The 115343-nt window shown below is 42.3% G+C and carries 108 protein-coding genes and 1 riboswitch (1 of these 109 running past the window's edge); of the genes, 77 read left to right on the plus strand and 31 right to left on the minus strand.

Features of this window, described 5'->3' with window-relative positions; all coding sequences use genetic code 11:
• Positions 1-175 precede the first annotated feature (175 nt).
• Positions 176-1579 carry an S-methylmethionine permease gene (mmuP, locus tag EBQ12_RS11225; protein WP_024719033.1) on the minus strand — a complete coding sequence of 468 codons (1404 nt, stop codon included), beginning with the start codon at positions 1577-1579 and terminating at the stop codon, positions 176-178.
• 46 nt (positions 1580-1625) lie between these two features.
• A complete protein-coding gene (mmuM, locus tag EBQ12_RS11230) occupies positions 1626-2564 on the minus strand; it encodes a homocysteine S-methyltransferase (protein ID WP_125590006.1) in 939 nt (312 codons plus the stop codon).
• A gap of 336 nt (positions 2565-2900) precedes the next feature.
• On the opposite strand from mmuM, the gene EBQ12_RS11235 reads away from it, so the two are divergent.
• The 5 genes from EBQ12_RS11235 to EBQ12_RS19385 all read left to right on the plus strand — a co-directional run bounded on the left by EBQ12_RS11235 (position 2901) and on the right by EBQ12_RS19385 (position 7422).
• Complete coding sequence (locus EBQ12_RS11235) at positions 2901-3731, plus strand: YitT family protein (protein WP_025206673.1); 831 nt, start codon at positions 2901-2903, stop codon at positions 3729-3731.
• 486 nt (positions 3732-4217) lie between these two features.
• Positions 4218-5507 carry a hypothetical protein gene (locus EBQ12_RS11240; protein ID WP_125590008.1) on the plus strand — a complete coding sequence of 430 codons (1290 nt, stop codon included), beginning with the start codon at positions 4218-4220 and terminating at the stop codon, positions 5505-5507.
• An 850-nt stretch (positions 5508-6357) separates the two neighbouring features.
• A complete protein-coding gene (locus EBQ12_RS11245; protein ID WP_025206674.1) occupies positions 6358-6675 on the plus strand; it encodes a PadR family transcriptional regulator in 318 nt (105 codons plus the stop codon).
• On the plus strand, positions 6668-7255 hold the full coding sequence (locus EBQ12_RS11250; protein WP_125590010.1) for a DUF1700 domain-containing protein: 588 nt from the start codon (positions 6668-6670) through the stop codon (positions 7253-7255). Before EBQ12_RS11245 ends, EBQ12_RS11250 begins: the two co-directional genes overlap by 8 nt.
• The gene (locus tag EBQ12_RS19385) at positions 7252-7422 is read left to right on the plus strand and encodes a hypothetical protein (protein WP_017360401.1); all 171 of its coding nucleotides are present in this window, start codon (positions 7252-7254) and stop codon (positions 7420-7422) included. Before EBQ12_RS11250 ends, EBQ12_RS19385 begins: the two co-directional genes overlap by 4 nt.
• 209 nt (positions 7423-7631) lie before the next feature.
• Here EBQ12_RS19385 and EBQ12_RS11260 read toward each other — a convergent pair whose 3' ends face one another.
• The gene (locus tag EBQ12_RS11260) at positions 7632-8849 is read right to left on the minus strand and encodes a multidrug effflux MFS transporter (protein ID WP_024719029.1); all 1218 of its coding nucleotides are present in this window, start codon (positions 8847-8849) and stop codon (positions 7632-7634) included.
• Positions 8850-9060: 211 nt separating this feature from the next.
• Here EBQ12_RS11260 and EBQ12_RS11265 point away from each other — a divergent pair, with 211 nt between their 5' ends.
• Positions 9061-9597: a GNAT family N-acetyltransferase gene (locus EBQ12_RS11265; RefSeq protein WP_008342165.1), complete on the plus strand. Its 537-nt coding sequence runs from the start codon at positions 9061-9063 to the stop codon at positions 9595-9597.
• Between the two features lie 59 nt (positions 9598-9656).
• Here the strand turns inward: EBQ12_RS11265 and EBQ12_RS11270 are convergent, their stop codons facing one another.
• On the minus strand, positions 9657-9863 hold the full coding sequence (locus EBQ12_RS11270; RefSeq protein ID WP_008342164.1) for a hypothetical protein: 207 nt from the start codon (positions 9861-9863) through the stop codon (positions 9657-9659).
• A 114-nt stretch (positions 9864-9977) separates the two neighbouring features.
• On the opposite strand from EBQ12_RS11270, the gene EBQ12_RS11275 reads away from it, so the two are divergent.
• Positions 9978-10514: a ribonuclease FAU-1 family protein gene (locus EBQ12_RS11275; RefSeq protein WP_125590012.1), complete on the plus strand. Its 537-nt coding sequence runs from the start codon at positions 9978-9980 to the stop codon at positions 10512-10514.
• 37 nt (positions 10515-10551) lie between these two features.
• Here EBQ12_RS11275 and EBQ12_RS11280 read toward each other — a convergent pair whose 3' ends face one another.
• Positions 10552-12165: a S8 family peptidase gene (locus EBQ12_RS11280; RefSeq protein ID WP_241215638.1), complete on the minus strand. Its 1614-nt coding sequence runs from the start codon at positions 12163-12165 to the stop codon at positions 10552-10554.
• A gap of 188 nt (positions 12166-12353) precedes the next feature.
• Between EBQ12_RS11280 and EBQ12_RS11285 the strand changes: the two genes are divergently transcribed.
• The 4 genes from EBQ12_RS11285 to EBQ12_RS11300 all read left to right on the plus strand — a co-directional run bounded on the left by EBQ12_RS11285 (position 12354) and on the right by EBQ12_RS11300 (position 16844).
• Positions 12354-13838 (plus strand): amidase, encoded by a 1485-nt coding sequence (locus EBQ12_RS11285; protein ID WP_125590016.1) that lies wholly within the window; start codon positions 12354-12356, stop codon positions 13836-13838.
• A 45-nt stretch (positions 13839-13883) separates the two neighbouring features.
• On the plus strand, positions 13884-14447 hold the full coding sequence (locus EBQ12_RS11290) for a TetR/AcrR family transcriptional regulator (protein ID WP_125590018.1): 564 nt from the start codon (positions 13884-13886) through the stop codon (positions 14445-14447).
• A gap of 80 nt (positions 14448-14527) precedes the next feature.
• Positions 14528-15550, plus strand: a complete 1023-nt coding sequence (locus tag EBQ12_RS11295; protein ID WP_048001337.1) for a quercetin 2,3-dioxygenase — start codon at positions 14528-14530, stop codon at positions 15548-15550.
• 160 nt (positions 15551-15710) lie between these two features.
• On the plus strand, positions 15711-16844 hold the full coding sequence (locus tag EBQ12_RS11300; RefSeq protein WP_058214118.1) for a zinc-dependent alcohol dehydrogenase: 1134 nt from the start codon (positions 15711-15713) through the stop codon (positions 16842-16844).
• A 21-nt stretch (positions 16845-16865) separates the two neighbouring features.
• Here the strand turns inward: EBQ12_RS11300 and EBQ12_RS11305 are convergent, their stop codons facing one another.
• Positions 16866-17303, minus strand: a complete 438-nt coding sequence (locus EBQ12_RS11305) for a MarR family winged helix-turn-helix transcriptional regulator (protein WP_007498406.1) — start codon at positions 17301-17303, stop codon at positions 16866-16868.
• Positions 17304-17565: 262 nt separating this feature from the next.
• On the opposite strand from EBQ12_RS11305, the gene EBQ12_RS11310 reads away from it, so the two are divergent.
• The 4 genes from EBQ12_RS11310 to EBQ12_RS11325 all read left to right on the plus strand — a co-directional run bounded on the left by EBQ12_RS11310 (position 17566) and on the right by EBQ12_RS11325 (position 22012).
• Complete coding sequence (locus EBQ12_RS11310; protein ID WP_060780727.1) at positions 17566-19074, plus strand: class I adenylate-forming enzyme family protein; 1509 nt, start codon at positions 17566-17568, stop codon at positions 19072-19074.
• Between the two features lie 67 nt (positions 19075-19141).
• Positions 19142-20524, plus strand: a complete 1383-nt coding sequence (locus EBQ12_RS11315; protein WP_017358611.1) for an amino acid permease — start codon at positions 19142-19144, stop codon at positions 20522-20524.
• Positions 20525-20624: 100 nt separating this feature from the next.
• Positions 20625-20990: a VOC family protein gene (locus EBQ12_RS11320; RefSeq protein ID WP_008342155.1), complete on the plus strand. Its 366-nt coding sequence runs from the start codon at positions 20625-20627 to the stop codon at positions 20988-20990.
• 161 nt (positions 20991-21151) lie between these two features.
• Positions 21152-22012, plus strand: coding sequence for an alpha/beta fold hydrolase (locus EBQ12_RS11325; protein WP_035390563.1), 861 nt, complete (start codon positions 21152-21154; stop codon positions 22010-22012).
• 39 nt (positions 22013-22051) lie between these two features.
• On the opposite strand, the gene EBQ12_RS11330 is transcribed toward EBQ12_RS11325, so the two are convergent.
• Positions 22052-23467 (minus strand): alanine/glycine:cation symporter family protein, encoded by a 1416-nt coding sequence (locus EBQ12_RS11330; protein WP_113747528.1) that lies wholly within the window; start codon positions 23465-23467, stop codon positions 22052-22054.
• A 33-nt stretch (positions 23468-23500) separates the two neighbouring features.
• Positions 23501-24481, minus strand: coding sequence for a glutaminase (locus EBQ12_RS11335; protein WP_048001334.1), 981 nt, complete (start codon positions 24479-24481; stop codon positions 23501-23503).
• A 518-nt stretch (positions 24482-24999) separates the two neighbouring features.
• Here EBQ12_RS11335 and EBQ12_RS11340 point away from each other — a divergent pair.
• The 3 genes from EBQ12_RS11340 (at position 25000) to EBQ12_RS11350 (ending at position 28514) form a co-directional block, all read left to right on the plus strand.
• Positions 25000-26286 (plus strand): ATP-binding protein, encoded by a 1287-nt coding sequence (locus tag EBQ12_RS11340; protein WP_125590019.1) that lies wholly within the window; start codon positions 25000-25002, stop codon positions 26284-26286.
• A 4-nt stretch (positions 26287-26290) separates the two neighbouring features.
• Positions 26291-27229: a response regulator gene (locus tag EBQ12_RS11345; protein WP_125590021.1), complete on the plus strand. Its 939-nt coding sequence runs from the start codon at positions 26291-26293 to the stop codon at positions 27227-27229.
• A gap of 193 nt (positions 27230-27422) precedes the next feature.
• Positions 27423-28514 (plus strand): SEC-C metal-binding domain-containing protein, encoded by a 1092-nt coding sequence (locus tag EBQ12_RS11350; RefSeq protein WP_125590023.1) that lies wholly within the window; start codon positions 27423-27425, stop codon positions 28512-28514.
• Between the two features lie 48 nt (positions 28515-28562).
• On the opposite strand, the gene EBQ12_RS11355 is transcribed toward EBQ12_RS11350, so the two are convergent.
• From EBQ12_RS11355 to EBQ12_RS11370, 4 genes are all read right to left on the minus strand, one after another.
• Entirely contained in the window at positions 28563-29603 is a 1041-nt protein-coding gene (locus EBQ12_RS11355; protein WP_125590025.1) for a DUF4352 domain-containing protein, read from the minus strand.
• 313 nt (positions 29604-29916) lie between these two features.
• Positions 29917-30573, minus strand: coding sequence for a response regulator (locus EBQ12_RS11360; RefSeq protein ID WP_125590027.1), 657 nt, complete (start codon positions 30571-30573; stop codon positions 29917-29919).
• The gene (locus tag EBQ12_RS11365; protein WP_125590029.1) at positions 30570-31781 is read right to left on the minus strand and encodes a sensor histidine kinase; all 1212 of its coding nucleotides are present in this window, start codon (positions 31779-31781) and stop codon (positions 30570-30572) included. Before EBQ12_RS11365 ends, EBQ12_RS11360 begins: the two co-directional genes overlap by 4 nt.
• 22 nt (positions 31782-31803) lie before the next feature.
• Complete coding sequence (locus EBQ12_RS11370; protein WP_241215639.1) at positions 31804-32331, minus strand: DUF1453 domain-containing protein; 528 nt, start codon at positions 32329-32331, stop codon at positions 31804-31806.
• Between the two features lie 93 nt (positions 32332-32424).
• Between EBQ12_RS11370 and EBQ12_RS11375 the strand changes: the two genes are divergently transcribed.
• Complete coding sequence (locus EBQ12_RS11375) at positions 32425-33354, plus strand: aldo/keto reductase (protein ID WP_125590033.1); 930 nt, start codon at positions 32425-32427, stop codon at positions 33352-33354.
• Positions 33355-33389: 35 nt separating this feature from the next.
• Here the strand turns inward: EBQ12_RS11375 and EBQ12_RS11380 are convergent, their stop codons facing one another.
• Complete coding sequence (locus EBQ12_RS11380) at positions 33390-34355, minus strand: sensor histidine kinase (RefSeq protein WP_125590035.1); 966 nt, start codon at positions 34353-34355, stop codon at positions 33390-33392.
• 11 nt (positions 34356-34366) lie between these two features.
• A complete protein-coding gene (locus EBQ12_RS11385; protein ID WP_007498366.1) occupies positions 34367-35068 on the minus strand; it encodes a LytR/AlgR family response regulator transcription factor in 702 nt (233 codons plus the stop codon).
• A gap of 160 nt (positions 35069-35228) precedes the next feature.
• Here EBQ12_RS11385 and EBQ12_RS11390 point away from each other — a divergent pair, with 160 nt between their 5' ends.
• From EBQ12_RS11390 to EBQ12_RS11400, 3 genes are all read left to right on the plus strand, one after another.
• Positions 35229-35969, plus strand: a complete 741-nt coding sequence (locus EBQ12_RS11390) for an ATP-binding cassette domain-containing protein (protein ID WP_125590037.1) — start codon at positions 35229-35231, stop codon at positions 35967-35969.
• Positions 35969-37150: an ABC transporter permease gene (locus EBQ12_RS11395; protein ID WP_125590039.1), complete on the plus strand. Its 1182-nt coding sequence runs from the start codon at positions 35969-35971 to the stop codon at positions 37148-37150. The genes EBQ12_RS11390 and EBQ12_RS11395 overlap by 1 nt, the downstream gene beginning before the upstream one ends.
• 173 nt (positions 37151-37323) lie before the next feature.
• The gene (locus EBQ12_RS11400) at positions 37324-37662 is read left to right on the plus strand and encodes a hypothetical protein (protein WP_125590041.1); all 339 of its coding nucleotides are present in this window, start codon (positions 37324-37326) and stop codon (positions 37660-37662) included.
• 303 nt (positions 37663-37965) lie between these two features.
• On the opposite strand, the gene EBQ12_RS11410 is transcribed toward EBQ12_RS11400, so the two are convergent.
• Complete coding sequence (locus EBQ12_RS11410) at positions 37966-39027, minus strand: DUF4352 domain-containing protein (protein ID WP_035390550.1); 1062 nt, start codon at positions 39025-39027, stop codon at positions 37966-37968.
• 539 nt (positions 39028-39566) lie between these two features.
• Here EBQ12_RS11410 and EBQ12_RS11415 point away from each other — a divergent pair.
• Together EBQ12_RS11415 and EBQ12_RS11420 are read left to right on the plus strand one after the other, a co-directional pair.
• Positions 39567-39995: a cell wall hydrolase gene (locus EBQ12_RS11415; RefSeq protein ID WP_008342138.1), complete on the plus strand. Its 429-nt coding sequence runs from the start codon at positions 39567-39569 to the stop codon at positions 39993-39995.
• 112 nt (positions 39996-40107) lie between these two features.
• Positions 40108-40890, plus strand: a complete 783-nt coding sequence (locus EBQ12_RS11420; RefSeq protein WP_048001328.1) for a glucose 1-dehydrogenase — start codon at positions 40108-40110, stop codon at positions 40888-40890.
• A gap of 19 nt (positions 40891-40909) precedes the next feature.
• Here EBQ12_RS11420 and EBQ12_RS11425 read toward each other — a convergent pair whose 3' ends face one another.
• Entirely contained in the window at positions 40910-41950 is a 1041-nt protein-coding gene (locus EBQ12_RS11425; RefSeq protein ID WP_125590045.1) for an acyltransferase family protein, read from the minus strand.
• 212 nt (positions 41951-42162) lie between these two features.
• On the minus strand, positions 42163-43155 hold the full coding sequence (locus tag EBQ12_RS11430; protein ID WP_125590046.1) for an LLM class flavin-dependent oxidoreductase: 993 nt from the start codon (positions 43153-43155) through the stop codon (positions 42163-42165).
• Positions 43156-43572: 417 nt separating this feature from the next.
• Between EBQ12_RS11430 and EBQ12_RS11435 the strand changes: the two genes are divergently transcribed.
• The 15 genes from EBQ12_RS11435 (at position 43573) to EBQ12_RS11505 (ending at position 58744) form a co-directional block, all read left to right on the plus strand.
• Complete coding sequence (locus tag EBQ12_RS11435; RefSeq protein WP_008342134.1) at positions 43573-44175, plus strand: TerD family protein; 603 nt, start codon at positions 43573-43575, stop codon at positions 44173-44175.
• Positions 44176-44195: 20 nt separating this feature from the next.
• Entirely contained in the window at positions 44196-44777 is a 582-nt protein-coding gene (locus EBQ12_RS11440) for a TerD family protein (RefSeq protein WP_008342133.1), read from the plus strand.
• Positions 44778-44818: 41 nt separating this feature from the next.
• On the plus strand, positions 44819-45397 hold the full coding sequence (locus EBQ12_RS11445; RefSeq protein ID WP_007498343.1) for a TerD family protein: 579 nt from the start codon (positions 44819-44821) through the stop codon (positions 45395-45397).
• A gap of 140 nt (positions 45398-45537) precedes the next feature.
• Entirely contained in the window at positions 45538-46317 is a 780-nt protein-coding gene (locus EBQ12_RS11450) for a TerC family protein (protein ID WP_125590048.1), read from the plus strand.
• Between the two features lie 82 nt (positions 46318-46399).
• Positions 46400-47593, plus strand: coding sequence for an HpcH/HpaI aldolase/citrate lyase family protein (locus tag EBQ12_RS11455; protein ID WP_125590050.1), 1194 nt, complete (start codon positions 46400-46402; stop codon positions 47591-47593).
• Positions 47577-48908 (plus strand): phosphoribosyltransferase family protein, encoded by a 1332-nt coding sequence (locus EBQ12_RS11460; RefSeq protein WP_125590252.1) that lies wholly within the window; start codon positions 47577-47579, stop codon positions 48906-48908. Before EBQ12_RS11455 ends, EBQ12_RS11460 begins: the two co-directional genes overlap by 17 nt.
• Complete coding sequence (locus EBQ12_RS11465) at positions 48901-50010, plus strand: cysteine protease StiP family protein (RefSeq protein WP_125590052.1); 1110 nt, start codon at positions 48901-48903, stop codon at positions 50008-50010. The genes EBQ12_RS11460 and EBQ12_RS11465 overlap by 8 nt, the downstream gene beginning before the upstream one ends.
• Positions 50007-50822: an HAD family hydrolase gene (locus EBQ12_RS11470; RefSeq protein ID WP_058336322.1), complete on the plus strand. Its 816-nt coding sequence runs from the start codon at positions 50007-50009 to the stop codon at positions 50820-50822. The genes EBQ12_RS11465 and EBQ12_RS11470 overlap by 4 nt, the downstream gene beginning before the upstream one ends.
• Before the next feature lie 70 nt (positions 50823-50892).
• Entirely contained in the window at positions 50893-52509 is a 1617-nt protein-coding gene (locus EBQ12_RS11475; RefSeq protein WP_096880960.1) for a YceG family protein, read from the plus strand.
• A gap of 14 nt (positions 52510-52523) precedes the next feature.
• Positions 52524-53618 (plus strand): toxic anion resistance protein, encoded by a 1095-nt coding sequence (locus EBQ12_RS11480; RefSeq protein WP_125590054.1) that lies wholly within the window; start codon positions 52524-52526, stop codon positions 53616-53618.
• Positions 53619-54018: 400 nt separating this feature from the next.
• Positions 54019-55284 (plus strand): glycine/proline betaine ABC transporter ATP-binding protein OpuAA, encoded by a 1266-nt coding sequence (opuAA, locus tag EBQ12_RS11485; RefSeq protein WP_125590056.1) that lies wholly within the window; start codon positions 54019-54021, stop codon positions 55282-55284.
• Between the two features lie 10 nt (positions 55285-55294).
• Positions 55295-56140 (plus strand): glycine/proline betaine ABC transporter permease subunit OpuAB, encoded by an 846-nt coding sequence (gene opuAB / locus EBQ12_RS11490; RefSeq protein WP_024718999.1) that lies wholly within the window; start codon positions 55295-55297, stop codon positions 56138-56140.
• Entirely contained in the window at positions 56140-57021 is an 882-nt protein-coding gene (locus EBQ12_RS11495) for a glycine betaine ABC transporter substrate-binding protein (RefSeq protein WP_024718998.1), read from the plus strand. The genes opuAB and EBQ12_RS11495 overlap by 1 nt, the downstream gene beginning before the upstream one ends.
• Before the next feature lie 108 nt (positions 57022-57129).
• On the plus strand, positions 57130-57936 hold the full coding sequence (locus tag EBQ12_RS11500; RefSeq protein ID WP_241215644.1) for an alpha/beta fold hydrolase: 807 nt from the start codon (positions 57130-57132) through the stop codon (positions 57934-57936).
• 85 nt (positions 57937-58021) lie between these two features.
• On the plus strand, positions 58022-58744 hold the full coding sequence (locus EBQ12_RS11505; RefSeq protein ID WP_039166374.1) for an SDR family NAD(P)-dependent oxidoreductase: 723 nt from the start codon (positions 58022-58024) through the stop codon (positions 58742-58744).
• A 47-nt stretch (positions 58745-58791) separates the two neighbouring features.
• On the opposite strand, the gene EBQ12_RS11510 is transcribed toward EBQ12_RS11505, so the two are convergent.
• The gene (locus EBQ12_RS11510) at positions 58792-59919 is read right to left on the minus strand and encodes a M20 peptidase aminoacylase family protein (protein WP_125590061.1); all 1128 of its coding nucleotides are present in this window, start codon (positions 59917-59919) and stop codon (positions 58792-58794) included.
• Positions 59920-60072: 153 nt separating this feature from the next.
• Between EBQ12_RS11510 and EBQ12_RS11515 the strand changes: the two genes are divergently transcribed.
• The 3 genes from EBQ12_RS11515 to EBQ12_RS11525 all read left to right on the plus strand — a co-directional run bounded on the left by EBQ12_RS11515 (position 60073) and on the right by EBQ12_RS11525 (position 64334).
• Entirely contained in the window at positions 60073-61503 is a 1431-nt protein-coding gene (locus EBQ12_RS11515) for a YfcC family protein (protein WP_125590063.1), read from the plus strand.
• Between the two features lie 217 nt (positions 61504-61720).
• Positions 61721-62668 (plus strand): L-lactate dehydrogenase, encoded by a 948-nt coding sequence (locus EBQ12_RS11520; RefSeq protein WP_007498309.1) that lies wholly within the window; start codon positions 61721-61723, stop codon positions 62666-62668.
• A gap of 43 nt (positions 62669-62711) precedes the next feature.
• On the plus strand, positions 62712-64334 hold the full coding sequence (locus EBQ12_RS11525) for an L-lactate permease (protein WP_125590065.1): 1623 nt from the start codon (positions 62712-62714) through the stop codon (positions 64332-64334).
• Between the two features lie 250 nt (positions 64335-64584).
• Here EBQ12_RS11525 and EBQ12_RS11530 read toward each other — a convergent pair whose 3' ends face one another.
• On the minus strand, positions 64585-65574 hold the full coding sequence (locus EBQ12_RS11530) for a LacI family DNA-binding transcriptional regulator (RefSeq protein WP_125590067.1): 990 nt from the start codon (positions 65572-65574) through the stop codon (positions 64585-64587).
• A gap of 109 nt (positions 65575-65683) precedes the next feature.
• On the opposite strand from EBQ12_RS11530, the gene EBQ12_RS11535 reads away from it, so the two are divergent.
• From EBQ12_RS11535 to EBQ12_RS11560, 6 genes are all read left to right on the plus strand, one after another.
• Positions 65684-67009 (plus strand): DegT/DnrJ/EryC1/StrS family aminotransferase, encoded by a 1326-nt coding sequence (locus tag EBQ12_RS11535; RefSeq protein ID WP_125590069.1) that lies wholly within the window; start codon positions 65684-65686, stop codon positions 67007-67009.
• A complete protein-coding gene (locus tag EBQ12_RS11540; protein ID WP_125590071.1) occupies positions 66984-67850 on the plus strand; it encodes an HAD-IIB family hydrolase in 867 nt (288 codons plus the stop codon). Before EBQ12_RS11535 ends, EBQ12_RS11540 begins: the two co-directional genes overlap by 26 nt.
• Positions 67847-68893, plus strand: coding sequence for a Gfo/Idh/MocA family protein (locus EBQ12_RS11545; RefSeq protein WP_017358578.1), 1047 nt, complete (start codon positions 67847-67849; stop codon positions 68891-68893). Before EBQ12_RS11540 ends, EBQ12_RS11545 begins: the two co-directional genes overlap by 4 nt.
• Before the next feature lie 57 nt (positions 68894-68950).
• The gene (locus EBQ12_RS11550) at positions 68951-70138 is read left to right on the plus strand and encodes an MFS transporter (protein WP_017358577.1); all 1188 of its coding nucleotides are present in this window, start codon (positions 68951-68953) and stop codon (positions 70136-70138) included.
• Positions 70139-70263: 125 nt separating this feature from the next.
• On the plus strand, positions 70264-70893 hold the full coding sequence (locus EBQ12_RS11555) for a LysE family translocator (RefSeq protein WP_017358576.1): 630 nt from the start codon (positions 70264-70266) through the stop codon (positions 70891-70893).
• A 119-nt stretch (positions 70894-71012) separates the two neighbouring features.
• A complete protein-coding gene (locus EBQ12_RS11560) occupies positions 71013-71396 on the plus strand; it encodes a UPF0715 family protein (RefSeq protein ID WP_017358575.1) in 384 nt (127 codons plus the stop codon).
• Here EBQ12_RS11560 and EBQ12_RS11565 read toward each other — a convergent pair.
• Positions 71391-71672 carry a DUF2651 family protein gene (locus tag EBQ12_RS11565; protein ID WP_125590073.1) on the minus strand — a complete coding sequence of 94 codons (282 nt, stop codon included), beginning with the start codon at positions 71670-71672 and terminating at the stop codon, positions 71391-71393. The genes EBQ12_RS11560 and EBQ12_RS11565 overlap by 6 nt on opposite strands.
• A 229-nt stretch (positions 71673-71901) precedes the next feature.
• Here EBQ12_RS11565 and EBQ12_RS11570 point away from each other — a divergent pair, with 229 nt between their 5' ends.
• Positions 71902-72660: a YqcI/YcgG family protein gene (locus EBQ12_RS11570; protein WP_017358572.1), complete on the plus strand. Its 759-nt coding sequence runs from the start codon at positions 71902-71904 to the stop codon at positions 72658-72660.
• Here the strand turns inward: EBQ12_RS11570 and EBQ12_RS11575 are convergent.
• Positions 72655-74004 carry an amino acid permease gene (locus tag EBQ12_RS11575; protein WP_007498290.1) on the minus strand — a complete coding sequence of 450 codons (1350 nt, stop codon included), beginning with the start codon at positions 74002-74004 and terminating at the stop codon, positions 72655-72657. The genes EBQ12_RS11570 and EBQ12_RS11575 overlap by 6 nt on opposite strands.
• 82 nt (positions 74005-74086) lie before the next feature.
• Here EBQ12_RS11575 and EBQ12_RS11580 point away from each other — a divergent pair, with 82 nt between their 5' ends.
• From EBQ12_RS11580 to EBQ12_RS11620, 9 genes are all read left to right on the plus strand, one after another.
• Positions 74087-74683, plus strand: coding sequence for a DUF1989 domain-containing protein (locus EBQ12_RS11580; RefSeq protein ID WP_008342104.1), 597 nt, complete (start codon positions 74087-74089; stop codon positions 74681-74683).
• A gap of 195 nt (positions 74684-74878) precedes the next feature.
• On the plus strand, positions 74879-75700 hold the full coding sequence (gene nadE, locus EBQ12_RS11585; RefSeq protein ID WP_007498287.1) for an ammonia-dependent NAD(+) synthetase: 822 nt from the start codon (positions 74879-74881) through the stop codon (positions 75698-75700).
• A gap of 324 nt (positions 75701-76024) precedes the next feature.
• Complete coding sequence (locus EBQ12_RS11590) at positions 76025-76882, plus strand: citryl-CoA lyase (protein WP_125590075.1); 858 nt, start codon at positions 76025-76027, stop codon at positions 76880-76882.
• Positions 76879-78312, plus strand: a complete 1434-nt coding sequence (locus EBQ12_RS11595; RefSeq protein ID WP_125590077.1) for an aldehyde dehydrogenase family protein — start codon at positions 76879-76881, stop codon at positions 78310-78312. The genes EBQ12_RS11590 and EBQ12_RS11595 overlap by 4 nt, the downstream gene beginning before the upstream one ends.
• 9 nt (positions 78313-78321) lie before the next feature.
• Positions 78322-79095, plus strand: a complete 774-nt coding sequence (gene aroD / locus EBQ12_RS11600) for a type I 3-dehydroquinate dehydratase (protein ID WP_125590079.1) — start codon at positions 78322-78324, stop codon at positions 79093-79095.
• A gap of 38 nt (positions 79096-79133) precedes the next feature.
• Entirely contained in the window at positions 79134-80894 is a 1761-nt protein-coding gene (locus EBQ12_RS11605; RefSeq protein WP_056703027.1) for a thiamine pyrophosphate-binding protein, read from the plus strand.
• A 23-nt stretch (positions 80895-80917) separates the two neighbouring features.
• Positions 80918-81298 (plus strand): cupin domain-containing protein, encoded by a 381-nt coding sequence (locus EBQ12_RS11610; protein WP_008342095.1) that lies wholly within the window; start codon positions 80918-80920, stop codon positions 81296-81298.
• A gap of 86 nt (positions 81299-81384) precedes the next feature.
• Complete coding sequence (locus EBQ12_RS11615; RefSeq protein WP_008342089.1) at positions 81385-82587, plus strand: CaiB/BaiF CoA transferase family protein; 1203 nt, start codon at positions 81385-81387, stop codon at positions 82585-82587.
• A gap of 45 nt (positions 82588-82632) precedes the next feature.
• Entirely contained in the window at positions 82633-83943 is a 1311-nt protein-coding gene (locus EBQ12_RS11620) for an MFS transporter (RefSeq protein ID WP_125590081.1), read from the plus strand.
• A gap of 241 nt (positions 83944-84184) precedes the next feature.
• On the opposite strand, the gene EBQ12_RS11625 is transcribed toward EBQ12_RS11620, so the two are convergent.
• Positions 84185-85546 carry a hypothetical protein gene (locus tag EBQ12_RS11625; protein ID WP_125590083.1) on the minus strand — a complete coding sequence of 454 codons (1362 nt, stop codon included), beginning with the start codon at positions 85544-85546 and terminating at the stop codon, positions 84185-84187.
• A gap of 143 nt (positions 85547-85689) precedes the next feature.
• On the opposite strand from EBQ12_RS11625, the gene EBQ12_RS11630 reads away from it, so the two are divergent.
• Positions 85690-86463, plus strand: a complete 774-nt coding sequence (locus EBQ12_RS11630) for an IclR family transcriptional regulator (protein ID WP_017366579.1) — start codon at positions 85690-85692, stop codon at positions 86461-86463.
• An 85-nt stretch (positions 86464-86548) separates the two neighbouring features.
• Positions 86549-87106, plus strand: a complete 558-nt coding sequence (locus EBQ12_RS11635) for a shikimate kinase (RefSeq protein WP_025206715.1) — start codon at positions 86549-86551, stop codon at positions 87104-87106.
• Positions 87107-87146: 40 nt separating this feature from the next.
• Here the strand turns inward: EBQ12_RS11635 and EBQ12_RS11640 are convergent, their stop codons facing one another.
• Positions 87147-87920 carry a class I SAM-dependent methyltransferase gene (locus tag EBQ12_RS11640; protein WP_125590085.1) on the minus strand — a complete coding sequence of 258 codons (774 nt, stop codon included), beginning with the start codon at positions 87918-87920 and terminating at the stop codon, positions 87147-87149.
• 118 nt (positions 87921-88038) lie between these two features.
• On the opposite strand from EBQ12_RS11640, the gene EBQ12_RS11645 reads away from it, so the two are divergent.
• Positions 88039-88944, plus strand: coding sequence for a LysR family transcriptional regulator (locus EBQ12_RS11645; protein ID WP_076822627.1), 906 nt, complete (start codon positions 88039-88041; stop codon positions 88942-88944).
• 196 nt (positions 88945-89140) lie between these two features.
• Here EBQ12_RS11645 and EBQ12_RS11655 read toward each other — a convergent pair whose 3' ends face one another.
• On the minus strand, positions 89141-89926 hold the full coding sequence (locus EBQ12_RS11655) for a carbon-nitrogen family hydrolase (protein ID WP_125590089.1): 786 nt from the start codon (positions 89924-89926) through the stop codon (positions 89141-89143).
• A 210-nt stretch (positions 89927-90136) separates the two neighbouring features.
• Here EBQ12_RS11655 and EBQ12_RS11660 point away from each other — a divergent pair, with 210 nt between their 5' ends.
• Entirely contained in the window at positions 90137-91099 is a 963-nt protein-coding gene (locus tag EBQ12_RS11660) for an acetylxylan esterase (RefSeq protein WP_125590090.1), read from the plus strand.
• 70 nt (positions 91100-91169) lie between these two features.
• Here the strand turns inward: EBQ12_RS11660 and EBQ12_RS11665 are convergent, their stop codons facing one another.
• Positions 91170-91484, minus strand: a complete 315-nt coding sequence (locus EBQ12_RS11665) for a hypothetical protein (protein WP_008342068.1) — start codon at positions 91482-91484, stop codon at positions 91170-91172.
• Between the two features lie 60 nt (positions 91485-91544).
• Here EBQ12_RS11665 and EBQ12_RS11670 point away from each other — a divergent pair, with 60 nt between their 5' ends.
• The 5 genes from EBQ12_RS11670 (at position 91545) to EBQ12_RS11690 (ending at position 97784) form a co-directional block, all read left to right on the plus strand.
• Entirely contained in the window at positions 91545-92348 is an 804-nt protein-coding gene (locus EBQ12_RS11670) for a nucleotidyltransferase domain-containing protein (RefSeq protein WP_125590093.1), read from the plus strand.
• Positions 92349-92509: 161 nt separating this feature from the next.
• Positions 92510-93427: a proline dehydrogenase family protein gene (locus EBQ12_RS11675; RefSeq protein ID WP_017358556.1), complete on the plus strand. Its 918-nt coding sequence runs from the start codon at positions 92510-92512 to the stop codon at positions 93425-93427.
• Positions 93428-93450: 23 nt separating this feature from the next.
• The gene (gene pruA / locus EBQ12_RS11680) at positions 93451-94998 is read left to right on the plus strand and encodes an L-glutamate gamma-semialdehyde dehydrogenase (protein WP_125590095.1); all 1548 of its coding nucleotides are present in this window, start codon (positions 93451-93453) and stop codon (positions 94996-94998) included.
• A 125-nt stretch (positions 94999-95123) separates the two neighbouring features.
• Positions 95124-96356 carry a PucR family transcriptional regulator gene (locus tag EBQ12_RS11685; protein ID WP_125590097.1) on the plus strand — a complete coding sequence of 411 codons (1233 nt, stop codon included), beginning with the start codon at positions 95124-95126 and terminating at the stop codon, positions 96354-96356.
• A 129-nt stretch (positions 96357-96485) separates the two neighbouring features.
• Positions 96486-97784 carry an arsenic transporter gene (locus EBQ12_RS11690; protein WP_008342056.1) on the plus strand — a complete coding sequence of 433 codons (1299 nt, stop codon included), beginning with the start codon at positions 96486-96488 and terminating at the stop codon, positions 97782-97784.
• Between the two features lie 31 nt (positions 97785-97815).
• On the opposite strand, the gene EBQ12_RS11695 is transcribed toward EBQ12_RS11690, so the two are convergent.
• Complete coding sequence (locus EBQ12_RS11695; protein WP_008347854.1) at positions 97816-98493, minus strand: amino acid ABC transporter permease; 678 nt, start codon at positions 98491-98493, stop codon at positions 97816-97818.
• A 12-nt stretch (positions 98494-98505) separates the two neighbouring features.
• Complete coding sequence (locus EBQ12_RS11700) at positions 98506-99321, minus strand: transporter substrate-binding domain-containing protein (protein WP_370529221.1); 816 nt, start codon at positions 99319-99321, stop codon at positions 98506-98508.
• Positions 99322-99559: 238 nt separating this feature from the next.
• On the opposite strand from EBQ12_RS11700, the gene EBQ12_RS11705 reads away from it, so the two are divergent.
• Complete coding sequence (locus EBQ12_RS11705; RefSeq protein ID WP_007498247.1) at positions 99560-99889, plus strand: YckD family protein; 330 nt, start codon at positions 99560-99562, stop codon at positions 99887-99889.
• Positions 99890-99935: 46 nt separating this feature from the next.
• On the opposite strand, the gene EBQ12_RS11710 is transcribed toward EBQ12_RS11705, so the two are convergent.
• Positions 99936-100700: an MBL fold metallo-hydrolase gene (locus EBQ12_RS11710; RefSeq protein WP_017358554.1), complete on the minus strand. Its 765-nt coding sequence runs from the start codon at positions 100698-100700 to the stop codon at positions 99936-99938.
• A gap of 115 nt (positions 100701-100815) precedes the next feature.
• On the opposite strand from EBQ12_RS11710, the gene EBQ12_RS11715 reads away from it, so the two are divergent.
• Entirely contained in the window at positions 100816-101235 is a 420-nt protein-coding gene (locus EBQ12_RS11715) for an Lrp/AsnC family transcriptional regulator (RefSeq protein WP_017358553.1), read from the plus strand.
• Between the two features lie 24 nt (positions 101236-101259).
• A complete protein-coding gene (locus tag EBQ12_RS11720) occupies positions 101260-102066 on the plus strand; it encodes an AAC(3) family N-acetyltransferase (RefSeq protein WP_017358552.1) in 807 nt (268 codons plus the stop codon).
• 1 nt (position 102067) lies between these two features.
• Here EBQ12_RS11720 and comJ read toward each other — a convergent pair whose 3' ends face one another.
• The 3 genes from comJ to EBQ12_RS11735 form a co-directional block, all read right to left on the minus strand.
• The gene (comJ, locus tag EBQ12_RS11725; RefSeq protein WP_048001302.1) at positions 102068-102454 is read right to left on the minus strand and encodes a competence protein ComJ; all 387 of its coding nucleotides are present in this window, start codon (positions 102452-102454) and stop codon (positions 102068-102070) included.
• A 136-nt stretch (positions 102455-102590) separates the two neighbouring features.
• Positions 102591-104288: a methyl-accepting chemotaxis protein gene (locus EBQ12_RS11730; RefSeq protein ID WP_048001301.1), complete on the minus strand. Its 1698-nt coding sequence runs from the start codon at positions 104286-104288 to the stop codon at positions 102591-102593.
• 126 nt (positions 104289-104414) lie between these two features.
• Positions 104415-104843, minus strand: a complete 429-nt coding sequence (locus EBQ12_RS11735; RefSeq protein ID WP_007498233.1) for a NucA/NucB deoxyribonuclease domain-containing protein — start codon at positions 104841-104843, stop codon at positions 104415-104417.
• Positions 104844-105209: 366 nt separating this feature from the next.
• On the opposite strand from EBQ12_RS11735, the gene EBQ12_RS11745 reads away from it, so the two are divergent.
• From EBQ12_RS11745 to EBQ12_RS11775, 7 genes are all read left to right on the plus strand, one after another.
• Positions 105210-107279: a hydantoinase/oxoprolinase family protein gene (locus EBQ12_RS11745; RefSeq protein ID WP_125590101.1), complete on the plus strand. Its 2070-nt coding sequence runs from the start codon at positions 105210-105212 to the stop codon at positions 107277-107279.
• The gene (locus EBQ12_RS11750; protein WP_125590103.1) at positions 107269-109254 is read left to right on the plus strand and encodes a hydantoinase B/oxoprolinase family protein; all 1986 of its coding nucleotides are present in this window, start codon (positions 107269-107271) and stop codon (positions 109252-109254) included. The genes EBQ12_RS11745 and EBQ12_RS11750 overlap by 11 nt, the downstream gene beginning before the upstream one ends.
• Positions 109251-110336: an ABC transporter substrate-binding protein gene (locus tag EBQ12_RS11755; RefSeq protein WP_017358546.1), complete on the plus strand. Its 1086-nt coding sequence runs from the start codon at positions 109251-109253 to the stop codon at positions 110334-110336. The genes EBQ12_RS11750 and EBQ12_RS11755 overlap by 4 nt, the downstream gene beginning before the upstream one ends.
• 8 nt (positions 110337-110344) lie before the next feature.
• Positions 110345-111436, plus strand: a complete 1092-nt coding sequence (locus EBQ12_RS11760; RefSeq protein WP_125590105.1) for an ABC transporter ATP-binding protein — start codon at positions 110345-110347, stop codon at positions 111434-111436.
• Entirely contained in the window at positions 111436-112305 is an 870-nt protein-coding gene (locus EBQ12_RS11765; protein WP_125590107.1) for an ABC transporter permease, read from the plus strand. Before EBQ12_RS11760 ends, EBQ12_RS11765 begins: the two co-directional genes overlap by 1 nt.
• Positions 112298-113101 (plus strand): ABC transporter permease, encoded by an 804-nt coding sequence (locus tag EBQ12_RS11770; RefSeq protein ID WP_008347828.1) that lies wholly within the window; start codon positions 112298-112300, stop codon positions 113099-113101. Before EBQ12_RS11765 ends, EBQ12_RS11770 begins: the two co-directional genes overlap by 8 nt.
• A gap of 368 nt (positions 113102-113469) precedes the next feature.
• A riboswitch (cyclic di-GMP riboswitch) is annotated at positions 113470-113562 on the plus strand.
• A 147-nt stretch (positions 113563-113709) separates the two neighbouring features.
• A protein-coding gene (locus EBQ12_RS11775; protein WP_164511649.1) for a non-ribosomal peptide synthetase crosses the window boundary here: on the plus strand, positions 113710-115343 show its start. Its footprint extends 9082 nt past the window's final position; 1634 of the gene's 10716 nt are visible here — the first part of the coding sequence; the start codon lies at positions 113710-113712; its stop codon lies off the right edge, out of view.

Here is a 115343-nt window from a genome sequence, read left to right on the forward strand (position 1 = left end):
ACCAATTGATCTAGCAAAACAAATTCGGCTTCGTGCTGAGAAGAATTTCTAGTGTGGAACATGAGAAAAACACCTTCCTTTAGTATGCTTTTCTCTATTATAAAATGGGATAGTGGAAAATTTAAGGGAAAAAATAAAGCTGTCGAGATTTTCTCGACAGCCTGAAAACCTGGTGCTATACACCAGGTTTTTCTCGTTTTTTCTGAATCCATGTTGTCACGTAATAGGCAGCATAGCAGAGTGCGATAAAAGGGATACCACAGATAAGAGCAATACGCTGATTTGGATCAAAAGCAATGCCGATTACAGATGCAAGGCATAGGAGGAAGGCAGCAATCGGAACCACCGGATAGAGCGGGGTTCGGAAAGATAAATCATGAAGCTGCCCGCCATCCTGTAAGAATTTTTTGCGAAACATGAACTGTGAAGCTGCAATTCCCATCCATACAACAACAACGGCAAGTCCAGAGATTGAAACAAGAACCAGATACACCGTTTCAGGTGCGATGACACTCGATAGCAAAGAGAGAATGCCCCCAATCATACTCAAAATGAGTGCATTCAAAGGAATTCCCTTTGACGTCAATTTTGCCAGCTTTTTAGGTAATGTTCGTTCTTCAGAAAGGGACCATAGCATGCGAGATGAGGCGTATAGCCCTGAGTTTGCAGCAGATAAAATCGCTGTCAGAATGACAAAATTCATGAAATCTGCCGCATAAGGAATACCGATGCGGTCAAAGACCACAACGAAAGGACTTTTGATCACCCCGGCTTCTTCTACAGGAATTAAGCCGGCTAAAACCACGATCGTTCCGACGAAAAACAGGACAAGACGTAGCACAGTCGTGCGAATCGCCCGGGGAATGGTCTCATCTGGATTGACGCTTTCGCCCGCAGCAATCCCAATCAGCTCAGTACCCGAAAAAGCAAAATTAACAGCCAGCATGGTCATTAATATCGGTAAAAAGCCGTTTGGGAAGAGACCCCCATCTCCAGTGAAGTTAGAGAAGAACGGAGCGGCCTCACCGCCTTTTAGTGGAATCAATCCAAACATCGCCGCTCCGCCAAGAATAATAAAGAGAATAATAGCCATGACTTTAATGCTAGAAAACCAAAATTCCGATTCTGCAAAAAACTTAACTGTAAAAGCATTGAGTAAAAAGATGAGAAGCGCAAAAACACCGCTCCACATCCAAACCGATGTGTCCGGGAACCAGCGCTGCATTAAAAGACCTGCCGCTGTAAATTCTGAACCAAGTGCCACGGTCCATGTCAGCCAATAAAGCCAAGCCACTGTATAGCCAGTGCCGGGCCCAATGTATTTTGTTGCATATGTGTGAAAAGCGCCTGTAACCGGCATTGCGACAGACAGTTCACCTAAACAGAGCATCACGAGGTACACAATTAATGCCCCAACCAGATAAGCCAAAATCGTTCCCGCAGGTCCGGCCTGATTGATCGTATATCCTGAGCTTAAAAAGAGTCCTGTGCCAATCACGCCGCCTAAAGAAAGCATGAACAGGTGACGGCTTGTCATTTTTCGTTGATATTGTTGTGACTGATCTTTTGCTTGTTCCATGTCTTCCCGCCCTTTTGCTTAAAAGTATGTGTGTTGAGTCATGATGCTACGATGTTGCCTGTTTTAAGATATCGGTAATATCTTCTGGTGTCGTCCGGCAGCAGCCGCCGATGATTTGTGCACCGTCTTTATACCATTGCTGCGCACATTCACCAAATGTATGGTGAGACGTATCTCCGCTCCAAACCTTTTCTTCAGGATCATATAATTCCCCTGAGTTCGGATACACGACAATCGGTTTGCTCGTCCCTTTTTTCATCTCCTGAATAAGAGAAGACATATATTGCGGCGGTGTACAGTTTACGCCAACAGCAGCGATCTGCTCATATGGCTCAAGTGCTTGTACACAGTCTCTAAGTAAATCTCCTTCACTAATGTGCTGACCATCCTTTGCACTAAATGTAATCCACGCATACACACCGCTGAATTCATCCTCCAGCAGTTTAGCGATGGCGATTGCTTCAATGAGACAAGGGATGGTTTCACAAGCGAGAATATCTGCACCAGCCTCTACCAATGCTTGAATTCTTGGTCTGTGAAAATCAATGAGCGCCTGCTCTGTGAGTCCGTAATTTCCCTTATATTCTGAACCATCAGACAAATAAGCGCCGAAGGGCCCCACAGATCCAGCGACAAATGGTTTTGCCCGCTCTTTACGTTGTGTCTCATCCTGCCAAAACTGCTCGCACGCTTCTTTTGCTAACGTGACAGATCGTTTCATTAATTCGATGGCATCTTCTTTTGTGTAGCCTTTTTCAGCAAAGCCATCAATCGTCGTTTGGTAGCTGGCTGTTGTTGCACAGTCAGCACCTGCTTGGAAGTAGTCCAAGTGTACTTGCTGAATCAATTCTGGCTGTTCAATGAGGATTTTGGCTGACCATAAACTGTCGTTTAAATCACAGCCCTTTCGTTCAAGCTCCGTTGCAAGTGCACCATCTAAAATCAAAGGTGTGTGAGCCTGTAAACGGCTTTGAATAGGATTCATATAAATCAAACAGCCTCCTTTGTCGATCGGAAATAATGGATATGATATGAGGCAGTAGTTTAAATGACTAAAGTGTTTTTGTCAAGGAGAGGAATAAGCATCATACGACGGAAAAACCCTGAAAACATGCGGGTTTGAGTGCATAAACATACAGTTGAAATAATAGAAAACCAAGTCATTGACAGCCTCTAAAAAGAGATATATATTATGGAAAGGTTCATTTCAGAAAGCTTCATCAAAAGGCGCCGTCTTTTGATTTTTATTTTGTCCAACGACTGTCTTCTTTCGTGCAGAAAGAGGGTTTTTTATATGCTTAGAAAAGGAGGAAAGAAGAAATTGAAAAAATGTGTAAAAGATATTGCAATGATTCTAGTCGGTTCTTTTTTATTTGCTGCAGCTGTGAACATGTTTGTCATTCCACTTGAGTTTGGTGAAGGCGGCGTAACGGGGCTGTCCATCATTTTCTACTATATGTTTGAGATTGCGCCATGGCTGACAAACCTTGTGTTGAATGCGATTTTATTACTTGTGGGGTATAAATACTTGGACAAGAAGACCACGATCTACACAGTGGTAGCTGTCGCAAGTAACTCTCTATTTTTACATTTGACCACTACATGGGTGGTGAATGTCCATGAATTGATCATTGGTTCTATTTTCGCAGGGATCATCATTGGTATTGGCATTGGTCTTGTTTTAAGAGCGGGCGGTACAACAGCGGGATCTGCCATTCTTGGGCGAATTGCGAATAAGTATCTAGACTGGAACGTGAGCTACGCCATCTTGTTCTTTGATCTGATCGTTGTTTTTGCTTCTTACTTTATTATTGGTGCGGAAAAATTAATGTTTACGATTGTGATGCTGTATGTGGCGACTAAGGTGATGGATTTCGTCATAGAAGGGCTTAACACGAAAAAAGCAGTGACGATTATTTCTTCATGCAAAGATGATATTGCAGAAGAAATCAATCACACCTTGGATCGAGGCGTGACCATTTTAAACGGTCGCGGTCATTATTCGAAGGAATCGAAGGAAATTCTCTATGCGGTTATTCAAAAGCAAGAGCTTATGCGTTTAAAGAAAATCATTAAGAAAATTGATCGAGACGCATTCGTTGTTGTCCATGACGTGCGTGATGTGTTTGGAGAAGGATTTGTGAATATATAAAAACGAAAAGACCCTAAAAGGGTCTCAGGCTGTCGAGAAAATCTCGACAGTTTTTTTGTGGTTTTAATTACACCGTATATTGAATAAATCCTAAATGAAAAACACCATATATCGTTTCTCGGACAGTTCAAAAGACAAAAATGAGGGTTTTGTGGACATCTTGTCTTAAAAATCCTCACTTTCTCTTCACGCGGAGATGATTTGAAATCATCTCCTTTTTTAATTTATACAAATAGGAGTTTTATTTTGTAAACACATGGTGATTTACTCATTTAAATATCTCCCAGCATGAGGGACTAACTATATTTTCTATTAATAAGAATTGCATCTGCTTACCTTCCTGTGTCACTAGCACCATTAATAAATCGATTAAGTTCTTTCTAATATTTGTTGTTTAAAGTTGTTTTAATCCAGAATAATTAAGAGTATTTTTGTAAATCCTATTTTCATTCTCAGTTTTTTTAAAAAAATAAAGGATGATCAAAATTGACTCATGAAAATGCGCATCAAATTAATCAAGATCCTTACTACAAACTTCCTGATGTCCCTGAGTTTTTTGAAAAAGTAAATAAGATCGGCCAACCGGTTGTACTAAGGCATAGATATTTTGATTTGAATAACCATATTCAAGGTATAGCCAGTAAAGGTGATAAGCTTTATATTTCAGAAAACGTTACACCTAGTATAGGTGTTTTTAGTATCAATGAAGAAAAATTTATTAAAAGTATCCACCTAGATACTAAACTAACTCATTATGGTGGCATACAATTGTATGCGGATACTTTGGCTATTGGTGTGGAAACGGCTGGGGATCCAAATCCTCGCTCTGAAATTAGATTTATTGATACTGGCTCTCAAACTGAAGTCAAAGAAATGGCCATATATAGAGAAGGGCGTAAAGCTGGTGCTGTCGGTATGACATCTTACAATAAAAACGGTGTAGAGCACTTTATACTTGCAGCTTACGATAACGGCACTATAGATTTTTATGACGGTCCAACATCTCAAAACCCTCTGAGGAAATTTCAAGAAATCCCCAACACTAAACATACATTAAATAATAAAGGGTATGCTAGCATAGCTCTAGCTGTTGATAAACAACAAAATATATTTTTGGCAGGTTTCTGGACTGATCATTTTGAAATTACAAGTGAAAGGGAGGATTTTATTGATTTATATCAAATCAATCCTGCTAAAAATTTTGAGCCTATTATGTTTAAAGAGAAGATTCATTTTGTAGCAACAATTAGTTATGGAGGGCTCGCTAATTATTTAGGTACACATTTTCGGTATGCTGGCGGAATGGAAATAAATGAAAGATATTTTCGAATCTTAGCATGCAGTCGAGGTACTGATATATCATTTATCGTTGTAAATCTTTTTGAATACAGGGTAAATGATTTTTCTTCTAAATCTTGCGGTAAGATAGTAGGTGAAGCTACTTCATTGGAAAAACTGCAACCTGGAGGACAGGTATCTATAAACAATTCAGTAGATTTGAGTCGATGTATTGTAGGACATAACAAAGCAAGGGTCTTTTCAATAGCCTTGGAACGAATAGATAGTCCTTATTTAGGTTTCAAATTTCAAATAAAAGTTATAGCAGAAGGTCCATCTGGTATTATTTCCAAACCTATATATTTATTTTTTACTGATGACACTAATGACACCTATTCCTTATCCATTTCAGATAGTTCTATAAAGGAACATACAGTAAAGTACAATAGTATTAAACCTGAAATTAATACTATAGAATGGAGGGATTATTTTAATTAATTCAAGTCAATCATCTTGTCATTTGAACTGAGCTTTAATGGACAGCTTTATTAAATACGCTGTAGCTTATGCTGCAATGAGATGACTTCGGTATTGTGACGGAGTCATCTTTTTTAGGTTCCATTGCTTACGTGAGTCGTTGCAATTACATTATTTATCAATTTAGTTGAACTTACTTGATAAAAATTTGCTACAAAAGTAATACTCGCATTGTTTATACCAGACAATTGCAACACAGTTTCGATCCTTCTATGTAATAACTCCTCAACTAGCATCATATTCCAAGAAAATTCATATTGAAAAACATGATTTGGTTGATGTTCTAGTGGATTAAAAACCATGTTTTCATTAGTCACGTAGTCATTCAACGGTGTTGAAATATTTAATGTCATAACCTCAATTAATTTCAATTCTCTTTCTAAAAATCATGATTTGTTAATGTAATTGTTACATCTGTTGCTGCGGCTTTAATAGTAACCTCCATCTTTCTTTTCTTTGATAGTTGTAATGCCTCGCTAAATAATATACATACTAACAAATTAAATATTTGTAAAATTTTTAGGTGTTTTTTGAAATGAAGTCGATGTTATAAAAAAGAAATGTTTTGAGTAAAGGAGTTTTTTGTTGTAAAAGGACTTACTTAGTTAAATAGTTAATTGTAAACTGAATTTTTAGAATGATAAAAATAATATATTAGAGTTTGTGAAAAAATGTACTTAAACTAATGGGAGCTTTAACACAATAATCAAAATGAAAAAGTCGGTCCTAAAGGATCGACTTTTTTATATTCGATACTTCTTGTCACATCATACTATGTATTGTATAGTATAAATGGTTAGGAGTTGTAATCATGAATGCACAATTAAAAAAAGGTTTACTTGAATTCTGTGTACTGGCGGTATTAAAGAAAGGCGATTCCTATGGTTATCAAATGATTAAAGATATGTCCCATTGTATTGAGATTTCAGAATCGACATTATATCCGATATTAAAGCGGTTAGAGCAAAACAATTATGTGGAGACCTATTCACAGGAACATAACAGTCGATTAAGAAAATACTACCGGATGACAAAGAACGGACGGGAGCATATCGCGCAATTTTTAGCGGAATGGGATCAAGTGATGGCGATTTACGACTTTATTTCTGGAGGACAGAGCAATGAATAAAAAAGAATTTTTAGCCAGCTTGGAGAAGCACCTGCATCGTCTAGGCGAAAAAGAAAGTGATCGGTTCATCGAGTATTACGATGAAATGATCGAGGATTATCAGGAAGATGGCTACAGTGAACAGGAGGCAGTTCATCAAGTCGGTCAGCCTGCCATCATCGCTGAAGGGATTCTGAAGGAACAAGGAATCAAAACCGTTCAGGTGCCGACGTTTGGAGAAAAAGCCACAAGACTCTCCATCCTCATTTTGGGCTTTCCGTTATGGGGCAGTATTCTAGCAACAGTCTTCCTGCTGTTTCTTTCTGTGTATATGGTGATTTGGTGCATTCCACTCGTGACAGGTACAATGACGCTAGTTGGTCTGCTCGGCGGTTTTTGGAGCATCATTGGTTCACCGTTTATTTTTCAAGACGGTTTGCATGTGGTGGTGACGCAGATCGGAGTTGGGATTCTTCTATTAGGTGTCGGATTATTAAGCGGCATAGCCACGGCGTATTTGACAAAGCTATTTGTGCAAGGGACTGTTCAATCCACTAAGGCATTCATGGGAATGTTTAAAAAGAAGGTCGTGAGAGTATGAACGTGAATGATTTAAAAAAGCAATGCATCAAATGGGGGATCATCTTCACCGTTGCCGGAGGAATTGTCATGGCAATTGGTTTTGGACTTTCAGGCTTTGACCTAGATGCATATCAAAATAATGACCAGTACAATGTGTTCCGCACGATCAATTGGAGCAAGCCATAAATGAAAGACCCGCTTATGCGGGTCTCAGCGTGTAGACAAACCCTCGCATTCGGTGTCAGTCCTGCGCTTCGGTGCTCACGAATGTCAAATTCGCTCCGCGCCGATGCTCGCCCTTCCTAGGGCTGCAAAGGTTTTCTATCACGCTGAAAAGAAGACAAAGGGCTAAAATCAAGTTCATTTTAGCCCTTTGTCAACAATCTGCGACCCGCTTATGCGGGTCTTTTTTTCGCTCTGGCAACAAAGAAAAAATAACAGCAGAGTGCGCCAAGGTCACAGAGCATAATAATCAGCCCCATGGGAAAGGCAGTCTGGCTTCCAGCTAAGCCGACAAGGGGTGTCATGCATGCGCCAAGAAGCATTTGTGCCACACCGATGAGGGCAGCGGCACTTCCAGCATGTGCACCGTGATGCTGCATCGCAAGAGACGGTGCAGACGTGCCGACAATCCCAACGCTTGAGACCACAAAAAAGAGCGGGATGAGGATGCCATAAAGCCCTGCATCAATAGAGATCATCACACACAAGGTGACGCCCCCTAAAGCAGCTGTCAGCAGCCCGATGCGAAGGACTTTCTCCTCACCAATTTTCGCAGCAACGCGGGCAAATACTTGTCCGGCTGTGATGATGCCAAGACTATTCACCGCAAAGGCAGCGCTGAAGCCTTGCGGAGAAAGGTTGAAAATCTCCTGCAATACAAACGGTGATCCAGAGATATACGCAAACATGGCGGCGAAGACAAGTCCTTGTGAGAGAGCATATCCGACAAAGAGTCGATCGCTCGCTAGAATTTTCATCGCACCTAGGATTTGTTTGAAGCCCCCAGTCTGCCTGCGTTCCACAGGTAAGCTTTCTTTCAATGAAAACATCGATCTTAGGAGCATGAGCGCCCCGAGGATTCCTAGCAGAACAAACACACCCTGCCACGTCGTGAACCGTAACATTTGTCCGCCCACGATCGGTGCAGCTGCAGGAGCCACTCCGTTGACTAACATGAGCAAAGCAAAGAATTTCGTCATTTCTGAGCCTTCATAATGATCTCGTACGATGGCTCGTGCAATGACAATGCCTGCTGATCCAGCAAGTCCTTGAATCAGCCTTAAAAGAATGAATGTCCAAATTGATGTGACCACTGTGCATAAAAGAGAGGCCGCAATAAAAATGATCAATCCAACCATCAGCGGTTTTCTTCTGCCAACTGTATCACTGATTGGACCTGCAATCAGCTGTCCAAGCGCAAGTCCAATCAAACAAGCCATGAGACTTAACTGAGACAGCGCCGTGCTTGCTTCAAAGTCACGGGCGATATTAGGTAAAGCAGGTAAATACATATCCATTGCCAGCGGTGCAAGGGCTGTTAAAGAGCCAAGAAGCGCGGCAAGGAGGAATCGATTTTTTTTCGATTCTTGGGGATAAGATAAAGAATTCATATGATGCCACTCCTCGTATATGTCCTCAAATCAGCATAATGAATCAAGCTTTCCATTTCAATCAAAATTTTCAAAGAAGTTTTCGTGCAAAATCATTGATCTTTCGAAGGAGACTCTTTACATTGAATGAGTAGAGAAAAGAATTAGATCATCGGCATGCAGTGATTGCATGATACGTATATCCATTCATAGACAAACAGGAGGTGCTGGCATGGAGCAACAAGAGTTGATCATTCGTCAAGCGGTGAGTGAAGATCATGAGGCGATCACACATGTGCTGATCAAATCATACGCACAGTATGAGCCTCAATTTACAGAGGAAGGCTGGCAAAATTATTCTGCAGCCCTGCGAGCGGCTGTAGATAACCCAAACATGGAGTTGATGCTTGTGGCCGAGCTTGAGGGCAAGGTCGTGGGGACTCTTCAAATGTTTCGATCATCAGAACAGGCATATGACAAGCCGGAGATGGGCATTACTTCAGCGATTGTCCGGTTTTTAGGGGTAGATCCTGATGTGAGAGGAAAAGGCATTGCAGAGTCATTGTTGCGTAAAAGTATAGAACTAACGCAATCGTGGGGCGAGAACGTCCTGTACCTTCATACGTCGGATAAAATGCAGGCCGCCATTCGTTTATATGAAAGAATGGGCTTTGAACGGGCACTTGATAAAGAATTTGTGAATCAAAATGGGACGCATGTGAAGAGCTATCAGTATGTGATCAAAAAAGAACAGCCGGCTGGCTCATAATATACATCGAATAAGAAGAGGAAGAGTATGTCCTGCATGGACGGGACTCTTCCTTTTTCTCATGACACCCATACGTTCAGTGCCATATATGAAAAGCACCAAGAGATTAACCCGAACATGACAAAGAATTTCAACACATGTTCATAAGGGGTTAGCTTTCGATCTCTTTTCGTTTTCACAAGCCGCCAGTAAAGGGCATAACCACAAAAAACCAAGATGATTTGTCCGAGTTCTGCTACGGTTTCGATGATTGTGATTCCGTTCATTTGTTTTCACCTCACCATATGTCTTCCATAGGCAGCAGCAGTGAACCTTTATTTCTTCAAAAGAAAGCAGTGTATACTAGAATAAGAAGTAGATGCAGAAGGGGTTGTGACCGATTGTTTCCGCTATATGCAAATTCTTGGGATGACGTAATCGAGAGAAAAATCAAATACGATGATCAGGTTGTGGAACATACGTGTCAGCTGTTAGACGCACAGGAGCAGCAAGTCGTGTTGTTTCATAAAATTCAAGAACCATTTACAATGGTTGCTGGTGATGGCACTGTCACGATTCCAAAAGGGAGTTATACGACCGCCTATTATTGGACGGACCGGCCTTACAATGTCTATTTTTGGAGGGATGATCAAGGCAATGAACTTGGCTCTTATGTGAATATCGTCAGACATACATGGTTTGAAGAACAGGCGGTTGTTTTTGAAGATTTATTGATTGATCTACTCGTTCTTCCGAATGGTTATTTCTTTGTTTTGGATGAAGATGAACTGCCGGAGAGTTTAGCTTCCTTTGAACACGGCTCGGTTCATCGAGCACTCCGTGATGTCATCCATTCGATAGCGCACATCCTCGATCAAGTGAGGCTGGATGCGAAAGGGAAATATCATCACACCCTGTTTCAGAAGATGTTGAAATAGAAAAAACGATTCCTTGCTGAAAGGAATCGTTTTTTTATCAAACCTTGATCCGGTTTAGTCGTTTTTGTAAATCTGTTTTTGTTTTAGATGCTTTTAGTTGTTTGACCGCACTTTGAGCGGTTGCTTTTGTTTTCTTTGTTCGTTTGGCTTCCGCTTTTTTGACTTTTTGTTTGGCATCTGTCACTTTCTTTTGATAGGCGACTTGTTTTTTGACTTTGTCGAGCCGGTTTTGTAGGCTTGTTTTTTCTTTGCCTTTGGATAGCTTTTTAATGGCCGTTTGGGCACTTTTAATCGAGCCTTGGGTTTTACTTTTTTCAGCTGATTTGACCTTCGCTCGTGCGTCACGAATATCAATGGCTGTTTGGACTTTTTTGACTCGGTCAGTGAGTGCGGTTTTTTGCTTGCTGGCAGTGAGTCTGCCAATTTTCGTTTTGGCTTGATCAACATCTGTCTGTTTTTTAGATGTTTCGGCTGTCTTGACTGCGCTTGTCGCAGCCTTTAAAAAGGTTGACTGCGGCACATATTGCACGCGGCCATAGCCGAATTGTAAATCTTTTCCTTTTGCGCCAAGATCCACTGTATAGCTGCGCAATAAAGTGCGGAGCTGAACATTTGTTTTCTTAGGATGTAGCTGTTTTAACAGCGCCAGCATCCCTGTGACATGCGGTGCCGCTTGTGATGTACCGGTTGCATACCAATATTCATTTTTCAAATAGGTACTGATGACGTTCTCGCCGGGAGCGGAAAATTCAATTCCTTTCCCCGTATTAGAGATGGAGGCAAGTTTGTCTTTGTCAGTCGTTGCAGAAACAGCAATGACGCTATTGTATGCGGCAGGATAGCTAATACCATTCTTCTTTCCATCATTTCCGCTTGCAGCAACGACCAGCAGTCCTTTTTTGTATGCTTCATCAACTGCTGAACGTAAAATCGGAATGTTATCTTCAAAACCTAGACTTAGGTTGATGATGTCCATCTTATTGCTAATCGCCCAATCAATGCCTCGGAGCAGACTGTATAAGTCGCCCTCTCCTTTTTTATCTAATACTTTTACAGCATACAGCTTCACACCAGAAGCGACGCCGACCGTACCGTAATCATTATTGAGCGCCCCAATTGTACCGGCGACATGTGTTCCATGTCCTTCATCATCTTTGTAAGAAGACGTGTAATCGACGAATGATTTACCGCCGGCTACCTTTAAATCTTCATGTGGGAAAATACCAGTATCGAGAACGGCTACTTTCACATTTTTCCCTGTCACGCCTTCTTTGATTGCTTGCTTTACATTGAGCTTCTGCAGGTTATAAGATTTTTGTACCAAAGCATCCTGACCAGTAGCAGCAGCCGTTTTTTTCACGGTAGAAGCAGCGAGTTTGACCCTAACGTTTTTTGAAACATAAGCGATGTTCGGGTCTTTTTTAAGTGAGGTGACAGCTTGCTCATCTGCTGTCACTGCTACAGCTGGAAGATGTATGTATTGAGCGTTCACTTTTTCACTTTCTTGAATAGCCGTCTGTTTTCCTTTTTGATTTTTATAGACGATGATGACATCTGTTTCTTTTGGTGGTGCAGCTGCCTGCGAATGGAAGGGCAAAGCAGTTGTCAAAGCAAGAAGAAACGCGATGACCACGACGATTTTCTTTTTCAAGGCAATGGCTCCTTGCATATGAGGTGACCTCCGTCTTTTTTTCTTTATTATATCGGAGAAATAAGATGGATGGTTAGAAGAATCATAGTCTAGAAAGAAAGTTTTTTTCACACGTATCCCGAAATTGAATTTCATAGAATTCTAGTAGACAATAGAGAGATCATAATATGAGAAAGAAGGACATGCCGATGAATGTAAAAGAGTATATGACGTATGATGCGACGGGACTGGCGTCACTTGTGCAGAAAAAGCAGGTCACGCCCGAAGAGCTTGTACAAGCTGCATTTGCTAGATTGGAAGAAGTGAATCCAGTACTAAATGCGGTGATTCAGACAAGGCGAGATCAAGTGTTCAAAGACATGAAGTCACTAGATGCGGATCAGCCGTTTGCTGGTGTTCCGTTTGTGTTGAAAAATATATCGCAGGGGCTGGAGCATGAACCTTTGACGGCGGGTGCTTTGCTGTTAAAGGATGTAAAGGCGCAAACAGATTCCCACTTTGTCCGTCGATTGAAGCAGGCTGGGCTCCTCATGATCGGTCATACGAACACACCTGAATTCGGATTGAGAAATGTGACAGAACCCTTTTTATATGGTCCGACGAGAAACCCTTGGAATGCTGACTATTCTCCGGGCGGTTCAAGCGGCGGGACGGCAGCAGCTGTGGCAAGCGGCATCGTACCGGCGGGTGGAGCGAGTGATGGCGGAGGGTCTATTCGGATTCCGGCATCCTTTACTGGTTTATTTGGACTCAAGCCAACAAGGGGGAGAACACCGGTCGGCCCGGGTGCAGGAAGGCAGTGGCAAGGAGCTTCCATTGACTTTACGCTCACAAAAACAGTTCGAGACAGTGCAGCCCTGCTTGATTTGCTTCAAGTCATTCAGCCAGAGGCTGCGTTCCAAACGCCATTATATGACGGCAGCTATCAGGAGGATTTAGTGAAACGAACCTTTTCTATGCGAATTGCTTACAGTGTAGACTCTCCAGTAGGCACGAAGGTGAGTGAGGAAGCAAAGCAGGCAGTCTTGAACACTGTGAAATGGCTGAGTGAACAAGGGCATCAAATTGAGGAAGCGAAGCCGGACATTGATGGTGTCCATCTAATGCAGCAATATTATGTCATGAACAGCGGTGAAATGTCTGCCTTATTTACCTCTCTGGCTCGTTCATTCGGGCGTCCGGTGAAGCCTGAGGAGACAGATATTGTGGCATGGGTACTGGCGGAAGCAGGAAAAAATGTGACAGCTGCTGCTTATACAGAAAGTCTTGATGCATGGGATATGGCCGCTGCAAAAATGGCCGCATTTCATCAAACCTACGATCTATATGTGACCCCAGCTACTGCCTATTCGGCTCCAAAGGTTGGCGAGCTGATGCATAACGATCAAGAAATTGCTGCATTGTTACGTGTGTCATCCCTTTCAATGCAAGCACAGCAGGATTTGATTTATGAAATGTTCCTCAAGAGTTTGACCTATACACCATTTACACAGCTGGCTAACCTAACCGGCCAGCCATCTATGAGTGTGCCAGTTCATCTCACAGAAGCAGACATGCCTTTAGGCGTACAGGTGACAGCACCGAAAGGAAAAGAGGACTGGCTGCTCAGACTGGCGTCAGAAATAGAATCATCCTCATTATGGAAAGGAACGCATCCATTACTGAATCAATAATACAATGGCATCGACGTTGGTCTATGGAGGAAAGGAGTGTCACACGTGAGTACGAAGGACAAAATCATTCAAACGGCCGCACTTCTTTTACGTAAACAGGGGTATCATGCGACAGGGTTGAATCAAATCATTCGAGAGAGCGGCACGCCGAAAGGATCTCTTTATTATTACTTTCCAAATGGAAAAGAAGAGCTAGCCATAGCAGCCGTTGAATATATTAGTCAAAGGGTCATCAATCAAATTGAAGCAAGCTTTGCCTATTCTGATGACCCATATGTCGCCGTCGATCATTTTATGACAAATATTATTCGGGGTTTTATGGAGCAAGAAAGTGAAAGAGGGATACCGATTGTCTTACTGGCGGCAGAGTCAAAACCTGAACATACAAAACTTCATGCTGCATGCAAACAAGAAATGATCCGCTGGCAAGAGCTTGTCAAAGAAAAGCTGATGAATAGCGGATATGATGAAATAAAAGCGGATGAGCGGGCATCTCTCCTTCATTCAATGGTCATCGGCGGATTATCAATGACTACTGCATTAAAGCAAACGACACCTTTAGAGCACGTAAAATGTTACCTTAGACACTTATTTATGCGAGAAGAGTAAAATCTCTCGCATATTGCCTATCTATTATATCGATTGGTCTATATAATAAAGATAGTCAATTAGTCATGAGGAGTGATGGGATGTCGGAGCAACCACAATCGATCAAGCAATCCGAAGATACCTCTTTTTATACCGTGTCCGGTTCGGGGGAGCTGTATGGTTTGGAAAATCAGCTTGTACATGTGCTGGCAGAAGCAAATCAAACAAATCAACTGTTTGAGCTTGTCTTAATCACAGGTGGGAAAGGTGCTTACTTTCCGCTGCATTGTCATGAGACGCTATTTGAAACCATCTTTGTGCTGGAAGGGAAGCTGGAAGTGATACTGGACGGTAAAAAGTATATGGTGACGGCCTGCGATTATATTCATATTCCGCCCAAAACAATTCATGGCTATAGAATGCATAGTCACAAAACAAGGTTTATTTCTTATACACTGGGCGGACAAATGACAGATGTCTATCAGCAAATCGGAAAGAGGCTGTTGCAGAATGAATGGCCGATGACTGATCACCCATTTGATGCAGACAGCTTTCATCAGGCTGAAAAAGAAAGCGATATCATATTGATGCACGGCATTAGGGAGCTATCCAATACAACCAAGCCAGCTGTTTTGTTTCATAGTCAGCTCCCGCGCGCAGTGCAGCCATATGTGCTGGAGGCTGGTGAAGGAAAGCAATACATGGTCGAAGGTCAGCTTCATGAGCTGATTGCGACAACGGAAACAACAGGAGACGGATTTAGTTATTTTGTGATTGAAGGGACAAAGGGAAAAGGATTACGTTCGCATTATCATGAAATGCATACAGAAGCACTTTATTGTGTTGAAGGCAGAATCAATCTTCAGTTAAACGGAGAAAATATTTGCTTGATGCCAGGGGATTTTGCCTATATTCCTCCGAATACCGTTCACTCGTATGAATTCGTGTCTCATTCAAATAAAATGTTGGTTTTGCTGCTGCCTGGCTATATTGAGCAAGTGTTTGAACAATTTGAAGAAGCACAAAGTCCAGGAATGTGCCCTTATTTTATACAGGAAGGGAACATGATGGAGGGTGGGGAGACCTCTACTCAGTATGATTTGGTGTTTGTCGAAGATAAATAGCTGTGTAACGCGTTACACAGATTTGAATAAACAGCCTGTCGAATCAATCGGCGGGTTATTTTATTTCCCTTATGGAACAGCATCCCTATTCATATGTATGAACCATCCATTCAAGGTGAAGCTATAGAAATGATGACTTGAACTAAAGGAGGAAATGCAAATGAGAGCTGTCACCTATCAAGGGAAAAGCCGCATTGCGGTGAAGGAAGTAGATGCACCATCTATACAAGATCGTGAAGATGTCATCATTCGAATTACATCTACAGCTATTTGTGGGTCAGATTTACATTTATATCAAGGGAATTTCCCGCTTCCTATCGGCTATGTGATTGGGCATGAACCGATGGGGGTGGTAGAGGAAGTCGGGCCGGATGTCACTGCGGTGAAAAAGGGAGATCGTGTCGTCATTCCATTTACCGTGGCGTGTGGTCAATGCCAGTATTGCCATCATCATCTAGAAAGTCAATGCGATCACTCAAACCCCCATTATGATTCAGGCGGACTTTTTGGATACAGTGAGAAATATGGGAATTACCCCGGAGGACAGGCTGAATATTTACGTGTGCCCTTTGGAAACTATACACCATTTAAGGTGCCGGATGATTGTGAGCTAGAGGATGAACAATTGCTGTTTTTATCAGATGTTCTGCCAACTGCTTATTGGAGTGTAGAACACGCAGGTGTAAAAAAGGGGGATACAGTCATTGTGCTGGGGTGTGGACCTGTTGGGTTAATGGCACAGCAATTTGCTTGGCAAAAGGGCGCAGAGCGGGTCATTGCTGTTGATTACATAGACTATCGCCTTCACCATGCAAAACGAATGAGCGGCGTAGAAGTATTTGATTTTACAGAAGACCCTGACATGGGAGAAACCCTAAAAGAGCTCACTAAAGGCGGGGCGGATGTTGTCATTGATTGTGTGGGGATGGATGGAAAAAAGTCACCGCTTGAAAAGATTGAACAGAAGCTCAAGCTGCAAGGCGGAACGATAGGGCCCATTCAAATTGCCACAAAAGCCGTGAGGAAATGCGGGACTGTTCAGCTGACGGGTGTGTATGGAGGTCTTTACAATATGTTCCCATTGGGTGCTTTTTTCGCAAGAAACGTCACGCTGAAAATGGGACAGGCACCGGCGAGAGGGTACATGTCAAAGCTTTATCAAAAAGTGACAACCGGGGAAATTGATCCTAGAGCGATCATCACACATCAATTACCGCTAGATGATGCAGCTCATGCGTATCACATATTCAATGAAAAACAAGATGATTGTATAAAAGTCATCTTAAAGCCATAAAAAGAAGGCTTAGGAAATTTCCTAAGCCTTTAGTGTGCGCTCGTCCATCATTTTTTCGATTAATTCAAAAAATGTTTTTTTATCTTCTTCTGATAGGTGATTGAACAGTTGATTGACAAGCAGCTGACGATTGTCGATCATTTGTCTGGCGATTTGTTCACCTGATTCAGAGAGTGTAATCCATACCGTACGGCGGTCATTGTTATTTCTAGAGCGGATAATTAGCCCTTCATCTTCTAAGTGATTGAGAGCGGTTGTTGTTGCGGAGGGAGATAATGAAACTTCCTGCAGAATATTTTTCACAGTACATGATTGATGGCGGTAGATGATGCGTAAAATAAACCCTTTTACATTCGTGACGTTTTTCGGGATATTCTCTTCATCTATTCGTTTCGTCGCCTTTAAATACTTTGTCAGTGCATGGTCTAACAAACTTGCCTCTAGCTCGAAATGTTGCATTCTCCATACCTCTTTTCCTATTGCATTCGCATTTTCCGATCAATTACTAGGTCTATCTTATCATAATAAGCATCATCATTTAAACCAAAATGGAAGACGGCTATAAAATTACCTATATTATCAATTAATAAAAGGAACAATTCCAAAATGAAATGATTTTACTTTCACCTCTTTTTATTTTAGAATGTGAATGAGATAAAATCTGCCAATCCAATTCACTGGAAATTGGCTATTGGACATCAAACGTTTGGAGATGAAGATATTGAATACTTTACAGGCATTACTAAACGACAGAATGGAACGCTCTTCACAAATTGAAGCGGTAACTGGCGGAGGTGTGTCTTATACATTTGAAGAATATGCAAAACGCATTGATCAGCTGGCACATTACTTACACCGTAAAGGAATTCGAAAAGGTGACCGGGTGTGCTTTATTTGTCAAAACCATCATCACTTTTCTACGATTATGCTGGCAGCCATTAAAGCAGGTGCAGTCGCCGTACCGCTTAGCTGGCAACTTACCTCTTTTGAGCTAGAAGGTATCTTGAAAAAAGCAGAGCCAAAGGCTTTATTTTTTGACCGTGAATTCCGTGACATTATTGCGGCAGTGAATGTGTCTTTAGAAGATTGTCTCATGGTGGAATCTGGTGTCAATGCGAAAACAACACAGCTGTTTGAAGACATATTGGCGTCTAATGATGGAAGTGATCTTGCTGAACAGGTATCAGAAGAAGATTTGGCCATGATTTTATTCACTTCAGGTACAACAGGTAATCCAAAAGGCTGTATGGTCGGACATGGACGAATCTATCAATTTTTAACAAGACGTGGGAATCGAGGATTTGATCTGAAAGGAAAACGGTACTTGGCAAGTCATCCGCTGTATCATATGAGTTCTATTAATCACTTGATTGCAGCTGCAATTGAAGGGTATACGTTAGTCTTCTTACATGATGCAACACCGAAACGCATTTTAGAAACGATTGAGAAAGAAAGAATTACGTTTATGATGGCTTTCCCATCAGCTTATACGTACATGCTAGAAGAAATGAAGCGCGGTTCGTACGATCTCTCATCTTTTGAAATTGCGATTTCTGGTGGTACGAAGGTACCGGTACGCTTAATTAAAGATTACAAAGAAGTAGGCATTCAGATGATGCATGGCTACGGAAGTACAGAAGCGTGGGTTGTGAGTGCGTGGCATCCAGCGATGGGTGAGGATAAGATGGGCTCTGCTGGTAAAGTGGATCCGGATGTAGAAGTCAAAATCGTGCATCCTGAGACAGAGGAGGCGCTCCCAGCTGGAGAAATTGGCGAGGTCGTCATGAGAAGCCCATTTTATTTCTTAGGCTACTATCATCAACCTGAAGCGACAGAGAAAGTGCTCAAAGATGGCTGGTTCCATATGGGAGATGCAGGCTATCTGGATGAAGACGGTTTTCTATACATCACAGGGAGATACAAAGATGTGATTCTATACGGTGGGGATAATATTTACCCTGACCAAGTGGAAGAGGTCATTGATCAAATTCCAGGTGTAATTGAATCTGCTGTCATTGGGGTACCAGATGACTTATATGGTGAAGTACCAAGTGCATATATCGTAAAAGACGAATCTGTCGATTTCTGCGAAGAAGATGTGTTGAATTACTGCAAGGAACGTTTAGCAGATTACAAAGTGCCATCCATTCATTTCACGCAGGATCTGCCAAAAAATAAACTTGGTAAAATCATGAAGAAAGATTTACGTGAATTGGTTGTGAATGCGTAGGATCTATTCTGCTATAATGAAATTTGAATGATTTTTTTGTTTTTCTAACGTTTTGGAGGGAAAGGGTTTGCGACATATACTTCGTAAGAAACACATTCACGATTTGTTAGAACAGAGCAGACAGCAAAAGGTAAAAAAAACACTGGGCGGGCTCGATCTCACGCTCCTTGGCATAGGGGCTGTGATTGGGACGGGGGTCATGGTGTTAACCGGAATTACAGCAGCTAAGGATGCAGGACCGGCTGTTATTTTCTCCTTTGCGATCGCAGCGATTGTGTGCAGTTTAGCAGCACTTTGTTATGCAGAAATGGCTTCCGCGCTGCCTGTGTTCGGCAGTGCGTACATTTATTCATATACCACAATGGGTGAGCTCGTAGGTCATCTCATGGGATGGACGTTATTATCTGTTTATATGCTGACTGCTTCAGCTGTAGCGAGTGGCTGGTCGAGTTATTTTAACAGCCTGCTGGAGGGGTTTGGAATCTCAATTCCACATCAATTTTTAGCTGGTCCAGAACAAGGCGGATATATGAATTTGCCAGCAATTATCATTGCTTTACTCATTGCGTGGATCCTATCTAGAGGAACGAAAGAAAGTAAAAAATTCAATAATATCATGGTGTTTGTGAAACTTGGCATTATTGTTCTTTTCATTGTAGTAGGTGGTTTTTATGTAGAGCCAGCCAATTGGCAGCCGTTCATGCCGTTTGGTACGGAAGGGATTATTGCTGGTGCCGCTGCTGTGTTTTTTGCCTTTTTAGGATTCGATGCCATTTCGGCTTCTGCAGAAGAGGTGAAAAATCCACAGCGGAACCTGCCAATTGGCATTATTGGTTCATTGCTCATTTGTACGATCATTTATATTGTCGTTTGTTTGGTCATGACAGGTATGGTGCACTATACGAAGTTGAATGTGACAGAGGCAATGTCTTATGTATTGCAAAGTGTCCATCAACATAGCGTGGCTGGTATTATTTCTGTCGGAGCTGTAATTGGATTGATGGCTGTGATTTTCGCCAATAATTATGCAGCAACTCGAATTGCTTTTGCGATGGGGCGGGACGGGCTCTTGCCTAAAGTGTTTTCAAAAACAAACAAAAGTGATACACCTGTTGCCAGTATATGGGTGATTGGCGGGATGACAGCTGTTATTTCAGGGTTTATTGATTTGAAGGATCTGTCCAACCTAGCCAATATCGGTGCATTATTAACGTTTGCGATGGTGAGCTTATCCGTACTCATTTTGAGAAAGACACATAAACAGCTGGAAAGGGGATTCCGGGTTCCGTTTGTACCGGTTTTGCCAATTATCTCGATGGGCTGTTGTGTGTTCCTGATGCTCAATTTACCAGGCCGGACATGGCTGTACTTCGGGGTTTGGCTGATGATCGGTGTCGTCATGTACGCAGCATATTCTAACAAACACAGTGAATTAGCGAAATCTGCTTGAGAAAAAGGTGCAAATCCGTTGACGATTTGTGCCTTTTTTCATACGATTTGGGATAAGCTATATAAGAGATAATGAACGGAACAAGAGGAGGATGAGGGAAATGATCAGCGTTAGTCCTTATATTGTCGTAGAAGACGTCAAAGAATCTCTTCAATATTATCAAGGAATTTTTGGCGGAGATATTCGTATCTTAAATGAACATCAAGACCGTGTATTGCATGCTGAGCTACACCTTGGAGAATCACTGCTCCACTTTTCAGATACATTTGGCCGCACACCAAAACCGGAGAATCTTCGATTGATCATGCAGTTTGACAATGAGGAAGAGTTAAAGGCTGTATACGAGGCGCTTGAAGCTGACGGAGATGTCCTTGTAGAATTACAGGATACGTTTTTTGGCGCACTTCATGGACAAGTACAAGATCGGAAGAATGGTCTGATATGGGTGCTGAATTATATGAAATAAATAAAGACGTTTCAGCGTGTAGAAAAACCCTCGCATTCGTTGTCAATAATCTGAGCCTTCACCCTTGTGAAGGTTTTTTTGTGAGTGTTTTTATTTTCTGAAAAATGGAAAATATGCTATGTTGGAAGAATGATAAGACATGGGGAAAGGGTGGAAAAGGAATGGATCAAGTTGAGTTTCAATATATTCAAACAAACGGCATAAAGCTCCATACAGCAATGGCTGGTCCTGAAGATGGCCCACTGCTGGTTCTGCTGCATGGATTTCCTGAGTTTTGGTATGGTTGGAAAAATCAAATCCGCCCCCTGGCTGAGGCAGGGTATCGTGTCGTTGTTCCTGATCAAAGGGGATACCATCTGAGTGACAAACCAGAAGGAGTCGAATCATACGTCTTAGACAAATTAAGAGATGATATCGTGGGATTAATTAAGGCACTGAGCCCAAATCAAAAGGCCATTGTCGGCGGACATGATTGGGGTGGAGCTGTTGCTTGGCATCTTGCTTCAACCCGTTCTCAATATGTAGAAAAATTAATCATCGTCAACATGCCGCATCCTCGTGTGATGATGAAGGTCCTTCCGTTTTATCCGCCGCAGTGGAAGAAGAGCTCTTATATCGCGTTCTTTCAGCTTCCAAATGTACCAGAGGCAGCCCTTCAAGAAAATCACTTTCAAAGACTGGATGAAGCCATTGGACTATCTGCTAGACCTCATTTGTTTACAAAAGAAGATGTCTCAAGCTATAAGTTGGCATGGACGCAGCCTGGAGCCATTACGTCCATGTTGAATTGGTATCGAGCGATTAAAAAAGGCGGCTTTGAAAAACCGATTTCCAAACGAATTCTCGTGCCTGTCCGAATGATTTGGGGAATGGAGGACAAGTTTCTAAGCAGAAAGCTCGCAAAAGAAACGATCAAAATTTGCCCAAATGGACAGCTGATTTTTGTCGATGATGCCACCCATTGGATCAATCATGAAAAGCCAGATGTCGTGAATAAGCTCATACTCGAATTTTTAACATAAAGAAATAAGCTCTGATCATATGACCAGAGCTTATTTGTTTTATCCGATTTGATTCTTTTTCAAGGAAACAGGTTCGTCGTCCCAGCATTCAATGCTTTCATTGTTTGGAACAGCATTTTTATAAAAGACAGGATCTTTTCCTTCTTTTTTCTGTCTCGTATAATCTTTCAATGCTGCAAAGGCGACCTTAGACAGCATGGTAATGGCAATGAGGTTGACGATGACCATGAGACCCATGAATAAGTCGGCGAGGTTCCAAACAAAAGGAACACTTGCCACAGCACCGAATAAGACCATTGCTATAACGGCAATACGGTATCCAATGAGCCACGCCTTGCTTGATTTAAGGAACTCAATGTTTGTTTCACCATAGTAATAATTTCCGATTAACGTACTAAACGCAAACAAGAAGACCATAATGGCAAGTACACCAGAAGCCCAAGGGCCAATGTGTTCACTTAAAGAAGCCTGAGTAAGTTCGATACCAGTTAATTTGGTTGTTTTATATGCATTAGAGAAAAGGACAATAAAAGCAGTACTTGTACAAATAATCAGGGTATCAGTTAAAACACCAAATGCCTGAATGAGCCCTTGCTTTACAGGGTGACTAGTCACGGCAGCCGCAGCTGCATTCGGCGCACTACCCATCCCCGCTTCGTTTGAAAAGAGACCCCGTTTGATCCCTTCCATGATGACAGCACCCATCGTACCTCCTGCAAATTGTTCAATGCCAAATGCATGGGTGATAATGGTATGAACAACACCAGGCAGTTCGGTAATGTTTGTGATCATGACAAACAGAGCAATACCAATATATGCAACAGCTAAGAAGACGACAATATATTCTGCCATCTTTGCGATCGTTTTGACACCGCCGAAAATGATCAAGCTAAATCCAACAGCCATAATGACTCCAACCATCAATCGGTTTGTACCAAATGAATTTTCAAAAGCGATGGTAATGGTATTCGACTGTACAGCGTTAAAGACAATACCGAAAGAAATAGTAATCAATACGGCAAATAAAATCCCCATCCAGCGTTTCTTTAAGCCTTTTTCAATGTAGTACGCTGGACCTCCGCGAAAGCCTGACCCATCCTTTGTTTTATAGACTTGGGCAAGTGTACTTTCAACAAAACTAGAGGCGGAACCAATAATTGCGAGAATCCACATCCAGAAAATAGCACCAGGACCACCCATGGCAATAGCGATCGCGATACCAGTAATATTTCCTGTTCCAACTCGAGCGGCCATACTAATAGCAAACGCTTGGAATGGTGACACACCAGATTTTTGTTTATTTGTTCCTTCTTTCAGAACGATGACCATTTCCTTGAGCATACGAATCTGAAGGAATCGAGTTCTAAATGTAAAATAAAGGCCGACAAGAATTAATAGTGCAACAATAATATATGACCATAGAAAACCATTTGTTGTTGTTAATAAACCATTCATAACATCACCTCTTCGAATTCATCACTGTTCTTTTTAAAAAATACTGAGATCCCACTCTTTGGCGAGTTTCTTCAGCATCATGACACCGGTAATACTATTTCCACAATCGTCAATGGCAGGACCATAAATGCCGATACCGCAGCCTGTCTGAAATGGGAATTCTCTTCTTGCGCTTGGCGGAACGCAAGCCATGATTCCTCCAGACACACCACTTTTGGCTGGAACGCCTACGAATGCCGCAAAATTACCAGACGCATTGTACATGCCGCATGTCAGCATCAATGCCTTTGTTAGTCTTGCGATATCTTTTGGGATGACTTGGACTTGTTTAAAGGGATGGAAGCCATCACTTGAAATAATCAGTCCAATCAAGGCGATGTCCTCTGTTGTGACCTCAATGGAACATTGCTTTAAATACACTTCTAACGTGTCCTCGACATCTGATTCTAAGTAATTGGTTTCTTTTAAATAATAAGCAAGTGCCCGGTTGCGGTGTGCAGTTGCCCATTCTGATTGATAAACCTCTTCATTAACAGAAGGACGCTTACCTATTAAGTTTTCGATTAAATCGAAAATATATGCTAGCTTTTCTGTAGAAGTCTTTCCAGGAAGGATGGAGGATACGGTAATAGCTCCAGCATTAATCATTGGATTAAAGGGCTTCCCTGGTTTATGCATCTCAAGGCGGTAGATGGAATTAAATGCATCACCAGTTGGCTCTACATCTACCCGATCCAAGACGTACGCAACGCCTCTTCCTAAACAGGCAGCTATAAAGCTGATGACTTTTGAGATACTTTGCAGGGTAAAGGGAACGTCCCAATCACCATAACGTACAGATGATCCATCTGGGCCTATCACGCTGATACCAAGTTGAGAGGAATTTACTTTTCCGAGTGCTGGAATGTAGCCAGCGTTCTGCCCGTTTTTGTAATACGGACGTATTTCTTCTGCCCATTGATCAACAGAAGACTGGCATGCGTGTTGTGTATTATTAGAAATTGCTGTTTTCATACGATTCCTCCAATCAAAAATCAAAAAGTACCCTATTGAATTGGCGGATGACAAAAAATGCGATCAAATAGGCACGAAAACATGTTACACATCTTCAAAGAACTTGTCATGCGCTGCTTGTACCACTCCTTTACACCTAAATATATGTTCAAATGAAGGCTTTGGCGGCGAAACAACAAAAAGGGTTTTTAGTGAAAAGTAAGAAAACGCTTACATATAGTTTCACTAAAATTATTTATTCAATTTATCTTGGAAACTACACAATCTGACGAAAATCTACAGAAAAACTTACAAATAAAAAATCAGTCTGCATACAATTGTCTAAACAATTCCCATTATTGTAGACAATCTCCAAATCGTAGGATAGCTGAAAGGTCACCATGCCTCCTCGGAGAATAGTCATAAAAAATGATTTTGAAGAGAGAAGTAGCCGTGAAAATAATTTTTTTGCTCATTGTGAAGCAAAGAGTCTCCTTGTATACTGTGGCTATGTAAACAGGGGAAGGGATGTCAGTCATTTGAGTTTAAACCAGCTTGTCAAAAAAGACGCATTTATTTTGATTTTTATGATCGTCATTGTGCCGCTTGCGGGAGAGCTGAAGTTTTATCCTGTGAATGAAACATTTCGTATTAGTTTTGGGGCACCTGCGTTTTTCTTTTGCTTATTACTTTTAAGAAAATCAAGACCATTGCTGCCAGGGTTTTTAACAGGTGCAGCCATTGTCCTATTTCGAGTAGGTTTAGATCTTATTCAGCAAAAAGCTGATTTGGCTCTGTCATTTTATCAGCAGTTTCCGAGCTTCTTTTTTTACTTTACTTATGCTTTTCTTTTCTTTGTTGTCCGTACAGGACGTTTCAAGCAGCGTTCCATTTTTATTGGGCTGATCGGACTGATGATTGAACTGCTTGCTGATTTTGTTGAGCTGTTTGTACAATTTTTAGTGTTTGATACAACCATGACTTTCTCAAAGCTGAGTGATATGATCCTCATTGCATTTGCTCACAGCTTCGTGGTCATCAGCTTTTTTAATATGATGAGGCTGTATGAGGCACAATCAAGAGAGAAACAAATCATGAAGCAAAATGAGCATATGATGATGGTCATTTCAAATCTATATGAGGAAACAGTTCATTTAAAGAAAACGTTAAATCATACAGAGCACATAACGCAAGAATCCTATCGGCTCTATCGTCTGCTGAATGAACATGAGGCAGGAAAGAAAGTGAGTCAGGAGCTGCTCAAGCTTGCAGGGGAAATACATGAAGTCAAAAAGGACAATCAGCGTATTTATGCTGGGCTTTCAAAGCTAATTTCCAAGGAGAATATGCAAGATTATATGAGGGCAGAGGATCTTGTTCAAATCGTGATTCGCATTCAAGAGAAATATGCGCTATCTCTCGGGAAGAACATTTCCTTTACATCTGATATAAAAGGCATTCACTTGCATGAGTATCATGTGTTCATTTTCTTATCGCTGATTAATAATTTAATGGCAAATGCAGTTGAAGCAATTAAGCATGATGGAGCCATCTCACTCGTATTAAAAGGCAGTCATGATAAAATAGAGGTTCGGGTCGAGGATGATGGACCGGGTATTCCTGAGAAATTGAGAGAGATTGTATTTGATCCTGGATATACTTCAAAATTTGATGCATATGGAACACCGTCAACTGGGATTGGCTTATCCTATGTGAGAGAGCTGGTTCAAGAGCTGGACGGTCAAATCCAGATTGAGCAGAAAGAAACGAAAGGAACAGCTTTTCAGCTTGCCCTTCCGATAAAAAATTTAATACAGAGAGGGTGAGTGTATGCGATTTTTCATTGCAGATGATGATCGTGCAATACGCTCGATTTTAGGTCAAATCATTGAGGATGGGGATCTAGGAGAGGTCGTGGATGAAGCTGATGACGGCATTGGATTAGAAGCGCATTCATTGAACCTGAAAAAAGTAGACATCCTTCTGATTGATCTTTTAATGCCAGCTAGAGACGGCATTCAAACCATACGCCATATTCACCCTGAATTCAAAGGCAAGGTCATCATGATATCTCAAGTAGAAGCAAAAGAGATGATGGCAGAAGCCTATGAACTTGGAATTGAATATTATATTCATAAACCCGTCAATCGAATTGAGATTGTCAGTGTCATTCGAAAGGTCATGGAGCGGATCAAGCTCGAAAAATCAATTTACGATATTCAAGCTTCTCTTCGGCATGTGCTGCCATTAGAGCCAGTGATTTCTCATGAGACAGGTACTGGATCAAAGCGAAGAACGATGAAAGAGGCAGGGGAATTCCTCCTATCTGAATTAGGAATTGTCGGAGAGAGTGGCTCTAAGGATTTACTAGAGATATTGATCTACTTACATGAAACGCAGACAGCCAATTCTCATGAGGTGAATTTTCCGCCATTAAAGCAGCTATTTATCAAAACGGCGGAACGAAAACTTGGTCGTGGTGCGGCGGATGTGGAAGTGATGCGGGAAGTGAAAGCAGCAGAGCAGCGAATTAGACGAGCCATCCATCATTCCTTAAATCATTTCGCATCACTTGGGCTCACAGATTTTTCAAATCCTAAATTTGAGCACTATGCGTCGAAGTTTTTTGATTTCACTGATGTCAGCCAAAGAATGAAAGAAATGCAGAAGACTTCTTCATCTGCAGGGTCAACAGGCAGAGTCAATACGAAAAAGTTCGTGCAAATCTTTTATTTTGAAGCAAAGCAGCTATTCGAAGGGATGAGCTGAGGGAAATCTATTGGAATGATTGGAGAAAATAAACAGAGACAGAGGGCTTTTGACTATGAGCCGCCTTGCTCTTTTAGACGTCTTTGTTATTTATCTGATCATTCTGATTTTTCTTTTTTCTTGAAAATAAAACTCTCCTGTGCAATCGTTTGTTAAAATAGTGAGGTTAGACTAGAATGTCGGAGGTTTTATTTTGGGAAAAATTAAACGAAATGCGCTCTGCCCATGCGGAAGCGGAAAAAAATATAAACATTGCTGTGGTCAAAAGTCAGGCGGAGAACAAACGTCTGAGCTTGTGTTTAAGGAAGCTGTACAAGTTCAAAAGGATTTAATGAATTATGCGTTCTCTAAGCATCAGAGAGCGATCAATCAATTCATTAATGAGTTTTCTTTCCTAGCAGATATGGATAAAGAAACGCAACAAATCTCAGTCTTTCATTTGAGTGTATGGGGCATTTTCTTCCGCCCATTAACAGATAAGAAAGAGACCATCTTCCAAGAATTCCTGACAAAAAAAGCAGAAGATATTACCCGTCCTAAAACAAGACAAGTGGTTGAATCTTGGACAGACATGGAGCCATCTTTGCTTTTATTAAATGAAAAAACGGACGAGTCTCTTTACTTTGAGAATATGGTGACAGCTGAGAAGGTTGAAGTTGATGTGAAGCCGGATCAAACCGTGCTGCCAGAGAAAGGTAGTCTTGTTCTAGGTTTCCCTGTTCAGTTTGAAGAAAAAGCAGAGTTTTTCATTCAATATACGATGTTCGCGAAAGAGTTTACTGATACGCTTCTTCTTCAGGTTCGCCAGCTCGTTGAAGCACATGAGGCAAACGGAGGAGCACGTAGTACATTTATGAGAGAAGCCTTCCCTGAAGTGCTGAAGTGTATGTTTGCGAAGCAAGAAGTTGAAGAAACAGAAGCGCCTGCTCAAACAGAAGGAAGTACAGTAGGACTATCAGCAGATCGGATGGACTGGGCTAGTGACGTTCAGCTGGAAACAGCCAAGCTGATTGAAGACGGGATGAAAGAGCACGGTGACCAAAGCCTGACAGATGGCGCTTTAACAGTTTGGAAAGCTTACTGTGATCAGAAAGCACCTGTGATCCGTAAAGCGGCGTCATTTGCTGCTGGAATCGAATATTATATTCATTCACTTGCAAGCGATGCCCCGCTTTCTCAAGCACAAATTGCTAAAAAGTATGGCATTAGTGCGTCTACTGTATCGAGCCGATTTAAAGATATTGAAAAAGCGGTCAAAGAAGAGCAAGAGACGACTGTATCATAGCATGAAAAAAGACGCGGTACCTTTCAAGGAGCCAGCGTCTTTTTTTCATCATCTTGTTTTAATAAAACCACTCATGTATTGCTCTGTATTATAATCATTGAGGTCAATTTTCCACTGACCATCTCCGTTACGTTTCATTTTCACTTCATACTCAGCAGGGCTTGAGACTGGAGGAAGCTTTTCAAACTCAGATGCGTACATATTCAAGCTTTTCTTATACAATTCTTCTTTCGAACGGATTTTGCCGTTGTAAAACTCATCTCTTTGTTTGTCTAGTTTGTCTTTTAAGTTAGAAGCATCAATACCGGTTACTTGAGCGACAACCTTCGCTTCGTCATCTGAGATGGTTTTCACACTTGTTTCCACTTTCGCTTTATCCTTCATTGTATTTTGCATGCGTTTGTACATGGATAAAATATCGCGGTCACTGACTTCGTTTCCATATATGCCTGCACTTCTTTTAAAGTCTTTCACAAACATTTCGTGATATTTATTAACGACATCTGATTGATTGTCACCTGTTAATTCTGAGAATTGATCATTCTTTTTGTCAAAAACAATGAGATCTGTATAAGCAGATAGTGCTTTTGCTGGGTTATCTAGCTTTTTCGCTGAATCCAGTATCTTTTCGCCATCTAGTTCAATTTCGATCGAATCGCTGTTTTTCTTGATGCTATCTTGGTACACGAACTGATATTTTTTGCCTTTATCTACTAGGAAATAAAGAGCTCCTGATAGTGATTTCCCTTTGTTCAATGACCCAAGATCAAGGCGGTCTTTACTGCCGTAGAATTTTAAATCAGAGACTTTGGCATCGTCCTGATAAAGGGTGAAATCAGAGTTATATAGTGAAAGGGCTTTGTCACCTTTGTTGGTGATCGTCAGGTTGACTTTTAACACCAATTCATTGTCTCGCAAGGTAGTTGTTGAGTCTTCTGGTAACGTATATTCGTAGCTATTCACTTTTACCTCTGCTGTTTTTGTTGATTTTTGGTCAGCCTTTGTTGATTTTGCTGAGCTCTGGCAGGCTGCAGAGATGATCATCACGAATGAAATCATGAGGAGTGCACTTATTTTTTTAAGATTCACAGTTGATGCTCCTTTGCTTTTCTTTCGTCATTTTCTTCCCGCTATCTGACTGAGAAAAAAGAAACAGATAGAATGGTATATTCGGGTGTTAAAGGGGAAAATCTCCTAATGACGATTTGCACTATTCATTCTATCGAATTTCATTCGTGATGAGGAATAGGTTTTAGTCCCTATCTTTTATAGATTTTTACACAAATACCTATAAAAAACGGAATTTAATAAGTGAAATATACTAGTTAATTAGAATTAATTTATCTATTTATCATGGGTTTTAAATGTTTTTTGTATAAAATTCTTGAAGTGGAGGTATTTTTCATTTCACAAGGCGATGACGAATAGCGAAGACGACAGCTTGTGTCCGATCTTGTGCATTTAATTTCTGCAAAATGCGATGGACATGCGTTTTTACCGTACTTACACTAATAAATAACTGATCAGCAATGTCTTCATTCTTTAAGCCGTAAGCCATTTGCTGCAGGACGTCACGTTCCCGTTCTGTAAAAGATTCTTGAAGAAAATGAGTGTGGTGCCGATCATTTGCCTGTTGAAGGGCCTGGGCCATCATATGCTCGGAGGCTGCCGTTTTAAACACAGATTCGCCAGCAAAAGCCGTTCGAATGGCCTCAATTAAGTCCTCCGGCGATGTGTCCTTTAGTAAATAACCGACTGCTCCTGCACGGATTCCGTCAAAGACATATTCTTCTGTATCAAAGGTCGTCAGAATGACAACTTTGATATCAGGCTGCTGACTTAAAATGTGCTCTGTTGCTGTGATACCATCCATTATAGGCATTTGAACATCCATCAGCAGGACATCCGGTTTGCGGCTAGCGCAAAGGTCCACTGCTTCCTGACCGTCTGCCGCTTCCCATATAACCTCAATATCCTCTTGAGCACTTGCAATATAACGAAATCCTTGGCGAATCAGCGGTTGATCATCAATTATGCCAATTGAAATAGGGTTTTTCATGATAGGGTATCCTCCTTGATTGGGATTTGAACAAGTATAGAGAAGCCATGTGGATCACGAATGGAGGTCTTGAGATTTCCCCCTGCTGCCTCACAGCGGGCTTTCATACCTGACAGGCCAAACCCGTATGATATGCTGCCGCCGTTTACATATCCATCATCTTCAATGTGCATGATGAGCTCTTTATCATCATTACATAATGTAATACTCATCGTGGTCGCTTGCGCATGCCGAATTGTATTGGTGATCGCTTCTTGCAAAACACGATAGAACAGTTCAGATATAGCGAGCGGCCATTTTTTATATGTGAGCTGATCTGTATAAAAGTGAAGCTCAAGCTCTCCAGTCATTTCTCCTTGTTTCACTAAGCTACGGAGTCCTGCAAGACCAAGTCCTGCATCATCTGCCGCCATATGATGAACAACGGAACGGACCTCGGTGAGACAGTTTTTAGAAATGGAGATCAGTTCATCAAATGTTTGAGCCATCTGTTCAGGTTTTTCTTGTTTTAAGCGGTAGGGCAGAGATTGAAGCTGCACAATCATAGACGTTAATTGGTGGCCGATGCTGTCATGCAAATCCCGTGCAATTCTGCTTCGCTCTTCCAGCACAGCAAATTGCAATGACTGAACCGTCGCTTCTTCCAGTTCGATATGAGCCTGTTTCAATTTCTCATGTGCGTCTGACAATTCACGGTGAACCAGCTGAAGTTCTCCGAAGTGTTCTTCCTTTAATTCTTGTTCCCGCCGCCGCATTCTAGAGATCAAGACAATGGTATACACAAGCAGCTGGAATAATGGAAGGGTGATGACCATGCTCCAAGAAAGCCCATTCACGTAGTAACTTACACCACTGGTGAGAAAGATCAGTCCGAATAAATAGGGATGATGTGCCTCTGAAAAACGAAAAGCAATAAAACCAATCATAAAAAAGGTGAGCCCGATACTGTCTTGCAGATGTCCTGTGACGATCCAAAGGAGATGTGTCAGTATCCACATCAAGAAGAGCATGGAAAATTGCTTTTTAGGTGCCAGCTTGTTTTTTGGAAAAAGACAAAGAAGAAACACCAAATAGGCGAAGGTGCGAAACACCAATTCGCCTATAGAAAGTGGCTCGTACATTTGAATATACATATACGTCAACACAAGACCTAACACTACTTTTCGTCTCATTTGACCTAAAAGCTCGAGTGGCTTCTGAAGATTCATGTGTAAAACTCCTGTCTGTCAGTTAAATGGCTGCAGATGCTTTGAGGGCCATATATTTTTTAAAAAGGATGAACCGCAATCCAATCATGCTTCCGACTGGCAGTAATGTCAGGCCATTTGCAAAGATCATCAGCGAATGACCGCCGTCTTGAACAAATGAGCCAACTGCCATACGTATCAGGATAACCCCAATGAAAAAAAGGGTTCCATAGAGAGAGCTTGCGGCAGTAATACGCCCTGACTGACGATCAAATGTTACTTTATATAGTGTACCTCTCCATAGCCCGATTGCAAAACCTACAAGTACAAAGACTGCCATTACGAGCAGGCCCTTAGCAGTGATTTGCACATGCTGCATGAATGAATAAGAAAGAACAGCTAATAAAATCATCGGACCTATCAGAAGTTTGATTGGACGAACTTCTTTTTCCTTGCCTGATCTTAAAAGTAGAATGACGATGATGATCACAATTTGAATGGTCATGTGATGAACCTCTTTTCGTTTAAGTATATCTTCATCATACGAATCTTTTTCTTTCAAAGCGTCCACCTCCAGATTGATTTTCAGAGAGCAGAATACTTGAATGTTGAAAATGATTCATGGGAAAATAAGGATGATTAAGCAGATAAGGGAGATGAGCTTTTGAAAAAAGTAACGCTTGGACGAACTGATTTACAGGTGAATCCGATAGGGCTTGGAACAAATGCAGTAGGTGGCCATAATTTATTCCCGAATCTGAGTGAAGATGCAGGGCGGGAGCTAGTAGAAACTGCTCTTGATCATGGTGTCAATTTCTTAGATTCTGCTTTTATTTATGGGCTGGGCCGTTCAGAAGAATTGATTGGTGAGATCATTGCCAAAAGAGGCGGCAGAGACGAACTGGTTCTTGCGACAAAAGGGGCTCATAAAGAAGTAAACGGACAAATCGAACTGGACAATAGCCGTGATTTCTTAAGACAGCAGGTCGAAGACAGCCTGAAGAGGCTCCAAACCGATTATATTGATTTGTACTATATGCATTTCCCAGACGGCCGCACGCCGCTGGATGAAGTGGCAGGTACTTTAAAGGAAATGAAGGATGAGGGGAAAATCCGGGCAATTGGGGCATCAAACCTTGATTTTGAACAGCTTCAAACCTTTAATCGAGATGGATACTTAGACGTGCTTCAATCAGAGTATTCTCTGCTGAAACGTCAGGCCGAGCAAGACCTTCTCCCATACTGCGTGGAGCATGGGATTTCCTTTATCCCTTATTTTCCATTGGCGTCAGGCCTGTTGACTGGGAAGTTTACAAAGGATGCGACATTTGATGATATTCGAGCAAAGGACCCGCTTTTCCAAGGCGATGCTTTCCTTCAAAACCTCGAAAAAGTAGACAAACTGAAGACCATTGCGCAATCAAAACATGCCGAAACAGCCCATGTAGCGCTGGCGTGGCTGTTGGCGCAGGATGGCATTGATGCCATTATTCCTGGTGCAAAACGAGCCGAGCAAGTCTTACAAAACTTGAAAACAAACGATGTTCAATTAACAAAAGAAGAAATCAACGAAATCGATCAGATCTTTTCATAATATAAAAAATAAGGTGCCAAGTAGCACCTTATTTTTTATGCCATTGTGAGAGGAATCTTGATCACGAGCCTCAGGTTTGGAGTACGATACGTAAAATCAAGCGTGCCGTCTGCCTTTTCAACAAGCTGATGAATGATATAAGTACCCATACCTTGATGATCACCGCCTTTTGTCGAGCGGCCAAACGTCTTGAACAGATGATCTAATATGTGTTTTTCCATGCCCTTAGTACTGTTTTCACAATGAATCAAAAAGAGCCCGCTCCGGATGGAAGTCGTGATCGAGATGCTTCCCTCGTTCCCAGCTTGCTTCGCTTCAATGGCGGCATCTAATGCGTTATCAAGCAGGTTGCCAGTAAAACTCACCTGATCCGCCTTAGAAAAAGGAAGAGAAGAAAAGGGTGCTTGAAGATCTAGTGAAAGGGCAATGTCCTCTTTTTCAGCCCGCTGGAAAAAGGAATGAAGGGTGGAGGCCAAATAAGCATTTTCCCCTTTGATCCAAGGAAAATGTTTCACGTATTGCTGAATCAAATCTTTGATCTCATGCTCGTCATTCGATGCGGAAAAGGCATTTAAATGTCTAGCTGTTTCATGGTGTTTACTTCGCAGCTCAAGCAGCAAGTCATTGGTCCTCGACTCAGCATGGATCAGCTCTTGAAGCCGTCCATTTAATCGTTGCTCCGTTTGCATCATCTTGAAGGAAAGGAGATCGGCTGTCAAAATGATGATGACAGTTAAAAGATGGCTTAGTCCATTTCCGTGCGTGAGAAAAAGTGAAATGCCTGAACAGGTGATGAGCACAAAAGCGCCTAATATCATGTAACCATTCATACCTAGCCAAAACCTTTTGTAAATGAAAAAGGTGTAAAGGCACAAGATGCAAAAGGTCAGAAGCCACACCATGCTTGATGACAAAGGCAGAACAGCTTTAGCAGCAGCTTGAACTGCAAGACCGAGCCAGATGAGCGTATATATGCGAAATCCAAGATAGAAAGCGTTCACGTTCGTTCTCCTTAAAAGTAGTATTTCTTAAAATATTCTAATTGCTGCTTCGTCATCATGGCTTTTTTATCAGTCCCTTCAAAAGACACGATAAATGAATTTTTGGCATACGCCGAAAAGTTCTTAATGTAATGAATATTGATGATAAACGAGCGGTGGGAGCGGATAAAGTCTTTCTCAGCTAAATCACCTTTTAACTCGTTGAGAGTTTGGTATGTTTGAATATCTCCTGTTGTTGTGACAATGGTCGTCGACCTGCCAGTACGTTCAACAAAGATGACATCCTTTTTTTGCAGTACATGGATATCTGATTGCTGCTTGATGAGAAGCCGTCCGTGAATGCTTTTCTCCTGCTTGGTGGACATGTAGCGCTCTAAGGATTTGGCGATTCGATCAGCTTGATAAGGCTTCATAATATAATCATGGACATTCAAATCAAAGGCATGGACAGCATACCCACTGTTTCCCGTCACAAATACAACATCCACATTCAGTGCATGAGAGTGAATAAGGTCTGCTAATTCATAGCCTGACATGCCAGGCATCTCAATGTCTGCAAACAATAGATCAATGTCGCCCTGTTTGACCTTCTCATATGCATCCTCCGCTGACTGCGTCACAAAAACGATGTCAACGGCATCCATTCTGCCGACAATGGCATGCAGCTTTTCTAAATCCACTCGGTAATCATCGACAAGACCTACTTTTATCATAAAAATCACCTATGACTCTTCTTATTATTTGTCTATTTTACCATTTGTTTTTTAAAATGGATCATTTCAAGACAGAAAAAGGACGTTTCGCGACATTTTTATGTCAGACAGGCGGTATTTTTTCTATCATAGACGTAGATAGTCGAAAGGGGCGAACCAAATGATTACTCTCAGCGATTGTAGTTGCTGGTTTACAGATAAGAAAAAAGTCGTAAAGGCGATGAAACATATGACATTCTCCGTGAAGGAAGGAGAAGTCGTCGGCATCTTAGGAGAAAATGGAGCGGGGAAAACCACATTATTACGCGCCGTTGCCACATTATTAGAACCTACGCACGGATCAGTCACTGTCGCAGGCTTTGATACAGTCAAAGAAGCAACTGAAGTGAAGAAGCGAATTGGGGTCTTGTTTGGCGGTGAGACGGGACTTTATGACCGTTTGACGGCTCGTGAAAACCTTGAATACTTTGGGAAATTATATGGCTTGGATCAGCATGAGATCAAAGCAAGAATTGAGGATTTAGCAAAGCGATTCGGGATGAGGCAGTACATGGATCGCAAGGTAAAAGGATTTTCAAGAGGGATGAAGCAAAAGGTGGCGATTGCCAGAACATTGATTCATGACCCTGACATTATTTTGTTTGACGAACCGACAACAGGTTTAGATATCACATCGAGTAATATTTTCAGAGAGTTTATTCATCAGTTGAAACAGCAAAATAAAACGATTCTATTTTCAAGCCACATCATGGAAGAAGTCAGCCTGCTTTGTGACAGTGTCATGATGATTCATCAAGGGGAGCTCGTGTACAAAGGAACGCTTCCAGAATTATATGTACAGGAACAAAGTGAAGACTTGAATTACATCTTTATGTCGAAGCTCGCAAGGGGGAATGCATAATGTGGAAAACCGTCTTTTTAAAAGAAATGACAGATTCGCTCAGAGATAGGAAAACGTTGCTCTTAACAGTGTTGATCCCTCTTTTGACGATGCTCGGACTCGTGTTTTTCTACGAAAGCATGATCGCTGATCCAGGCGATAAAACGTACACAGTCGCAATCAATGAAAAGCTTCCGTCCGATATGAATGACATGATCAAAGAAGTGAAAAACCTGAAACTTGAAACATTTGATGACCCGCAGCAAGCCGTTAAAGACGGTGAGGCAAATGCTTATCTAGAAATGCCAAAAGATGCAGGCGATATGCTTCAGCATCAAACATCGTTTGCCATTAAAGTCCATGGGTATCCAACAGATGATGATTCAGTGATTGCGGTTCAAATGCTGCAATCATTGCTGGAACAATATCAAAATCAAGTCGTAGAAAAGCGTTTGGCACAGGATCAGATCAAATCGTCAGTGATTCATCCGTTTGAGGTGCAATCGGTTGATGTGCAAGAAGGAGAGGACGGGGATGGAGAAAACGGGGTGACCACCATGCTGCTGTCGATTCTCCTTCCAATGATTTTAGTGACGTCTGTGATCTCAGGTGCTTTGCCAGCTGCGCTTGATATCGTAGCAGGTGAAAAGGATAGAAAGTCAATTGAAGCTTTATTCCTGACACCGGCCAGCAGACTTCAGCTTTTAATTGGAAAATGGCTAGCTGTTTCTATGTTTGGTATATTAAGTGGCATTGTGGCGATTGGCATGCTGCTGCTCTCTACATTGCTCTTTACAGAAAAACTGAAACAAGCGCTGAACTTCGGGGATCAAGTGTGGAGCATCATCGGCGTTATGTTTGCGGCATTAATTATTTTCTCATTCATGGTATCCATGATTGAACTGCTGCTCAGTGTCGTTTCAAGCTCAGTGAAAGAAGCACAATCGTACATGTCCATGATCATTACACTAGGTGTGATTCCGATGTTTTTAACCATGAGAGCAGGCGCTACGCAGCTAGATACGTATTACTTTGCGATCCCATTCCTTAATATTCACGCACTATGCAAGCAATTGATGTTTGGCATCGTTGACCCGATGTCGATTGCCCTGACGCTCGGCTCCTCGGCGCTGACAGTGATGATTTTGTTTGTCATCGTGAGAAGGTTGTTTATGAAAGAGAAATGGATGCTTGCGAAATAGAAAGAACATTTCATTGATAGAAATGAAGAACTTGTAGATTTTTTCTACAAGTTTTTTGTTTTGTATGTTTAAGTGAGTGATAAAAAAGGGATCACAATGTGAATGAGGTGATAGAATAAAAATGCTCAGTCGTGTAAAATTTTACTTAATTTTACTTAAAAGGGGTTTTGTATATGAGTGATCAAGTAGAAGACAATGATGTTTTGGGATTATGTAATATATATGCTCAGCAAACACATCATTTTGAAGCTTTCATTTTAGGGAATAAAAAAGGACTGATAGAATTGAGAAATGCAATTGATAGAGCTTTAGAAACAGGTAGTTCTGTTGCACATTTATTCCCATCTGATTATGAAGGCTATGAAACTTATATTGCTTTAGTAAACGATGAGCAAAGGTTCGAGAAATTAAACACTCCTTATGTAGAGGAATACATGCAAGAAGACGATGCCATTGATCCAATTGACATCATAAAAGAATATGATGCTGAAAAAGGGAATTCCTCTTCATAATATGCTTCTTTTTGTCAGTATAAGCCTTCCCGATAAGGAGATGCGAGAATTGCCAACCGTCTTCAGTTATGGAATCACCTGCTTCATCGCTTTTCTATTAATCACTTTCGTTCTTACCCATAAAAAACTAGAAAAGAAACTTGATCTGACGATTTTGATCATAGTAGCCATCATATTATTGATGGTGAATGTCTTGTGGATATGGGTCACGCTTTTCTTCTTTACTTGTATATATGTTGGAACCAAATATAGACATCAATCGAAAAAAGACTAAAAAAACCCCCGGGAAACGGGGGTTTTTCTTTAGTTCTTGATGAACTTTTCAACCAATGAGCTTGTTTTGTAGTCGTTCAAATCAAGTTTCCATTGGTCGATATCGTTTTTCTTCATGTTCACTTCTACTGTTTCTTCAGAAGATGATGGTCCTAATTTTTTAAATTCATCTGGATAGATAGAAAGTAGATATTTCTGTGCATCATCATAAGATGCTGTACGGTTTTTGCTGTAGAATTCAGTTGCTTTTTCTTTTAAACGATCGACAAGCGGGCTTGCATCAATTGGTGTAAGTGTCACAGTCACGACAGCTTTATCACCGCTGATTGATTTTGTTTTCGTTGATACTTTTGATTTTTCAGCTAATGTTTCTTTCACAGCTTTTAGAAGCTTATCAAGGTTTTCGTCTTTTGCTGAGCTAGATGAAATACCAGAAGAAGAAATATAGCCTTGTTTGAATGATTTATCAAATTCGTTGACGACAGTTGATTTGTTATCACCTGTTAGTTTTTCGAAATCGTCATTTTTCTTACCAAAAATCATGACATCAATATAAGAAGAAAGGGCTTTTGCAGACGCTTGAAGTGTATCTGCCTTTTTCATCAAGTCTTTTCCTTTAATATCGAATTCTAGTGTTTTGTCATCTTTTTTCGATCCAGAACCAGGCTCTGTGTAGACAAGTTGATAGTCTTTTTCTTTATCAACTACATAGAAAAGACCACCTTTTGATACTTTACCTGCATTTAGAGAGCTTGAAGATAATACTTCGTTGTAGTCATCAGGAGAGATGGTAGACACCTGAGCGTCATCTTGGTAAAGCGTAAAGTTGCTTTTATCCACATTCAATGGTTCTTTGCTGATGTTTTTTACTGATACATTCACTTTTAGGACATATTGATCATCCTGAACAGATGTATCGTATTGAGGTGGTAAAGTGTACTCAGCACTTTCTACTTTTACTTCAGCTGCATCAAGGGATTTTTTTGTATCGCTTTCTTTCGCAGCAGTTTTGTCTTTTCCACCACTACAAGCAGCAGCGACAACAGTTACACACAAAATCAGAAGAAACAGGGATAATTTCTTTTTAAACATGAGATGTTTTCCTCCTCGGGTTTTATGGTGAATTTCATTGGAAAGCTTTAGTTCATATCGTTCTTTTTGCACAAAAAGAAAAATACTGTATGTTTTTTACTGTAGAATGAAGCGAAAGTACTGTCAATACCTCAGTGCGTTCGAAAGGTTCATCCACTTCAAGTAGTAAAAATGACACTATGTTGAGAGGAGAAATGTGTATTTTATTGTTTGAAATCTCCTGTAAAAACTCAACATTTTATATTTTAAGGTTTTGAGTCGGATTATTGAATAGGTTCAAATGACTGTTTTTGAAGAAGATGTAGCAAATAGAAGGATTTTTATGACTTGTAAATGAGTCGTTAGTAATGAATATTTTTTCCTGTGATGTGTATGATCACTAGGTTTGTGTGTTGTTGACATAGAGACACTTGTCCAGCGAAATGTTGAGGTATTTAGACAGGCTCTCGACACGGAATGTGTCTTTTCCCTTCAAAATGGCAGTCATCTACACAGAAACCCTACATAAAATAAAAGAGAAATGAATGGGAGGTGGATGTATGGCAGTGGTAAGAGCGACAAGCTCTGATATTGATTTAATGGCCAGACTGCTGAGAGCCGAAGCGGAAGGTGAAGGGAAACAAGGGATGCTGCTTGTAGGAAATGTAGGCATCAATCGTTTGCGTGCCAACTGTTCTGACTTTAAAGGGCTGCGTACGATTCCACAAATGATTTATCAGGAGCATGCGTTTGAGGCGGTCACGCATGGCTATTTTTATCAGCGAGCACGAGAAAGTGAAAAGACACTTGCACGGAGGAACATTAATGGTGAACGATTTTGGCCTGCGAAATTCAGCCTTTGGTATTTCAAACCGCCTGGAAATTGTCCATCCACTTGGTACAATCAGCCGTTTGTGGCAAGGTATAAGTCACATTGCTTTTACCAGCCCACAGCTGAAACTTGCGAGAATGTTTATAACACCTTTTAGCTTGATGAACAGCACAATCCTTTGTATTCAAGAGGATTGTGTTTTTCTTTTTTTCAAAATGGGTAACCATTGTGTATCAACAAGATGAAGCACGTGATTGGAGGAAATGAAGATGTATCAAGATTTAAAAGGGAAAACAGCCATTGTGACAGGTTCTTCTAAAGGCATAGGACAAGCCATTGCCTTGAGATTTGGACAAGAACAAATGAACGTGGTTGTGAATTATAAAGGCGATGAAGAGGGGGCTGAAGAAACAGTACAAGCCATTCAACAGCATGGAGGTAGGGCGGTGAAAGTACACGCAGATGTCTCCAAAGAGGAAGGAATTCAGGCGTTAATGGATGCCGCGCTGGAGAATTTTAACGCACTAGACGTGTTCGTCAATAATTCAGGCTTTAACGGTGAAGAAGCAATGCCGCATGAAATGACGTTGGAACAATGGCAAAAGGTCATTGATGTGAATATCACAGGCTCATTTTTAGGAGCAAAGGCAGCGATTGCCTATATGATGGAGCATGATGTGAAAGGGTCAATCTTGAATATATCCAGTGTCCATCAAGAGATCCCGCGGCCGTTCAATGTTCATTACTCTACTTCTAAAGGAGGAATGAATATGATGACGAAGACGCTGGCTCTTGATTATGCCGAAGCGGGTATTCGGGTTAATGCGATTGCACCAGGTACGATGGCAACGGAATCAAATGACGACCTTCAAGATGAACAAAAAAAACAAAAGCAGCTTGAGAAAATTCCAATGAGAACGTTTGGCGAGCCAAAGGAGATTGGGTCCGCCGCTGCATTTCTCGTATCAAAAGAAGCGGCCTATATTACAGGTGCTACATTATTTGTTGATGGAGGAATGACACTTTATCCTTCTCAATTAAATGATGAATAATAGAAAAACATCCGCCCCATTAGCCGGTGGATGTTTTTTCTTTGTAGCGGTGTGCTGACTTTGCTGGTTTGCCGAGCAGCATAGGATACTTGCTCAAGAAAGAGATACATGGCACCATGAGCAGCAATGTACCGATCGTATAAAAGAGTGTCCAAGAAAGCTGCGTTGTATCAGAGATATTGATGCCTAGTCCGTAATAAACAAATGCCTTCATGATATCGATACCGGCAAATTGCAGGACGAGAATCACAATGGAATGACGTCCGAGATACGTCAATATCGTGGACGTTTTCAATTTGAAGCTTAAATAAATAACAGCAGCTGAACCGAGCAGTGCACAAGCATAAAAAATGAATAGGTCCCCATAGTCATTGACCCGCATATCAATTCGTGAATTAAAGCTTTGCATATATGCAGTCAGTACAAGCAGACCTGTACATAACAGAAGGGTAGGATCTGTTTTTAATTCCACAAACCATTGTTTTGCTAAAAATCCGATTGAATAAAACACAACAGCCGTTAATGCAACGTTGGCATTCCAAGGGAGACTCTGGTTTAACAATAGCGTGGAAGCATATCCGGCTCCGCCGCAAAGGACGGTCAGTAAAATCAATACAGCTGGTTTTCCTTTTGTCAGACGATGCATTAAGAAAAACAACATTTCCACTAAAAAGAGCGTCGTTAAAAACCAGATGGCTGGGTTATGCGTCAGTCTTGCTTCATCGGCATTTGAAATGAAAATCCCTGTAAAAGGAACGAAGGGATCAATATCTGTTTGCCCCTTAAAGGCGAAAAATCGGGTCACCGTGAACCAGAAAACGTACGTAATAATGGAGAAATAGAGATAAGGTAAGAGCAAGCTTTTCGCTTTTTTCTGTATAAATGACATAGCAGGTTGTGAGGATGATCGAAACATCATACCTGATAGTAAAAAGAAGAGTGGCATATGAAAAGAATATATAAATTGCTTGAATGAATCAGGAATGGGTACATGTGCCATAACGACGAGCAGAATGCCGATTCCTTTAGCCGCATCCACCCAGTCAAGTCGCTTATTCAAGGCCAGTCATCTCCTTCCTTCTCAGCATTGTAAACCGTTACTTCATATGTACCTCTACTATATAAAAGGTACACCTACCATGCGTTTACAGTTCGCTAACGATTAGAAGACACATTTGCGATCAGATGACAGAAGGAAGCTTTTTGACATCTCGATGTTACATTTCCCATTTTTTATGACAATGTAAAAAAGAAGCCAATGAAAGATTGGCTTCAAAATAGTTCTGCGATTCGTTCAAAGGAACGCTGTTTTTCCATTGGATCAAATGAATTGTTTAATATCATGATCTCGTCCGTTTGATAGCGGTCCATTAAGATTTGTAGCTGTTCTTTCACTGTTTGCTTTGAGCCAACAATCATTCGCTGGCGGTTTTGTAACACTTTTTTCTTTTCTTGCTCAGTGTAATGATAGTTCTCTGCTTCTTCTATAGAAGGAACGCGACTGTCCAGCCCTTTTTCAACCCGAAGTAGCCATAAGTCTGTACTGGTGGCAATGCGGCTTGCTTCCTCGTCTGTGTCTGCACAGATCACAAAGACAGCAAACATAGACTGAGGCTGACGTGAGAAAACGGATGGAGAAAAGTGTGACCGATACGCTTCAAAAGCTTGCCGGCCTCGTGCAGGATGAATAAAATGTCCGAAAATATAGTTGATTCCAAGTGATGCCGCCTGGATGGCACTGTTTTCCCCGAGTCCAAGCAGCCAGACTGGCGGATAAGAATCAATGAGCGGAGCCGCTTTCACTCCTGCATGCCGATGACCAGAAGGCAGGCTGTCAGATAAGTAAAAAAGAAGGTCCTCCAGCTGGCGGTCAAATTGAGACAGTTCTTTCTTCACGCCGTCTGTCAAAGCGAGTCTCGTCCGTTCAATTCCGCCTGGGGATTTACCAACCCCGATCTCAATCCGCCCAGGGTAAAGGGCTTCAAGCTGGCGGGTGACTTCTGCTACTTTAAAAGGGCTGTACTGCGGGAGTAAAATCCCCCCAGAGCCTGTGCGCAATGTCGATGTATGTGAAGCAATATGTGCCATTAATATTTCAGGCGCTGTACTCGCGAGTCCTCTCGTGCTGTGGTGTTCAGCAAACCAATACCGCTCATACCCCAGTGTTTCCGCAAGCTTGGCCAGCTCTGTCGTATGAACCAATGTTTCTTGTGCGGATTGGCCTTTAGGGATGGCGACTTGATCTAATATATGAAGTGATGGCATCATCAACACCCTTTCATCAATACGTTGAATTCTATCCATAAGTATAAAGAAAGTCATGAACGGAAGGAAATGAAAGGGTTTATCACAGCTATTTACATGAATTTTCTATATCAACATATGAAGTGGTTGCGCTCCCTGTTTTTAAGCGAGAGGCTGTGTAACGGGGATATTCGACAATGTTTCACATGAAACACTTCTTTTACGACATGAATCATTTTTGTCATGGATCTTTCTTTAAAAAAATATCATCATATTGAAACCTCTTTTATACATAGATCGTATATACTAGTAAATAGAAAAAAGAGTAAGAGGCTCCAATGTCATTTCATGAATTTTGTCGAATTTTCATGTATGATGATTTTAATAGGGTCCATCGCTTAATAAATAGATTTTTATTATGCTGGAGGAGTGATTGATTTGGCGATTACATTAGAAAAAGGTCAACGTATTGATTTAACAAAAGGAAAAGCAGGACTAACCAATATTCTAGTTGGACTTGGCTGGGACCCTGTATCACAAGGCGGCGGTTTTCTTGGAAAGCTGTTTGGCGGCGGAGGCGGCGCTGATATTGATTGTGACGCTTCAGTGCTGATGCTGAAAAATGATAAGTTTGTTGAAAATAAAGATCTGATTTACTTTGGTAACTTGAAAAGCAAATGCGGCAGTGTTGAACATACAGGTGACAACCTGACAGGTGAAGGAGACGGAGATGATGAACAAGTCCTCGTCAACTTAAGCAAGGTGCCAGGCAATGTGAATAAATTGGTGTTCGTTGTGAACATTTATGATGCACTTAGAAGAAACCAACACTTTGGTATGATTCAAAATGCTTACATCCGAATTGTTGACCGTTCAAACAATCAAGAATTAGTGAAATATAATTTGAAAGATGAATATGCAGGTAAAACATCATTAATCGTTGGAGAGCTTTATCGCCACGAGAATGAGTGGAAGTTTGTAGCTGTAGGAAATGGTACAAACGATGCGAAGCTTGCCGATATTACGAGAAACTACATTTAATTAGAAGGGAGAGGTTCCTAGTGGGAATTTCTTTAGCGAAAGGTCAAAAAATTGATTTAACAAAAACGAATCCAGGTTTAACAAAAGTAGTCGTAGGTCTTGGCTGGGATGTAAACAAGTATGATGGCGGACATGACTTTGATCTAGACGCAAGCGTATTCCTTTTAGATGCAGCAGGGAAAGCAAACTCTCCATCTGACTTTGTCTTCTACAATCAAACAACTGGCGGTGGCGGAAGTATCGTACATACAGGCGATAACCGTACAGGTGAAGGAGACGGAGATGACGAGCAGGTCAATGTTGATCTTTCAACTGTACCAGCAAGTATTGAGAAAATCTCCTTCGTCATTACAATCCATGATGCAGAAGCACGCAGCCAAAACTTTGGACAGGTGTCTAACGCTTACGTCCGTATTTTAAATGCGGCATCAAATGAAGAGCTCATTCGCTATGATTTGGCGGAAGACTTTTCAATTGAAACAGCGATTATTGTAGGTGAATTATACCGTCATGGCGGAGAGTGGAAATTCTCAGCTGTTGGATCAGGCTATCAAGGCGGACTTGCCCGCATTGCAACAGACTTCGGCTTAGATATTGGGTAACGCCCGTTTTCATATTTTCAGAAGATAGGAGAGATACGAATATGGCGATTCAGCTTTCAAAAGGACAACGTGTCGATTTAACGAAAACCAATCCAGGGCTGACAAAAGTGATGATCGGACTTGGCTGGGATACGAATAAATATTCAGGCGGAGCCGAATTTGATTTGGACGCTTCGGCTTTCTTAGTAGATGCAAACAATCGTTGTCAACAAGATACAGACTTTGTGTTCTATAATAATCTGCAGCATCCAAGCGGCAGTGTTACTCATACCGGTGATAACCGTACGGGTGAAGGAGATGGAGATGACGAGCAAATTCTCGTTGATTTCTCGAAAATTCCTGCTAACATTGATCGTATCGGAATTACAGTTACGATTCATGATGCAGAGGCACGCAGCCAGAATTTTGGACAAGTCTCTAATGCATTTGTTCGTGTTGTAAATGAAGAGGGCGGGGAAGAATTGATTCGTTTTGATTTAGGGGAGGACTTCTCAATTGAAACAGCTGTCGTCGTATGCGAACTATACAGACACGGCAGCGATTGGAAGTTTAACGCAATCGGAAGCGGATTCTCTGGCGGACTTGCAGCTCTTTGTCAAAATTATGGGTTAGAAGTGTAAAGAGAAGAAACAACTTCATTCAAGAGGCGCTGCCAATGACTCATATGAGGGTATTTTCCAAAGTGAGAAAGAAACAGCGATCAAGAATAACAGCAGGCGAAAGCCTGCTGATGCTTCTACACTTATAGGAGGAAAACCAGTTGGACATTTTGAAACATATGTTGGACACGTATGCCTCGTTTTTTGATTGGCATATGTGGGCAGAGGTATTAACAGACCCTGTCTCTTGGGGGCTTATCGGGACCCTTGTCGTGCTTGAAGGTTTGTTGTCAGCGGATAACGCACTTGTATTAGCTGTTATGGTGAAACATTTACCTGAAAAGCAGCGTAAAAAGGCATTAACCTACGGATTAATTGGCGCTTATTTCTTCCGTTTTCTATTCATTGGCGTAGGGATGCTGCTTATTAAGTTTTGGTGGATTAAGGTTCTAGGCGCTGCATACTTAGCTTGGCTGGTCATTAAGCACTTCTGGTTAGGTGACGGAGATGACGAAGCGAAGGAATTGAACAAAGAAGGCTGGATGATTCGTGTATTTGGCGTCTTCTGGGCAACTGTTATTTCTGTAGAAATTATGGACCTTGCCTTCTCGGTAGACAGTATTCTTGCTGCATTCGCTGTATCTGAGGAAGTATGGATTCTTCTTTTAGGTGGAATGCTTGGAATTCTCATGATGCGTACAGTGGCACAATTATTCCTTGTACTCATCGACCGTATACCTGAGCTTGAGAATACTGCATTTATTCTCATTGGAATTATTGCCATCAAAATGGGCTTAAGTGCTGCTCATATTGAAATCCCGCATCTCGCATTCTTTGCGATTATTATCCTAGCGTTTATCGGAACGTTTATTGTTCATAAAATCAATAAGAAGAAGCATCAAGGTGTAACAAACGAAGCTGCGGCTTCAAAAGAAGAATAGGACGATCAAAAAGGAATGGAGTTGACTAGCGGCTCCATCCTTTTTTGAATCATCAAGTCATTACAACAGGAGGTGGCACTGCATGCAATATTTTCGTTTTTTATCAGAGACGAGGCAGCACGATATTTTTTTTAAGCGGCCGGCGGCAGTTCATTCATTGACGCCAAGGCATGTACTTGCGCATGCATTAGGTGCTACTTTGTATATGCCTGCGACAAGACAGGATGTAGCAGACATGCTGCTTTCGCAGAAATATGAAGCGCTTTGCTCTGTTGTGTTTTGCTTGGAGGACGCCATTGGTGATCAGGAAGTGGACATGGCTGAACAGAATATAGTGGCACAATTGACCTGCCTTTCTGAGACAATTCATCACTCTCCAGAAATGGCTGAGCAATTGCCGCTTTTATTTATTCGGGTTCGTTCGCCCAAACAGCTGCTCAAAATGGCAGATTTGCTCGGTTCCTCTCTTCATTTACTGACTGGTTTTGTGTTTCCAAAGTGCTCCGTTCACAATGCAAAGGAATATGTAGACAGTTTGAAACGAGCTTCAGCACAAACTCAGAAAACACTATACGGAATGCCCATTTTAGAAACACCAGATTTATTAGAAAAAGAAACGAGATATCAGGTGTTGTCTGAGTTAAAGCAGATCATGCTGAATGATGAGGAATATATTTTGAATATTCGCATTGGGGCAACGGATCTGTGTGGATTGTACGGCATTCGCCGTGATCGCGAGACCACCATTTATGAGATCAGAGTCATTGCTGAGTTGATCACAGATATCATCAATTATTTTGGTCGTTCATTTGTGATATCAGGTGCTGTATGGGAGCATTTTGGACCGGCACGAAAAGAACAAAATCCATTCATCCGTGCAGTTTCTAAGAGCGGTGAGTCTTTATCATCTGAGCTCGATCATATGCAAGGTCTGCTCAAAGAGACGAGGCTGGATGTGGTAAACGGTATTCATGGCAAGACAGTCATCCATCCAACACATCTCAAGCCAGTTCAAAGCATGTACGTTGTCACAAAGGAAGAGTACATGGATGCATTAAGTATTTTAGAGCATGCAGATGGTACAGTCGGCGTGATGAAGAGTACCTTTTCTAATAAAATGAACGAAACGAAGCCGCACTATCGCTGGGCGGAAAACATTTTAATGAAGTCAGACATTTACGGGGTGTTTCATGAAAATAGAAGCTATATCGACATACTCACAGAATCAGAAGCCGCATACGCTGAACATCTTGGAACATATGGAGGTGGAGCTTAACCTCAAAGAGGGTACGCTTCAGCTTGAAAAAGAGCATCTTTTTGACATGGCGGCACGGGTGAACAAAAAGAGAGCCTTTTTATTTGTTAGCAAGGTGCTCGGGAAACATATGCCTGTTCACCCGTTGAAACCACTCCTCGTCTCAGGTCTTTTGGCAATGGCTTATGCAAAAGAACAAACAGGCAAGACGCCCCCGCATCAAGACGATGTAGTAGAAGCACTAAAAACGAATGATCATGTTAAGTTAACTGAATCCTATGCTGCGCTCAAAAAAGAGAAGCTTTCGGCGGTAAACGAGCCGATTGTGATTGGCTTTGCTGAAACGGCAACTGCGCTTGGTCATGGTGTGTATGACGTCATAGAAGGAGCCTCTTACATTCATACGACACGTGAACAGCTGTTGGATCTTGATCCTTCACTCGTATTTGAAGAGGAACATTCTCATGCGACAGATCAGCTTTGCTACGCAGACGACGCCTTACTTCGGACGGATCGCCCGATTGTGCTAGTAGATGATGAGGTCACGACAGGCCGGACAAATATGAATATCATTCGGGATCTGCACGCAAAGCACCCTAGATCCTCTTATACGATTCTATCCATTTTAGATTGGAGAACAGAGGAGCACGAGGAAGCGATGCTTCAGCTTCAAGAGGAGCTAGGGGTAAATATCACATCATTATCTTTATTAAAAGGGCAGATGATGTTTCGGGGGACAACGCTGGATGAGCCTGCTTATTCGTATGAAATTGCTGCGCAAGAGAAAAGACCTGAACTCTCTTTTCATTCTCTTCAATCCTTCTTTAAGCAAGTGCCATATTCACTTTCCCATGCAGTCAATCCGGCGGGGCATTCGCCGTATATCCATGAAACAGGTCGTTTCGGTTTAAGCGCAGTGGACACGGACGCCATTGATCAAGCAGTTGCTGAGGCTGGGCTGAAGCTTCAGCGAGAACGAAAAGGAAAACAGACACTCTGCTTAGGAACAGGAGAATTGATGTATGTGCCGATGAGACTTGCAGCTCATATGGGCGAAGGTGTCCTTTTTCATTCGACGACAAGAAGTCCGATTCATCCGGTTGAAAAGGAAGGGTACGCTGTTCAAAACGGATTCGCATTTTTGAGTCCAGAGGATGCCCGCATTCAGCACTACGTGTACAATATCCCTAAAGATCAGTACGATGATGTCTTTTTGTTTTTTGAGAAAAAGGTGTCTCAAGAAGCTTTGATGCCGCTGATCCACTTATTTGCCGAGCGGCATGTGAAGCATGTGCATATTGTGACTTTATCAGATGAGGTGAAGGTGAATGGCTAACGTGTATACAAAGATGGGAAGCTATCCAGAGCAGGACGTAACCTTCTTACTCAAGGATTTATCATCGATTGAGATGGAGAAAAGTACAGAAGAGCGGGAGCGCTCTATTCAAAGCGGTGCCCATTACTCAGAAATGCTGCCAATTGAATATAAGCCGACGGCATCTTATATGGACTTATTCTATCAATCTCTTGAAGAAAGTAAGCAAAAGGTAGCGGAAGCCGTAGCGATTGTCGCAGAACAAATTGTGAAAAAGCGAGGATTTCAAACCGTTCTGTGCAGCTTGGCACGGGCTGGGACACCAATCGGGGTGCTCATTAAACGGTATATCAGAAAGACGTATGGTCTCGATTTGCCGCATTATAGCATCTCTATTATTCGTGACCGTGGAATAGATGAGAATGCGCTGCATTATATCCTCAAAGAACATCCAGGTTTTGAGATTGCCTTTATTGACGGTTGGACTGGAAAGGGTGCTATTTCCAAAGAGCTTCAAAAAGCGGTGCTTGATTTTGAACAGAAATATGGAATTCGTCTTTCGAGTGAGCTGGCTGTGCTTGCTGATCCTGGTTATTGTACGAGTGTTTATGGAACGAGAGAGGATTTCCTCATTCCAAGTGCCTGCTTGAATTCAACGGTCTCTGGCCTAGTTAGTCGAACGGTGCTAAACAACCGCTGGATCCATGCCGATGATTTCCATGGGGCCAAGTATTATGAAGAGCTCATTGATGAGGATGTCTCTAATTTGTATGTCAATACAATTGAAGAAGCGTTTTCTGAACTTGATGCAAATGTAAAAGAGAAAGCAGAGACCCTTCTCGCACAAGGAACGCCTCCTGACTGGCGTGGGATGACATCCATTGAAGCAATTGGTCAGGAGTTTAAAATAGACAATACACATCTGATTAAGCCGGGCGTCGGTGAGACGACCCGTGTGCTGCTCAGAAGAGTCCCTTGGAAAATACTCATTCAGCCTGGATCTCGGGAGAAGCTCAAGCACATTTTACTACTCGCAGAGGACAGAGGCGTGCCCGTCATTGAATATGCCAACATGTCCTACACATGCTGCGGACTCATCCGCCCGTTGGAGCAATCGTCATGAAGAATATCGCATTTGCCAGTGATTTAGACCGGACACTGATATACTCACATCGAATGCTGGAGCAGTATGCATACAAGGGAGCATACGAATTAATTGAGGTGCTGGACGACCGGCCGCTTTCCTACATGTCTATTGAAACGAAAGCATCCTTACAGGCAATTCATCAAGCAGGCTGGTTTATCCCAGTGACGACAAGAACGACAGCACAATTTGAACGAATCACTCTCTTTCAGCAAGAGATTAAACCAGAGTATGCCGTCACGACAAACGGCGGCTGTATCCTTCATCACGGCAAGCCACTTGAGGAGTGGCAGGCGATTGTAGATGAGAGACTGCAAGAGTGTATGCCAGTGATAGATATGCTGCGGGCGATCTCTGAACTTCCGGTTGCCGCTTGGGTGAAACGTACTCGAACAGCTGAGGGAAGATTTCTTTATTTAATTATGAAAGACGAGTTTCTTTCTCATATTCCGCTCGCTGAATTAAGGCTGTGGGGTGAGGAGAGAGGCTGGCAAGTTTCCCTTCAGGGCCGAAAGCTGTATTTTATTCCAAAGCCGCTCAATAAGTGGGCTGCTGTTGCTTTTCTAAAAGAAAGGCTACACCTTGAATATGTATATGGTGCGGGCGACTCCTTGTTAGATGCTGATCTCATACGTCAAGCGGATAAAGGCTTCGCTCCGAGTCATGGGGAAGTCTTAGATGTTGATCTATCGCTTGAACCGACGACAGCCTCTGGCATGGCGGCGGCAGACGAAATCGCCGCTTCTGTCGCAAAGAAGATGAACACAGCAAAAAAGCCTTCGATTCGATAGCAGAAGTAGAAGGCTGAATGATATGATAGTAGTAGCTTTCGAGAAAATATAGGAGAAAGGAAGGAGCGGCGTGAGCTATAAAGAAATCAACGTAACCCAGACACGGGCGAAACAGGAAGCCTGGAAAAACCTGCTGAAAAAGCCGCTCCCTGAACGAGATGGCTACGTCAAGGACGAGCACACTTTATCCTTGCCGCGTCTCGCTGCCCGCGTCCTTGGAACTCCGCATGATGCAACCGATTATTTTATTTATTTACATGAATTATACGAAACTGACGGCATGCATATTTTAAGTGAAACCCTCAACCGGCATATTGAGCCGGAGCACTTTCAAGCGCTCCAGCGGATTCATATGATCAATCAGGAAGAAAAGGGATTGTCCGTGAATCGATTTGTGGCTTTCTTAGATGGTGAACAGCTCATTGTCCGTCATCCAAACCCAGTGATGAACCGGCATATTCGCCTTTCGTTAATCCAGGTGTTTGAACATTTCAAGCAGTTGCATGAAGGGGGATTCCAGCATCCTGATTTCCGCCGCGTGCTGCTAGATGTAGTGAAGTTTTCAAATAATCATCTAGGACCATGGCTGAAGGAAGGCAATATGGAAGAAAAAATGCCAGCTGTCATTTGGTATGGAGAGGCGAATAAAAGTCAGCTTTATTTTCTTTACTATGTCATGCTGATTGGCTGTGATGTGGTGCTGTTTCATCCAGAGGGCAAGGATCAATTTCGTGAATTAGATCCAGAAGAAAAGCTGACTTTTATTGATCAGTATCCAGGGACGTCAAAGCTTGAACCGTTCCCTACTGAAAAGCCTGAGAGGAAATCAACGGTGGCGTATCGTTCGACAAGAGAGCTTGAAGAGGTACTTCACACAGAAGATTCCATGCTGTATAAGCCATGGCAATTCAGAGATCATACCCCTCATTCTATTACGCTAAAGACAACGTATGATGAGCTGTTTTTAATTGCAAAGGAACGGTCGTTTATCCGCCCGAATTTCAAAGCAGACCGTGACACCATACAGATTCCGAATCTTTTTGCGAAGATGATGGGGGTGACGAGAGACAAGCGAGAATATTGGGACCGTATCCATACGCTAATGGAGGGGAAAGAAACGAAAACGATTCGTCATTTCCCTTTCACACAAGAAGTGTCTTCGAATTATCAATTTCATTATCAGCATGCACTCTCTAAAGCAGGAGAGGTTGACCCTGATTTGTTAATGAAAAGCAATGTGTGGCAGTTCTCGCATTTATATGAGGGCACGCAGCGTGCGATCGCAGAGGCCATTTCTCGCATATGTCAGCATCCGAAGCTGTTAAAAGAAGGCCATGAGACCGAATTAGATGTGCGTATTTATTTATTCAAGCAACTTTTGCATATGAACCAAGATGTAATTGAACTCATTCAAACCTTTGATTATGCCCAGACTGTACCGAAAGTGATTTTATACCATACGGAATATAATGGTGAGCTGACTCGTTCTGATGCGGCTGCCCTGATTTTCCTAAATGAAATGGGTGTGGATCTCTTCGTCTATCATCCCGCCGGCTATCAGTGTATAGAGCGGTATATAGACGATCAATTATTTGATACACATTGGCTTGATGAAATGGTCATGAACCAAGAGTTTAAAGAGCCGTCCATTGTGAGAAAGTTATTTCAATCCATTAAAAACCGATAAGGAGATCAAAGCTTATGACAAATACAAACGGAAATGACATCATTTCAATTGATAAAGAGGAAATCACGATTGAAAAGGCAGACGATATTCGCGTTCAGCTGCGCAATGAACCAGAAGTCCAAAACATTGCGAGACAGATTGATGCCAAAAATCAGCTTGAACTGCTTGAATACGGAAAACAGCCGGCTGTCGAAATCTCTAAGTTTTCTGACCGTATTCTCTCTATGATGCGTTCAACAAGTGTCACAGACTCAGGAACGATGCTTACACAGCTTGGAAAAATTATGGATCGTTTTGATAAAAATGATTTTGACGAGCCTAAGGGTGGTTTGTTATCAAAAATCTTTAAACGCGGCGGCAGCATGATCGAAAAGATTTTCAGCAAATATCAAACGCTCGGTGCAGAAATTGAAAAAATCAATGTGGAAATTAGTAAATACAAAGATGAAATGACCATATCGACGGTTACGCTTGAAGAAATGTATGAGCATAACATTCAATACTATATGGAGCTTGAAAAGTATGTCGTCGCAGGGCAAATGAAGATCGAAGAATTAAAACAATTGGTTCCTTCTTATGAAGAAAAAGCGGCGGGGGGAAACCAGCTGGCACAAATGGAGCTGGATACGCTTCGTAATGGGATTCAAGCGCTTGAAGAACGTGTATATGATCTTGATATGGCACGGATGGTGGCACTTCAAACGGCACCGCAAATCCGTTTGCTGCAGCGTGGTAATACGAAATTAATCGGGAAAATTAACTCTGCCTTCATCATTACGATTCCAATTTTCAAAAATGGAATCATTCAAGCGGTAACAGCGAAGAGACAAAAGCTTGTGGCTGATTCCATGAGTGAGCTGGACAGAAGAACGAATGAAATGCTGAAACGAAATGCTGAAAATATCTCAAGTCAAAGTGTTGAGATTGCTAAATTATCAGGTCGTCCAAGCATTGACATTGAAACGATCGAATCATCCTTTAATACGATTGTACAAGGGATGAAAGAGACGAAGCAGATTGAAGAAGAAAACAAACGATTACGTGAGGACGGAACAAAACGTATGCTTGAACTTCAAGATAATATTAAGAGAGCTGCCCTAGAGTCCTAAAAAAACAGGCTGTCTGTAACGAAAGTTGCAGGCAGTTTTTTCATGAATTTGATTAAAATTTGAGAAAAAAGGTTTTTATGTGACCTTTTTCGGGTAAATCCTGTTCAGGGGCATGGTTCACCCATGAAAGAAAAAGCCCGCTACCACAAGGATTCGACTTATTTTTTAGCACAATAAGGAATTTCCAGTAAAATATTGTCTGGTGAGAGAAAATACCCCGTAAAATATGTAGTTTATGAAGCATTCTATAGGATTTACGAGTAATACGGCGTATAAACTGTAATCACCAGACCTCTATATGGAATTCATACATATTGTACGGAAATAAGCGAATTCTAAAGATTGTTCGCATCATAACGCTTATGTTACGGTTATAAAGATGCTAATTTGGAGGGAAAAAATGAATTCTGAAGAGAGAAAGATCAAAATCAAGATAAATAATGTATCTAAAATTTTCGGTAAAAATGCTAAAAAAGCATCTCAAATGCTTGAAAAAGGGAAGACAAAAAGAGAAATCCTAAAAGAGACCGGCGCAACAGTTGGTGTCAATCGAGCAAATTTTGATGTGTATGACGGCGAGATATTTGTCATCATGGGGCTATCAGGGAGCGGAAAGTCCACACTTGTGCGGCTGCTGAATAGGTTAATCGAACCAACCTCCGGCGAAATTTATATTGATGGGGATATGATAACAAATATGTCAAAGGATCAATTGCGTGAAGTCAGACGGAAAAAGATCAGCATGGTCTTCCAAAACTTCGCATTGTTCCCGCATCGTACCATTCTGGAGAATACAGAATACGGGCTTGAATTGCAAGGTGTAGAGAAGGATCAGCGTCGCTCTAAAGCGCTTGAATCTTTAAAGCTTGTTGGACTTGAAGGTTTTGAAGAGCAGTACCCAAATCAATTAAGTGGCGGTATGCAGCAGCGTGTTGGATTGGCACGTGCACTAGCTAATGACCCTGATATTTTGTTAATGGATGAAGCATTCAGCGCACTAGATCCATTAATTCGTAAAGACATGCAGGATGAATTGCTTGAGCTTCATACGTCTGTAGGAAAAACAATTATTTTCATCACGCATGATTTAGATGAAGCGCTTCGTATTGGCGACCGCATTGTCCTCATGAAAGACGGGAATATCGTTCAAATCGGAACACCAGAAGAAATTCTGATGAACCCATCGAACGAGTATGTTGAACGTTTCGTTGAAGATGTAGACCTTTCTAAAGTATTAACCGCTGGTCATATTATGAAACGTGCAGAAACAGTTCAGATTGATAAAGGGGCACGTGTTGCGCTCACACTCATGAAGAACCTTGGTATTTCGTCTATCTATGCAGTAGATAAGAAAAAGCATTTATTAGGTGTTATTTCTGCACAAGCAGCGAAAAAAGCGGCAGAAACGGGTGCGTCGCTAGAAACTGTTCTCGATAAAGAATTTACGACAGTATTGGAATCAACGTATTTAACAGAGATCTTTGATGCAGTATCTGATGCGAACATTCCAATTGCCGTTGTAGATGAGAAAAACAGAATGAAGGGTATTGTGGTCAGAGGTGCATTGATTGGTGCATTATCAGGTAATGATGAATATATCAACATGTCTTCTAACAAGCTAGAGGAAATTAAAACACAAGAGCCTTCTGCACAGGAGGTAGAATAAGATGTTTAGTATGAGTGATTTACCTAGAATTCCGTTCGCGGATTATATCGATCAATTTGTTGACTGGTTAACATTAACCTTTGGTGGTTTCTTTGATGGCATCACAAATGGATTAGCTGGAACAGTAAATGGAATTGTGGCTGCACTTGGCGTCATTCCATCTATTATTTTAACGCTTATCTTTGCCGGCATTGCTTGGTGGATCAGTACAAGAGGAGTTGCTCTTTTCACACTTATTGGATTCTTACTGATCGACTATTTAGGCTACTGGCAGCCAATGCTTCAAACGCTTGCGCTCGTTCTGACAGCTGTGGTCATTTCTATCGTGATCGGGGTTCCGATCGGTATTTGGGCATCACAGAAGGAAACGGTGCGTAAAATTGTCACACCTATTTTAGACTTAATGCAGACAATGCCTGCATTCGTTTATCTTTTACCAGCAATCTTCTTCTTTAACATCGGAGTAGTACCTGGCGTTGTGGCATCTGTTATTTTCTCTATGCCGCCAACGATTCGTATGACCATTCTGGGGATTAAACAAGTACCATCTGATTTAATTGAAGCAACCGAAGCATTTGGTTCAACGACATTCCAGCGTTTATTCAAAGTTCAGCTTCCACTTGCTACAAAAACCATCTTAGCTGGGATTAACCAAAGTATCATGCTTGCTCTATCCATGGTCGTCATTGCGGCAATGGTTGGTGCACCAGGACTTGGTTCGGAAGTATATAGTGCGGTAACACAGCTGAAAACAGGGATTGGTTTTGAAGCAGGTATTGCCATTGTTATCGTGGCGATTACACTGGATCGTATTACACAAAACATTAAAACGAAAAAAACCAGGGGGAATGCTTAATGTGGAAAAAGTCTCTCTACATTGGGATGACCGCCCTGCTTGTCTTTTTACTAGCTGCTTGTGGTGCAAAGTCGGACTCAAATGCGAGTGCAGCACAGCAAGTGAATAAAACCATTATCGGTATTGATCCGGGTTCAGGTATTATGGCGCTGACGGATCAAGCGAAAAAGGACTACGGTTTAGAGGATTGGACGGTTGTGTCTGCCTCAAGTGCAGCGATGACAGCGACATTGAAGAAATCGTATGACCGTAAAAAACCGATTATCATCACTGGCTGGAATCCTCACTGGATGTTTTCCCGCTACGATTTAAAATATTTAGATGATCCGAAAAAATCATATGGTGAGGAAGAAGAAATTCACACCATTTCACGTAAAGGATTTGCGAAGGATCAGCCGGAAGCAGCCAAAATGCTCAGTCAATTTAAATGGTCTCAAGATGACATGGGTGAAGTGATGCTTGATATTCAAGATGGCGTCAAACCGACGGATGCTGCTGTTAAATATGTGAAAAAGCATAAAGATCAAGTAGCGAAATGGACAAAAGGCGTGAAAAAGTCAAACGGTGACAAAATCAATCTTGCCTACGTTGCGTGGGATAGTGAGATTGCAAGTACCAATGTGGCCGCAGAGGTATTGCGTGAACTTGGCTTTAAAGTGACCTTGACTCAGGTTGAAGCAGGCCCAATGTGGACAGCAATTGCAACCGGAAGTGCTGATGCATCATTATCTGCATGGCTTCCAAATACGCATAAAACGTATGCAGCGAAGTTTAAAGGAAAATATGATGACCTCGGTACAAGTATGAAGGGTCTTCGCATGGGTCTCGTTGTTCCGACTTATATGAAAAACGTCAACTCGATCGAAGATTTGAAAAAATAGCCAATTGTATAACAGTTCCCTTATAATAGAAGGGAGCATATGGAAAAAGCAGTCTGCTCAAAAAGCGACTGCTTTTTCTTATATATAAGGATGGTGGATGAGTTGTCGATGGTGGAAAAACCAATGATGATTTTCCTGCACGGTGGAGGCGTAAGCAGCTGGATGTGGCAGGAGCATATGGAAATATTCAAGGAAACGTATGAATGCTATACCCCTGATTTTATTGGTCACGGGACAAGAGCAAATGAAACGTCGTTTTCCATGCGAGAAAGTGCTTTTGAAATCATTTCATGGATAAAGGAGCATGCACATGGTCGTACAGTCATTCTAATTGGCTTCTCTCTAGGTGCACAGGTAGCCGTTGATGTGTTATCGAGAGAGCCAGACATCGCAGACATCGCCATTATCAATAGCGCCCTTGTGTTGCCATTACCATGGCTCTATTTGATGGTAAGGCCCATTTTACCTCTTACATATCCGTTATTAAAGAAAGATTGGTTCATCCAGCTGCAAGCAGAAAAGATGGGACTTCCAAACGATGTACTGGATCATTATGCAGCGGATTCCAAACAATTGCAGAAGAAGACGTTGCTTACGATGTTTCAAGAAAATCTTCATTACAATCTCCCTGAGGCGTTTCAACAAGCGAAGGCACGGATTCTTGTGACAGTGGGAGAAAAGGAAAAGAGCATTATGACTAGGTCAGCAGAAAAAATCACGAATGCACACCCGAATGCAGCCGGGTTCATCGTTCCTGACATTGGACATACGTTTACTTTTGAAAAGAAAGAACTTTTTGTCAACATGATCAAAAGCTTTATAGAAGAGCGTGCGTTACCAGCGGAATTAAAGGAAATAAGGAAGCTAGGCCATTTAGAAAGTGAAGATGAGCATAAAAGGGGCAGGCATGTATAAGACATTGTATGATATAGGTATAAAACGCTTACAGATGAATGGGTGTATGGATGGAAGCTTGTAAGTGAGCCATGAAGGAGGAAGCATGAGTAAAAACTATATCATATTTGGTGCGAGTCAAGGATTAGGGGATGCCTTTGTAAAAGGTCTTCCTTCAAGTGGAGATACAGTATGGATTGTGTCACGAAGTGAACCAAGCAGTTTGAATATAGATGACGGAGTGCGTAGAATCTGGCTGAAGATCGATTTATCAAGCCAAACCCATATCCCTTTTATGCTCGAAGCATTGAAGAATCAAACAATTGATGTACTCATTTATAACGTCGGTTTATGGGAGAAACGCGGCTTTGAAGATGATTATTCTTTCGATCTTGATCAACCGGAGGATATCGCTCATTTAATCAATGTGAACGTTACCTCAACGATTACCTACATCCAAGCTCTGCTTCCGCACGTAAGGACATCTGAGAATGGAAAGATCATCGTCATTGGTTCTACTGCGGGACTTGACCATACGAATTTGTCTCAGGTTTCTTTTGTTGCTTCTAAATTTGGGCTTCGTGGTATTGTGAACGCACTAAGAGAGCACGTAAGGAAAGATAAAATATCCGTTACCTGTATCAATCCAGGAGAGTTGGCGGCAGAAGTTCCGTACGAAGATGGCGCTGAAAAAGCCATTGCTCTGTATGATGAAACGAGAATACCTGTACAAGATATTGTCGAGCTGGCAAGGTGTGTCATTCATCTATCCAGGGTGTCCTGTGTCAAAGAAATCAATGTACCGGCAATGACAGATGTGAATGCGTAAAATAAAGGAGACCACCCGCTTCAGGAAAGACGGGTGGTTTTTTTATTTTACGATGAATGCTGCTGAAGTGTTTCGTATACAGCTTCCGTCAAAATCTCAATGCCGGTCAAAATCGCAGAGCGATCGAATGTCATATAAGGGTGATGAAGCCCAGGTTTTAAATCGCAGCCTAAACCGAGCATCGTCGATTTAATATGAGGAAGCTTTGCTGCATAAAAATGAAAGTCCTCTCCGCCTGTCGTCACGATCGGTGGATCGAGCTGTTCTTTGCCTAGCACTTGCTCTATGGCATGTGACATGATCTCCACAGCTTCTTCATTTAATGTCGCAGCTGGAAGACGATGATCAGTTGAAAGTGTGATAGAGGCGCCAAAAGCATCCGCTACAGAATGGCATGCTCTTTCAATTTCCTTTTCTAATTCATCCATCACTTCGTTTGTCTGTGCCCGAACGTCGAGTGTAAAAGAGGCCTTGCCAGGGATGATGTTGGAGCTGCCGCCGCCTGCATTTAAATTGGTCATTTTCACAGAATGGGCGACTCGTGGATCGACATGGATATGCGCCAGTCTCTGCACAAGCGTAGATGCAACTTCGATGACGTTGACCCCAAGGTGCGGGCGTGCACCGTGTGCTTCCTCCCCTAGAATGGTTCCGACGTAATGATTACTTGATCCGTGCAAAATGGCAGGAGCGCAGCGTCCGTTTAAGGTTTCTTGAATTGGGCGCACATGCACCCCGTATAAATAATCGACGTCAGCTAACACACCTTTTTCGATCATCTTTAAAGCGCCGCCGCCTCTTTCTTCGGCAGGCTGAAAAATGAATCGGATCGTGCCACTTGGGAGTTTTTTTTCTTTCAATGCCATGAATGTCCCAAGTGCCATCGTCATATGTGCATCGTGTCCGCATGAATGGTTGGCTTGAAATACGCCATCTACTTCCTGCCACAGTGCGTCAATATCGGCTCTCACAGCAACCACTGGTGCGCCTTCCCCAATTTCACCGATTACCCCTGTACAGTCTTCAAATGTTCTCGTTTTACAGCCTAATTTCTTTAATAGAGCTTCAATATAAGCTGTCGTATTTGTCTCTTCCCAGCTGATTTCTGGATGGGTGTGCAGATGTTCAAAGATGTCTGTCACGGTTTGTTTCATCTCGTTTGTCAAAGTTGTCATGAGAAGCCTCCTTGCTGACAGATAATCTGCCAAAACATTCTTTTAGTGAAATAATATTGATCTTAAATATCATCAGTGTTTATAATATAACACATCATTTGATTATTCAGAAAATTAAGTGAAATTCCGATCGGGACAAAGGGGTTTTGACAGATGAAAACAGCAACAGTATCAGCACCTGAGAAACAAAAAAGAAAACTTCAGATGCCGGATGCGTATGTACTCTTATTTATGATTGCTTTAATTTGTACGATCGCAACGTATTTTGTACCAGCAGGTGAATTTGATCGGAAAACGTCAGGAGAGATCACAACAGCTGTTCCTGGCAGTTATCACCGTATTGATCAATCACCAGTTAGTCCGGTTGGTTTTTTTACAGCGATTCAAGAAGGGATGGTTGGTTCATCCTCTATTATTTTTCTGATTCTTTTTACTGGCGGAACCATTGCAATTTTGGAAAAGACAGGTGCCATTAACGGGATGATTCACAATGTCATCAGCCGGTTCCAAACGAAACAGCTATTGTTTATTTGTATTGTTGGCGGATTGTTTTCTGTACTTGGGACGACCGGAATTGTGGTGAACTCGGTCATTGGCTTTATTCCTATTGGGATCATTGTGGCACGTTCTTTAAAGTGGGATGCAGTGGCGGGAGCGGCGGTTATTTACATCGGCTGTTATGCAGGTTTTAACGCAACCATTTTGTCTCCATCTCCTTTAGGTTTATCACAAACGATTGCAGAACTGCCGATTTTTTCTGGTATTGGGCTGCGTGTCATCATTTATCTTTGTTTTCTCCTATCTAGTATTGTGTACATCTATTTGTATACAAAACGCTTGAAAAATAAAGAAAAGGGAAGCCTGCTTGGTGACGAGTGGTTTCCTGCTAAAGGGCTTGGAGGAGCTGATGCGGAATCTGTGGACAAGCCTGAATTCACCGGTAGACATAAGCTGATTTTAACGGTGTGTGGTTTGTCGCTTGGGGGGTTCTTATATGGTGCGCTTCAGCTTGGCTGGACCGATAAGGAAATGGCTGGTGTGTTCATTTTCATGGCCATTGCTGCTGGCCTGCTTGGGGGATTAGCTGCCAATGATATTGCAAAAACGTTTATTGTCGGCTGTCAAAGCCTTGTATACGGCGCACTCATTGTTGGCATGGCACGCTGCATTTCAGTCATTTTGGAAAACGGCAAGCTGCTTGATACTGTGGTGAATGGGCTTGCGAGTATGCTGACAGGGTTTAGTCCAATCGCTGGTGCGATCGGCATGTATATCGCCAGTGCGCTCCTTCACTTTTTGATTTCATCAGGATCAGGAGAAGCGGTTGTCTTTATACCGATTCTTGCGCCGCTTGCTGATTTAATGGGTATCACGAGACAAGTAGCGGTAGAAGCAGTGATGCTCGGTGAAGGGGTGGTCAACTGCGTGAATCCGACTTCAGGTGTGTTGATGGCTGTCTTGGCTGCAAGTGGGATTCCATACGTGAAATGGCTGCGTTTTATGGTGCCGCTTGCGCTCATTTGGTTCGTCATCGGCCTTGTCTTTATTTGTATCGGTGTCATGATCAATTGGGGACCTTATTAAATAAGAGAGAAGCCACCAAAGAGTGTTTGGTGGCTTTTTTCTTATGAGAACATGTATGGGGACAGCGGTTTAAAACCACAATATGAGTGTTCACAAAATGGCAACATTATTTTTTTGAGCAATCCCCTTGCAAAAGTTTGTGAAGTGTTGCACAATAAGAATGTGAAATACTTCACATAAGAAAAACAACCTAGTTTTACTCAGGAGGATGAGATAAATGACAAACGAAAAAGTAAACAAAGTAGCACTTATTGGAGCAGGTTTTGTCGGCAGCAGTTATGCCTTTACATTAATAAATCAAGCAATCACAGATGAATTGGTAGTCATCGATTTGAATCAAGATAAAGCAATGGGTGACGTCATGGATTTAAACCACGGGAAAGCATTCGCCCCGCATCCTGTGAATACTTGGTATGGAGATTATGAGGATTGTCAGGATGCTGATATTGTATGTATCTGCGCTGGTGCAAACCAAAAGCCAGGTGAAACGAGACTTGATCTTGTTGAGAAAAATTTAAATATATTTAAAGGCATTGTAGACAATGTGATGAAAAGCGGATTCGATGGTATTTTCTTAGTTGCTACGAACCCAGTTGATATTTTGACTTATGCGACTTGGAAATTCAGCGGACTACCAAAAGAACGAGTGATTGGCAGTGGAACAACGCTTGATACGGCAAGATTCAGATACATGCTTAGTGAGTACTTTGAAGCAGCGGCGCACAATGTGCATGCGTACATCATTGGAGAGCATGGGGATACAGAGCTTGCTGTTTGGAGCCATGCGAATATCGGAAGTGTACCGATCACAGAATTAATGAAGAGAAATGACCAATACAAACAAGAAGATTTAGACGACATCATGGAAAATGTCCGTCATGCCGCTTACCAAATCATTGAGAAAAAAGGAGCGACTTATTACGGCGTAGCGATGAGTTTAGCCCGTATTACTAGAGCCATTTTGCACAATGAAAACAGCATTTTGACTGTCAGCACTTATTTAGATGGAGAATACGGAGCAGAAGATGTCTACATTGGTGTACCTGCCCTCGTGAACCGAAATGGTGCAACAGAAGTGATGGAGCTCGCACTGAACGACACAGAAAAAGAAAAATTCGCACATAGTGTGAATGTGTTAAAAGAAATTTTAGCTCCTCATTTTTAATCAATCAAAGGCAACCTATCTGAGCAGAAAAGGATGAATCACTATGTGGCAGCAAATATATGATCCGTTTGGTAATGAGTTCGTCAGTGCATTGGTGGCCATGCTTCCAATCTTGTTTTTCCTACTAGCATTAACTGTATTTAAGTTAAAAGGGGTATTAGCCGCTTGTTTTACCTTGATCGTCAGTTTTGTAACAGCTGTTTTCTTCTTTCATATGCCAATTGAAAAAGCATTATCTGCTGTGGTGCTCGGTGTATCTAATGGGCTGTGGCCGATTGGATATATCGTCATCATGGCCGTATGGCTCTATAAAATTGCTGTGAAGTCTGGAAAGTTTGATGTCATTCGTTCTAGTATTGCAGGAATTTCTCAAGATCAACGGTTACAGCTCTTATTAATTGGTTTTAGTTTTAACGCATTTTTAGAGGGAGCCGCTGGATTCGGTGTACCGATTGCGATTAGTGCCGCTCTTTTAACAGAGCTTGGGTTTAAACCACTAAAAGCCGCCATGCTCTGCTTGATTGCAAATGCTGCGTCTGGCGCTTTTGGTGCAGTAGGTATTCCGGTTATTACAGGGGCGCAAATGGGAAATATGACGCCGCTTGAGCTGTCTCAAACCCTTGTGTACACCATTCCGTTTATTTCTTTCTGTATCCCGTTTCTGCTGATTCTCATTGTAGACGGCTTTAAGGGAATTAAAGAAACGCTTCCAGCCTTGCTTGTTGTGAGTGGAAGCTACGCGATTCTGCAGGCTGTTACAATGGTCACGATGGGCCCTGAGCTTGCGAATATTATTTCAGCTTTAGCGAGTATGGGAATTTTGGCTGTATTTCTTCGAAAATGGCAGCCGAAACATATTTATCGTGAAGAAGGGGCACCAGCCATTGAGAAGAAACAAACGTATAGCGGTGTTGAGGTGCTGAAAGCATGGTCTCCGTTTTATATTTTAACTGCCGTCATTACTGTATGGAGCCTACCAGCTTTTAAAGCATTATTTGCTGTAGGAGGCCCGCTTAATTGGACAACCATTTTAGTGAAAATGCCGTTTCTGCATCAGCAAATTGTGAAATTACCGCCAATTGCTCAAACAGAAATACCGATTGATGCGATCTTTAAAATTGATGTTATTAGTGCAACAGGTACCGCCATTCTAATTGCAGTGATGCTGACAGGATTGTTCAGCAGACATATTACATTAAAAGAAGGGGCTGCCTGCTTAAATGCAGCAGTCAAAGAGCTTTGGGTCCCTGTTCTTACGATTTGTTTTGTCATGGGCTTTGCCAACTTGGCGAACTTTGCAGGTCTAAGTTCTGCTATCGGACTAGCGCTTGCTAAAACAGGCGATTTATTCCCGCTTGTCAGCCCAGTGCTTGGCTGGATCGGCGTGTTTATTACGGGATCTGTTGTGAGTAACAATGCCTTATTCGGTAACCTTCAAGCAGTCACCGCTTCTCAAATCGGCTCTCAGGCAGGTTTGTTAATCGGGGCAAATACGACCGGTGGTGTGATGGCGAAATTAATTTCTCCACAATCCATTGCCATTGCAACAGCAGCTGTTGGAGAAACAGGTAAAGAATCTGAGCTCTTCCAAAAAACAGTGAAGTACAGCTTCATTTTGCTCGGCATCGTATGTATATGGACATTCATTCTTGCTCAATTTGTATAGGTTGATCGATTGATTGAAAAATGGAAGACTGAGAGATTTCTCAGTCTTCAGATTGTTAACAAAGGGCTAAAATGTACTTTATTTTAGCCCTTTGTCTTCTTTTCAGCGTGAAAGAAAACCTTTGTAGTCTAGGAAGGACGAGCACTGGAGCGGAGCGAATTTGGCATTCGTGAGCACCAGAGCGCAGGACTGACAAAGAATGCGAGGGTTTGTCTACACGCTGAGACTGAGAGATTTCTCAGTCTTTTTTTTATGTAGATTCTCGTGTGACAAGCCGAGTAGGTAGCTGAATATGTTCACGTTGTAATGGTTTTTGATCTTGCAACAGCTGAATCATTTGTTTGACAGACTGCTGGCCAAGCTCGACGATGGGGATGTCGATGGTCGTGATCGTTGGAGCTGTCACCTCGCAAATGTCTTGATTGTCATAACCGATCACCGCTAAATCTTTAGGAATGTCATATCCATATGAAATGGCTTGTTTAATGAGGCCTGCTGCCACTTGATCATTGCCGGTGAAAATCGCATCCGGCGCATCCGGCATCCGGTGGATTAAGTCCATTAAACGAAAGCCGTCCTCAATGGTAAAAGCCTCGCCGAACAGCCAATCTTCTTTAAGCGACAAACCGTGATCAGAAAGCGCATCAAGATAGCCTTGCTTTCTTTGTTTTTGCGCTTCACTGCTTTCTGTATCAAAGCAAAATCCAATGGATGTACGCCCTGATTGAATCAAGTAGTCAACCGCTTTATAAGCAGCTTCCCGCTCATCATATCCGATAATCGGAATGTCTGCTGTTTGATGAAATTCATTTGCCATGACGATCGGGCCGTTTGATAAAAATGGCTCGATTGTTGCCCACTTATTTTCTAACGCCCCCAATATGACACCATCTACTTCTTTTCTTTTTAATAATTGAAGCCCTTCAATTTCTACTGATTCTTGATAAAACGTCTGGAGCACGATGGCTTTATACCCTTGATCCAGTGCTTCCTTTGAAATGCCTTTAATCAATTGTGCAAAAAAAGGATGGTCCACAGCTGGAACAGACACAGCAATGGTTTTTGTCTGATGTGACCGAAGGGTGCGGGCTGCTGAGCTTGGTGTATACTCCATTTCCTTCATCACCTGTAAAATGTGCTGGCGCTTTTCTTCTGATACATATGGATGGTTGTTCAGCACCCGAGAAACAGTGGTCGTTGAAACCCCGCAGCGTTTGGCAATTTCATAAATTGTACACATATTAACAAATCCTTTACACAAAGTTATTGTTCTGAAATCGATAACATCATTTACAATGTGAAACAAGTTAAATATTAACAAATGGAATTGATTAATTGGAGGGAATGGAATGCAAATATTGACGAAGATATCAGGTAAAAGCAAGGATTATCTACCGTTGCTGGATATGATCAATCAAGGTGTTCAAGTAAAGGCTGATTCAGTTGAAAAGAATCTAGCGAATGATAAGCTTGCTGCGTTCCTTGAGCAAGATATTGCGCGTACAGGTTTGGAAAAAATTCTCTTCCATTATAAACAAAATAAGGAAAAAAAGATACCGTTCCTGCCGGTCGATAAACTGATTTCAGAGGATGAGATCGATGATATTATGCAGGTGCTGAAAGAAGTATTAAGTTCAGGCCGTTTTACATCAGGCCCTTATATTCCAAAGTTTGAAAAGACGCTCGCAGCATACTTAGGGAAAAAATATGTCATTGCCACATCAAGTGGAACAGATGCCTTGATGATCAGTTTAATATCAGCAGGCGTCCATCCTGGAGATGAGGTCATCCTGCCTGCCAACAGCTTTGCTGCAACAGAAAATGCAGTGCTTGCGATTGGGGCGGTTCCAGTCTATGTCGATATTGATCCAGACACCTACTGCCTAGCGCCGAATGAAATAGAAAAGCATATCACAGATAAGACAGTATGTATTCTCCCGGTTCATTTGTATGGAAAGCAAGCGGATATGAAGGCAATTTCGACGATTGCGAAACGGCATGGTCTATCGATCATTGAGGATGGCTGTCAGGCGATTGGCAGCAGCGGGCTTGGGGCATTTGGGGATGGACTTGTTCTCAGCTTTAATCCTTACAAAAACCTTGGAGTTTGCGGGAAGGCAGGAGCCATCGCGACAAATGATGAAGCACTAGCAGAAAAATGCATGGAAATCAGCTATCACGGTTTTGAACCAGGAAAGAAAAACGTGAAGCGCAGTGACTATGGCTTTAATTCCAAGATTGATAACTTACAGGCCGCAATCGGGCTAGAACGAATGAAATATTTAGGTTTACAAAACTTTAAACGCTTTTACTTGGCAAAGAGATACATAGATCAGCTGCAAACGCTGGAAGATGAAGGCTATATAAAGCTTCCGAAGCTGACAGACGATCATGTATGGCATCTATTCCCGATCAGAGTGGTGAAGGGAAGCCGAGATGAGCTGGCAGAGAAATTACTGGAAATGGGCATAGAAACAGATGTCTATTACCCGATTTTATCGCATCAGCATCAAACGAATCTTGTTTCTCAAAAGTATAAACAAACGGCACTTCCACATACGGAAAAAGCCGTACAGCAATTACTCCATTTGCCGCTTTACCCAGGTATGCCGCTGCAAGATCAGGAGAAAGTCATCGAGGGGGTCCATCATGTTATCAAATCTTCCATTCAATAAAAAGCTTGTGCATCAACCGCAACATCCGCAGTGGATCGTCTTCTGTGATTTCGATGAGACCTACTATTCTCACGGAATGACCGAGGAGCAGAGAGAGGATGTAAAGTGCCTGGAAGCTTTTGTGGCAGAAAAGAGCGAAGCCGGACAGCTCATGCTGGGCTGGGTGACGGGAAGCAGTCTCGATTCTGTTACGAGCAAAATGGAGAAAGGCGGTTTCTATCAATTCCCGCATTTTATTGCGTCGAATTTAGGAACTGAAATCGTGTATACATCAGATGGGAAATTTGGACAGCCGGATGCAGAATGGATGAAACGGCTTGATGCAAAGGGCTTTTCAGACGAAAAAATTGAAGATATTCTGCAAGCCGTACGTGAAAAGGGGATCACCCTTAGGCCGCAAACGCAGCTAGGCAGCTCTGGGTATAAAAAGAATTTCTATTATCAGGAGCAGGATGAACGAACAGATCTCCATCATCTATCGTTCATCCAAACACTTGCGAAGGAGCGGGGTGTGGCGGTGAACATCAATAAATGCAACCCACTTGCGGGTGACCCTGCGGATTGCTATGACGTTGATTTTTTACCAGTGGGAACAGGGAAGGATGAAATCGTTCGGTTTATGCTGAATCAATATAACCTGTCAAAAGATAAGGGTTTTGCTTTTGGTGATAGTGGGAATGATCTGCGGATGCTTCAATCCGTCACGCACGGCTTTCTTGTCCAAAATGCAACAGCCGAAGCCAAACGGCACCATCATCAAATTTGTCATCATGGGTATGCAAAAGGAATCTATGAAACATTGAAAACAGTGATGTATAAACATGAGGAGGCACATTCATGAAGAAAATTGGAATTGTTGGAGCAGGGAATATTGCAAAAGCACATGCTAGAGCTTTATCAACGATCAAAGGTGCAGAATTATCTGGGGTCTATGACTTGCACGAATCCGTCGCACAAGGATTTATTAAACAGTACGGCGGACGGGTGTATGCCAGTATCGAAACACTAGCGGATGCATCAGATGGATTGATCATTGCTTCCCCTAACTTCTGTCACAAGGACCATGCCCTTCAGGCGCTTAGAGCAGGACAGCCGATTTTATGCGAAAAACCGATGGCTGTATCGTTAAAAGAAGCGAAGGAAATGGTGGAGACAGCCAAACAGTTCCAGGTTCAAGCCAGTATGGGCTTTAACTATCGCTATTTATCCTTTGTGAATATTTTGAAGAACTTGATCGCCAATGGTGAATTAGGACGCGTTTTGACAGTACGGACACATTTTAAGAAAAATAGTGCCCTTAGAAGAAAGACATTTTCGTGGAGAGATAGCGGCGAAAGTCTGCGTACAAGCGGTGCATTAGGAGATTTAGGGATTCATTTGATTGATATGCTGTGGTACTTATTTGGCAGTGAAATGAAAAAAGAATCCCTTAATACGAAGATGCTGACACATGTAAAGGAAAAAGAAGAGAAAAAGGTACAGGTTGATGACCATACCGAAATTTTTGGGCAAATGGAGAATCAAGTGTTCTTTCATTTGGTGACGTCCAAAAGTACGCAGCCCGAGGAATGTGGATTTAGTGTAGAAGTGGTGGGGCATGACAAGGTTTTTAAATACCATACAAACATGAAAAACGAATATGAGATCAGTGATGGTTTGTGTGTAGAGCGTCATCAAATGCCGCAAACATTGCTGACAGATCCGCCGAATGAATTTTATGGATGGTCTGATACATTCCGTGATCAGCTGATGCATTGGGTAAATACAAACTCATATCCATCTCATATGAAGGTAGCTGATTTTGCAGATGGTTATCGCGCGCAGGCTGCGCTGAATACGTGCTTCGAGAGGGAAGAGGCTGTCGTCTCTGCCCGCGCATATTAATGAAGAGGTGGAGCGGAGGATATCATGACTCCGCTCCTTTTTAGAGGAAGTGAAAAGATGAAAAAGGTGTTTTATTTTGGCTGTATCTTTTATTTTTTTATTGGGACCATTCATGTGTTTTTTGGCAGTTTAACGCCTTATTTGCTGTCTAGTTATGAGAAGGGCCCTGGGGAATTATCTTCTTTAATCTTCTTTCAGTTTATTGGCTTTTTGACAGGCGTTCTTTTGTCGCCCATTCTTGTGAGGAAAAAAGGCTACGGCACTGTTCTGACGATGGGATTGCTGCTGATGATCGGAGCGCTTCTTCTTGGCCTTTTGGTACCAGGTTGGACGATTCTTGTGGTGGCAGGTTTTTTCCTTGGGAGCGGTGCTGGCAGTCTTGAGACGACGGCCGGGGCGTATGTCATTTCAATGGCAAACAGTGCAAAGCGAATCAGCATCATGGAGGTCTTTTTTGGATTAGGTGCATTATTATTTCCTCTATTGATTCTGTTGACTGTGACAGAGGAAACGTGGCATTATGTGTTTTTATTTCAAGTCGGTGCACTGACTTTTTTCCTTATGCTGTGGCTTACTTTTATGAATAAACTCCCTCAAGGACAGATGGCAGCTCCTTCTCAAGACATGAAGAAACCATCTTTGCTGTTTGATCGAGGGAATCGAATGATTGTGGTGCTGATGATCTGTTTTGCGTTTTTCTACGCAGGAATTGAAACGAACTTTGCGAACTTTTTACCGTCGATCATGCTAGAAAAAGGGGGAGACAACTGGGGTCTTTTTGCGGTCTCTACTTTTTGGACAGCGATCGTCATTGGCAGAACTGTCATTGCGAGAAAAGCCGATCAGCTGCATCCGCTGCGTTTTTTAAAGTTAAGCGCAGCGCTGATGATTGTGCTGCTCGCCGTATTTGCTCTAGCCACCCACATCGCTGCGCAGCTAATTCTGATCTTTTTCATCGGTCTGTGCGCAGCTGGCATGTTCCCCATTGCCTTGACGGCATCTGCATTAATGATTGAAAATGCCATCGACGAGGCCACGAGTTATTTTATTGCCGCCGCTAGTTTAGGTGGAGCTTGTTTGTCCTTTTTGATTGGGTTTAGCCTTGAGTGGGCAGGTGCGGCAAGCGCCGTCTTTGTTTTCGCCTTTTTAGCTGTTCTCCTTTTTGCGGCTGCCATTCAAATGAATCGATCTCAGAAAAAAGAAACCATACCCACACAGCCGCCGGCGATGAAAGCCGATCGATAAGCAGCTGATCTGGTGGCTCCTCCTTTTGTATAGCTTATCTTCAGAAAAGGTGACGAAGGACTTGTACTAAAACAACGAAAGCGTGAATAACATGTACAAGTCAGCATCAAAAGGAGGACGTCTATGTGGCGGTGTTTTTTGGTTATATCTTTTTAGGGTTGTCACTTTCAGCGCCTGTTGGGCCAGTCAATGCAGCCCAAATCGACAGAGGGATTAAAAGTGGATTTTGGCACGCTTGGATTTTTGGTGTGGGGGCTATGGCTGCGGATATTGTCTATATGCTCCTCATCTATTTTGGTGTCGCCCAGCTTTTGACTGCACCTCTTGTGAAAACCTTTTTGTGGCTGTTCGGCTTTTTCGTTCTGACCTATACCGGTATTGAAAGCCTTCGTAAAATCAATTTGCAGGAAAGCCCAAAGAAGGATGGAGGAAACACATCGATCGGGCATTCGTTCATGACGGGATTTTTTATTTCTCTTTCCAATCCGCTTAGTATTTTATTTTGGCTTGGAATTTATGGAAGTATTTTGGCCAATACGATTGAAAAGTATGGAGCATCTCAAATGCTGATGTACAGCATGGCTATTTTTATCGGCATGCTCTTATGGGATTTCTGTATGGCGCTACTCGCCAGTACGTTTAGACGGTATTTAAATGAACGAATTTTGCACGGCTTATCCGTTCTGGCAGGTCTCTCTTTACTTGGCTTCGGTGCCTATTTTGGATATCAAGGGATCATGGCGCTCATTGGATAGAATGGTTGATAAGAAAAAGGGCTAAAATCTAAATCATTTTAGCCCTTTTTCTTATTTGACAGAAATAAGACACTCTTCAATAATGATGGAAGATACATAAAATTGAAGGAGTTTTTGCCATGCGTATGTTCCTGCCAGCATTCAACTATGTGTGTATGCTGATGTTGTCTGTGATCACAGCGACATTTGTTTATACCATGTTGTTTGACCCACCTGAATCCAGATTCAGTTATGTGGAGGTCACCAGTCTTTTCATTTTGATCGCTTATGTCCTATTTGCTACACCTATCCAAATGGTTTTACACCGTCATCCTGAGAAGTTTCGACGCCGTGATTTATTGGTTTATTTTATCGGGGCGTGGGTGGTTTGTACGGCGCTTGCTTTATGGATTGATTATGGTGTTGTCGTCTTCATTAGCTATAAAGTCTATCTATTTAGCTTTTGTGCGGCCTTCGTTTATTGGCTGCTTGATTCCGTCTTTTTAAAGAAGAAACAATCATAAAGGCTTTTCCTGTTTTTTCTCTTGAAAATGAACGTGTATGACCTTCGAGAGTCCGCTTGATACAAAAGCAAGAGCCGTCATCAGAAGGACCCAGTATAGATTGCTAAGGTCAAATCCAGTATAAGCGAAGATGAAAATCATCGAGATCACGGACGTTAATATGAGGACAGGCCATATCCGCTTGAATAGCAGATAGCCAACAAATCCCCAAAGGAAAGCCATCACTGGTAGTGTAAATAAGATCAGATACATCGGATGGAGAAAAAGAAGACGCATGTCATTCACCCATTTCTTTTATGATGACCGACTCTATTAGATAGAGGCGGCTAAATGATGATTTGCAGAAGCATACTCATACATGATTAGATAAATGGAAGTGAATTCCTGCCTCATCCGGCAAATCAACCACCTTGTGAATGTCCAGTGAAAGTCGTTGAAGGACAGTCACCACAGCTTTTTCCTCCTCATAGGCTATGGAGAAGACGCTAAAACGAGGTGGAAAAAAATGGCCCAGCTGTATGCAAAAAGTTGCCTTGATCAAAATCTACGATCACTAGATGAATGGAAGCAGGATGCTTTCACACAGTTTGGAAAAATGGTCGGGGATGAGGCAGATACATTTCCGTGTGTACCAGGCAGACAAGGATTTTTTCTCGATCATTTGCGTTATGGATTTGTCGGTGATCCGCGGGGAGAAGAGGCCGTGAATGAATTAGCAGAGCTTTTAAGGGAATACCAAAGCTGCTCTAGGGAAACCGGTCAATATGCTTCGTTCATTTGCTTTTTTGAAACACCACAGGATATGAAGGAGTATTCGCTCGAAGAGTATGAGGAGCAGTTTTGGTCGATGGTTCAGCAATTACATCAAAAGGATGAAATGAAATGGCCAGAGGAAATCCCATCAGATCCTGAAAATCATGAATGGGAATTTTGTTTTCATGGGGAGCCTTATTTTATTTTATGCGCGACACCAGCGCATAAGCTAAGAAAAAGTCGTCACTTTCCTTATGTGATGTGGGCCTTTCAACCAAGGTGGGTGTTTGAAAAGATGAACGGTTCCACCACATTTGGTCAAAAAATGAGTAAACTCGTTCGGAAGAGGCTGAAGGCGTATGATCAAGTAGATGTACACCCAGCTTTAAAATGGTATGGGGATCAGAAAAATTTAGAATGGAAACAATACTTTCTTTCAGATGATGAGGCGGAGAAACCAGCCTCCGCCAAATGTCCATTTACTGCTTTAAAAAACATGATGAAATTATGATGCGGCCTGATCCTGTTTCCACTTTTTTCTCATAAAGAGTACCATGATGCCAATCACGGCGATGATCCCAAGGCTTATAAAAAAGCCGGGTCGTCCGCTTGCCTCTGTCAGAGTGCCTGAAACAGCTGCACCAATTAAGATCAGGGCAAGAACCATTTCGCACGTTTGGCGAGTGGATGGCTTTGACAGCTTTTTGCTCGAAAGCAGAATAAACACCCATGTGTACAAAAGGGTTAAGCCGGCTGCTGTTGTGAGATGCTCGTAAATGTGTTTGGACAAAAAGAGTGCCAGCAAAATGGAGACAATCAACCCTGCAGCAGTTAAAAGAATTGAAGACCATCTGACATGAGATGGTTCTTTTTGTTTAAAACAAGCAGGTGCATCCTGATGCTCCGACATCGTGCCGAGCAGTGTTGTGACCGCATAGAGGGAGGCAACCAATGTGGAAAACCCGGCAATAATGAAAATGCCATTAAAGATATGAAGAAAAATGGATAAATGAAATGGCTCCAGTGATGTAATAAATGGACTGCTATTCTCGTTAAAGGCTGTCACTGGCACAAGCAAAAGCGCAAGTCCGATGGAGACGATATAAATGACAGCAAGAATGATCAGCATCACACGTCCAGATTTTGCGGCGTCTTTCGGGTCTTTTAAATGAACCGCCATCAGCCCCATGACTTCAATTCCCCCGAAAGCATAAAACGCATAAATCAGCCCATTCCATAGACCGAGCGGACCGAGCGGCATCCATTCGTGGTCTTTATTTGGAAGATGAAGGGTGGGCCTATGCTCTGTGAGAATGCCGCATAAAACAAGAACGGCAAGGACGACAAACAATAGGATCGCCCCGGTTTTCAGAACGGCAAGGACATTTTCCGTCTTTTGAAAAGAAGAAAGCCCAATGATAATCACAAGCAGGGCAAGAGCGGAATAAATCGCTGAAAATACCCAAAGTGGAATGGATGGAAACCAGTGACGAGTAAAAAGAGAAATCGCCGTCAGCTGACTCCCTGTGATGAGCATTTCTGAAAACCAATACACCCAGCCATTACTAAATCCCGCCCAGCGCCCATAGGCTTTTCGGGCATAGGAACAAAATGATCCTTTATCTGGGTTTTCGGCTGTCATCGCAGCCAGGTGTTTAAAGACGAGATATGTGCCGACTGCCGCAAGCAAAAATGAAATGCAGACGGAATAACCGGACTTTGTAATGGCGATGCTGGAACCAAGGAAGAAACCAGTGCCGATTGTACAGCCGACTCCGATAAGAGAAAGCTGCCACCAAGATAAAGATTGTTCTTCTTTCAATGCATGTGCAACACCTTTCTGATTCAATAGCATTAGCTTGTGACCCCCTCTTTTTTTTATACATGATCAAGAGGACGTTTTGGGCATACTGTCAACATGGAAAGGAGTGCATGTGATGAACGGAGAATACGTGATTTTACCAAAGGATGGGCTTGGTTTTCGGTTAGGAAAAGGACAATGTATGCGAGTGGTTGATGTCGAAGGGCAGCAAGTAGCAGATGTGATGGCTTATCATGAAAAGGATTTTTATGAAAAATTTGATCAAGGCGCTACAATGGACAGCCTGTTCTCTTCCAAGGTGAAAAAGGGAGATCAGCTTTATTCTAATTTATATAAACCAATGTTTACGGTCATTGAAGATACAGTTGAATGTCATGATTTATATATGCCTGCGTGCCGGCAAGAAATGTATCAGCTCTTATATGGGCGTACGCACCTAGAGGTCATGCATACATGCTACGATAATCTCAGGACGGCCTTTGAGCCATTCGGGATTCCAAAAGAGGACATGTATTATCCTTTTAATGTCTTTATGAATACAGTCATTGATGACAAAGGAAAGTTGTCTGTCGAGCTGCCAAAATCGCTCTCCGGTGATTACATCCGCCTGCGTGCAGAAATGGACCTCATTGTCGCGGTGTCTGCATGTCCTGCCGACATTGGAAAATGCAATGGCTCAAGCTGTACATCCATCCGAGTGGAGATCGATTGAAAAGGAAAGACCAGTCAAAGCGGCTTGGTCTATTTCGTTTGTGAATGTTTGATCATTTATGAAAAAGGGGAACGTCTAAAAAATATCTTTTTTCAAAACATGATATAATAAAGTGGCTAAAATCGTAGGTAAATCAATTGAAATGGAAGTAAAACCTGTTCTCTTCATGTAGAGGATGCTTAGGAGGAAAAGTGTATGAGTTTGCAGAAAAAAATCAGCCAAGAGTTGCATGTGCAGCCCTCAATTGACCCAAAGCAGGAGATCGAAAAACGGGTTGGATTTCTAAAGGCTTACTTGAAAAAGACCGGTGCAAAAGGATTCGTTCTCGGTATTAGCGGCGGACAGGATTCAACGCTTGCCGGCCGTCTCGCTCAGCTCGCTGTAAGTGAGCTTCGTCAAGAAGGAAAAGAGGATGCTGTCTTTATTGCAGTCCGTCTTCCGCATGGCACGCAGCAAGATGAAGACGATGCGCAGCTGGCTCTATCATTTATTCAGCCGGATAAGTCTTGGAAATATGATATCGCGCCTGCCGTGACGGCATTCAGTGAACAATATCAAAAGGAAACAGGCGGTGCGCTGTCTGATTTTAATAAAGGGAACGTCAAAGCACGCATGAGAATGATCGCACAGTATGCCGTCGGTGGACAGGAAGGCTTACTTGTCATTGGAACGGATCATGCAGCCGAAGCTGTGACGGGCTTTTTCACGAAGTATGGGGATGGCGGTGCAGATGTCCTTCCGCTCACAGGTTTAACGAAACGCCAAGGACGGTTGTTGCTTGAGACTCTTCAGGCGCCGGAGCGATTATACTTAAAGAAACCGACAGCCGATCTGCTGGATGACAAGCCTCAGCAAACGGATGAAACAGAACTTGGTATTACGTACAATGAAATTGATGATTACTTAGAAGGAAAACCAGTTTCAGATCAAGCAGCAGAAGCGATTGAAAAACGCTATGTTCAATCAGAACATAAACGTCAAGTACCAGCTTCTATGTTTGATGACTGGTGGAAATAAAATATGTGACCTCTCCAGAAGATGGAGGGGTCTTTTTATGTCAAATTTCAGCTGAATTTGACAGAATGAATCGAAAATGGTTCATTAATTAGTAGAACGATATACATAAGTCTGTTTGACTAAATAAAGGATGAATTGAAGAATAAGTGGTGAAATAATTAGTTCGATTCACTTAATTTCTCATCAAAAGACAGTATTTTCAGAAAAAATGATTGACGATAAAAAAGAATGCGCTTACAATGAAAACACATTCCAAAAAGTGAAATTGAATTTCACTAGATGGAATAAAAGGAGTCGTTCATCTCCAAATAAGAGGCTAAAGGAATGATTCACACGATGAAAAATCGAAGTGCACTGGAAATATACAAAGAAGGAGGCGCTTGGTGGGAGACTGAGATTAGTCATATTCAAAAGAATTCAATTGAACTTCGGGGTTATCCAATTGAAGAGCTTATTGGTGAATTGTCGTATCCGCAGATGCTGTATCTACTGCTTGTTGGTGAATTACTAGATGATTCGAAGGCAGCTCTTTTTGAAAGTGTTCTCGTCGCAGGTGCGGATCATGGGCCAAGGGCACCGTCTATTGCAGCGGCAAGAATGGCGGTTACGTGCGGCATTTCGTTTAATTCCTCTGTTGCAACAGGGGTGAATTTATTAGGTGATATTCATGGTGGAGCCGGTGAAAAGGCGATGCGTATGTTATACGAAGCCAAAGCAGCCTATGATGAACACAAGGATATCAAGTCTGCTGCAAAGCAAGTATGTCAGACATGGTTAGCCCGCAAGGAAAAAATTCCGGGAATCGGTCATCAGCTGCATGATGATGATCCGAGAGTGAGACGGCTGTATGAGCTGAGTCAAACATATGTGCAGCAAGGTGATATCAGCGGAACATACTTACGGTTAGCTGAGGCGATTAGGCATGAACTTGAACAATTAAAAGGGAAAAAAATCACGATGAACATAGATGGTGTATCTGCTGCGATCCAATGTGAATTAAGCATTCCAGCTGAAGCGGCAAAAGGCATCTTTTCCTTATCGAGAGGAATGGGCATCGTGGCGCATGCATATGAAGAGCTGACAAAAGGTGCCCTAGTGAAAGGTCCTTGTCCGAATGAAGAAAGACTTGTTCGTTATGCGGGAGTCGGGACGCGTCACTTGAAGGAGGGTGAGAGAATTTGAGTGAATTGAAAGCGTTGTCATATATAAACGGCGAATGGCTGGATGCAAACCATGTCAAAGAAGACATTATCAATCCATACTCTGGGGAAATGATCGGTACATCCTATCTTGCCTCCTCAGAAGATATAGAACAGGCGCTTTCTATTGCGCAGCAAGCTAAAAAACAAATAGCGGCAATATCAGCATTAGAACGCTCAACGCTTCTAACAAAGGCAGCCGTCTTATTGGAAGAACAAAAAGAGCATTTTGCAAAACTCATTTCTTTAGAATTAGGCAAACCGCTTAAAAATACAAGAGATGAAGTCTCACGATCAATTGAAACGCTGGCGCAGTCAGCCGAAGAAGCCAATCGACTAATCGGTGAGACTATTCCTGGCAATGTATCTTCCCGTGGACAGAGAGCAATGGCGATGACATTTAAAGTGCCGGTTGGGGTTGTGCTGGCGATTACGCCTTTTAATGCGCCTCTCAACTTAATTTGTCACAAAATCGGTCCAGCTTTTGCGGCAGGGAATGCCATTATTTTAAAACCAGCACCGCAAACATCAGCTGTTGCCACAGCGTTTGTTAAGCTCCTGCTTGAAGCAGGGTTTCCTGAAAAGAGCCTGCAGCTTGTGATTGGAGGAGTAGACGCCGGCAGACAGTTAGTCACTGATGAAAGAACCAATCTTGTTTCTTTTACTGGCGGTGCGGTGGGCGGAGAACATATTTCAAACTCGGCTGGATTAAAAAAGGTACTGCTGGAACTCGGAGGAAATGGAGCGACGATTGTTCATCATGATGCAGATATCGAGCAAGCCGCATCTCTTTGCGCCAAAACGGGCTTTAGCAACTCTGGTCAAAGCTGTATTTCTGTTCAAAGAATTTATGTTCACAAGCAAATTTTGTCGACATTTACTGAGACACTTAAACAAAAAGTAGAACAGCTCGTCGTTGGAGATCCGCTGTCTAGTGAAAGTGATATCGGCTGTATGGTTGATGTACAAGCAGCAAAACGTGTGGAGGCATGGATACAAGAGGCAGAGAAAATGGGTGCCGAGCTTCTATCTGGAGGACAACGAAATGGCGCAAGCATCACACCGGCTATTTTGCTAAACCCTCCAAAACAAGCCAAGGTTGTCTGTGAAGAAGTGTTCGGTCCAGTTGTCAGTGTCCTTCCATACGAGGAGCTGGATGAGGCAATCAAAGAAGCAAACGATAGTCGATATGGTTTGCAGGCAGGCGTCTTTACGAATCAACTGGATATTGCGTTACACGCAGCAAAAGAGCTTGAAACTGGCGGCGTTGTCATCAATGGGACATCGAATTTTAGACTGGATCATTGGCCATATGGCGGAATTAAACGAAGCGGTATTGGAAGGGAAGGCCCGCGTTTCGCCATCGAGGAGATGACCGAAATCAAAATGGTTGTGCTGCCAAATGGGCTATAAAGGGGGCAGATGGATGTGAATATCTTTCAGCAAAAGGTAAAGAGTGCGCAGACAGGCGGTCAGCCGATGATTTGTACGCCGCTCATTGGACAAACAAAGGAAGAATTGTTTCTTGAAGTTGAGGTGTTAGCTGAGAAGAAGCCTGATGTGATAGAGTGGCGAGCGGATTTTTTCAATCACCTCAATGACAAGGAACAAGTCATCACCACCCTGAAAGGGATGATTGAAAAGGCAGATAACATCCCATTTTTATTCACCATTCGTTCTGAAAAAGAGGGCGGCGAACGCATCTCACTCTCAGAGGATGAAAAGGTTTCCCTGCTTGTCGAGCTTTGTGTCACTCAGCTTGTGGCTGCCGTTGATTTTGAATTAATGCATGATGTCTCGCATATCCAGCAAGTCAGTCAGGCGGCTAAGAGAAACGGGGTCATCTTGATTGTGTCGTACCACGATTTCCAGCGTACCCCGGAGGCGGATCGGCTTGTGGAGCTATTCACCAATGCAGAATCGGTCGGTGCCGACATTGCAAAGATCGCCGTCATGCCGCATTCCTATGAGGATGCACTGACACTGCTCTCTGCGACAGGCAAGGCGAAAAAGCATCTGTCCATCCCTGTTATTTCGATGGCGATGGGGGAATATGGTGCCTTCACAAGAATGGTAGGTGGACTCTTTGGGTCTGTCATGACCTTTGCTGTAGGGAAAGAAAGCTCGGCACCTGGACAAGTTGCGATACAGGATTTGAATGCCGTTCTATCGATTGTGTTTTCAAAGAATCAGTGAGTAGCAGATTCATAGCTGCACCGTGAGAGGAGAGAAACATGAAGAAGAATATATCTACACAGGTCATTCAGTATTTAGAAAATCGAGGAGTTGAGCATATCTTCGGTCTGTGCGGTCATACGAATATTGCTTTTTTATCAGCGCTAGAAAAAAGCCGTATTCAATTTGTGAATGTTAGACATGAACAGATAGCGGCACATGCAGCAGACGGTTATGCACGAGCGAAAAAACAGACGGCTGTTGTGCTCAGTCACTTAGGTCCTGGACTCACCAATGCGGCAACAGGCGTAGCGAATGCCGCACTCGATTCCATTCCAATGGTTGTCATTGCAGGAGATGTTCCAAGTCATTACTACGGAAAGCACCCACACCAAGAAATCAATCTTCATTCCGATGCTTCTCAATACGAAATTTATCGCCCATTTGTAAAAAGAGCATGGCGAGTCGACATTCCAGAATTATTTCCAGAAATTTTATCAAAAGCGTTTCAGTTAGCTGAAAGCGGCCGCCCTGGGCCAGTCCTGATTTCAGTTCCGATGGATGTGTTCTCAAAAGACTTAGATGTGTCGTTATTTGAACAAATCGCTCATCATACACACACCGTTGAAAAACCATCTATTGATGATCAAACAGCGAATCGGATATTAGATCGATTGCTGCAGGCAGACAAACCGCTCTTATATGTAGGGGGAGGCATTTTACTAGCCGATGCAGCAGAAGAGTTAAAGGCATTTTCTGACCATTTGAGCATCCCTGTTGCCCATTCTCTGATGGGGAAAGGGGCGATGCCGGATGATCATCCAATGACCCTTGGCATGACAGGATTTTGGGGAACGAAATTTATCAATGATCAGTGTAAAGAAGCGGATTATATATTGGCATTAGGCACCCGTTTTGCTGAAGCAGATGCGAGTTCGTGGGAATCGGAGTATACGTTCAATTTCCAATCAACCAAGCTCATTCATATTGACATTGATCCGAATGAAATTGGCCGGAACTATCCTGTTGAAATTGGAGCGGTAGCAGATCTCAAGCAGGCGTTGACTGTACTCAATCGTGTGGCGAAAGAAAGGCTGCCAGAAGGTCTGGATCGCCCTCAATTGAAAAAGGACATTGCGGCATATCGTGAGGAATTTCAGAAGAGCAATTTGACGAATATTCAAGACGAGTCTTTCCCAATGAAACCACAACGTATTTTGCAGGAAGTGCGCGAAGTATTGCCGCCAGATGCCTTCATTACAACCGATGTTGGCTGGAATAAAAATGGGGTCGGACAGCAATTTCCTGTATACACGCCAGGCACTATTTTAACCCCAGGTGGTTTTGCGACGATGGGATTTGGCGCTCCTGCTGCACTTGGAGCAAAGATTGCCCAACCTGACCGTGTCGTTGTATCACTTGTTGGGGACGGCGGTTTCGGTCAAAATCCATCTGTTCTCGCAACAGCCATGGAAGAAAACATTCCTGTCGTGTGGATTGTGATGAACAATAGTGCGTTTGGGACGATCGCCGGCTTGCAAATGGCACACTATGAAACGACTTACGGCACTGTTTTTAGAAAAGATGGAGAAAGCTATTCGCCTGATTTTGCAGCCATTGCAAGAGGTTATGGGATGAAGGGGATCAAAATTACGGCTGCTTCTGAATTCAAAGAAGCTTTGGCTGAAGCAATCGCTTCTCAGGAGCCATGTGTCATTGATGTAGCGATGAAAAATGATCCTGTGCCTACTGATGGACATTGGAACATTAATGATATTTATTCACCAAATACAAAACGTTCACATGTCAGTGTGAACTAAACATGACTAGGGAGGAATAAACAATGAAAATTAAAGTATTAAATCCATTTCAAGACGGTCATCCATTATGGTTAGGTTTAGATCATCCAGAAGAGAAAATGATTCGGAAAGTGTTTCAAACGATCACACCAGATACCGTAGGGTCAGAGCATATGATGGCAGGTCTCACTATTTTTGAGCCGGGCGAAGCAAGCTCGGTACACAATCACCCGGGTTCAGAGGAATTTGATTATGTGATTAAAGGGTCTGGCGAAGTCATTTGCGATGGAGAAAGACAATCATTTAAACAAAATGACTTTATGTTTATTCCAGATGGTGTCTCACATCAGCATGTGAACACAGGGGACGAACCTTTATGGCTGATTTGGCTCTATACACCGCAAGGGCAGCTTCCGAAGGACTAAAAAACCTTGCACGAGAGAAAGAAGAAAAGGGGCTAAAATAGAAAGCATTTTAGCCCTTTATCAATTGAACGAAAGGGAGTCAAGCAATGAATAAGAATACACCGCTTGAAGGAATCAAAATATTAGATGTTTCTACAATGATTGCTGCACCATACGGCGCGGTGCTTCTAGGGGATTTCGGTGCAGAGGTCATTAAAGTCGAGATTCCTGGAAAAGGGGATACACTGCGGCATGTTGGCCCTTTTGCAGATGGTGAACCTTTGAGATGGTCAGGGCTCTCAAGGAATAAGAAATCTCTTACACTCGATTTGCACAAAGAAGAAGCAAAAGACATTTTTAAAAAGCTGGCAGCGCAGGTTGATGTGATCATTGAAAATTTTCGTCCAGGAACACTTGAAAAATGGGACGTTGGGTACGATGTATTAAAAGAAATCAACCCTCGTTTAATTATGATTCGTGTTTCGGGTTATGGGCAAACCGGTCCGTTTAAGGACAAGGCGGGATTTGGTACACCTGCGACGGCGTTTAGCGGCTTTACATATATTCAAGGGTTTCCAGATCGGCATCCAGTCAGCCCTTCCTTTTCCCTTACGGATTATATCGCAGGAATCTATGTGGCGTTTGCCACTGTGACAGCGATGTATTACCGTGACACACATCCAGAAGGAACAGGGCAAATGGTGGATTTGGCTCTCTATGAATCTGTGTTCCGCATGTTAGAATTTTTGGTTGCTGAATATGACAAGCTAGGGAAGGTGCGTGAGCGTTCACCAGGGTTAAGCGGTCATTCAAGCCCTGCCGGCACCTATGAGACAAAGGATGGGCATTATTTGGTTCTTGTGACAAGTACAGATTCGACCTTTAATCGATTGGCAGAGGCGATGAATCGCTTAGATTTACTTGAGAACGAGAAATTCTCTGTGAATGCAGCCAGGCTGAAGCATAACGATGAAATGGATGCGATCGTCTCGCAGTGGATTGCGTCCAAAACAAGAGATGACGTCTTAGACATTCTAGATACACATGGTGTGCCTGTGAGTCCGATTCTAAGCATTCGGGATATCTTTGAGCATCCGCAATTTAAAGCACGAGAAAATATTGTCGAGGTGCATCATCCGCGTCTTGGAAAAGTGAAGGTGCCTGGGATCATTCCGAAGTTTGAAAAAACCCCCGGCCGTATTCGCCATATTGCGCCTGATTTAGGTGAACATAATTATGAAATTTTAACGAAAATGCTTGGCTTCACAGAAGAAGAGTGTAAACAGTTAGAAGAAAAAGGGGTCATTTAAGACACTCAACCGATCCGCACGCTGCGGAAACAAAGGAGGATGGTTATGAAAGTGCATTCAGAACTGAAGGGGAACGACTTGCGGCCTGCTTATGCGAAACCAACAAAAGCTCGTTTCGGCATCTTGATTCTGTTGTTTTTTATTACCGCTATTAACTATATTGATCGAGCCAGTGTATCCATTGTTGCACCTGCGATTCAGTCTTCATTGCAATTGAACCCTGCCTTATTAGGCCTCATCTTTTCAGCATTTAGCTGGACCTATACAGCCATGCAGATCCCTGGCGGCTTTATTCTTGATAAGTTTGGATCAAAGGTAACGTATGGAATATCACTCATTACTTGGTCTATTTTCACTGGTTTACAGGCGTTTGCGAACAGCTTTGCCTTCTTATTTGGCTGCCGTTTGTTTATCGGAATTACAGAATCTCCCGCATTTCCTGCGAATAACCGCATTGTGACCACATGGTTTCCAAGGCGGGAACGCGCATTTGCAACAGGGGTTTATACCGCTGGAGAGTATGTGGGGCTTGCATTTGCGACACCTCTTCTTTTTTGGATCATGACAACTTTCGATTGGAGAACCGTCTTTATCACTGCTGGTGCGCTCGGTATTATATTTGCTTTCTTTTGGTACAAGTTTTATCACGAACCGAAAGAGCATCCGAAGATCAATGAAGATGAGTTAGAATTGATCCGTCAAGGCGAAGGGCTGACAGTGGCATCACAGGAGAAATTGAAATGGGCAGACTTTGCCGCACTTTTAAAATATCGTAAATTGATTGGACTCTATATTGGTCAATTTTCTGTTGCGTCTACCCTCTTTTTCTTTTTAACATGGTTTCCGACCTATTTAGCAGAGGCGAAAAATATGGCCTTTCTCAAAGTGGGTTTTGCGGCATCTCTGCCATACATTGCTGCATTCTTTGGGGTACTGTTTGGAGGATATGTGTCTGACTGGCTGCTTAAAAAGGGTGTATCGGTCAATATAGCGAGAAAGCTACCGGTTGTGGTCGGCTTGCTTCTGACAAGTACCATTGTTTTAGCGAATTTTACAACGAATATTCCGCTTGTGCTGACCATTTTATCCATCGCTTCCTTTGCACAAGGACTGTCTAATATCTCCTGGACCATGCTGTCTGAGGTGGCACCAAGAGAAATGGTCGGGCTGGCTGGCGGCGTATTCAACTTTTTTGCTAACTTATCCGGCATCATCACCCCGCTGATTATCGGATTCATTGTATCGGCGACAGGCTCTTACAACGGCGGTATTTTATTCGTCAGCCTAGTGGCATTAGGCGGAGCGTTGTCGTATATCTTTATTGTAGGTAAGATTGAACGGATTCAATTAAAATAATAGAGAGTAAGAAAAAGAGAACTCATTGGGTTCTCTTTCAGCGTGTAGACAAACCCTCGCATTCGGTGTCAGTCCTGCGTGCCGGTGCTCACGAATGTCAAATTCGCTCCGCGCCGGTACTCGTCCTTCCTAGGCTGCAAAGGTTTTCTATCACGCTGAAAAGAAGACAAAGGGCTAAAATCAAGTTCATTTTAGCCCTTTGTCAACAATCTTAAAAGAGAACTCATTGGGTTCTCTTTTTCTATGAATAAAAGATGACGGTGATGATCGTTGCACATGCGATCCCCATGCTGATATAAAAAACAGCAAACCAGATATTCCATCGAGTGATTCGGTAAGGGTTGACCTTCATCAAATCGGCTAATAGGGAGACAGATACATTATATGGGCTAAACATGACCGTTGAGGTTCCAGCGATAATGAGCATGATTGCGATGGGAAGGGCAGGCAGTTCATGAATGACAGGTGCCATCAAGCTCACTAAGAGAGCAAGCGAAACGAGCGGGTGAAAACCGCAAAGAGCGGTGATGAGAAAATACAGCCCGATGACCCCATAAACCCAAATGGCATGATCTGATATACTGACGATAAATGCTTGAATCGGCTGCAGGCTGTTTGTGACAAGTAGCATATCGACAAAGAAGCCCGCGCTTAAAAATAGACACATATAATTGGAGAGCTGGCGGGTTCGTTCTTTCCAATGGGGAATAGAGACAGCTACATATTGTTTTCGTTTTTTGATGATAGACGAGAATAATAGAGCGAAAGGAATAATCGTCAGCACAACAGCGAACAGATAACCTTTCCCAATCCAGGCGTCAACAAGCGAAACGACTGTCATAAAACTGAGCAGCATGAAAGCAAGCTGAATGGTTTTTCTCTTGATGCGATGAGGGTTGGAGTGAGCTTCCGCCGGCTGGATGATATGCGGCAATCGTTTGCTTTGACGAGAAAACAGCAACCAATCCGTCAACAGCACAAGCACCATTAAACAAAACGTAACGGGTGCAATCTGATAATATTTCAATTTGGTTGCATCAATGGTGACACTCACCAGTACTTCGACAGGACTCCAGCTAAGACATAGCGCATATGACCTTAAAAGATTGCGCGTATAAAGGTGCTGTTTGACTTGTTCCTGAAGGGCGTTCAGCGACGGTTTCAAGGATGTATATAATAAGGGAATCGTTGCGATATTTAAAAACATGCCAAGAACATGAGTGACAAATGAACTCTTGCGATAAAGCTGATTTGTACTTGTTGTATGTAAGGTAAGCAGATTATTTAATTGAGTATCGAAATGTCCAACATGTATGAGAGAATGAATAAATGGCAACATGAAAAATAAAGAAAGCAAGCCTAGCATGGAATGAAAATGAAGAAAAAGCGTATGCAAAGGCTGTTCTGACCAGAAAAATAACACCAATCCAATCAAGAGAAACATAGCACCCGTTTTCAAATAAAGTCCATTGGCCTTCTTAAAAGAAATGGTGAGCGAAGTAGCCGCCAGCAGACCAACCAAATAGGAGAGAATGGGAGCAGGGAATAGTTGATGAACGATGTATAAGCTAATAAGAAGTGTGAAAATGAGCAGGTAGATCATGATATCTCCTCCATCAAAACATCTATCGGTTTTATTCCGTACAGTGGAATTTGTTTTCTTTTAATGGAACATTTAAAATGGATTATAGCAAAATTGGTTAATCATGTCGATAAGAAATCAAAGGGGAAAAGGAGAAAGTGAACATGGCTGATAAAAAGTCAAAAGAAGAATCAGGATTGCGTACCGTTCAGCGGGCTTTGGATATTCTTTCTTGCTTTAGCGAAGAACGTCAAGAGTTGACGCTAACGGACATTTCAAAAGAGATGAACTTAGCAATGTCTACCACAACGAGACTGCTCAAGGCACTTGAAATGAATCATTTTGTGGAAAAGAACCAAGAGACGATGAAGTACCGGCTCGGTCAAAGACTTTATCTTCTCGGTTATATTGCTGGGAAGTCCATCAAATTGAGGGAACTGGCAAAACCGCTCATGTACACACTTCGTGATGAAACAAAGGAAACCGTCAACCTGTATGTGCTCGATCACAAAAGCAGGGTATGTATTGAACAAGCCGAAGGGCTGCAATCGATTCGGCATCTTGTGAAAATCGGTGAGAAGCTGCCGTTATACGCTGGTGCTGGTGGAAAGGTGCTACTTGCTTTCCAAAGCGAAGAGTTTCAACAGCAAGTTTTCGCATCTGAGGCTGATCACATGACGATGGAGGAATGGCAAAAAGAATGTCGTCATATTCTTGAAACGCATACCGCTTGCAGTATTGATGAACGGGAAGTCGGATCGGCGGCAGTGGCGGCACCGATCTTTAACATTCACGGGGAAGTGCAGGCATGTTTATCCATATCTGGACCGACCCAACGATTTACTGAAGATGTCATCCCTCAGCTGCAGCAAAAAGTGAAAGAGCATGCCGAGAAGCTCTCCGAACAGCTCGGTTACGTCGTCAAACACAATTTTTAAGAATGCCTATCTTTTCTCAGTCCATTTATCATATAATAGAAACATTATGTAGCATTCCTTGTCGTAAGGAGGACGTGTCACGAACATGAAAAACAATAGAGAGATTCCTGTGAGACAGCGAAATATTGTCCTCATTGGCTTTATGGGCGTTGGGAAAACAACCATTGGGCAGCTGGTTGCCAAAAAGTTATATAGAGATTTTATTGATGTTGATCAGGAGATTGAGAAAAAGTACAACATGACGATTCCAGAAATGTTTCAGCAAAAAGGAGAAGATTTCTTCAGACAGGCTGAAAAGGACTATATCGTCGATTTATGTGAACATACTCAGCTAAAGATCGTGTCTCTTGGAGGCGGTGCGTTTAAACAGGAAGAAATCAAACGATCTTGCTTAAAGCATTGTACGGTTCTTTTCCTTGACCTATCTTGGGAGAATTGGAAACAGCGGCTGGATATTTTAATTGAAAACCGTCCTGTTCTTCATAACCGCACGCTTGACGAGATGAAAGAGTTGTTTGAAGAGCGCCGGGAAATTTATTCCCTTCATAACTCAAGAGTGGAAACAGATCATCTAGAAGCTGAAGAAGTCGCCAATTATATTGTCGACACACTCAAGCTTGGCTGGGATTTATATTCTAAATAAAAAGTCTACCGCTTTTTAGGGTAGACTTTTTTCTATAGGATCAGTGTTTGATCCCTTGAAGCAGTGCAGCTTTTAGGCAAAAGGATGTTGGCTGACGATGTTCGTCGAATTGCAGTTGAAAGAGCTGTTTCGTTTCATCGTCTGCAGCATGAAGATGGGCAACGATCTCCTTTTGAACATTCTCTGGTGTACGTCCTCGTATGATCCAGTCCTGATAATCAATATGCAGATCCCAGTAACGGATATCTTCTTTCGTCAGATGGTTGTCAGCGAAAAGCTCTTTCCATTCTGATAACGAGCTTTCTCGCACATGGGAGGGATCTCTCAGTCTATTTAAATGATTAATAAAGTCATCCTGTGCTTGGTTTTCAGGTGCATAATGATCGACAAGTAGAAATTTGCCGCCTTTCTTTAAGGCTCGGCTGATTTCAGACATGGCTGCCGGGAGATGTGGGAAGTGATGAGCAGCAAATCGGCATGTGACGAGATCAAATGATGCATCAGAAAAGGGCAATGCGTCTGCGGATGCCTGCTCAAACGTAATGTGGTTCAGCTGTCGCTCTTCCGCAAGTGCTGTAGCAACCTCGATCATTTTGGGTGTGACATCAATCCCGATTCCTTTAGAGATGACGTCTGAAAAGGAAAACACGGTATGACCTGCCGCGCAGCCGATATCAAGTAGATGCTCATCGCCCTTTGCCTTCGCCGCCGTTTTCATCCATTCAAGTTCTTTTCCAGCTGAAAAGATGGGTGAATCTCGGTAGTTCTCTGCATTTTGTGAGAATTGTTTCTCGGCTTTTGAATATGGATTCATTCCTTTACCCCCTTTTTGTTGTTTCTTTATCGTAGGGTTCTTCCCGTGATTTGTCTAAGACATAAAAGATATGATATGAATAGTTAAAACCTATGAGGTGAGAGAAGTGGATATACGAATGATGGAATATGTCATGGAAGTGTACCGGCAGCAAAGCTTTACAAAAGCAGCGGAAAAACTTCACATTACACAGCCCTCGTTAAGTCAGCAAATTAAAAAACTTGAGGAGGAATTAGATACTCCTCTGTTTATTCGGAAGTATGGACAAGTCACTCCTACACCTCAAGGAAACCGATTGATCAAAAGAGCAGAAACCATTTTGAAGGAACGAGATGATTTATTGCGTGAGATGGGGGAAGCTGCTTATGAGGTGGGGAAAGAACTGTTGATCGGTGCGCCAGCTGTCACAGGGGGATATGTCCTGCCAAGTTTATTAAAAACCTATTGTCAAACGTATCCGCACGTTCACGTTCATTTGATAGAAGAATCGCCTCGTGAGCTAGAAAGACGTTTACTCGCTGGGAAACTGGATCTGGCGATTCTTTCTCTGCCTGTCGAGCATGAATCATTGAAAACAAAACAAATGCTGACAGAGCCGCTTCTCCTCGCCATTCCGCAAACGGCTCAACCGTGGTTGACGGATGAACTCAATGAAATCATCAATCAAGCGGATCAAGAAGGGTCTGTCCCGTTTCATCTTCTGGAAGATGCCCCATTTATTATGCTGAAAGAGGGATATGGCTTTCGGCAAGTGGTAACGGAACTGTGCCGTCATCATGGCTTTCGGCCGAGGATTGCATTTGAAACAAGTCATATTCAAACAGCTCAGGCATTGGTTGAAAATGAGCTAGGTGTGACGGTGGTGCCGAAAATGGTGGCACAAGAGGAAAGGAAAGCAGTCACTTATTTACACATTGATTCATGCCCAACCCGCACACTTGTGTTTGCATATGTGGAAGAAAGATATTTAACGAAAGCCGCTCAAGCCTTCATGGACCTTCAACAGAATCAAGGAAAAGCTTAAACAAACGTTTAATTAAACGCAAAAAGCAGGGGAGTCCCCTGCTTTTACCTTTTTTCAGCGTGATAGAAAACCTTTGCAGTTTAGGAAGGACGAGTACCGACGCGGAGCGAATTTGACATTCGTGAGCACCGGCACACAGGACTGACACCGAATGCGAGGGTTTGTCTACACGCTGAAAGCAGGGGGCCCCTGCTTTCTAATATAAATCCAGCCGCTGATCTGTCATGACGGGGATTTGTTGTCTCACTTCATCTACGAGCTGAAGATCAATGTTTGCATAATAAATGTCTTCTTCATCATTTGTCTCAAGTAGAATGCGTCCGAGCGGGTCAATCACCATGGAGTGACCAGGGAATTCAGTGTCTCTGCTTGTGCCCGTCCGGTTCACCGCAATCACAAATGACTGATTCTCAATGGCTCTTGCGATGAGCAGACTGCGCCAATGGTCCACTCTTGCTGACGGCCATTGAGCGGTATTAACAAGCACCTTCGCCCCTTTGTTCACGAGCGTCCTAGAAAGCTGAGGGAAGCGGAGGTCATAGCAGATCATGGTGCCAATCTTGACATCTTCATCATAGTTAAATAAACCAAGCTGATGACCGGCGGTTAAATAGTTGTGTTCATCCATTAAGCGGAATAAATGAATTTTATCATAATCTAACAAAAGCTCACCTTGGCGGTTAAAGACATACATTGTATTGGTGATGTTTTCATCTTCTGTCCTCTTATTTAAAACACTGCCTGCGATGAGATACACTTGGTGCTGACGAGCAAAGGAAGAGAAGAGTTGTTTTGTTCGCTCGCCATCTGCATCGGCAAGCTCATCCGCTTGCTCTAACGCATAGCCGGTATTCCACATTTCAGGTAGAATAATCAAATCAGGCTGTTGGCGGATGGCCTCTTCTAAAAACGCTTCTGCTTTCTGAAAGTTTACATCAGGTTCTCCTATTTGTACGTCCATTTGAATCAGGGCGATGTTCATGTCGGTCTTCCTCCTTTATTCGTTTCATGCAATGAATGGTTCGGGTGATATTGCCTGAAACATCTAGTCTTCAAGCCAGTTTCTTTATCATAAAGCTTTCCGCTATCTTTGCCAATAGAAATGTCAGAAGGTTTTGTTAAATGACTTTCTCAATCAAGAAATGAGTGGTATGATACTCATAACTAATAAAACAAAGGGGAATAGTATGATATGCAATTGTTCGATTTATCACTAGAAGAGCTAAAAAAATATAAACCAAAGAAAACAGCACGTCCTGATTTCTCAGACTTTTGGAAGAAATCGCTCGAAGAACTGCACCAAGTGGAGGCAGAGCCAACACTTGAATCTTATGACTATCCAGTGAAAGGCGTCAAGGTGTACCGCCTGACGTATCAAAGCTTTGGACATTCTAAAATTGAAGGCTTTTATGCTGTGCCTGATCAAACTGGTCCGCATCCAGCGCTCGTTCGTTTTCATGGCTATAATGCCAGCTATGACGGCGGCATTCACGACATCGTCAACTGGGCGCTGCATGGCTATGCAACATTTGGTATGCTCGTCCGCGGTCAAGGCGGCAGTGAAGATCAGGCGGTGACACCAGGCGGTCACGCTTTGGGGTGGATGACAAAAGGCATTTTATCAAAGGAGACTTACTATTATCGCGGTGTTTATTTAGATGCGGTTCGTGCACTCGAAGTCATTCAGTCTTTCCCCGAAGTAGATGAACACCGTATCGGCGTGATCGGTGGAAGTCAGGGGGGTGCATTAGCGATTGCGGCCGCAGCCCTTTCAGACATTCCAAAAGTCGTTGTGGCAGACTATCCATACTTATCGAATTTTGAGCGTGCAGTTGATGTTGCCTTGGAGCAGCCTTATTTAGAAATCAATTCATACTTTCGCAGAAACAGTGATCCGAAAGTGGAGGAAAAGGCATTTGAGACATTAAGTTACTTTGATTTAATCAATTTAGCCGGCTGGGTGAAACAGCCAACATTGATGGCGATCGGTCTGATTGATCAAGTGACACCGCCATCCACCGTGTTTGCGGCATACAATCATTTAGAAACAGATAAAGAGCTGAAAGTGTACCGATATTATGGGCACGAGTTTATTCCTGCTTTTCAAACAGAGAAGCTGTCCTTTTTACAAAAGCATTTGCTTCTATCAACATAAGAGCATGACAAAGAGCTAAAATCACATTCATTTTAGCTCTTTGTCTTTTTCAGCTATTGGAGCTTTCAGCTTAATAACTGGTGTTCTGTCTTGTTTTTTCATCAGGTACTAATGCTGTAACGATCAGGGCAAGGGCTGTGATGATGTGAAGGATGAATCCGAGAATCGGAATCCATGCAAGGCAGGATGTGACAATTCCAATGATACTTCCGATCATTGGTCCCTGGTCTCGCTTCGATAAGACGAGTGTGATAATATGCAGAATAAGCATGACCATGAGCGGTGAATAGCCATTGCTGATAACGAATAGACCTCCGATCACAGGGATAGCAAGGCAAGCTTCAAAAATCCCAGTGATCCATTTCATAATGCGAGATATAGACATCAGATCCAACTCCTTTTTCATATATGTCTTATTCGTATTTTCCCAAAAGGTGAAGAAGTCATGCAGAATTCTATAGAAAGAGTTGATGGACACTTGAGAGAGAGAATTAAGGAAGAGCTGAAAATCATTGAAAAAACGTATGACATCAAGATTTGTCTCGCCGTTGAATCGGGCAGCAGGGCATGGGGATTTCCTTCAACTGACAGTGATTATGATGTTCGCTTTTTATACGTTCCCCGGAAAGAATGGTACTGGGCGATGGAAGAGCATCGTGATGTCATTGAACGGCCAATTGATGACATGCTTGATATCAGCGGCTGGGAGCTGCGAAAGGCGTTGCGTTTATTCAATAAATCGAATCCATCCATTATGGAATGGCTGTCTTCTGACATCATTTATGCTGAATCCTTCTCTCTAGCCAAGCGGCTGAGAGAATTAAAGGATCGAGCGTTTTACCCTGCGGCTTTGATGTATCATTACCTTAATATGGCGAAGCGGAATGAGAGCCGGCATTTACGAGGAGAGCAGGTGCGAATCAAGAAGTATTTCTATGTGCTTCGTCCGCTGCTTGCCTGTCAGTGGATTGAACGTTACCGGACGGTTCCACCAATGGACTTTCATGAATTACTCAAGGAGCTAGTGGAGGAAGGCCCGCTGTTAACAGAAATTCACGAACTGCTCAAACGTAAAATGGACGGAGAAGAAATGGATGTAGAGAACCGTCTCGCTCATGTCCATCCATTTATTGATCAAGAGCTGGCGCGTTTTGATGAATTGGTGAAAAGCTACAATCAGCCGAAAGACAATCTGATGCAAGAATTAAATGAGCTTTTGCAGTCTACCCTTTATGAGGTGTGGGCGTAGGAGGGGAGAGTCAGCCGGATAGAGGCAGACTCTTTTTTTATCTCTTATTGTGATAAAACCACAAAAAAAGTCAGAATTTTTGTCATCTTCAAATATTGTAGCGGACAGCTCATGAGCCTTACAATAAAGACATAGCTTACAAAGAGTGGGAGGTGCCCTTTATGGAGTCGGTCACAAGAAATTTCTTCTTGTTTTTGTCAAAGAGCAGTCTCTTGAACCATATTGCTCGTAATTGGGGAAGTGCTGTTGCATCAAAGAAAATCATCGGTGGGAAGGATTTTGAGAGCGCTATCCCTGTCATCAGACGATTAAATGATCAAGGTATGGCCGTAACGGTTGATCACCTTGGTGAGTTTGTCACAAAGGCAGAGATTGCAAATGAGCGGACGAATGAGTGTATTCAAACCATTCAGCGAATTGCAGAGGCGGGACTCAATTCCCACGTGTCACTTAAAATGACATCGCTTGGCTTAGATATTGACGATGACCTTGTGTATCGCAATATGAAAAGCATTTTAGATACGGCAGAGAAACACCGTATTATGGTGACAATTGATATGGAGGATGAACAGCGCTGTCAAAAAACGCTGGACATTTTTAAAGAAATGAAATCTCAATATGAGTATGTCAGTACGGTTCTGCAGGCGTATTTGTACAGAACAGAACAAGATCTTGATGACCTAAATGAGTTGCAGCCATTTTTAAGACTTGTAAAGGGTGCCTATAAGGAATCCGCCGAAGTGGCGTATCCAAACAAAAAAGACGTCGATCAGAATTACAAGAAGCTGATCGAAAAGCAGTTACTCTCAGGGAATTATACAGCCATTGCGACACATGACGATCAAATGATCGAATTTACGAAACATATTGTGAAAAAACACAATATACAGACAGATCAGTTCGAATTTCAAATGCTGTATGGCATGAGATCAGAAACGCAGCAAGCACTCGTGAAGGAAGGCTATCAAATGAGGGTCTACACCCCGTATGGAAGAGAGTGGTATGGCTACTACATGAGACGTCTTGCAGAACGACCGGCAAACATTGCATTTGCTTTAAAAGGGATGACGAGAAAATAATTTGAAACGGGAGCGTGACAAAGATGACAACACCTTACAAGCATGAACCATTCACGGATTTTAGCCAGGAAGAAAATCGCCAAGCGTTTGAACAAGCATTAGCCAAAGTAACAGAATCACTTGGGCAAACCTATCCGCTTGTGATTAATGGAGAAAGAATCGAAACAACAGACAAGATTGTCTCGATCAATCCAGCGAAGAAGGAAGAAGTCGTGGGTACCGTATCAAAAGCTGGGAATGAAGAGGCAGAGCAAGCGATTCAAGCTGCGGCAAAAGCGTTTGAAACATGGCGCTACACGTCTCCAGAAGAAAGAGCCGGCGTCTTATTCCGCGCTGCGGCAAGCATTCGCCGTAAAAAGCATGAGTATTCAGCTCTTCTCGTAAAAGAAGCAGGAAAGCCTTGGAATGAAGCGGATGCAGATACAGCAGAAGCCATTGACTTCCTAGAGTATTATGCCCGTCAAATGCTAGAGCTTGCGAAAGGCAAACCGGTGAACAGCCGCGAAGGGGAACGCAATCAATATGTGTACACACCAACTGGCGTGACGCTTGTCATTCCACCATGGAACTTCTTGTTTGCGATCATGGCAGGAACAACAGTAGCGCCAATCGTCACTGGGAATACAGTTGTTTTAAAACCAGCAAGTGCGACGCCTGTCATTGCTGCCCGCTTTGTAGAAGAACTGGAGCAAGCAGGTCTTCCGAAAGGTGTTGTCAACTTCGTGCCAGGTAGCGGAGCAGAAGTTGGAGATTACTTAGTAGATCATCCGAAAACAAGCCTTATTACATTCACTGGATCAAGAGAAGTGGGCACACGTATTTTTGAACGTGCGGCAAAAGTACAGCCAGGACAACAGCATTTAAAGCGTGTCATTGCTGAAATGGGCGGTAAAGATACCGTGGTTGTAGATGAGGATGCAGATGTTGAATTAGCGGCTAACGCCATTTTCACATCAGCCTTCGGATTCTCAGGTCAAAAATGTTCAGCTGGATCTCGGGCAGTCGTCCACGAGAAACTGTATGACCAAGTCGTTGAGCGAGTGAAAGAAATCACAGAAACGAAAACAACAGCGAATCCGTTATCAGCTGATGTGTACATGGGACCTGTCATTGATCAAGCTTCCTTTGACAAAATCACAGAATATATCGAGATTGGCAAGCAAGAAGGCCGTCTAGTCACTGGCGGAACAAGTGATGATTCAGAAGGGTACTTCATTCATCCAACCGTGTTTGCAGATCTAGAGCCAACATCTCGTTTAATGCAAGAAGAAATCTTTGGACCTGTCCTAGCTTTCTCAAAAGTCTCAAGCTTTGATGAGGCGCTTGAAGTAGCCAACAACACAGAATACGGGTTAACCGGTGCGGTCATTACAAATAATCGTGATCACATCAACCGTGCGAAGCAGGAGTTCCATGTCGGGAACCTTTACTTTAACCGTAACTGTACGGGAGCGATTGTGGGATACCACCCATTTGGCGGCTTTAAAATGTCAGGAACTGATTCAAAAGCAGGCGGTCCAGATTATCTTGCTCTGCACATGCAGGCCAAAACGATCAGCGAAATGTTTTAATATGGAAAAGCATGAACTCGTGCAGGCGAGTTCATGCTTTTTTTACCTGTCTACGACTTGTTTCTATACAAATCTGACTGGAAAGAAGTATGATAAATGTATCACTTATTCAGGGAGCAATCGGGATGGAAGAGATATTAGAAAAGCTTCATACATTTTTTGATGTCGATAAATTAATTGCATTTATTAGTGGTTATTTAAAGAAACCAGTCATTTTAGAAAGTACTGAATGTCAGCTGCTTGCTTATAATTCTTACAGCATCCAGCAGTTCGACCCAGTCAATCAGCAAACCATTTTCTCAAAGGAATGTCCGGGAGCTGTGGTGGATTGGTTAAAAAAAACAGGGGTCATTGAGCAGCTATATACAGATTCAAATCCTTTTTATGTGAATGGTCATGAGGAGCTCGGGTTGAATCGACGAGTGGCTGTGAGCGCCAAGCACAAACAAGAGGTTGTCGGCTTTATTTGGGTGCAGGACATTGAAGATTCTCTCTCTCAAGAGGAGCTGCAATTTTTACACGAGGCATCGTTTCAGGTTGGAAAAGTTATTTATAAAAATAAGAAACAGCTGGAGAAAAAGGAAGGCAAGATTGAAGAGTTCTTCAAAAAGGTCATGGATGATCATTTTTATACAGAAGAAGAGCTGAAATGGGAAGCTGAGAATTTAAGCATTCCACTGCCAGCTGTCTTTACTGTGATGGTTGTTCATGCCGCCGATAACAAAAGTGAGACGGCAGAAGATGTGAAGGATGTGATTAGAACCTATTTACAGCTAGAAGACAAGGTCAATCATGTCTACTCTGTGCAAGCAGACATCGTCGTGATATTAGGCAGTTTGTCAGATCGCCACTCACCAAAAGCGACCGCTGCGGATGTCGTTGCACATCTTCAATCGAAAACGCATACACACCCATCTCCTTTATATATTGGGATGGGAAGAGAATATCGAGATGTCATGAAAATGAGCACAAGTCGATTTGAAGCGATAGAAGTCGTGAAAGCAGTGAAGATTGTCGGCGGACAGGAATTGATTCCATACGATTACGAGCATTTGGGGGTCTTCCGGTTCTTAGACTCGATTTACAGTCACCAAAAAAAGAAAAACGACTTCAATCCAGATTTGTTGCGCCTAAAGGAAAAAGACCGTGACAGCCAAACATCATTTTTAAAAACCTTAGAGGTCTACTTATTGAATAATTGCAAGCTAAAACCAGCTGCAGAGCAGTTGTTTATTCATCAAAATACACTAAACTATCGAATGAAACAAATTTTTGAAATGACGTCTATCGATTTAAGTCATTTTAGCCAGCGTTGTGAGTTATTTATTGAATTGATGCTGATGAAAAAAGATCAATAGGCGTGGACTCCGCAGGTGCAAAGGATGACCTGCGGATTTTTATGCGAGATCATAAAATGGCATACAATTGCCTTATTTCGTTGTATGATAGATAAAGATTTTATGAGGAAAGTGAAAGGAGGGCCACCTTTGGGATCAGTCACCTTGGCCATTTTGATTTTCATCATGACCCTCGTCCTTGTCATTTGGCAGCCAGGACGTTTAACCATTGGATGGTCAGCGTGCGGGGGAGCGATTCTTGCTCTTGCTTTTGGGGTCGTTCATTTGGGCGATGTATGGGAAGTTACCCAAATTGTCTGGAACGCCACCTTTGCATTTATTGGAATTATCATCATTTCATTGATTTTAGATGAGATTGGTTTTTTTGAATGGGCGGCACTTCATATGGCAAAAGCCGCAAGAGGGAACGGGGTCCGCATGTTTATTTATTTAACATTGCTCGGCGCTGTGGTAGCAGCTTTTTTTGCCAATGATGGAGCGGCACTCATCTTAACCCCGATCGTTTTATCTGTGGTCAGAGCGCTGAAGCTGGATGAGCGTATGATCCTGCCATTTGTCATGGCAAGCGGCTTTATTGCAGATACGACGTCTTTGCCATTTGTCATTAGTAACTTGGTCAATATCGTATCAGCCGATTATTTTCATATTGGCTTTCTTGAATATACAGCAAACATGTTCGTCCCAAACCTTGTATCGCTTGGCGCTAGTATGCTTGTGTTGTATGTGTTTTATCGGAAACTCATCCCGAAAACGTACGATGTTTCGCAGGCGAAGGAACCAGCTTCGGCCATTCGTGATCTGCGCATGTTCCGGTTATCTTGGTATGTGTTAGGGTGCTTGCTTGTTGGATATTTTGCTGGGGAATTGGCAGGTATTCCGGTGTCAATCATTGTAGGAGGCATTGCCATTGCTTTCTTATGGCTGGCGAAACGGAGTCCACAAGTAGCGACAAAACGAGTCGTCAAAGAAGCACCGTGGTCGATTGTGTTTTTCTCTATCGGCATGTATGTCGTGGTGTATGGGCTGAAAAATGTCGGCCTGACAGAAATTTTAGCGGCGTGGATTGAACAGGGGGCGTCACACGGTTTACTTGCGGGAACGATGTTTATGGGGGTTCTGGCAGCCGTGTTATCCTCTGTCATGAACAACCTCCCAACCGTTTTAATTGATGCGATTGCCATCGGTCACACAGATACAGCAGGTGTGATGAGAGATGCACTGATTTATGCCAACGTCATCGGCTCAAACCTTGGTCCGAAAATGACCCCAATCGGTTCATTGGCGACATTGCTGTGGCTTCATGTCTTGAAGAAAAAAGGTGTGCATATTTCTTGGGGGGCATACATGAAAGCTGGAATCATTCTAACCATACCAACGCTGATCATCACGTTATTGGGGTTGTATGTGTGGTTATGGCTGATACATTAAAAAGCAGATCCACCGGATCTGCTTTTTGTTGTTAAAGATATTTTGCATAGCGTTTTTCCAAAAAGTCTTGGAGCAATGAGACCACACTGCATATGCCCCAGTAAATCAAGGCAACCAATATATACATGGTCATATAATCAAATTCTCGTCCACCCACAATTTTTGCTTGCTGGAAGAGTTCTGGCACAGTAATCATTGCCGCTAGTGAGGAAGCTTTGATTAAATCAAGCATGACGTTGGTCAGGGGCGGCAGTGCAATGCGCACGGATTGAGGCAAAATGACTCCGCGCATCGTTTGCCAATAGCTGAGACCAAGTGATTTGGCGGCTTCCACTTGACCACTTGGAACAGAGGAGAGAGCCGCCCGGTTAATTTCGGCAATGTATGCAGCACTATTGAAGCTGAATCCAATAATAGCAGCAGTGACAGCTGTAAATTCAATGCCGATGTAAGGGAATCCGAAATAAAGGATAAACAAAATGACCAGAATGGGAACCCCTCGCATGAATGAAATATACAGCCGTGCAGGCAGCCGAAGGAACCACGTATTTGCCATTCGAGCAAGGGCAATAAAAAAGCCAAGAATCGTACCAAAAAACATGCTCACAAAAGAAATGAGCAGCGTCAGCCAGATGCCTTTCATGACAAATGGAAATGACGCTTTTGCCAGTGCAGGATTAAAGATATATTCTAAATGAATATCTCCCACGGCTGCGGCTCCTTATTTAGAAATGTCGACATCTTCGACATCAACATCAATTTTCTTTGAGACGTCAGCATGATTAAAGAATTTCTCCGAAATCTTTTTCATGGTTCCGTCTTTTTTCATCTCTTTTAATACACGATTTAATTCTTTTTGAAGCTCTGTATTGTCTTTTTTCATCACAAACCCTTGTTCATTCGGCATGTATTTTAAGTCTGGATGGATCGTAATATTTAGCTTAGGGAATGCAGCAAGCGCCAGTGTTTGCAAGTAGTAGTCATTTAAAATGACATCTGTACGGCCGTTTGCAACATCCTTTAAATATTGCTCGTTTGTGGCATTATCATAGATGACTTCTTTTGCACCATACTTACGGGCAACATCCATATAAATAGTCGTTGCAGCACCGGCTGCTTTCTTTCCTTTTAAATCCTTTAGCGTTTTAATACCTGACAGATCATCTTTTCTGACGATAGCGGTTCCATATGAGTATTTATAAGGTGTTGAAAAGGCGAACTTATCTTTCCTGTCATCTGTGATGTCGATATCGTTTGCAGCGGCATCCACCTGACCTGAATTAATGGCACTGAGCATACCATCATAACCCATTTCTTTAAATTCTACTTTTACGTCAAGGCGCTTAAATGCTTCTTTGACGACTTCCACTTCATAGCCAGTCAATTGATCCTTGCCGTTAGATGTATCATGGTAAGACGTAGGATACAAGGTGCCTGAAGTAGCGACCACGATTTTCCCTTTCTTTTGAATCTGATCCCACTTTGATTCTCCAGACTGAGATGAGCCTGATTGATTGCAAGCAGACATGACAAGCATGAGAGCAGACACAACAAGCAGCACCCATATAGGTTTTCTATGATAAAAACGACTCATTTAAGAATCCTCCTCTATTTTTTATACAAAACAAAACATAGCACGCTTTTTCAGTTAGGACAACGTTTTCAGATGAAAAGCGAAAAAGTAAGAATATTATGTGCAATTTGATGGTGTGAATAATGTATAAAAAAGGAAAGAATGCGCAAATTAAAATCGAATAAAGGAGGGAACGACAGAGATGAAAAAAACAAGTGGTTTGATCATACTAACGATGGTGATATTATTTGGTTTTCAAGTGAATACGGCTCATGGAGAAACACCCCAAATGGAAAAGCGCCCCGTCACGCATCAAGTAAAATTAACGACAGAGCAACAAAAACAAATTGAAGTACTTGAACAGCAAATTTTGTCTAAACGAAAAGAAGTGATCGAAAAATACGTTCAGTATGGTGTGTTAACGAAGGAACAAGGCACGCACATCACAAAACGAATGGATGAACATTACAATCACTTAAAAAATAACGGGTTTGTTCCATTACTAAAAAAACCACAGCACCATCGACCATAAGTTCAAGAAAACCGGCAGCAAGGGGCCGGTTTTTATTGTTTATGTGTTAAAAAGTCAGCGTCTCACCATCTTGAGGGACAAAAATGGCCTGATCTGCATGATTCTCTTGAATGTAAGATGTTAATGCTGCTCTTGTTAATAAACAATGATTCACGGCTTCAAGGTGACAGGCGATGATTTGAGCTTGTGGTTGAGAATGGTGAATGTCTACAATCTCTTCCTTTGTCATCGTAATGGGGTCTCCCTCTAAAAATTGGGCAGCCCCACTATTGACCACAATAATATCTGGCTGGCATGTATTCACAACCTCTTTCGGCTCATCACACCAAATGGTATCTCCTGCAATATAAAGAGTAGGCTCATCAGGATGAGAGAAAACAAAACCGCTCACTTGTCCCATCCGTTTAGCGGTTTCTCCTGTCCCGTGCTGCCCGCCAGTTCGTTTGATATGAACACCGCAAACATCCATTTCATCTTCAATGCATGTAACATGCTGAAATCCAGCTTCTTTTACTTCCGTGCGATCTTTCTCTGATTGAGTATAGATCGGCAAAGTTTGCGCTAACCTCTTTTTTGCCTCGTCGTCAAAGTGATCTACATGTAAATGAGTGAGCAGGACAGCATCAGGCTGTAATATCTTGTCCAAATCAATGTTTGCAGGCAGCTCAACAATTGGATTGTTTACATGTTGATTGGCAGTATGCGGGAACGGTGGATAGGTTCCTTTTGCTGCTAAAAAGGGATCGATTAAAAATGTTGACGGACCATATTGAAGGTATAAAGTAGCATTACGAATGAGTGTTATTTTCATTAGAAGGCCTCCTTTTTTTCTTATTAAGTTTACAGTATATTAAAAGAGCCTCATGTGACAGAGGATCATGAAAGTCTTTCAGCGGAACGACTTGATTTTTGAAAGAGGTGAGCTAATGCTAGACAAAACAGATATGGATATATTAAAAGAACTCTCAAAGAATAGCCGATTGACGATGAAAGCACTTGGTGAAAAAGTCCATTTAACCGGTCAAGCTGCTAAAAATAGAGTTTTAAAGCTTGAAGAAGAGGGGATTATTGAAGCCTATACCATTTCAATTAACTGGCGGACACAGCAGAACATCCAAACATTTTTACAGCTCTTTACCCGAAGTTATGATCATGAACCGCTTTTATCGTTTCTCCATAAAAAGGAAGAAATCAAAAACCTGTTTAAAATAAGTGGAGAGGGCTGTTATATGGCTGAAGGACATTTCTCCAGTCATGATGAGCTTGATCAATTTTTAACGGAGCTAACAAAGCATGCAAATTATAAATTGTCTATCGCTGTGAAACGTCTCACTCATCAAGAATAGATGAGGCGCAGGAGGAAATAACCGATGAAAAGATTAATTGAACATCAGGCTGAACCGATCACAAAGGAAAGAATCAAAGCGGATTTGGTTCAACTTGGTGTAAGGAAGGGCATGACCTTATGTGTCCACTCATCCTTGTCATCTATTGGCTGGGTGAATGGAGGGGCCATAGCCGTTATCCAAGCTATGATGGATATTTTAACAGATGAAGGAACACTGATTATGCCGGCACAAACATTAGAGCTGTCTGATCCTGCTGATTGGATCAATCCGCCTGTTCCATATTCTTGGTGGAAACCGATCAAAGACACGATGCCTGCATTTGATCCGGCTTACACAGCTCCAACAGCAATGGGAAAGGTAGCGGAGACCTTTTGGAAATACCCAGGCGTAGAAAGAAGCAATCATCCTCATTTCTCATTCACCGCCTGGGGGAAAAGGAAACATGAAGTGTTGAACCACCATGCGCTTCCTTATGGTTTAGGAGAAAATTCACCTCTTGGACGTATGTACGATCTTGATGCAAAAGTGCTGCTAATTGGCACGTCATTCGAAAGTGTGACAGCTTTTCACTTAGCTGAATATCGAATCTCACAGCAAGACCTCATGACACGAGGGGCCCCCATTTTAGAGAATGGTTGGAGAGTGTGGAAAGAGTATCAAGATATCATCACAAGAGAAGAACTATTTGAACAGATTGGTCGTGACTTTTTACAATCAGAATGTAGTTATAACCACAGTCAAATCGGGCTAGCCAATTCGTATTTATTGCCGATGAGAGAATCAGTCGATTTTGCAGAAAAATGGCTTGAGCAGTACGACCAGGCGTGATCTAAACAGTCTGAAAATCAAAATAATAGAGATCTTGATCAGGGTGCTCAGATATATAGCAGGTGAGCTGATAGTCTCCTTTTGGAATGGAGAAAGACAGTATCTGTGCCATGACGCTTGTCAGATAAACCTGATCACTTGAATGAGTAAATGGCACTGTGATGACTCTATCAACGGATGATGGAGGCTCATGGCTGTTTAATGTCACGATAATAGAAGCCTTTCCGTTATTGATGCCTTCAAAAGAAATACCTCGATCCCCAGTTGCGAATCCTTGAAGAATATCGTCATCTGTCCAATCAATCACAGGTGGCGTCGTGCTTCCAGTGTATACGGTGATTTGGTGATAGGAGATAGATAGGGGATACGTTTGATTTAAATCATTCATATAGATAACTCCTTTATTCATAAAATTTGTCCAGCTGGCGATCATGTTGAAAAGTGAATGTTTGAAAGTAAGATAATTGAAGAGAATGTTAGGCAGCAAGACGATTGTCGCCGTCTTGCGCTACTGTTTGAGGGATCTAGATGTGAAATTGCGAAACCATTTCTTTTAGGTCTCCTGCTAAATGGGCGAGAGCCTCTGATGAAGCTGTTACTTCTTCCATTGCTGCAAATTGTTCTTCTGTTAAACCTGCTACTTGTTGTGAATGTTCACTCGCCAGTTTAACGCCTTCTGTGATAGAGGCAAAGGTCTGCTTCGCATCATTTGTATAAGCTGCGATTTTTTTGGATGCATCTGATAAATGTTTAATGCCATCTGCCATTTCCTTCATTGACTGCTGAATGTCAATAAATGAATCCTCTGTATGAGAAATAAGAACAGCCCCTTGAGCCGCTTCCTCTCGTACTCGTTTAATGGCACTCGTCGAATGATTCATCTCTTTTTGTATTTCGGAAATGAGATGTGAAATCATGTTGGATGAGGTTTGCGATTCTTCTGCGAGCTTCCTCACTTCGTCTGCCACAACGGCAAAACCTTTTCCGTGTTCACCTGCGCGTGCTGCCTCAATGGCCGCATTAAGAGCAAGTAGATTAGTTTGGTTAGCGATATCTGTAATCACTTTGGAAATTTGATCAATCTCGGCTGAACGTGTTTCTAGCGCTTGAATTGCTGAACCGTTCTCTTCAATTGATTTTGCAATAGATGTCATTTGTGAATTGACTTCACCGATATTTTGTACACCTTTTTGGGCCATTTCTTGTGCGGACTGGCTTCTTGTTGCCATTTGTCCCGCATTTTCAGTGATGTTTACTAGCTCGTTAGATACTTGTCTCATCGTGTGCTCACTAGCTGTCATTTGGGCTGATTGCTGTTCAGACGATTGAGCGACTTCTTGAATGGTATGGGTAATCTTCTCTGATGCTGCACTCGTTTCTTCTGCGCTAGCTGACAGCTCCTCAGAAGAGGTGGCTACTAATTCAGATGTTTTGATCACATTTAAAATGGTTTGATTTAATTTCTCACGCATCTTATTAAAGTGACCTGCCAGCTCAGAAAGTTCATCGCCTGTGTGATCTGTCACGTTGATGGTTAAATTTCCTTCGCCTGCACTCTTAATAGCAGATGCCATATGTTTGAGACGTGTCTGAATCCGCTTTGTGAAAATAGAAATAATGATAACAGAAACAATTAAACTTAACAGTAGAACCGTGACAAATTGAATAAAGAAAGACTGAAGCATTTGTGAAATCATGCTTTGATTTGCACCGGTATAGAAAATACCAATCGTTTCCCCTGTATCATTTTTGATGGGCATATAAGCCGTTTGGTAGTCTTTCCCGGCAACATTGGCTGTTCCGTAATAATTCTCGCCTTTATCCAAAACAGCGGCCTTTACTTCAGGTGAGACTTCGGTTCCTACAGCTCGTTTCCCGTTTAACATGACATTTGTGGCAACACGGGTATTTCCTTGGAAAATCGTGATTGTATCACCAGTATATTCGGCTAATTGATCAACCAATGTGTCATGGTTATTGATTTGAGTATTTCCTTTGTAAAGCTTGCCATCTTTTATCTGCCACGAGCCAGCAACCTTTTCAGTTAGGTAAGCGTATCCTAGCTTTAGATCGCCTTTTGCTTTTTCGGTGGCCATTTGCTTAATGTTCTCTGTCATTTCGCGGTTCACTACATAACCAACCACTGCTGAAAATACGATGAGGACACTTAAAAAGATCAGCATTATTTTGGCGCCAAGCCTCAGTTTTCCTTTTTTCTTCATGCTTTTTACTCCTTTAGGTATAAGGTAGGGTATCCCTCCTTAAAGATTATCGGCATGAAAAAAATGTTTGATATACGTGAATGCACTTACACAGAAATTTTTGTTATGAAAAAAGGAAAGATAGTGCTACTCGATAATAAATTGGATTCTTGTGCCATCAGGATCATCTGATAATTGATGACTTACCCAAGAGCCTGCCCCCCTATTATCCGAAGGACGTACATATTTGACAGAAGCCCCTGCTCCACCTTCTTTACACATCGCCATTGGCCATTCATCACGATCATAACCACGCTTTGTTGGAATGCCATGAAGTGATTTGTCTCTTTGCTCATCACTATTTTTTCGATCAATGGTGCAAATGGAAGAATGACCTTCGTCAATAGCTTCTTCTATGTGCTTCGCGGTTTCTGGATATCGATCTGATGGAAAGTGAATGGTTTTGTCATAAGAAGAGTTTGTCGTCTCTTGTTTATGTTGCCCTAGTTGGACATAGCCTGTCGCTATACCAATGACAATCAATAAAAGCAAGAGAATGGTTTTAAGAAGTTTCATAGATGCTAGCTCTCTTTCTCTTTAGCGTATTTTGTAAACAGAAGTATAGCAGAATTACTTACCAATTTCTCCTCGTTTTGAAAAAACGTCTTTTAAAGTTCGAAAAACGTTTTTTACCTGTTTATGCTCTTTTCCTCGTTGTACAAACTCATAAAAATTTAATTTTGCTGCTCAAAAAACATATATGCTGATGCAAAATGGCTTTATGATTGGTTTTTAGGCTAATTTCAAGATTTTAACACACAGAAATTTCAAAAAAATAAAATTGACTAGACCGATATGCTTTAATAATATGGAGTCAAATATCAAAAAATGTCGTAATTTATCAAAATATGATTCCAATTACATTGCAGGAGGGAAGTACAAATGGCGGATGTCTCTTATCGGCTCGGAATAGACATAGGTGGAACATTTACTGATTTATCGCTGATGAATGAAGCGACAGGGGAGCTGACTGAACTCAAGACACCTACAGTGACAGATGACCCAGCTCAAGGAATTATCAATGGGCTGAAACTTCTAAAAGAAAGAGGTGTCGATTTATCCAAAATACAATATCTCGTACACGGGATGACAATCGGTCTTAATACATTATTGCAGAGAAAGGGAGCAGATTTAGCCCTTTTTGTAACGGAAGGTTTTCAAGACATTTTGTCATTACAGCGTTTACGTCTACCCATTCCTTATGACTTCAATTCTCAATTGCCAGAACCATTGATACCACGAAAACATGTATATCCAATCTCTGAAAGGCTCATACACGATGGTTCGATCAAAAAACCTCTCCAACTGCAGCAATTAGATGATGCTGTCCAGCAGGTCATCTCTAAAAAACTAGCAGGCATTGTCATTTCTTTTTTACATAGCTATCAAAATCCAGTTCATGAATTACAGGCAAAAGCCTATATTCATCATCATTACCCACAGTTAGAAGTCCTGACATCATCAGAATTATGGCCACAAATGAGAGAATATGAGCGGACAGTGATGTCTGTTGTCAATTTGTACATTCAACCAAAGGTGAAACAATATTTACAAACGTTGAAAAGCCGTTTGAAAGAAGAAGGTGTACCAATTTCTCCATACATTACCCAATCAAATGGTGGTTTAATGGATGCAGAAAGTGCAGCCACTTCACCCGTTAAAACACTTTTTTCTGGCCCGGCAGCTGGTGTAATTGGTGCGGCGAGAATTGCAACTTCTGCAAATGAACCCAATTTAATTACGTTTGATGTTGGTGGCACAAGTGCAGATATCTCGATCATTCAAAATGGGCAGCCTACAATGGCTCAATCGAATCAGCTTTCAGGATTTCCGATCATTCTTCCATCTGTTGCAATGTATTCGATAGGGGCTGGCGGAGGTTCTGTCGCATGGCTTGATCAAGGCGGGCTTCTTAAAGCAGGACCGGAATCAGTTGGCTCGCAGCCTGGACCTGCTTCGTATGGAAGGGGAAAAAAAGCTGCTTTAACCGATGCATTTCTCATATGCGGTTACCTCAATCAAGATCGGTTTGCCGGAGGACATTTACAATTGCAGCGGTCTGCAGCGGAAATAGCCTTTCAGCCAATTGCTGATCAGCTTCATAAAACGGTCGAACAGGCGGCTGACCAGTTGATTCAAGTGGCTGTTGCCAATATGTACACAGAACTAAGCAATGTCATGGAGCAGCAAGGGTTTGATCCTAGAGATTTTAGTTTGTTGGCATTTGGCGGGGCAGGGCCTGTTGTTGCGAATTTCCTTGCGAGAGAAATTCATGCAAAAAATGTGGTCGTCCCTCCAAGTCCAGGAACATTATGTGCGCTAGGTGCACTTACAGCCGATTTTATCCATGATGCTGTGTTGTCTAAGAAAATCTGCTTACAAGACTATACGATTGACGAATTAAAACAAGATTATGAAATGCTTTCTCGCAAAGCAACGGATTGGTTCAGCCAGCAAAACATTCAACATATCAAACAAACGTCCATTTTGTTATTAGCAGATGCCCGCTATCAAGGACAGGCATTTGAGATTGAATTGCCATTATCGGTGGATTGGCTAAAGCAGGAACAAGACGTCTATCACCTGATTGAAGCTTTCCACAACCTGCATGAGCGTCAATATGGCCATAGAGATGATCAGGCGAACATTGAATTTACTCATTTGCGAGTTCGGGTTATAGGTGAAACGCCTCCACTGCCTTTCTCTCCTGTTGATGAAAGCAGCGGACAGCCTTTAATACCACAATCATACAGACGAATCTTTATAGAAGAAAAAGAGTACGAAGCATCTGTTTACAATCGGAGTACTTTGTCATTAGGTGCTGTTGTGAAAGGACCTGCCATCATTGAGCAAGATGATACGACAACATTGATTTTGCCAAACTGGGCAGGCAGCATAGACCATTCAGGAAACTTGGTGATTTCAAGGGAGGCGGCTTTACATGGGAACTGATCCAGCAAAGCTTGAGATGATGAGGAGTTATTTTAATGCGATTGCATCAGGCATGGGACATGTCATTGAGCGGACATCCTTTACAACATTCGTAAAAGAATCGGCGGATTTTGCCACAGCATTAGCCACGCCTTCTGGAGATTTCTTTGTTTACCCAAAAACAGTCGGTGTCACGATCTTTTTAGGGCTGAGTCTCAAAAAAGCGATTGAAGAAAGCGGACCGATGCAGCCGGGTGACATTATCATCACAAATGATCCTTATACGACAGATGGTTTAGCGACTCATTTGCCAGATGTTCATATCATCAAACCTATTTTTATAGAAGATGAAATTGTCAGTTATGCCTGGTCTTTTGTTCATGTAAGTGATGTGGGAGGTCTTGTCCCTTCAAGCATTTCTCCAACTGCAACAGATGTTCATCAGGAAGGATTAAGAATTCCGCCAGTGAAAATCTATGAAGGTGGAAAAGAGAATCAGGTTGTTCGTACCTTTTTAAGAGCTAATAGCCGGGCGAGTCATTTAAATGATGGCGATATTAATGCGATGATTGCCGCTGTTAATACAGCAGAAATCAGACTAAAAGAAATGATCGAGAAATTCGGAAAAAACGAAGTGAAGCAAGGAATGATTGATCTGCTGAAGCAAGCAGAGGATCGCGCAGGAAAAGTCATTGAAGCCATCCCTGATGGAACGAGTGAATTCGCTGATTACTTAGATGATGATATGATTTCGGACGTGCCGATCCGATTAAAGATCAAGCTGACGATCAAAGGGAAACAGCTGAAACTGGACTTCTCTGAGTGTGACCCGCAAGTTAAGACAGCTTTTAATCTTGTCACCAATGGTCAAAAGCACTCCTTCTTATATCAAGGATTGATCAATTACATTATTAGTAAAGATCCTTTTATTCCGATTAATGGTGGGATTACGTATCCGATAGACGTGATTTCACCTAAAGGAACGCTTGTCCATCCAGAATATCCGGCTTCTGTCGGTATTCGGCATTCCATTACAATGAGACTGTATAATGTCGTGCTAGGTGCTATTGGTAAGCTGTTGCCTGAAGCAGTGCCGGCGGCAGGTGCAGGTCAATCCGCTATCGTCGTTCTCTCTGTTCCTGATGATCAAACAGGAGGCAGAAAAATGTCTGTGGTCGAACCGTTAGGCGGAGGCGGCGGTGCTCAAAAAGGGACTGATGGAGTAGATGGAATTGATCATTCGTCAGGATTTTTAAAAAATACACCCATTGAGAGCTTGGAACAGCATATTGATATTCATGTACACCGATATGAACTGCTACCGAACACAGGTGGAGCAGGGGAACATAGAGGGGGACATGCGATTGGCTTGGAATTTGAAATGATCAAGCCAGAATCGATGGTGACGGCACGAGGAATGGAACGAATGAAGTTTCAACCTTGGGGGTTAATGGGCGGACGTGCAGGAGCAGTTGGTGAGGTGAAATTGACCAAACCAAATGGGGAGACACAAAACCAGCCGAAAATTGATGTGATGCGTCTTGAAAAAGGCGATATTGTTCAATTGGTTTCACCAAGTGGAGGAGGATGGGGGAATCCATTTGCTAGAACGAAAGAAAAAGTCCTTCATGAAGTGGAAGCAGGGCTATTAAGTGAAGAAAGAGCACTTCAGCAATATGGCGTCAAAGTCTATCGAGATCATAACGAATGGAAAATTGATGACGAACAGACGAGCAGGCTTCGTGAAAAGATGAATGATGCTGATGCTGTCGCTTGGGATTTTGGAAAACAAAGAGCAGCTTATGAAAAAGTGTGGACGGACGAAGCCAGCAGTGAGCTTGCTGTGCAGCTTCGTTCATACCCAGCAAATGAGCGTACGCACTATAAACATGCGGTTCATTCTCATTTTAGTCATAGACAGGAACCGTTAACAAAGATGGATATTATTCAAGCACTTCGTCAGTTGAATCAACAAAAAGGGGGAAATGAATTATGAAAAGAAGAGTAATCGCCATATTTGCAGGTGTCCTATCCGTCATGTTACTGCTGTCTGCATGCGGTGGAAATGGGCAGGACCAAAGTAAACAGCAGCAGACTGTGATCGTTGGTGTCTACGGAGGGGATTGGGAAAAGAATATTAAGCCAATCCTCGAAAAGTTTGAAAAGGATACAGGCATTAAAGTACAAACGGTCTCTGGGGCAGATTCTGAATGGTTTACAAAATTAAAAGCATCTAATGGTAAAAATCCACCGTATGATTTGCTTATTTTACAGCCTGATACGATTCAAAGAGGTATTGCGGCAAACGTTCTTGCGCCTATTGATGAAGATCAAGCACCAAATGTGAAAAAGCTTTATCGTTCTGTTCAAAAGAAACTCACTGTTGATGGAAAACAATATGCAGCAGGCTTTAGTATGGGACAGCTTGGAATTGCTTATAGAAAAGATCTTGTCAAACAGGAGCCAAACAGCTGGACAGATTTATGGAGCGATCAGTTGAAAGGGAAAGTGGCGATTTCTTCCCCAACTTATTCAGCAGGCTTACAATTTTTCTCTGCACTTGTCCATGCTCAAGGAGGGACAGAATCAAATCCTAAGGATATTGATAAAGCATTTAAAAGCCTCGCACAATTAAAAGGGCGTGTAGCTGCTTTTCCTGATAACCCAGGGTCTATTCAAACGCTGTTAGAACGTGGTGACGTGACGGCAGTTCCATATTGGGATGGCCGAGCATTTGCACTTGAAGAAGAAGGGATGGATATTGGATTCTCATATCCGAAAGAAGGCGCTGTGGCAGCAGTTGCGAGCTGGGCGCTAACAAAGGGAAGTCAGCATGAGGAAGCGGCTTATAAGCTATTAAACTACCTTAGCGGGAAAGAAGCTCAAGAAGCCTTCTCAGAAAAATCTTACTATGGCATGTCGAATTCTGATGTGAAATACGGAGACAAAATTAAGGGAAAAGTGAAGGTTGGCGAAAATTATTATAGCAAGCTGACTTGGGTAGATTACGAAACAGCGACTTCAGAGCTCGGTCAATGGACAAATCGATGGAATGAAGTACTAGGCGGAGGAAAATAGGTGATCGCATGAGTGGAATCAATTTAGAACATATCAGCCAGCATTTTGGCGAGCAGATTGCTCTTGATGATGTCAGTCTTACGGTAAAAGAGGGAGAGTTTTTCTCCCTTCTTGGCCCTAGTGGCTGCGGAAAATCAACTTTACTCAATATCATTGGTGGTTTTTTAGAACCGACAAAAGGAGTCGTCTATATTGGTGATCAGGATGTGACGACTTTACCTCCTTATCAAAGGAAAACGGGGATGGTCTTTCAAAGCTATGCACTTTTCCCACATCTCACCGTATTTGATAATGTTGCATATGGGTTGAAGGTTCAAAAGAAAAAGAAGGCGGAAATCAAGCAAAAGGTGATGGAGAGCTTGGCTCTTGTTCAATTAGAGTCATTTGCCAAACGTATGCCGCACCAATTAAGTGGTGGTCAGCAGCAACGGGTCGCAATTGCACGTGCAATTGCTATCCAGCCGGCTGTTCTCCTTCTGGATGAACCACTCAGTAACCTAGATGCAAAGCTAAGAAAAAATATGCAGACGGAGCTGCGAAATATTCAACGGAATGTCGGAATTACGACTATTCTTGTGACGCATGATCAGGAGGAAGCCCTAAGTCTTTCTGACCGAATTGGGATATTAGGTGAGGGGAAAATTCAGCAGATTGGGACACCTTTAGAAGTATATCGTCAGCCAAATAATCGTTTTGTTGCTGAATTTATCGGACAGGTCAATCTATTTGAAGCGGAGTATGATGAAGTTACTTCCACATACACTGTTCCACATTTCACTCAATCAAACGGGAAGCAAGTTCAGCTAAAAGCTGCCGCATTTAAAGAGAAGAGCGAGAAGCATTTACTCATGTTGCGTCCTGAGAGAATCAAGTTATCTTCTGGCGGGGAGGAAGTTCAGCCAAATCATGTCACAGGCGTGTTGGCAGATGTCAGTTATATTGGGCACTCTTTACGTTTGGTCGTTGGGCTTAATCAAGGTGAAATCATTGTCCATGCATCAGACGCAGCGTTTCCCGAGCTGCCTCAAGTTGGAGAAACTGTGCATATTCATTGGCAACCTGAAGATATTGTGTTCTTAGATTCGAAGGTGCATACGTGATGAGAATCAAAAAAAAGAATCAGCGCTTTCATTGGTTTATGCTGCTGCCAGCTTGTTTGTTTCTAGTTGTATTCCTTCTTGCTCCGCTTGTGATGATGTTTGTCCTCAGTTTTCGTGATGTGGATTCGATGATGAATACGTTACAATCCTATAGTTTGTCTCAATATTTACATGTATTTACGACAGATGCATATGTGAAAGCAATTGGAAGTACTGTGTGGGTGGCCTTACAGACAACGGTGATTTGTTTATTGATGGCATATCCAGCAGCTTATGTGCTAGTGAAAGCACCTCACCCAAGATTGCGGGCTTTTTTCTATATCTTACTTGTATCGCCGCTTTTGACGAGTGTCGTCATTCGGACATTTGCATGGATCGTTCTTCTTTCGCAAAATGGCTTGATCAATGGCATGCTGATCGATTTACATCTGATTGAGAAACCGTTATCGATGCTGTGGAATATGAATGCGGTCATTATTGCTTATGTTCAAGTGATGCTGCCTTTTGCAGTGCTGCCTATTGCAACGAGCTTAACTGATATGGACCGTCACTTAAGACCGGCTTCTATGAGTCTTGATGCTGGGCGTATACGGACATTTTTTCATGTGACCTTGCCACTTACGATTCCAGGCATGATCACCGGAGCAATTATTGTCTTCTCACTTGCAGCAGGAAGCTATATTACCCCTCTGCTAGTCGGCGGACGGATGCAGCCGCTCTTGCCACTGTCCATTTATCAGCAGGTCATGCAGGTGTATAATTTGCCTCTTGCCGCTGCGATGTCCTTTACTTTATTGATTTGTGTGCTAGCGGTCGTCAGTCTATTAAGCTATCTATTGAAGCGTTGGGAGGCGAGGATGCATGCGTAAAAAATCAATAAGTGACCGTTTGCTTTCGGTTCTGATATGGACCGCAGGCTCACTCGTTTATCTCTTTTTAACCGTACCTGTTCTTGTCATTGTTCTTTCTGCTTTTAGTCCGAATGCTTTTCCTGAATTCCCGCCGACTTCGTTTTCCGTTCGCTGGTTTCATGAGGTCGTGTCGAATCCAGAATGGATGGAATCTTTGCGTATCAGCGTGATTCTGTTATTGATTGTGACGCCGCTTACTGTTCTTTTAGGAACGATGGCTTCTTATGCTTTAGCAAGGCTTTCCTTTAAGGGAAAGGAAGCTGTTCAAGCCTTTATTTTGTCACCTCTTATGATTCCTCAGGTGGTATTAGGGATTGCGATGCTCTATTTGTTTACGGCTATGGGTTTTACAGGGTCTTTGTGGGCATTAGTCATTGGGCATGTCATCATTGGTTTTCCTTATGTGGTACGAACCGTGGGTGTCAGTGTTTCAAATCTTGATCCACGTCTTGAGCTAGCTTCCATGAATCTTGGTGCAGGGCCCATACGTACTTTCTTTCGTGTGACACTGCCCTTGATCAAGCCTGGCATTATCGCAGGTGGGGTGTTTTCTGCTGTGACATCATTTGGTGAAATCTCGATTAGTTTGTTCGTTTCTTCACCTCAAACCATTACGATTCCCGTGAGGACGTTTAATTACATTGAGCAAACTTTTGATCCGAGTGTCAATGCGATATCTGTCATATTTATTATCATTTCTATCATTGCGTTGCTCATTATTGAGAAAACGATTGGTCTGTCTAAGGTGATGTAAATATAATGAAGAAACAAGGAGCTGTCATTTGAAATGACAGCTCTTTTTGTATTGTTTTTTATGGTAAAAATATTCAAAGTTTTATGGAATGTAGTTCTTAAGGTTTAAGAAAATGCGAGGCGTGATAGGAGACCTCTCTCCTACATTTTCGGTCATATTTGCAAAATTTAAGGAAAAACATGAAATTTTTGCGGTAATTGGTCATTTATTTTCGGTGGAACGCAACTATTATTAGTTATTTTCGGTAAATATCGTAAATTATGATGTGATCCCTTCGGCATAACGCATGAATCTTTACACCCATTTTTCGGTGAAAAAAACAATAATTTCATATAAAGTGGACGTAAATAGAAAATATCTAAAAGAAAAGAAGAAAAAGGCAAATCTATGGAAACATAGAGACGCAAAGCCATGTCCTAAGGTAAAAGTTGCTTTTTTACTATGGTCGGCAGGTTACCGAATCAAAATGGGAGTTCCTCCGTTTTATTCGGGGTGGGCTCCTTTTCTGTTATTCCGTCTATTTTAATGAAATAGACTTGGTTCTTTTGATATAGAGGGTGCAGGGTATCACAGTTGGTGGAGAAAACATAGAAGAGCGGAGGATGAGAATGAGTACAGTTTATTACCCCTTAACACATGCGCAAAAGCGAGTATTCTACACGGAAAGATTTTATCCAGGCACAAGTATTTCTAATTTGGGTGGGTTTGCCAAGTTAAGATCGGTATCAGGTCTAAATCCTTCTTTGATCGTTGATGTGCTTCAAGCGTACATTCGTGAAACTGATTCTCTTCGTTTAAGGCTGGTGTATCAACATGAGCAGGAGGAGCCCGTTCAATATATCAAGCCATATGAAAAACAGCCGATTCGTTTGGTGAAAGGCTGGAGTGAAAAGGAAGTCAGAGCGTGGGCGAACGAGGAGATTCGTGAGCCGATGGAACTGATTGATCGTTCCTTAATTGAATTTACGGTCTTTCAAATCAGTGATCAAGAGTGCTGGCTGTTCTGTAAAGCACATCATATTGTGGCTGATGGTATTTCAATTATCTTGATGGGAAACCGAATCATTGATCTATACCATGACATGCTGCAGGGGACAGACATCTCCCCAATTGAAGATATTTCCTTCGTTGATCACATCATGAGTGAGCAAACGTATGAATCTTCTAAACGTTTTCAGAAAGACCAAGCTTTTTGGAACGAGCAATTTGCCAATATTCCAGATTTCGCTTCTTTAACACCGCATAAAGGTTACGAGATGAGCTTACATGCGGAGAGATTTTCAGGGGATATTCCTGATTCTTTAAAGGAGAAGCTTCGAGTCTTTTGTGAAGAAGAGAAAGTCAGTATGCTTTCTATGTTTATGTCCGCTGTCTATATTTACTTGCACCGATTTAGCGGCATGGAGGATGTGGTCCTTGGAACTTTTATGGGCAATCGGACAAATGCAAAGGAAAAAAAGATGATTGGGATGTTTGTGTCGACCATTCCGATGCGCGCATCTGTGCAAGGATCCCTCACGTTTCTTGATTTCGTGAAGCAGGTCATGGCGGATCAGATGAAGATCTTGCGTCATCAAAAATATCCTTACAATGTGCTCATGAATGATTTAAGGGAAAGAGATGGATTTACAGGACGCCTGTTTGATATTTCTTTAGAGTATCAGGTCATGCAGTGGCAGAAAAAAGAGAATCTTTCGTTCATTACGGAGCCGATTTTTAGTGGAAGCGGAATGAATGATATATCGATTCATGTGAAAGACCGCTGGGATACAGATACATTGACCATTGATTTGGATTACCGTACAGATCTATTTAGTGAAGACGATATGAGTAAGCTGTTTGATCGATTGATCATTTTGCTGGAGGCGGCAGTCTCTCAGCCAGATCAGCTGATTGGGGCTCTCTCTTTACTGCCAGCAGATGAACAAAAGCAGCTGCTTCAATTATCTAAGGGAGAAGCATTTGATTTACCAGGAGCGAAACCAGTTCACCACTTATTTGATGAGGTAGCTAAAACGTATTCAGAACGGGCAGCTGTGGTAGCGGAAAATGGAACGTTCACTTATGGAGAGCTGTATCAAAAAGCGGACAAACTGGCACGATTTTTACAGATGAAAGGTGTCTCGCGTGATGTACCAGTTGCTGTTTTAATGGAACGGACGGCAGATGCGATGGCTGCCATTTTTGGGATATTAAAAGCTGGCGGTGCATATGTACCGATCGATCCGGCATTACCTGAGGA

The organism is Bacillus sp. 2B09, from assembly GCF_003946835.1.
GTDB classification, from domain to species: domain Bacteria; phylum Bacillota; class Bacilli; order Bacillales; family Bacillaceae; genus Bacillus; species Bacillus altitudinis.

Coding starts and splice junctions, on each gene's coding strand:
- mmuP (WP_024719033.1), bottom strand. CDS start 1,579: ATGGAACAAGCAAAAGATCAGTCACAACAATATCAACGAAAAATGACA.
- mmuM (WP_125590006.1), bottom strand. CDS start 2,564: ATGAATCCTATTCAAAGCCGTTTACAGGCTCACACACCTTTGATTTTA.
- EBQ12_RS11245 (WP_025206674.1), top strand. CDS start 6,358: ATGAATGCACAATTAAAAAAAGGTTTACTTGAATTCTGTGTACTGGCG.
- EBQ12_RS11250 (WP_125590010.1), top strand. CDS start 6,668: ATGAATAAAAAAGAATTTTTAGCCAGCTTGGAGAAGCACCTGCATCGT.
- EBQ12_RS19385 (WP_017360401.1), top strand. CDS start 7,252: ATGAACGTGAATGATTTAAAAAAGCAATGCATCAAATGGGGGATCATC.
- EBQ12_RS11260 (WP_024719029.1), bottom strand. CDS start 8,849: ATGAATTCTTTATCTTATCCCCAAGAATCGAAAAAAAATCGATTCCTC.
- EBQ12_RS11265 (WP_008342165.1), top strand. CDS start 9,061: ATGGAGCAACAAGAGTTGATCATTCGTCAAGCGGTGAGTGAAGATCAT.
- EBQ12_RS11270 (WP_008342164.1), bottom strand. CDS start 9,863: ATGAACGGAATCACAATCATCGAAACCGTAGCAGAACTCGGACAAATC.
- EBQ12_RS11285 (WP_125590016.1), top strand. CDS start 12,354: ATGAATGTAAAAGAGTATATGACGTATGATGCGACGGGACTGGCGTCA.
- EBQ12_RS11295 (WP_048001337.1), top strand. CDS start 14,528: ATGTCGGAGCAACCACAATCGATCAAGCAATCCGAAGATACCTCTTTT.
- EBQ12_RS11300 (WP_058214118.1), top strand. CDS start 15,711: ATGAGAGCTGTCACCTATCAAGGGAAAAGCCGCATTGCGGTGAAGGAA.
- EBQ12_RS11305 (WP_007498406.1), bottom strand. CDS start 17,303: ATGCAACATTTCGAGCTAGAGGCAAGTTTGTTAGACCATGCACTGACA.
- EBQ12_RS11320 (WP_008342155.1), top strand. CDS start 20,625: ATGATCAGCGTTAGTCCTTATATTGTCGTAGAAGACGTCAAAGAATCT.
- EBQ12_RS11325 (WP_035390563.1), top strand. CDS start 21,152: ATGGATCAAGTTGAGTTTCAATATATTCAAACAAACGGCATAAAGCTC.
- EBQ12_RS11330 (WP_113747528.1), bottom strand. CDS start 23,467: ATGAATGGTTTATTAACAACAACAAATGGTTTTCTATGGTCATATATT.
- EBQ12_RS11335 (WP_048001334.1), bottom strand. CDS start 24,481: ATGAAAACAGCAATTTCTAATAATACACAACACGCATGCCAGTCTTCT.
- EBQ12_RS11345 (WP_125590021.1), top strand. CDS start 26,291: ATGCGATTTTTCATTGCAGATGATGATCGTGCAATACGCTCGATTTTA.
- EBQ12_RS11360 (WP_125590027.1), bottom strand. CDS start 30,573: ATGAAAAACCCTATTTCAATTGGCATAATTGATGATCAACCGCTGATT.
- EBQ12_RS11365 (WP_125590029.1), bottom strand. CDS start 31,781: ATGAATCTTCAGAAGCCACTCGAGCTTTTAGGTCAAATGAGACGAAAA.
- EBQ12_RS11385 (WP_007498366.1), bottom strand. CDS start 35,068: ATGATAAAAGTAGGTCTTGTCGATGATTACCGAGTGGATTTAGAAAAG.
- EBQ12_RS11390 (WP_125590037.1), top strand. CDS start 35,229: ATGATTACTCTCAGCGATTGTAGTTGCTGGTTTACAGATAAGAAAAAA.
- EBQ12_RS11395 (WP_125590039.1), top strand. CDS start 35,969: ATGTGGAAAACCGTCTTTTTAAAAGAAATGACAGATTCGCTCAGAGAT.
- EBQ12_RS11400 (WP_125590041.1), top strand. CDS start 37,324: ATGAGTGATCAAGTAGAAGACAATGATGTTTTGGGATTATGTAATATA.
- EBQ12_RS11410 (WP_035390550.1), bottom strand. CDS start 39,027: ATGTTTAAAAAGAAATTATCCCTGTTTCTTCTGATTTTGTGTGTAACT.
- EBQ12_RS11415 (WP_008342138.1), top strand. CDS start 39,567: ATGGCAGTGGTAAGAGCGACAAGCTCTGATATTGATTTAATGGCCAGA.
- EBQ12_RS11420 (WP_048001328.1), top strand. CDS start 40,108: ATGTATCAAGATTTAAAAGGGAAAACAGCCATTGTGACAGGTTCTTCT.
- EBQ12_RS11430 (WP_125590046.1), bottom strand. CDS start 43,155: ATGCCATCACTTCATATATTAGATCAAGTCGCCATCCCTAAAGGCCAA.
- EBQ12_RS11445 (WP_007498343.1), top strand. CDS start 44,819: ATGGCGATTCAGCTTTCAAAAGGACAACGTGTCGATTTAACGAAAACC.
- EBQ12_RS11455 (WP_125590050.1), top strand. CDS start 46,400: ATGCAATATTTTCGTTTTTTATCAGAGACGAGGCAGCACGATATTTTT.
- EBQ12_RS11460 (WP_125590252.1), top strand. CDS start 47,577: ATGGAGGTGGAGCTTAACCTCAAAGAGGGTACGCTTCAGCTTGAAAAA.
- EBQ12_RS11465 (WP_125590052.1), top strand. CDS start 48,901: ATGGCTAACGTGTATACAAAGATGGGAAGCTATCCAGAGCAGGACGTA.
- EBQ12_RS11470 (WP_058336322.1), top strand. CDS start 50,007: ATGAAGAATATCGCATTTGCCAGTGATTTAGACCGGACACTGATATAC.
- EBQ12_RS11480 (WP_125590054.1), top strand. CDS start 52,524: ATGACAAATACAAACGGAAATGACATCATTTCAATTGATAAAGAGGAA.
- opuAA (WP_125590056.1), top strand. CDS start 54,019: ATGAATTCTGAAGAGAGAAAGATCAAAATCAAGATAAATAATGTATCT.
- opuAB (WP_024718999.1), top strand. CDS start 55,295: ATGAGTGATTTACCTAGAATTCCGTTCGCGGATTATATCGATCAATTT.
- EBQ12_RS11495 (WP_024718998.1), top strand. CDS start 56,140: ATGTGGAAAAAGTCTCTCTACATTGGGATGACCGCCCTGCTTGTCTTT.
- EBQ12_RS11500 (WP_241215644.1), top strand. CDS start 57,130: ATGGTGGAAAAACCAATGATGATTTTCCTGCACGGTGGAGGCGTAAGC.
- EBQ12_RS11505 (WP_039166374.1), top strand. CDS start 58,022: ATGAGTAAAAACTATATCATATTTGGTGCGAGTCAAGGATTAGGGGAT.
- EBQ12_RS11510 (WP_125590061.1), bottom strand. CDS start 59,919: ATGACAACTTTGACAAACGAGATGAAACAAACCGTGACAGACATCTTT.
- EBQ12_RS11515 (WP_125590063.1), top strand. CDS start 60,073: ATGAAAACAGCAACAGTATCAGCACCTGAGAAACAAAAAAGAAAACTT.
- EBQ12_RS11520 (WP_007498309.1), top strand. CDS start 61,721: ATGACAAACGAAAAAGTAAACAAAGTAGCACTTATTGGAGCAGGTTTT.
- EBQ12_RS11525 (WP_125590065.1), top strand. CDS start 62,712: ATGTGGCAGCAAATATATGATCCGTTTGGTAATGAGTTCGTCAGTGCA.
- EBQ12_RS11530 (WP_125590067.1), bottom strand. CDS start 65,574: ATGTGTACAATTTATGAAATTGCCAAACGCTGCGGGGTTTCAACGACC.
- EBQ12_RS11535 (WP_125590069.1), top strand. CDS start 65,684: ATGCAAATATTGACGAAGATATCAGGTAAAAGCAAGGATTATCTACCG.
- EBQ12_RS11540 (WP_125590071.1), top strand. CDS start 66,984: ATGTTATCAAATCTTCCATTCAATAAAAAGCTTGTGCATCAACCGCAA.
- EBQ12_RS11545 (WP_017358578.1), top strand. CDS start 67,847: ATGAAGAAAATTGGAATTGTTGGAGCAGGGAATATTGCAAAAGCACAT.
- EBQ12_RS11550 (WP_017358577.1), top strand. CDS start 68,951: ATGAAAAAGGTGTTTTATTTTGGCTGTATCTTTTATTTTTTTATTGGG.
- EBQ12_RS11560 (WP_017358575.1), top strand. CDS start 71,013: ATGCGTATGTTCCTGCCAGCATTCAACTATGTGTGTATGCTGATGTTG.
- EBQ12_RS11565 (WP_125590073.1), bottom strand. CDS start 71,672: ATGCGTCTTCTTTTTCTCCATCCGATGTATCTGATCTTATTTACACTA.
- EBQ12_RS11570 (WP_017358572.1), top strand. CDS start 71,902: ATGGCCCAGCTGTATGCAAAAAGTTGCCTTGATCAAAATCTACGATCA.
- EBQ12_RS11575 (WP_007498290.1), bottom strand. CDS start 74,004: ATGCTATTGAATCAGAAAGGTGTTGCACATGCATTGAAAGAAGAACAA.
- EBQ12_RS11580 (WP_008342104.1), top strand. CDS start 74,087: ATGAACGGAGAATACGTGATTTTACCAAAGGATGGGCTTGGTTTTCGG.
- nadE (WP_007498287.1), top strand. CDS start 74,879: ATGAGTTTGCAGAAAAAAATCAGCCAAGAGTTGCATGTGCAGCCCTCA.
- EBQ12_RS11590 (WP_125590075.1), top strand. CDS start 76,025: ATGATTCACACGATGAAAAATCGAAGTGCACTGGAAATATACAAAGAA.
- aroD (WP_125590079.1), top strand. CDS start 78,322: ATGGATGTGAATATCTTTCAGCAAAAGGTAAAGAGTGCGCAGACAGGC.
- EBQ12_RS11605 (WP_056703027.1), top strand. CDS start 79,134: ATGAAGAAGAATATATCTACACAGGTCATTCAGTATTTAGAAAATCGA.
- EBQ12_RS11610 (WP_008342095.1), top strand. CDS start 80,918: ATGAAAATTAAAGTATTAAATCCATTTCAAGACGGTCATCCATTATGG.
- EBQ12_RS11615 (WP_008342089.1), top strand. CDS start 81,385: ATGAATAAGAATACACCGCTTGAAGGAATCAAAATATTAGATGTTTCT.
- EBQ12_RS11620 (WP_125590081.1), top strand. CDS start 82,633: ATGAAAGTGCATTCAGAACTGAAGGGGAACGACTTGCGGCCTGCTTAT.
- EBQ12_RS11625 (WP_125590083.1), bottom strand. CDS start 85,546: ATGATCTACCTGCTCATTTTCACACTTCTTATTAGCTTATACATCGTT.
- EBQ12_RS11630 (WP_017366579.1), top strand. CDS start 85,690: ATGGCTGATAAAAAGTCAAAAGAAGAATCAGGATTGCGTACCGTTCAG.
- EBQ12_RS11635 (WP_025206715.1), top strand. CDS start 86,549: ATGAAAAACAATAGAGAGATTCCTGTGAGACAGCGAAATATTGTCCTC.
- EBQ12_RS11640 (WP_125590085.1), bottom strand. CDS start 87,920: ATGAATCCATATTCAAAAGCCGAGAAACAATTCTCACAAAATGCAGAG.
- EBQ12_RS11645 (WP_076822627.1), top strand. CDS start 88,039: ATGATGGAATATGTCATGGAAGTGTACCGGCAGCAAAGCTTTACAAAA.
- EBQ12_RS11655 (WP_125590089.1), bottom strand. CDS start 89,926: ATGAACATCGCCCTGATTCAAATGGACGTACAAATAGGAGAACCTGAT.
- EBQ12_RS11660 (WP_125590090.1), top strand. CDS start 90,137: ATGCAATTGTTCGATTTATCACTAGAAGAGCTAAAAAAATATAAACCA.
- EBQ12_RS11665 (WP_008342068.1), bottom strand. CDS start 91,484: ATGTCTATATCTCGCATTATGAAATGGATCACTGGGATTTTTGAAGCT.
- EBQ12_RS11670 (WP_125590093.1), top strand. CDS start 91,545: ATGCAGAATTCTATAGAAAGAGTTGATGGACACTTGAGAGAGAGAATT.
- EBQ12_RS11675 (WP_017358556.1), top strand. CDS start 92,510: ATGGAGTCGGTCACAAGAAATTTCTTCTTGTTTTTGTCAAAGAGCAGT.
- pruA (WP_125590095.1), top strand. CDS start 93,451: ATGACAACACCTTACAAGCATGAACCATTCACGGATTTTAGCCAGGAA.
- EBQ12_RS11685 (WP_125590097.1), top strand. CDS start 95,124: ATGGAAGAGATATTAGAAAAGCTTCATACATTTTTTGATGTCGATAAA.
- EBQ12_RS11700 (WP_370529221.1), bottom strand. CDS start 99,321: ATGCTTGTCATGTCTGCTTGCAATCAATCAGGCTCATCTCAGTCTGGA.
- EBQ12_RS11705 (WP_007498247.1), top strand. CDS start 99,560: ATGAAAAAAACAAGTGGTTTGATCATACTAACGATGGTGATATTATTT.
- EBQ12_RS11710 (WP_017358554.1), bottom strand. CDS start 100,700: ATGAAAATAACACTCATTCGTAATGCTACTTTATACCTTCAATATGGT.
- EBQ12_RS11715 (WP_017358553.1), top strand. CDS start 100,816: ATGCTAGACAAAACAGATATGGATATATTAAAAGAACTCTCAAAGAAT.
- EBQ12_RS11720 (WP_017358552.1), top strand. CDS start 101,260: ATGAAAAGATTAATTGAACATCAGGCTGAACCGATCACAAAGGAAAGA.
- comJ (WP_048001302.1), bottom strand. CDS start 102,454: ATGAATGATTTAAATCAAACGTATCCCCTATCTATCTCCTATCACCAA.
- EBQ12_RS11730 (WP_048001301.1), bottom strand. CDS start 104,288: ATGAAGAAAAAAGGAAAACTGAGGCTTGGCGCCAAAATAATGCTGATC.
- EBQ12_RS11735 (WP_007498233.1), bottom strand. CDS start 104,843: ATGAAACTTCTTAAAACCATTCTCTTGCTTTTATTGATTGTCATTGGT.
- EBQ12_RS11745 (WP_125590101.1), top strand. CDS start 105,210: ATGGCGGATGTCTCTTATCGGCTCGGAATAGACATAGGTGGAACATTT.
- EBQ12_RS11750 (WP_125590103.1), top strand. CDS start 107,269: ATGGGAACTGATCCAGCAAAGCTTGAGATGATGAGGAGTTATTTTAAT.
- EBQ12_RS11755 (WP_017358546.1), top strand. CDS start 109,251: ATGAAAAGAAGAGTAATCGCCATATTTGCAGGTGTCCTATCCGTCATG.
- EBQ12_RS11760 (WP_125590105.1), top strand. CDS start 110,345: ATGAGTGGAATCAATTTAGAACATATCAGCCAGCATTTTGGCGAGCAG.
- EBQ12_RS11765 (WP_125590107.1), top strand. CDS start 111,436: ATGAGAATCAAAAAAAAGAATCAGCGCTTTCATTGGTTTATGCTGCTG.
- EBQ12_RS11770 (WP_008347828.1), top strand. CDS start 112,298: ATGCGTAAAAAATCAATAAGTGACCGTTTGCTTTCGGTTCTGATATGG.